109 protein-coding genes, 5 tRNA genes and 1 pseudogene (1 of these 115 only partly in view) are annotated in these 115,343 nt (G+C 34.8%); 53 read left to right on the top strand and 62 right to left on the bottom strand.

Annotated elements, in window-relative coordinates; genetic code table 11:
- The 24 genes from rpoC to KAOT1_RS21465 form a co-directional block, all read right to left on the bottom strand.
- On the bottom strand, nucleotides 1-3,818 hold the 5' portion of the coding sequence (gene rpoC / locus KAOT1_RS21580) for a DNA-directed RNA polymerase subunit beta' (protein ID WP_007097043.1). It extends 481 nt beyond the left edge of the window; only the first 3,818 of its 4,299 coding nucleotides appear in the window; it begins with the start codon at nucleotides 3,816-3,818; the stop codon falls past the left edge of the window.
- A gap of 70 nt (nucleotides 3,819-3,888) precedes the next feature.
- Nucleotides 3,889-7,698 carry a DNA-directed RNA polymerase subunit beta gene (gene rpoB, locus KAOT1_RS21575; protein ID WP_007097042.1) on the bottom strand — a complete coding sequence of 1,270 codons (3,810 nt, stop codon included), beginning with the start codon at nucleotides 7,696-7,698 and terminating at the stop codon, nucleotides 3,889-3,891.
- Between the two features lie 124 nt (nucleotides 7,699-7,822).
- Nucleotides 7,823-8,197 carry a 50S ribosomal protein L7/L12 gene (gene rplL / locus KAOT1_RS21570; protein WP_007097041.1) on the bottom strand — a complete coding sequence of 125 codons (375 nt, stop codon included), beginning with the start codon at nucleotides 8,195-8,197 and terminating at the stop codon, nucleotides 7,823-7,825.
- Between the two features lie 64 nt (nucleotides 8,198-8,261).
- Nucleotides 8,262-8,783 carry a 50S ribosomal protein L10 gene (rplJ, locus tag KAOT1_RS21565; protein ID WP_007097040.1) on the bottom strand — a complete coding sequence of 174 codons (522 nt, stop codon included), beginning with the start codon at nucleotides 8,781-8,783 and terminating at the stop codon, nucleotides 8,262-8,264.
- Nucleotides 8,784-8,805: 22 nt separating this feature from the next.
- A complete protein-coding gene (gene rplA, locus KAOT1_RS21560) occupies nucleotides 8,806-9,498 on the bottom strand; it encodes a 50S ribosomal protein L1 (protein ID WP_007097039.1) in 693 nt (230 codons plus the stop codon).
- A gap of 13 nt (nucleotides 9,499-9,511) precedes the next feature.
- Nucleotides 9,512-9,949, bottom strand: coding sequence for a 50S ribosomal protein L11 (rplK, locus tag KAOT1_RS21555; RefSeq protein ID WP_007097038.1), 438 nt, complete (start codon nucleotides 9,947-9,949; stop codon nucleotides 9,512-9,514).
- A 76-nt stretch (nucleotides 9,950-10,025) separates the two neighbouring features.
- On the bottom strand, nucleotides 10,026-10,577 hold the full coding sequence (gene nusG / locus KAOT1_RS21550; RefSeq protein WP_007097037.1) for a transcription termination/antitermination protein NusG: 552 nt from the start codon (nucleotides 10,575-10,577) through the stop codon (nucleotides 10,026-10,028).
- 26 nt (nucleotides 10,578-10,603) lie between these two features.
- Nucleotides 10,604-10,804 (bottom strand): preprotein translocase subunit SecE, encoded by a 201-nt coding sequence (gene secE / locus KAOT1_RS21545; protein ID WP_007097036.1) that lies wholly within the window; start codon nucleotides 10,802-10,804, stop codon nucleotides 10,604-10,606.
- Nucleotides 10,805-10,820: 16 nt separating this feature from the next.
- Nucleotides 10,821-10,893: transfer RNA gene (locus KAOT1_RS21540), tRNA-Trp, on the bottom strand.
- Between the two features lie 64 nt (nucleotides 10,894-10,957).
- Entirely contained in the window at nucleotides 10,958-12,145 is a 1,188-nt protein-coding gene (tuf, locus tag KAOT1_RS21535) for an elongation factor Tu (RefSeq protein ID WP_007097035.1), read from the bottom strand.
- 57 nt (nucleotides 12,146-12,202) lie between these two features.
- Nucleotides 12,203-12,274: transfer RNA gene (locus KAOT1_RS21530), tRNA-Thr, on the bottom strand.
- Nucleotides 12,275-12,287: 13 nt separating this feature from the next.
- Nucleotides 12,288-12,360 (bottom strand) — tRNA-Gly (locus KAOT1_RS21525).
- Nucleotides 12,361-12,371: 11 nt separating this feature from the next.
- Nucleotides 12,372-12,453, bottom strand: a tRNA-Tyr gene (locus KAOT1_RS21520).
- A 182-nt stretch (nucleotides 12,454-12,635) separates the two neighbouring features.
- Nucleotides 12,636-12,709: transfer RNA gene (locus tag KAOT1_RS21515), tRNA-Thr, on the bottom strand.
- A 94-nt stretch (nucleotides 12,710-12,803) separates the two neighbouring features.
- A complete protein-coding gene (gene hpf / locus KAOT1_RS21510) occupies nucleotides 12,804-13,103 on the bottom strand; it encodes a ribosome hibernation-promoting factor, HPF/YfiA family (protein WP_040560218.1) in 300 nt (99 codons plus the stop codon).
- A 51-nt stretch (nucleotides 13,104-13,154) separates the two neighbouring features.
- Complete coding sequence (locus tag KAOT1_RS21505) at nucleotides 13,155-14,042, bottom strand: tyrosine-type recombinase/integrase (RefSeq protein ID WP_007097033.1); 888 nt, start codon at nucleotides 14,040-14,042, stop codon at nucleotides 13,155-13,157.
- Nucleotides 14,043-14,245: 203 nt separating this feature from the next.
- On the bottom strand, nucleotides 14,246-14,440 hold the full coding sequence (rpsU, locus tag KAOT1_RS21500; RefSeq protein WP_007097032.1) for a 30S ribosomal protein S21: 195 nt from the start codon (nucleotides 14,438-14,440) through the stop codon (nucleotides 14,246-14,248).
- Nucleotides 14,441-14,893: 453 nt separating this feature from the next.
- On the bottom strand, nucleotides 14,894-16,279 hold the full coding sequence (locus KAOT1_RS21495; protein ID WP_050765333.1) for an alpha-amylase: 1,386 nt from the start codon (nucleotides 16,277-16,279) through the stop codon (nucleotides 14,894-14,896).
- 509 nt (nucleotides 16,280-16,788) lie between these two features.
- The gene (locus KAOT1_RS21490; protein ID WP_007097030.1) at nucleotides 16,789-17,955 is read right to left on the bottom strand and encodes an acyl-CoA dehydrogenase family protein; all 1,167 of its coding nucleotides are present in this window, start codon (nucleotides 17,953-17,955) and stop codon (nucleotides 16,789-16,791) included.
- A 20-nt stretch (nucleotides 17,956-17,975) separates the two neighbouring features.
- Nucleotides 17,976-19,058 (bottom strand): ComEA family DNA-binding protein, encoded by a 1,083-nt coding sequence (locus tag KAOT1_RS21485; RefSeq protein WP_007097029.1) that lies wholly within the window; start codon nucleotides 19,056-19,058, stop codon nucleotides 17,976-17,978.
- A 73-nt stretch (nucleotides 19,059-19,131) separates the two neighbouring features.
- Nucleotides 19,132-20,997 carry an alanine/glycine:cation symporter family protein gene (locus KAOT1_RS21480; RefSeq protein ID WP_007097028.1) on the bottom strand — a complete coding sequence of 622 codons (1,866 nt, stop codon included), beginning with the start codon at nucleotides 20,995-20,997 and terminating at the stop codon, nucleotides 19,132-19,134.
- Between the two features lie 115 nt (nucleotides 20,998-21,112).
- Nucleotides 21,113-22,120, bottom strand: a complete 1,008-nt coding sequence (locus tag KAOT1_RS21475; RefSeq protein ID WP_040559771.1) for a potassium channel family protein — start codon at nucleotides 22,118-22,120, stop codon at nucleotides 21,113-21,115.
- Nucleotides 22,121-22,123: 3 nt separating this feature from the next.
- Entirely contained in the window at nucleotides 22,124-22,342 is a 219-nt protein-coding gene (locus tag KAOT1_RS21470; RefSeq protein ID WP_007097026.1) for a hypothetical protein, read from the bottom strand.
- Nucleotides 22,343-22,409: 67 nt separating this feature from the next.
- Complete coding sequence (locus tag KAOT1_RS21465; protein ID WP_007097025.1) at nucleotides 22,410-23,711, bottom strand: DUF2851 family protein; 1,302 nt, start codon at nucleotides 23,709-23,711, stop codon at nucleotides 22,410-22,412.
- A gap of 160 nt (nucleotides 23,712-23,871) precedes the next feature.
- Between KAOT1_RS21465 and KAOT1_RS21460 the strand changes: the two genes are divergently transcribed.
- Entirely contained in the window at nucleotides 23,872-24,738 is an 867-nt protein-coding gene (locus KAOT1_RS21460; protein WP_007097024.1) for a peroxiredoxin family protein, read from the top strand.
- An 84-nt stretch (nucleotides 24,739-24,822) separates the two neighbouring features.
- Here the strand turns inward: KAOT1_RS21460 and KAOT1_RS21455 are convergent, their stop codons facing one another.
- From KAOT1_RS21455 to KAOT1_RS21430, 6 genes are all read right to left on the bottom strand, one after another.
- Nucleotides 24,823-25,221 (bottom strand): rhodanese-like domain-containing protein, encoded by a 399-nt coding sequence (locus tag KAOT1_RS21455; RefSeq protein ID WP_007097023.1) that lies wholly within the window; start codon nucleotides 25,219-25,221, stop codon nucleotides 24,823-24,825.
- Nucleotides 25,222-25,233: 12 nt separating this feature from the next.
- Nucleotides 25,234-25,545 (bottom strand): rhodanese-like domain-containing protein, encoded by a 312-nt coding sequence (locus tag KAOT1_RS21450; protein ID WP_040560212.1) that lies wholly within the window; start codon nucleotides 25,543-25,545, stop codon nucleotides 25,234-25,236.
- Nucleotides 25,546-25,826: 281 nt separating this feature from the next.
- Nucleotides 25,827-26,507, bottom strand: a complete 681-nt coding sequence (locus KAOT1_RS21445; protein ID WP_007097021.1) for a thioredoxin family protein — start codon at nucleotides 26,505-26,507, stop codon at nucleotides 25,827-25,829.
- Nucleotides 26,508-26,520: 13 nt separating this feature from the next.
- Nucleotides 26,521-27,066 carry a TlpA family protein disulfide reductase gene (locus KAOT1_RS21440; RefSeq protein WP_040559770.1) on the bottom strand — a complete coding sequence of 182 codons (546 nt, stop codon included), beginning with the start codon at nucleotides 27,064-27,066 and terminating at the stop codon, nucleotides 26,521-26,523.
- Nucleotides 27,067-27,128: 62 nt separating this feature from the next.
- Nucleotides 27,129-28,319 (bottom strand): DUF1501 domain-containing protein, encoded by a 1,191-nt coding sequence (locus KAOT1_RS21435; RefSeq protein WP_007097019.1) that lies wholly within the window; start codon nucleotides 28,317-28,319, stop codon nucleotides 27,129-27,131.
- Between the two features lie 105 nt (nucleotides 28,320-28,424).
- The gene (locus KAOT1_RS21430) at nucleotides 28,425-29,798 is read right to left on the bottom strand and encodes a DUF1800 domain-containing protein (protein WP_007097018.1); all 1,374 of its coding nucleotides are present in this window, start codon (nucleotides 29,796-29,798) and stop codon (nucleotides 28,425-28,427) included.
- A 282-nt stretch (nucleotides 29,799-30,080) separates the two neighbouring features.
- Here KAOT1_RS21430 and KAOT1_RS21425 point away from each other — a divergent pair, with 282 nt between their 5' ends.
- The 18 genes and pseudogenes from KAOT1_RS21425 (at nucleotide 30,081) to KAOT1_RS21340 (ending at nucleotide 45,036) form a co-directional block, all read left to right on the top strand.
- Nucleotides 30,081-30,545: a MarR family winged helix-turn-helix transcriptional regulator gene (locus tag KAOT1_RS21425; RefSeq protein ID WP_007097017.1), complete on the top strand. Its 465-nt coding sequence runs from the start codon at nucleotides 30,081-30,083 to the stop codon at nucleotides 30,543-30,545.
- 41 nt (nucleotides 30,546-30,586) lie between these two features.
- Nucleotides 30,587-31,153 (top strand): YceI family protein, encoded by a 567-nt coding sequence (locus KAOT1_RS21420; protein WP_007097016.1) that lies wholly within the window; start codon nucleotides 30,587-30,589, stop codon nucleotides 31,151-31,153.
- Nucleotides 31,154-31,349: 196 nt separating this feature from the next.
- Nucleotides 31,350-32,744 carry an anthranilate synthase component I family protein gene (locus KAOT1_RS21415; RefSeq protein ID WP_007097015.1) on the top strand — a complete coding sequence of 465 codons (1,395 nt, stop codon included), beginning with the start codon at nucleotides 31,350-31,352 and terminating at the stop codon, nucleotides 32,742-32,744.
- A 176-nt stretch (nucleotides 32,745-32,920) separates the two neighbouring features.
- Complete coding sequence (locus KAOT1_RS21410) at nucleotides 32,921-33,487, top strand: anthranilate synthase component II (RefSeq protein ID WP_007097014.1); 567 nt, start codon at nucleotides 32,921-32,923, stop codon at nucleotides 33,485-33,487.
- 128 nt (nucleotides 33,488-33,615) lie between these two features.
- Complete coding sequence (gene trpD, locus KAOT1_RS21405) at nucleotides 33,616-34,608, top strand: anthranilate phosphoribosyltransferase (protein WP_007097013.1); 993 nt, start codon at nucleotides 33,616-33,618, stop codon at nucleotides 34,606-34,608.
- Between the two features lie 39 nt (nucleotides 34,609-34,647).
- Entirely contained in the window at nucleotides 34,648-34,926 is a 279-nt protein-coding gene (locus tag KAOT1_RS21400) for a GIY-YIG nuclease family protein (RefSeq protein WP_007097012.1), read from the top strand.
- A gap of 180 nt (nucleotides 34,927-35,106) precedes the next feature.
- Nucleotides 35,107-35,885: pseudogene (gene trpC, locus KAOT1_RS21395) on the top strand (indole-3-glycerol phosphate synthase TrpC).
- Nucleotides 35,886-36,009: 124 nt separating this feature from the next.
- Nucleotides 36,010-36,660, top strand: a complete 651-nt coding sequence (locus tag KAOT1_RS21390; protein WP_007097009.1) for a phosphoribosylanthranilate isomerase — start codon at nucleotides 36,010-36,012, stop codon at nucleotides 36,658-36,660.
- 123 nt (nucleotides 36,661-36,783) lie between these two features.
- Entirely contained in the window at nucleotides 36,784-37,971 is a 1,188-nt protein-coding gene (gene trpB / locus KAOT1_RS21385) for a tryptophan synthase subunit beta (protein WP_007097008.1), read from the top strand.
- A gap of 41 nt (nucleotides 37,972-38,012) precedes the next feature.
- Complete coding sequence (locus KAOT1_RS21380; RefSeq protein ID WP_007097007.1) at nucleotides 38,013-38,297, top strand: GIY-YIG nuclease family protein; 285 nt, start codon at nucleotides 38,013-38,015, stop codon at nucleotides 38,295-38,297.
- Between the two features lie 52 nt (nucleotides 38,298-38,349).
- Nucleotides 38,350-39,120, top strand: a complete 771-nt coding sequence (gene trpA, locus KAOT1_RS21375) for a tryptophan synthase subunit alpha (protein ID WP_007097006.1) — start codon at nucleotides 38,350-38,352, stop codon at nucleotides 39,118-39,120.
- Between the two features lie 334 nt (nucleotides 39,121-39,454).
- The gene (locus tag KAOT1_RS21370; RefSeq protein ID WP_007097005.1) at nucleotides 39,455-39,691 is read left to right on the top strand and encodes a hypothetical protein; all 237 of its coding nucleotides are present in this window, start codon (nucleotides 39,455-39,457) and stop codon (nucleotides 39,689-39,691) included.
- Between the two features lie 171 nt (nucleotides 39,692-39,862).
- On the top strand, nucleotides 39,863-41,653 hold the full coding sequence (locus KAOT1_RS21365; protein WP_007097004.1) for a DUF885 domain-containing protein: 1,791 nt from the start codon (nucleotides 39,863-39,865) through the stop codon (nucleotides 41,651-41,653).
- A complete protein-coding gene (gene rlmF, locus KAOT1_RS21360; RefSeq protein ID WP_007097003.1) occupies nucleotides 41,626-42,543 on the top strand; it encodes a 23S rRNA (adenine(1618)-N(6))-methyltransferase RlmF in 918 nt (305 codons plus the stop codon). Before KAOT1_RS21365 ends, rlmF begins: the two co-directional genes overlap by 28 nt.
- Nucleotides 42,544-42,555: 12 nt before the next feature.
- Nucleotides 42,556-43,227 carry a hypothetical protein gene (locus tag KAOT1_RS21355; RefSeq protein WP_007097002.1) on the top strand — a complete coding sequence of 224 codons (672 nt, stop codon included), beginning with the start codon at nucleotides 42,556-42,558 and terminating at the stop codon, nucleotides 43,225-43,227.
- A 153-nt stretch (nucleotides 43,228-43,380) separates the two neighbouring features.
- Nucleotides 43,381-43,944, top strand: coding sequence for a metallophosphoesterase family protein (locus tag KAOT1_RS21350; RefSeq protein WP_007097001.1), 564 nt, complete (start codon nucleotides 43,381-43,383; stop codon nucleotides 43,942-43,944).
- 100 nt (nucleotides 43,945-44,044) lie between these two features.
- Nucleotides 44,045-44,542 carry a hypothetical protein gene (locus tag KAOT1_RS21345; protein ID WP_157560244.1) on the top strand — a complete coding sequence of 166 codons (498 nt, stop codon included), beginning with the start codon at nucleotides 44,045-44,047 and terminating at the stop codon, nucleotides 44,540-44,542.
- A gap of 77 nt (nucleotides 44,543-44,619) precedes the next feature.
- On the top strand, nucleotides 44,620-45,036 hold the full coding sequence (locus KAOT1_RS21340) for a DUF805 domain-containing protein (RefSeq protein ID WP_007096999.1): 417 nt from the start codon (nucleotides 44,620-44,622) through the stop codon (nucleotides 45,034-45,036).
- Between the two features lie 75 nt (nucleotides 45,037-45,111).
- Here the strand turns inward: KAOT1_RS21340 and KAOT1_RS21335 are convergent, their stop codons facing one another.
- The 4 genes from KAOT1_RS21335 to KAOT1_RS21320 form a co-directional block, all read right to left on the bottom strand.
- Nucleotides 45,112-45,789, bottom strand: a complete 678-nt coding sequence (locus tag KAOT1_RS21335; RefSeq protein ID WP_007096998.1) for a uracil-DNA glycosylase family protein — start codon at nucleotides 45,787-45,789, stop codon at nucleotides 45,112-45,114.
- An 87-nt stretch (nucleotides 45,790-45,876) separates the two neighbouring features.
- On the bottom strand, nucleotides 45,877-46,512 hold the full coding sequence (locus KAOT1_RS21330; RefSeq protein ID WP_157560242.1) for a hypothetical protein: 636 nt from the start codon (nucleotides 46,510-46,512) through the stop codon (nucleotides 45,877-45,879).
- 103 nt (nucleotides 46,513-46,615) lie between these two features.
- Nucleotides 46,616-47,374 carry a peroxide stress protein YaaA gene (yaaA, locus tag KAOT1_RS21325; RefSeq protein ID WP_007096996.1) on the bottom strand — a complete coding sequence of 253 codons (759 nt, stop codon included), beginning with the start codon at nucleotides 47,372-47,374 and terminating at the stop codon, nucleotides 46,616-46,618.
- Nucleotides 47,375-47,403: 29 nt separating this feature from the next.
- Nucleotides 47,404-48,060 carry a VOC family protein gene (locus tag KAOT1_RS21320; RefSeq protein ID WP_007096995.1) on the bottom strand — a complete coding sequence of 219 codons (657 nt, stop codon included), beginning with the start codon at nucleotides 48,058-48,060 and terminating at the stop codon, nucleotides 47,404-47,406.
- A gap of 305 nt (nucleotides 48,061-48,365) precedes the next feature.
- Between KAOT1_RS21320 and KAOT1_RS21315 the strand changes: the two genes are divergently transcribed.
- Both KAOT1_RS21315 and KAOT1_RS21310 read left to right on the top strand, forming a co-directional pair.
- A complete protein-coding gene (locus KAOT1_RS21315; protein WP_007096994.1) occupies nucleotides 48,366-48,920 on the top strand; it encodes a hypothetical protein in 555 nt (184 codons plus the stop codon).
- A gap of 81 nt (nucleotides 48,921-49,001) precedes the next feature.
- A complete protein-coding gene (locus tag KAOT1_RS21310; RefSeq protein ID WP_007096993.1) occupies nucleotides 49,002-49,445 on the top strand; it encodes a hypothetical protein in 444 nt (147 codons plus the stop codon).
- Between the two features lie 118 nt (nucleotides 49,446-49,563).
- Here KAOT1_RS21310 and KAOT1_RS21305 read toward each other — a convergent pair whose 3' ends face one another.
- Nucleotides 49,564-50,604 carry an RluA family pseudouridine synthase gene (locus tag KAOT1_RS21305; RefSeq protein ID WP_007096992.1) on the bottom strand — a complete coding sequence of 347 codons (1,041 nt, stop codon included), beginning with the start codon at nucleotides 50,602-50,604 and terminating at the stop codon, nucleotides 49,564-49,566.
- Nucleotides 50,591-51,187, bottom strand: coding sequence for a PASTA domain-containing protein (locus tag KAOT1_RS21300; RefSeq protein ID WP_007096991.1), 597 nt, complete (start codon nucleotides 51,185-51,187; stop codon nucleotides 50,591-50,593). The genes KAOT1_RS21305 and KAOT1_RS21300 overlap by 14 nt, the downstream gene beginning before the upstream one ends.
- A gap of 283 nt (nucleotides 51,188-51,470) precedes the next feature.
- On the opposite strand from KAOT1_RS21300, the gene KAOT1_RS21295 reads away from it, so the two are divergent.
- Together KAOT1_RS21295 and coaD are read left to right on the top strand one after the other, a co-directional pair.
- Nucleotides 51,471-52,451 carry a D-alanine--D-alanine ligase gene (locus KAOT1_RS21295; protein ID WP_040559768.1) on the top strand — a complete coding sequence of 327 codons (981 nt, stop codon included), beginning with the start codon at nucleotides 51,471-51,473 and terminating at the stop codon, nucleotides 52,449-52,451.
- Between the two features lie 36 nt (nucleotides 52,452-52,487).
- A complete protein-coding gene (coaD, locus tag KAOT1_RS21290) occupies nucleotides 52,488-52,940 on the top strand; it encodes a pantetheine-phosphate adenylyltransferase (protein WP_007096989.1) in 453 nt (150 codons plus the stop codon).
- 290 nt (nucleotides 52,941-53,230) lie between these two features.
- Here coaD and KAOT1_RS22215 read toward each other — a convergent pair whose 3' ends face one another.
- The 3 genes from KAOT1_RS22215 to KAOT1_RS21275 form a co-directional block, all read right to left on the bottom strand.
- Nucleotides 53,231-55,414 (bottom strand): ATP-binding protein, encoded by a 2,184-nt coding sequence (locus tag KAOT1_RS22215; RefSeq protein ID WP_007096988.1) that lies wholly within the window; start codon nucleotides 55,412-55,414, stop codon nucleotides 53,231-53,233.
- The gene (locus tag KAOT1_RS21280; RefSeq protein WP_007096987.1) at nucleotides 55,404-57,620 is read right to left on the bottom strand and encodes a response regulator; all 2,217 of its coding nucleotides are present in this window, start codon (nucleotides 57,618-57,620) and stop codon (nucleotides 55,404-55,406) included. The genes KAOT1_RS22215 and KAOT1_RS21280 overlap by 11 nt, the downstream gene beginning before the upstream one ends.
- Nucleotides 57,621-57,703: 83 nt before the next feature.
- Nucleotides 57,704-59,314, bottom strand: a complete 1,611-nt coding sequence (locus KAOT1_RS21275; protein ID WP_007096986.1) for a SulP family inorganic anion transporter — start codon at nucleotides 59,312-59,314, stop codon at nucleotides 57,704-57,706.
- A 187-nt stretch (nucleotides 59,315-59,501) separates the two neighbouring features.
- On the opposite strand from KAOT1_RS21275, the gene KAOT1_RS21270 reads away from it, so the two are divergent.
- Nucleotides 59,502-61,265 (top strand): M14 family metallopeptidase, encoded by a 1,764-nt coding sequence (locus KAOT1_RS21270; RefSeq protein WP_040560207.1) that lies wholly within the window; start codon nucleotides 59,502-59,504, stop codon nucleotides 61,263-61,265.
- Between the two features lie 203 nt (nucleotides 61,266-61,468).
- Here the strand turns inward: KAOT1_RS21270 and KAOT1_RS21265 are convergent, their stop codons facing one another.
- Nucleotides 61,469-62,050 (bottom strand): NUDIX hydrolase, encoded by a 582-nt coding sequence (locus KAOT1_RS21265; protein ID WP_040560206.1) that lies wholly within the window; start codon nucleotides 62,048-62,050, stop codon nucleotides 61,469-61,471.
- A 7-nt stretch (nucleotides 62,051-62,057) separates the two neighbouring features.
- Between KAOT1_RS21265 and pyrE the strand changes: the two genes are divergently transcribed.
- Entirely contained in the window at nucleotides 62,058-62,702 is a 645-nt protein-coding gene (pyrE, locus tag KAOT1_RS21260) for an orotate phosphoribosyltransferase (RefSeq protein ID WP_007096983.1), read from the top strand.
- Nucleotides 62,703-62,724: 22 nt separating this feature from the next.
- Nucleotides 62,725-63,117 carry an SRPBCC family protein gene (locus tag KAOT1_RS21255; protein WP_007096982.1) on the top strand — a complete coding sequence of 131 codons (393 nt, stop codon included), beginning with the start codon at nucleotides 62,725-62,727 and terminating at the stop codon, nucleotides 63,115-63,117.
- Between the two features lies 1 nt (nucleotide 63,118).
- On the opposite strand, the gene KAOT1_RS23145 is transcribed toward KAOT1_RS21255, so the two are convergent.
- Nucleotides 63,119-63,451: a hypothetical protein gene (locus KAOT1_RS23145; RefSeq protein ID WP_157560241.1), complete on the bottom strand. Its 333-nt coding sequence runs from the start codon at nucleotides 63,449-63,451 to the stop codon at nucleotides 63,119-63,121.
- A gap of 1 nt (nucleotide 63,452) precedes the next feature.
- A complete protein-coding gene (locus tag KAOT1_RS21245) occupies nucleotides 63,453-64,184 on the bottom strand; it encodes a biotin--[acetyl-CoA-carboxylase] ligase (RefSeq protein ID WP_007096980.1) in 732 nt (243 codons plus the stop codon).
- A 93-nt stretch (nucleotides 64,185-64,277) separates the two neighbouring features.
- On the opposite strand from KAOT1_RS21245, the gene rsfS reads away from it, so the two are divergent.
- The 8 genes from rsfS (at nucleotide 64,278) to KAOT1_RS21205 (ending at nucleotide 70,501) form a co-directional block, all read left to right on the top strand.
- Complete coding sequence (gene rsfS / locus KAOT1_RS21240; RefSeq protein WP_007096979.1) at nucleotides 64,278-64,649, top strand: ribosome silencing factor; 372 nt, start codon at nucleotides 64,278-64,280, stop codon at nucleotides 64,647-64,649.
- Between the two features lie 18 nt (nucleotides 64,650-64,667).
- Nucleotides 64,668-66,605 (top strand): ATP-dependent zinc metalloprotease FtsH, encoded by a 1,938-nt coding sequence (gene ftsH, locus KAOT1_RS21235; RefSeq protein WP_007096978.1) that lies wholly within the window; start codon nucleotides 64,668-64,670, stop codon nucleotides 66,603-66,605.
- Nucleotides 66,606-66,717: 112 nt separating this feature from the next.
- Nucleotides 66,718-67,326 carry an LUD domain-containing protein gene (locus KAOT1_RS21230; protein WP_007096977.1) on the top strand — a complete coding sequence of 203 codons (609 nt, stop codon included), beginning with the start codon at nucleotides 66,718-66,720 and terminating at the stop codon, nucleotides 67,324-67,326.
- Between the two features lie 2 nt (nucleotides 67,327-67,328).
- A complete protein-coding gene (locus tag KAOT1_RS21225) occupies nucleotides 67,329-68,153 on the top strand; it encodes a phosphatidate cytidylyltransferase (RefSeq protein WP_007096976.1) in 825 nt (274 codons plus the stop codon).
- Nucleotides 68,143-68,790 (top strand): phosphatidylserine decarboxylase family protein, encoded by a 648-nt coding sequence (locus tag KAOT1_RS21220; RefSeq protein WP_007096975.1) that lies wholly within the window; start codon nucleotides 68,143-68,145, stop codon nucleotides 68,788-68,790. Before KAOT1_RS21225 ends, KAOT1_RS21220 begins: the two co-directional genes overlap by 11 nt.
- Complete coding sequence (locus KAOT1_RS21215) at nucleotides 68,790-69,050, top strand: acyl-CoA-binding protein (RefSeq protein WP_007096974.1); 261 nt, start codon at nucleotides 68,790-68,792, stop codon at nucleotides 69,048-69,050. Before KAOT1_RS21220 ends, KAOT1_RS21215 begins: the two co-directional genes overlap by 1 nt.
- Nucleotides 69,040-69,912, top strand: a complete 873-nt coding sequence (locus KAOT1_RS21210; RefSeq protein ID WP_007096973.1) for a CPBP family intramembrane glutamic endopeptidase — start codon at nucleotides 69,040-69,042, stop codon at nucleotides 69,910-69,912. Before KAOT1_RS21215 ends, KAOT1_RS21210 begins: the two co-directional genes overlap by 11 nt.
- Before the next feature lie 160 nt (nucleotides 69,913-70,072).
- On the top strand, nucleotides 70,073-70,501 hold the full coding sequence (locus tag KAOT1_RS21205) for an organic hydroperoxide resistance protein (RefSeq protein ID WP_007096972.1): 429 nt from the start codon (nucleotides 70,073-70,075) through the stop codon (nucleotides 70,499-70,501).
- Nucleotides 70,502-70,903: 402 nt separating this feature from the next.
- Here KAOT1_RS21205 and KAOT1_RS21200 read toward each other — a convergent pair whose 3' ends face one another.
- Complete coding sequence (locus KAOT1_RS21200) at nucleotides 70,904-73,540, bottom strand: valine--tRNA ligase (RefSeq protein WP_007096971.1); 2,637 nt, start codon at nucleotides 73,538-73,540, stop codon at nucleotides 70,904-70,906.
- Between the two features lie 192 nt (nucleotides 73,541-73,732).
- Between KAOT1_RS21200 and KAOT1_RS21195 the strand changes: the two genes are divergently transcribed.
- On the top strand, nucleotides 73,733-74,158 hold the full coding sequence (locus tag KAOT1_RS21195; RefSeq protein WP_007096970.1) for a DUF1573 domain-containing protein: 426 nt from the start codon (nucleotides 73,733-73,735) through the stop codon (nucleotides 74,156-74,158).
- 254 nt (nucleotides 74,159-74,412) lie between these two features.
- Here KAOT1_RS21195 and KAOT1_RS21190 read toward each other — a convergent pair whose 3' ends face one another.
- The gene (locus KAOT1_RS21190) at nucleotides 74,413-75,714 is read right to left on the bottom strand and encodes an aspartyl protease family protein (protein WP_007096969.1); all 1,302 of its coding nucleotides are present in this window, start codon (nucleotides 75,712-75,714) and stop codon (nucleotides 74,413-74,415) included.
- 228 nt (nucleotides 75,715-75,942) lie between these two features.
- Here KAOT1_RS21190 and KAOT1_RS21185 point away from each other — a divergent pair, with 228 nt between their 5' ends.
- Both KAOT1_RS21185 and murB read left to right on the top strand, forming a co-directional pair.
- Nucleotides 75,943-77,136, top strand: a complete 1,194-nt coding sequence (locus tag KAOT1_RS21185) for a pyridoxal phosphate-dependent aminotransferase (RefSeq protein ID WP_007096968.1) — start codon at nucleotides 75,943-75,945, stop codon at nucleotides 77,134-77,136.
- Between the two features lie 9 nt (nucleotides 77,137-77,145).
- Nucleotides 77,146-78,162 (top strand): UDP-N-acetylmuramate dehydrogenase, encoded by a 1,017-nt coding sequence (gene murB, locus KAOT1_RS21180; protein WP_007096967.1) that lies wholly within the window; start codon nucleotides 77,146-77,148, stop codon nucleotides 78,160-78,162.
- Nucleotides 78,163-78,439: 277 nt separating this feature from the next.
- On the opposite strand, the gene KAOT1_RS21175 is transcribed toward murB, so the two are convergent.
- Entirely contained in the window at nucleotides 78,440-78,958 is a 519-nt protein-coding gene (locus KAOT1_RS21175) for a DUF4136 domain-containing protein (protein ID WP_007096966.1), read from the bottom strand.
- A gap of 114 nt (nucleotides 78,959-79,072) precedes the next feature.
- Between KAOT1_RS21175 and KAOT1_RS21170 the strand changes: the two genes are divergently transcribed.
- The 5 genes from KAOT1_RS21170 to lipA all read left to right on the top strand — a co-directional run bounded on the left by KAOT1_RS21170 (nucleotide 79,073) and on the right by lipA (nucleotide 83,190).
- Nucleotides 79,073-79,276 (top strand): hypothetical protein, encoded by a 204-nt coding sequence (locus tag KAOT1_RS21170; protein WP_007096965.1) that lies wholly within the window; start codon nucleotides 79,073-79,075, stop codon nucleotides 79,274-79,276.
- Between the two features lie 18 nt (nucleotides 79,277-79,294).
- Complete coding sequence (locus tag KAOT1_RS21165) at nucleotides 79,295-80,395, top strand: glycosyltransferase (RefSeq protein ID WP_007096964.1); 1,101 nt, start codon at nucleotides 79,295-79,297, stop codon at nucleotides 80,393-80,395.
- Entirely contained in the window at nucleotides 80,386-80,943 is a 558-nt protein-coding gene (locus KAOT1_RS21160; protein WP_007096963.1) for an RNA polymerase sigma factor, read from the top strand. Before KAOT1_RS21165 ends, KAOT1_RS21160 begins: the two co-directional genes overlap by 10 nt.
- Nucleotides 80,940-82,157, top strand: a complete 1,218-nt coding sequence (locus KAOT1_RS21155; RefSeq protein ID WP_007096962.1) for an Nramp family divalent metal transporter — start codon at nucleotides 80,940-80,942, stop codon at nucleotides 82,155-82,157. Before KAOT1_RS21160 ends, KAOT1_RS21155 begins: the two co-directional genes overlap by 4 nt.
- A 157-nt stretch (nucleotides 82,158-82,314) precedes the next feature.
- Nucleotides 82,315-83,190, top strand: coding sequence for a lipoyl synthase (gene lipA / locus KAOT1_RS21150; RefSeq protein ID WP_007096961.1), 876 nt, complete (start codon nucleotides 82,315-82,317; stop codon nucleotides 83,188-83,190).
- A gap of 352 nt (nucleotides 83,191-83,542) precedes the next feature.
- On the opposite strand, the gene KAOT1_RS21145 is transcribed toward lipA, so the two are convergent.
- From KAOT1_RS21145 to KAOT1_RS21130, 4 genes are all read right to left on the bottom strand, one after another.
- Nucleotides 83,543-84,220: a response regulator transcription factor gene (locus KAOT1_RS21145; protein WP_007096959.1), complete on the bottom strand. Its 678-nt coding sequence runs from the start codon at nucleotides 84,218-84,220 to the stop codon at nucleotides 83,543-83,545.
- Nucleotides 84,221-84,225: 5 nt separating this feature from the next.
- Nucleotides 84,226-84,810: a sensor histidine kinase gene (locus KAOT1_RS21140; RefSeq protein ID WP_007096958.1), complete on the bottom strand. Its 585-nt coding sequence runs from the start codon at nucleotides 84,808-84,810 to the stop codon at nucleotides 84,226-84,228.
- A gap of 136 nt (nucleotides 84,811-84,946) precedes the next feature.
- Nucleotides 84,947-85,399 (bottom strand): hypothetical protein, encoded by a 453-nt coding sequence (locus KAOT1_RS21135; protein WP_238528722.1) that lies wholly within the window; start codon nucleotides 85,397-85,399, stop codon nucleotides 84,947-84,949.
- Between the two features lie 219 nt (nucleotides 85,400-85,618).
- A complete protein-coding gene (locus KAOT1_RS21130; protein WP_007096955.1) occupies nucleotides 85,619-86,371 on the bottom strand; it encodes a hypothetical protein in 753 nt (250 codons plus the stop codon).
- A 320-nt stretch (nucleotides 86,372-86,691) separates the two neighbouring features.
- Between KAOT1_RS21130 and gap the strand changes: the two genes are divergently transcribed.
- Together gap and KAOT1_RS21120 are read left to right on the top strand one after the other, a co-directional pair.
- The gene (gene gap / locus KAOT1_RS21125) at nucleotides 86,692-87,687 is read left to right on the top strand and encodes a type I glyceraldehyde-3-phosphate dehydrogenase (protein WP_007096954.1); all 996 of its coding nucleotides are present in this window, start codon (nucleotides 86,692-86,694) and stop codon (nucleotides 87,685-87,687) included.
- A gap of 167 nt (nucleotides 87,688-87,854) precedes the next feature.
- Nucleotides 87,855-89,918, top strand: a complete 2,064-nt coding sequence (locus tag KAOT1_RS21120; protein ID WP_007096953.1) for a response regulator — start codon at nucleotides 87,855-87,857, stop codon at nucleotides 89,916-89,918.
- A 206-nt stretch (nucleotides 89,919-90,124) separates the two neighbouring features.
- On the opposite strand, the gene KAOT1_RS21115 is transcribed toward KAOT1_RS21120, so the two are convergent.
- Complete coding sequence (locus KAOT1_RS21115) at nucleotides 90,125-90,850, bottom strand: tetratricopeptide repeat protein (RefSeq protein WP_007096952.1); 726 nt, start codon at nucleotides 90,848-90,850, stop codon at nucleotides 90,125-90,127.
- Entirely contained in the window at nucleotides 90,850-91,395 is a 546-nt protein-coding gene (locus tag KAOT1_RS21110) for an RNA polymerase sigma factor (protein ID WP_007096951.1), read from the bottom strand. Before KAOT1_RS21110 ends, KAOT1_RS21115 begins: the two co-directional genes overlap by 1 nt.
- 106 nt (nucleotides 91,396-91,501) lie before the next feature.
- Here KAOT1_RS21110 and KAOT1_RS21105 point away from each other — a divergent pair, with 106 nt between their 5' ends.
- The 4 genes from KAOT1_RS21105 (at nucleotide 91,502) to KAOT1_RS21090 (ending at nucleotide 97,968) form a co-directional block, all read left to right on the top strand.
- Complete coding sequence (locus KAOT1_RS21105) at nucleotides 91,502-92,902, top strand: DUF4412 domain-containing protein (protein ID WP_007096950.1); 1,401 nt, start codon at nucleotides 91,502-91,504, stop codon at nucleotides 92,900-92,902.
- A gap of 37 nt (nucleotides 92,903-92,939) precedes the next feature.
- Nucleotides 92,940-94,472 carry a T9SS type A sorting domain-containing protein gene (locus KAOT1_RS21100; protein ID WP_007096949.1) on the top strand — a complete coding sequence of 511 codons (1,533 nt, stop codon included), beginning with the start codon at nucleotides 92,940-92,942 and terminating at the stop codon, nucleotides 94,470-94,472.
- A gap of 7 nt (nucleotides 94,473-94,479) precedes the next feature.
- Nucleotides 94,480-95,067, top strand: coding sequence for a hypothetical protein (locus KAOT1_RS21095; RefSeq protein WP_007096948.1), 588 nt, complete (start codon nucleotides 94,480-94,482; stop codon nucleotides 95,065-95,067).
- Between the two features lie 93 nt (nucleotides 95,068-95,160).
- A complete protein-coding gene (locus KAOT1_RS21090; protein ID WP_007096947.1) occupies nucleotides 95,161-97,968 on the top strand; it encodes a CHAT domain-containing protein in 2,808 nt (935 codons plus the stop codon).
- A 121-nt stretch (nucleotides 97,969-98,089) separates the two neighbouring features.
- Here KAOT1_RS21090 and lpxK read toward each other — a convergent pair whose 3' ends face one another.
- A complete protein-coding gene (gene lpxK, locus KAOT1_RS21085) occupies nucleotides 98,090-99,103 on the bottom strand; it encodes a tetraacyldisaccharide 4'-kinase (RefSeq protein ID WP_007096946.1) in 1,014 nt (337 codons plus the stop codon).
- Between the two features lie 201 nt (nucleotides 99,104-99,304).
- Between lpxK and KAOT1_RS21080 the strand changes: the two genes are divergently transcribed.
- Nucleotides 99,305-99,976, top strand: a complete 672-nt coding sequence (locus tag KAOT1_RS21080) for a hypothetical protein (RefSeq protein ID WP_007096945.1) — start codon at nucleotides 99,305-99,307, stop codon at nucleotides 99,974-99,976.
- On the opposite strand, the gene KAOT1_RS21075 is transcribed toward KAOT1_RS21080, so the two are convergent.
- Complete coding sequence (locus KAOT1_RS21075; protein WP_007096944.1) at nucleotides 99,977-100,408, bottom strand: hypothetical protein; 432 nt, start codon at nucleotides 100,406-100,408, stop codon at nucleotides 99,977-99,979.
- 174 nt (nucleotides 100,409-100,582) lie between these two features.
- Here KAOT1_RS21075 and KAOT1_RS21070 point away from each other — a divergent pair, with 174 nt between their 5' ends.
- Both KAOT1_RS21070 and KAOT1_RS21065 read left to right on the top strand, forming a co-directional pair.
- The gene (locus KAOT1_RS21070; RefSeq protein ID WP_007096943.1) at nucleotides 100,583-101,677 is read left to right on the top strand and encodes a Nif3-like dinuclear metal center hexameric protein; all 1,095 of its coding nucleotides are present in this window, start codon (nucleotides 100,583-100,585) and stop codon (nucleotides 101,675-101,677) included.
- Between the two features lie 2 nt (nucleotides 101,678-101,679).
- Entirely contained in the window at nucleotides 101,680-102,459 is a 780-nt protein-coding gene (locus KAOT1_RS21065) for a zinc ribbon domain-containing protein (RefSeq protein WP_007096942.1), read from the top strand.
- A gap of 33 nt (nucleotides 102,460-102,492) precedes the next feature.
- On the opposite strand, the gene KAOT1_RS21060 is transcribed toward KAOT1_RS21065, so the two are convergent.
- Entirely contained in the window at nucleotides 102,493-103,296 is an 804-nt protein-coding gene (locus KAOT1_RS21060) for a class I SAM-dependent methyltransferase (protein ID WP_007096941.1), read from the bottom strand.
- Nucleotides 103,297-103,419: 123 nt separating this feature from the next.
- On the opposite strand from KAOT1_RS21060, the gene KAOT1_RS21055 reads away from it, so the two are divergent.
- Nucleotides 103,420-105,363 (top strand): T9SS type A sorting domain-containing protein, encoded by a 1,944-nt coding sequence (locus KAOT1_RS21055; RefSeq protein WP_007096940.1) that lies wholly within the window; start codon nucleotides 103,420-103,422, stop codon nucleotides 105,361-105,363.
- Nucleotides 105,364-105,466: 103 nt separating this feature from the next.
- Here KAOT1_RS21055 and KAOT1_RS21050 read toward each other — a convergent pair whose 3' ends face one another.
- The 8 genes from KAOT1_RS21050 to KAOT1_RS21015 form a co-directional block, all read right to left on the bottom strand.
- Nucleotides 105,467-107,011 (bottom strand): peptide MFS transporter, encoded by a 1,545-nt coding sequence (locus KAOT1_RS21050; protein WP_007096938.1) that lies wholly within the window; start codon nucleotides 107,009-107,011, stop codon nucleotides 105,467-105,469.
- A gap of 120 nt (nucleotides 107,012-107,131) precedes the next feature.
- The gene (locus tag KAOT1_RS21045; RefSeq protein ID WP_007096937.1) at nucleotides 107,132-108,271 is read right to left on the bottom strand and encodes a hypothetical protein; all 1,140 of its coding nucleotides are present in this window, start codon (nucleotides 108,269-108,271) and stop codon (nucleotides 107,132-107,134) included.
- 133 nt (nucleotides 108,272-108,404) lie between these two features.
- The gene (locus KAOT1_RS21040) at nucleotides 108,405-109,490 is read right to left on the bottom strand and encodes an amidohydrolase family protein (RefSeq protein ID WP_007096936.1); all 1,086 of its coding nucleotides are present in this window, start codon (nucleotides 109,488-109,490) and stop codon (nucleotides 108,405-108,407) included.
- 273 nt (nucleotides 109,491-109,763) lie between these two features.
- Nucleotides 109,764-110,348, bottom strand: coding sequence for a hypothetical protein (locus KAOT1_RS21035; protein WP_007096935.1), 585 nt, complete (start codon nucleotides 110,346-110,348; stop codon nucleotides 109,764-109,766).
- A 207-nt stretch (nucleotides 110,349-110,555) separates the two neighbouring features.
- The gene (locus KAOT1_RS21030; RefSeq protein ID WP_007096934.1) at nucleotides 110,556-111,344 is read right to left on the bottom strand and encodes an SDR family oxidoreductase; all 789 of its coding nucleotides are present in this window, start codon (nucleotides 111,342-111,344) and stop codon (nucleotides 110,556-110,558) included.
- 313 nt (nucleotides 111,345-111,657) lie between these two features.
- Entirely contained in the window at nucleotides 111,658-113,103 is a 1,446-nt protein-coding gene (locus KAOT1_RS21025) for an aldehyde dehydrogenase (RefSeq protein WP_007096933.1), read from the bottom strand.
- Nucleotides 113,104-113,111: 8 nt separating this feature from the next.
- Nucleotides 113,112-113,516, bottom strand: a complete 405-nt coding sequence (locus KAOT1_RS21020; RefSeq protein WP_007096932.1) for a RidA family protein — start codon at nucleotides 113,514-113,516, stop codon at nucleotides 113,112-113,114.
- A gap of 171 nt (nucleotides 113,517-113,687) precedes the next feature.
- Nucleotides 113,688-114,209: a DUF1697 domain-containing protein gene (locus tag KAOT1_RS21015; protein ID WP_007096931.1), complete on the bottom strand. Its 522-nt coding sequence runs from the start codon at nucleotides 114,207-114,209 to the stop codon at nucleotides 113,688-113,690.
- A 226-nt stretch (nucleotides 114,210-114,435) separates the two neighbouring features.
- Here KAOT1_RS21015 and KAOT1_RS21010 point away from each other — a divergent pair, with 226 nt between their 5' ends.
- Entirely contained in the window at nucleotides 114,436-115,323 is an 888-nt protein-coding gene (locus tag KAOT1_RS21010) for a dienelactone hydrolase family protein (RefSeq protein ID WP_007096930.1), read from the top strand.
- The last annotated feature ends 20 nt before the right edge of the window (nucleotides 115,324-115,343 follow it).

The raw sequence follows: 115,343 nt of genomic DNA, 5'->3' as shown, positions 1-115,343 counted from the left end.
TCTCCTGGATCTCCAATTCTTACTTTACGCATCATTTGACGTACAATTACCTCAAAGTGCTTGTCATTAATTTTTACACCTTGTAAACGATATACTTCTTGTACTTCATTTACCAAATACTGTTGTACCGCAGAAGGTCCTTTGATATTTAAGATGTCATTTGGCGTGATAGAACCATCTGAAAGTGGCATTCCTGCTCTTACATAATCGTTCTCTTGCACTAAGATTTGGTTAGAAAGTTTAACTAAATACTTTCTGATATCTCCAAATTTAGATTCTACAATAATCTCACGGTTACCTCTTTTAATTTTACCAAAAGAAACAACACCATCAATCTCAGATACAACTGCTGGATTTGAAGGATTACGTGCTTCAAATAATTCTGTTACACGTGGTAAACCTCCTGTAATATCTCCAGATTTTGCAGATGTACGAGGTATTTTTACTAAAATCTTACCAACTTTAATCTTTTCATTATCATCTACCATTAAGTGAGAACCTACTGGTAAGTTGTAAGAACGTTGAATTTCTCCTTTACTGTTTAAGATATGAAGTGTTGGAATTAATTTTTTGTTTCTAGATTCAGAAATTACCTTTTCTTGGAAACCAGTTTGTTCATCAATTTCTACTTGATATGTAACTCCTTGTTCTACATTTTCGTATTGAATTTTTCCTGCAAATTCAGAAATAATTACACCGTTATATGCATCCCATTTACAGATATCCTGTCCTTTTTCAATCTTATCTCCATTTTTCACAAAGATAGATGAACCATAAGGAATGTTATTTGTACTTAACGTAATTCCTGTTTTCTTATCGATAATTTTAATTTCAGATGTACGAGAAATTACAATATCTGCCATATTTTCATCTGAATCTTCACCTTGAACAGTTTTTAATTCTTCAATTTCTGCAATACCTGAAAATTTAGCTTTCAATGTATTTTCATCAGAAATACTCGATGCAACACCTCCCATGTGGAATGTACGTAGTGTTAACTGTGTACCAGGCTCTCCAATTGACTGTGCAGCAACAACTCCAACAGCTTCTCCAATTTGAACCATTTTGTTGGTAGAAAGGTTACGACCGTAACACTTAGCACAAATTCCTTTAGGAGCTTCACACGTAAGTGGCGATCTTACTTCTACAGTTTCTACCGGTGAATCTTCAATAAGTTGTGCAATTTCTTCTGAGATTTCCTGTCCAGCTTCAACAATTAATTCTTCCGTTAATGGGTTGTATACATCGTGTAAAGAAACTCTACCTAAGATACGTTCTTTTAGTTTCTCTACTACATCTTCATTTTTCTTTAATGCTGTAACTTCAACACCTCTTAGTGTTTCACAATCATGAATGTTTACAATTACATCTTGCGAAACGTCTACTAAACGACGTGTTAAGTATCCTGCATCGGCAGTTTTTAAGGCGGTATCTGCAAGACCTTTACGAGCACCGTGCGTAGAGATAAAGTATTCTAAGATCGATAATCCTTCTTTAAAGTTAGAAAGAATCGGGTTTTCAATAATTTCTCCACCACCTGCTGTCGATTTTTTCGGCTTTGCCATTAATCCACGCATACCGGTTAACTGACGAATTTGCTCTTTCGAACCACGTGCTCCAGAGTCAAGCATCATATACACAGAGTTAAATCCTTGTTGATCTTCACTAATGTGCTTCATTGATAATTCCGTCAAGTTGGCATTGGTATTTGTCCAAATGTCAATTACCTGATTGTAACGTTCATTGTTGGTGATTAATCCCATGTTATAGTTCATGGTAATTCCATCAACTTTTCCATTGGCTTCATCAATCAATTTTTGCTTTTCTTCAGGAATGATGATATCACCTAAACTGAATGATAATCCACCTCTAAAGGCAAATCCATATCCAAGACTTTTGATTTCATCTAAGAAATTCGACGTTGTTGGAATGTCAGTCACTTGTAAGATCTTACCAATGATATTACGTAACGATTTTTTCGTCAATACTTCATTGATAAATCCTGCTTGTGGCGGTACTTTTTCATTGAAAAGTACACGTCCAACAGTCGTTTCTATAATTTGAGTAACTAATTCTCCTTCTTCATTAAAGTCTTTCGCTCTAATTTTGATAGAAGCATTTAATTCTACTTTCTTTTCATTGTAAGCCATTACTACTTCATCAGCAGAGTAGAACGTTAAACCTTCTCCCACAATTTTCTTTTCTGGAGTAGATTTACGCAACTTCGTCATATAGTATAAACCTAATACCATATCCTGAGAAGGTACTGTAATTGGCGAACCATTTGCAGGGTTCAGAATGTTCTGTGAAGCCAACATTAATAGCTGTGCTTCTAAGATTGCTTCTGGTCCTAATGGTAAGTGCACCGCCATTTGGTCACCATCAAAATCGGCGTTGAATGCCGTACACGCTAATGGGTGTAATTGAATCGCTTTTCCTTCAATAAGTTTTGGCTGAAATGCCTGAATACCTAATCGGTGAAGCGTTGGCGCACGGTTTAGCAATACAGGATGTCCTTTAATTACGTTATCCAAGATATCCCAAACTACTGGCTCTTTTTTGTCTATAATTTTCTTTGCAGATTTTACAGTTTTTACAATACCTCTTTCAATTAATTTACGAATTACAAAAGGTTTGTATAATTCTGCTGCCATATTTTTAGGCAATCCACATTCGTATAATTTTAATTCTGGACCAACCACAATTACCGAACGAGCAGAGTAATCCACACGTTTTCCAAGTAAGTTTTGACGGAAACGTCCTTGCTTACCTTTTAAGGAATCAGATAATGATTTTAATGGTCTGTTAGAATCTGTTTTTACGGCTGATGATTTACGCGTATTATCAAATAATGAATCTACAGATTCCTGAAGCATACGCTTCTCGTTACGTAAGATTACTTCTGGAGCTTTGATCTCCATTAATCTTTTTAAACGGTTATTTCTGATGATTACTCTACGGTATAAATCATTTAAATCAGACGTTGCAAAACGACCACCATCTAATGGTACTAACGGACGTAATTCTGGTGGAATTACAGGAACAACCTTCATAATCATCCACTCTGGGCGATTTTCACGGTTTTTGTTCGCGTCACGTAACGATTCAACAACTTGTAAACGTTTTAATGCTTCCGTTTTACGTTGTTTAGATGTTTCGTTGTTTGCTTTGTGTCTTAGGTCGAATGATAACTGATCTAAATCAATTCTTGACAATAGTTCAATTAAACATTCTGCTCCCATCTTAGCGATAAACTTGTTAGGGTCAGTATCGTCTAAGTATAGGTTTTCTTGCGGAAGCGATTCTAGAATATTTAAGTATTCTTCTTCCGTAAGGAAATCCATTTTTTGAACTGGCTCACCAGCTTCGTTTTTAGCATCACCAGGCTGAATTACTACGTAACGTTCGTAGTAAATAATCATGTCTAATTTCTTAGAAGGTAATCCTAAAAGGTATCCTATTTTGTTTGGTAAAGAACGGAAATACCATATGTGCGCTACTGGCACTACCAAGTTGATATGACCAACACGATCTCTACGTACTTTCTTTTCTGTTACTTCAACACCACATCTATCACAAACGATTCCTTTGTAGCGAATTCTCTTGTATTTACCACAAGCACATTCGTAATCCTTTACAGGTCCAAAGATACGCTCACAGAATAATCCGTCACGCTCTGGTTTGTGTGTACGATAGTTAATTGTTTCAGGTTTTAACACTTCTCCTTTTGAAGCTGCTAAAATAGACTCCGGAGAGGCTAAACCTATTGAGATTTTATTAAATCTCTTTACAGTATTCTTATCTTTATTTCTTGCCATACTAATGGTTGATAATGAATTATGTGTAATTGTTGTAGCCGTGCAACCATAGGTTACACGGCATTTTAATTTATTCCTCTAATCTGATGTCTAATCCAAGACCTTTCAATTCATGCATTAATACATTGAATGATTCTGGTAGTCCTGGTTCTGGCATTGGCTCACCTTTTACGATTGATTCGTATGTTTTGGCTCTACCAATTACGTCATCCGATTTTACAGTCAATATTTCTCTTAGTGTACTAGATGCACCATATGCTTCTAATGCCCAAACTTCCATTTCTCCAAAACGCTGTCCTCCAAATTGTGCTTTACCACCTAATGGTTGCTGCGTAATTAATGAGTATGGTCCTATAGAACGTGCGTGCATTTTATCATCTACCATGTGACCAAGTTTCAACATGTAGATAATACCTACTGTTGCTGGCTGGTCAAAACGTTCTCCTGTTCCACCATCATAAAGATATGTATGTCCAAATCTTGGAACTCCAGCTTCATCAGTGATTTCATTAATCTGATCTAAAGAAGCACCATCAAAGATTGGCGTTGCATATTTTTTATCTAGTTTTTCTCCTGCCCATCCTAATACGGTTTCGTAAATCTGACCAATATTCATACGAGAAGGTACACCTAATGGATTTAGTACAATATCAACTGGCGTTCCATCTTCTAAGAATGGCATGTCTTCTTGACGAACAATACGTGCAACGATACCTTTGTTACCGTGACGTCCTGCCATCTTATCACCTACTTTTAGTTTACGCTTTTTAGCGATGTATACTTTGGCAAGTTTTAAGATTCCTGCTGGTAATTCGTCTCCAACTGAAATCGTAAATTTATCTCTCCTTAATGCTCCTTGAAGGTCATTAAGTTTAATTTTATAGTTGTGTACTAAATCGGCAACGGCTCTATTTGTATCATCATCTGTAGTCCAAGTTCCACCAGTTAAATGTGCGTAGTCTTCGACAGCATTTAACATTTTTAGTGTAAACTTCTTTCCTTTTGGCAATACTTCTTCTCCAAGATCATTTTGAACTCCTTGAGAAGTTTTTCCGTTTACGATTGTAAATAATTTTTCGATTAATACACCTCTCAATTCTTCAAATTTGGTAGCGTATTCCAATTCTAAAGTTGCGATTTCCTCTTTGTCTTTAGCTCTTTTACGCTTGTCTTTGATTGCTCTTGAGAATAATTTTTTATTAATTACAACTCCGTGTAATGATGGAGACGCTTTTAAGGAAGCATCTTTTACATCACCTGCTTTATCTCCGAAGATTGCACGTAATAATTTTTCTTCTGGTGTAGGATCTGATTCTCCTTTTGGTGTAATTTTACCAATAAGAATATCGCCAGGTTTTACTTCAGCACCAATACGAATCATTCCGTTTTCATCTAAGTCTTTTGTAGCTTCTTCTGAAACGTTTGGAATGTCATTGGTTAATTCTTCAGCTCCTAACTTCGTATCTCTTACATCCATTGAATATTCATCAATATGAATAGACGTAAAGATATCTTCACGAACTACTTTTTCAGAGATTACAATTGCATCCTCAAAGTTGTATCCTTTCCAAGGCATGAAGGCAACTTTCATGTTACGTCCAAGTGCCAATTCACCTTTTTGAGTTGCATATCCTTCACAAAGTACTTGTCCTTTTTTCACTCTATCGCCGCGTCTTACGATTGGCTTTAAGTTGATGGATGTACTTTGGTTCGTTTTACGGAATTTGATAAGGTTGTATGTTTTTGAATCTCCATCAAAACTTACCAATCTTTCATCATCCGTACGATCGTACTTGATGGTAATTTTGTTTGCATCTACATATTCTACCAATCCGTCTCCTTCAGCATTTACCAATACTCTAGAGTCAGAAGCAACTTGACGTTCTAATCCTGTTCCTACGATTGGAGATTGCGGACGTAATAATGGTACTGCCTGACGCATCATGTTTGATCCCATCAATGCACGGTTGGCATCATCATGCTCCAAGAATGGAATTAACGATGCAGAGATTGATGCGATTTGGTTTGGCGCGACATCTGTATATTGTATTTCTGAAGGATTTACTACTGGGAAATCTCCTTCTTCACGTGCAATTACTTTTTCAACATTGATGGTACCATCTTCTTTTAATGGAATGTTTGCTTGTGCAATTTTCATTCCTTCTTCTTCTTCAGCACTTAAGTACGCAAACTTTTCAATATCTACTTTTCCGTTTTCTACCTTACGATAAGGCGTTTCTAGGAATCCCATAGAGTTCACTTTTGCGAATACTCCAAGAGAAGATATTAATCCAATGTTTGGTCCTTCTGGTGTTTCAATAGGACATAAACGTCCGTAATGTGTATAGTGAACGTCACGCACCTCAAAACCTGCTCTTTCACGAGAAAGACCTCCAGGTCCTAATGCTGATAGACGACGCTTGTGTGTAATTTCGGCTAATGGATTTGTTTGATCCATAAACTGCGACAACTGATTCGTTCCGAAGAAAGAATTAATTACAGATGATAAGGTTTTTGCATTAATCAAATCGATTGGTGTAAATACCTCGTTATCTCTAACGTTCATTCGCTCACGAATAGTTCTTGCCATACGTGCAAGACCAACACCAAATTGTTGTGCTAATTGTTCACCTACTGTACGAACACGTCTGTTAGATAAGTGATCGATATCATCAATTTCAGCTTTTGAGTTGATTAACTCAATTAAGTATTTGATGATAGTGATAATATCTTCTTTGGTTAAGACTTGCTTATCCATGTCGATATTTAATCCTAACTTTTTGTTCATACGGTAACGACCTACTCCACCAAGGTTGTAACGTTGGTCAGAGAAGAATAGTTTATCGATGATACCACGAGCAGTTTCCTCATCTGGCGGTTCTGCATTACGAAGTTGACGATAAATATGCTCTACAGCTTCTTTTTCAGAGTTTGTAGGGTCTTTTTGTAATGTATTATGGATAATCGCGTAATCACCAGCTTGGTTTTCTTCTTTGTGTAAAAGAATTGTTTTTACACCAGCTTCCACGATTTCTTCAATGTGTTCTTTTTCTAAGATTGTATCACGATCCAAAACGATTTCGTTACGTTCGATTGATACTACTTCTCCTGTATCTTCATCTACGAAGTCTTCATGCCATGTATTTAATACACGTGCTGCTAACTTGCGACCAAGTACTTTTTTCAGTCCACTTTTAGATACTTTTACTTCTTCCGCAAGGTCAAATATCTCAAGGATATCTTTATCGCTTTCAAAACCAATAGCTCTAAATAGTGTCGTTACAGGTAATTTTTTCTTTCTATCAATATATGCATACATTACACTATTGATATCTGTTGCAAATTCTATCCAAGAACCTTTAAAAGGAATTACTCTGGCAGAATACAACTTAGTTCCATTTGCATGGAAAGATTGTCCAAAAAATACTCCTGGCGAACGGTGTAATTGAGAAACTACTACACGTTCAGCTCCGTTAATACAGAACGTTCCACTTGGAGTCATGTAAGGGATAGTTCCTAAGTATACATCTTGTACAATTGTTTCAAAGTCTTCATGCTCTGGATCGGTACAGTATAGTTTTAAACGTGCTTTTAGTGGCACACTATATGTTAATCCTCTTTCAATACATTCTTGAATATTGTATCTCGGTGGGTCGACGAAGTAATCAAGAAATTCTAATACGAATTGATTACGAGTGTCTGTAATTGGAAAGTTTTCTTGGAAGGTATTGTATAATCCTTCTTCGCCACGCTCTTCTGACTTCGTTTCTAATTGAAAGAAATCTTGAAACGATTTGATCTGAATATCTAGAAAATCTGGATAATCAGGTGTGTGTTTTGCCGAGGCGAAATTTAATCTTTCAGTCTGATTTGTGAACATCAATGGACAATATTATGATTAAAATAAAATAAAATAAAACGTATTCACGCTTATATACACAAAAGGGTTTAGGTCTGAGGGACGTTCCCAAAGACCTAAACCAAGTTTTTATAGCTTGGTAAGCTTACTTAAGCTCAACCTCTGCTCCTGCTTCTTCTAAAGATGCTTTAAGACCTTCAGCCTCGTCTTTAGATACTCCTTCTTTGATTGGAGCTGGTGCTGAATCAACAATTCCTTTAGCGTCTTTAAGACCTAACCCTGTTAATTCTTTTACTAATTTAACTACTGCTAATTTAGATCCACCTGCAGCTTTTAAGATAACGTCAAACTCAGTTTGCTCGTCTCCAGCGTCTGCATCTCCAGGTGCAGCAGGTCCTACAGCAACAGCTGCAGCAGCTGGCTCAATACCGTACTCATCTTTTAATATATCAGCCAATTCATTAACTTCTTTTACAGTTAAATTAACTAATTGTTCTGCGAATTCTTTTAAATCTGCCATTTTCTATCGTTTTAAAATAATGTTTTTGTTAAATATTTGTTTTGTTAAGTGCGTACTTTTTGAATTATCTTTCAGATAATGTTTTTAAGATACCTGCAAGTTTTCCTCCTCCAGATTGAAGAGCAGAAACAACGTTCTTAGCAGGAGATTGTAATAATCCAACAATTTCTCCAATAAGCTCTTCTCTAGATTTGATATTAACTAAGGCTTCTAATTGATCGTCTCCTACGAATACAGCTGTTTCAATGAAAGCACCTTTTAAGATTGGCTTTTCAGCTTTTCTTTTCTTTCTGAATTCTTTGATAAGCTTTGCAGGAGCGTTTCCTGTTTCTGAAAGCATTAATGAAGTGTTTCCTTTTAATACTTCAGGAAGATCACCAAAATCCTTGTCAGAAGCTTCCATTGCTTTAGCTAGCAATGTATTCTTGATTACTGCAAGTTTGATATTTTCTTTGAAACAAGCTCGCCTTAAAGCTGATGTAGTTTCAGCATTCAAACCTGAGATGTCAGTCAAGTAAATATTTGTATTGTCAGCTAACTGTGCAGTTAATTCTTCTATTACTACTGATTTTTCTTCTTTAGTCATGATAAAAATCTTTTTTAACTACCTATGCAATTGTTTTTGGATCAACAGCTACACTTGGGCTCATGGTACTAGACATGTAAATACTTTTGATGTATGTACCTTTTGCCGCAGTTGGCTTTAATTTGATTAATGTTTGTAATAATTCAGTGGCATTGCCTTGAATTTTCTCTGGAGAGAATGAAGACTTACCAATTGCTGCATGAACGATTCCTGTTTTATCAACTTTAAAGTCAATTTTACCAGCTTTCACTTCAGCTACAGCTTTAGCAACATCCATTGTTACTGTTCCAGTTTTTGGGTTTGGCATTAAACCTCTTGGTCCTAAAATTCTACCTAAAGGTCCTAATTTACCCATTACACTTGGCATAGTGATAATGACATCAACATCTGTCCATCCTCCTTTAATTTTTTGAAGGTATTCATCTAATCCAACATAATCAGCACCTGCTTCTTTTGCTTCTGCTTCTTTATCTGGAGTTACTAATGCTAAAACTTTTACGTCTTTTCCTGTTCCGTGAGGTAATGTTACAACACCTCTCACCATTTGATTTGCTTTACGTGGGTCAACACCTAATCTTACAGCAAGATCTACAGACGCATCAAATTTTACATTTGTTATTTCTTTCACTAAGCTTGACGCCTCTGCAACAGAATATAATTTATTCTTGTCAACTTTAGCTAAAGCTTCTTTTTGCTTTTTTGTTACTCGTGCCATTTGTTCTTACGATTTAAAAAGGTTTATCTCCTGATACTGTTAATCCCATAGATCTTGCAGTACCTGCAACCATACTCATTGCTGACTCAACTGTAAATGCATTTAAATCTTGCATTTTGTCTTCAGCAATTGCTTTTACTTGTTCCCAAGTAACGCTTGCTACCTTTTTACGGTTTGGTTCTCCCGATCCTTTTTTAATCTTTGCCGCTTCCAATAGCTGAACTGCCGCTGGCGCTGTTTTCACTACAAATTCAAAAGACTTGTCTTTGTATACAGAAATAACAACTGGAACTACCTTACCTTGTTTATCTTGTGTTCTAGCATTAAACTGCTTACAGAACTCCATGATATTAACACCGGCAGCACCTAAAGCGGGTCCAACCGGTGGCGACGGATTCGCTGCACCTCCCCTAACTTGTAGCTTAACTACTTTACTTAATTCTTTTGCCATTTTCTTGTTTTAAATTTTGCAACGTTTTTTTGTTTGGAAGCTAAAAAACGCTACTTGAATATATAATGTGTAACAATTATATTTTTTCTACTTGCATGTAACTTAGCTCTAGCGGTGTTTTTCTACCAAAGATTTTCACCATTACTTCTAACTTACGTTTTTCTTCATTTATCTTTTCAACAGATCCATTGAAGCCGTTGAAAGGACCATCAATTACTTTTACTGTTTCTCCAAGTGTGAAAGGAATTACAACATTATCAGTTTTTACTGACAATTCATCAACCTTTCCTAACATTCTATTTACTTCAGATTGTCTTAGCGGCACAGGATCTCCTCCTTTAACTTCTCCTAAGAAACCTATCACATTGGTAACAGATTTTATAACGTGCGTTACTTCTCCAGCAATATTAGCTTTAATCATAATATACCCTGGAAAGTACACTCTTTCTTTGTTTATTTTTTTTCCATTACGAATTTGGATTACTTTTTCTGTTGGAACTAATACTTCTTCCACATAGTCTTCTAATCCTAATCTAGTAATTTCGCTTTCGATATACGCTTTTACTTTATTTTCCTGTCCGCTGACAGCTCTCACAACATACCATTTCTTTACATTAGAATCCGCCATAATAAGTATAATTTTAGAGAGTGAATTTATTTACCTAGTACTATATCATAAACATATCCCAATGCTTCAGAAAACACCGTATCAACTCCCCAAATTGCTAATGAGAAGATAATTGAAAACACAGCCACAATAATTGTAAGACGTTGCGCTTCAGCCCAAGGTGTCCAAGTGACATTAGTTCTCAATTCTTCGAAAGATTCTTTTACGTAATTTACTATACCAGCCATATTGCGATGTTATTAGCACGGGTTGAGAGGCTCGAACTCCCGACACCTGGTTTTGGAGACCAGTGCTCTACCAACTGAGCTAAACCCGTATTTCATAAAAAGGCGTCCCGAAATAAACGGGACACCTCTCTTGTTATATTAATCTGTTGTAGATTATTCTAAAATTTCAGTTACCTGACCTGCACCAACAGTTCTACCACCTTCACGAATCGCAAAACGTAATCCAACGTTCATTGCAATTGTACTGATAAGATCAACAGTAATTGTTAAGTTATCTCCTGGCATTACCATTTCAACACCTTCTGGCAAGTTGATAGTTCCTGTAACATCCGTAGTACGAACGTAGAACTGAGGACGGTAGTTATTGTGGAATGGAGTGTGACGCCCACCTTCTTCTTTTTTCAATACGTACACCTCAGCTTTGAACTTTTTGTGTGGAGTTACAGAACCTGGCTTACAGATCACCATACCTCTTTTGATTTCAGTCTTTTCAATACCTCTTAATAAGATACCTACGTTATCTCCAGCTTCACCTCTATCAAGGATTTTACGGAACATCTCAACTCCTGTAATTGTAGAAGTTAATTTTTCAGCTCCCATTCCAATGATATCTACAGCATCACCTGTGTTAGCTACACCAGTTTCAATACGACCTGTTGCAACAGTACCACGACCTGTAATTGAGAATACATCTTCGATAGGCATTAAGAAATCTTTATCAACATCTCTTTTTGGTAATTCAATCCAGTTATCAACAGCTTCCATTAATTCTAATACTGTATCAACCCATTGCTTTTCACCATTTAAAGCTCCCAAAGCAGATCCTTGGATAACTGGCCCGTTATCTCCATCATAGTCGTAGAAAGAAAGTAAATCTCTTACTTCCATATCAACAAGCTCTAATAATTCTTCATCATCTACCATATCACATTTGTTCAAGAATACTACAATTCTTGGAACTCCAACCTGACGTCCTAATAAGATGTGCTCACGTGTTTGTGGCATTGGTCCATCTGTAGCAGCAACTACTAAGATAGCACCATCCATTTGAGCAGCTCCTGTTACCATATTCTTTACGTAATCGGCGTGACCTGGACAGTCAACGTGTGCGTAGTGACGGTTTGCAGTTTGATACTCAACGTGAGATGTATTAATTGTAATACCTCTTTCTTTTTCTTCAGGAGCGTTATCGATTGTATCGAAATCTCTTGCTTCAGAAAGACCAGCATCAGCTAATACTTTTGTAATAGCAGCTGTTAAAGTAGTTTTACCGTGATCTACGTGTCCAATAGTACCAATATTTAAGTGCGGTTTGGAACGATCAAAAGTTTCCTTTGCCATGATTTAATAATTTTTTAATCTTAGTTATATATTAGTGTTCAATTTATACATTCTATGAGCCAATGACGGGATTTGAACCCGTGGCCTCTTCCTTACCAAGGAAACGCTCTACCCCTGAGCTACACCGGCAAGAAATATATAGAGCGAGAGACCGGGTTCGAACCGGCGACATTCAGCTTGGAAGGCTGACGCTCTACCAACTGAGCTACTCTCGCTTTTATTTTAGTGGGGAGAGCAGGATTCGAACCTGCGAAGACATAGTCAGCAGATTTACAGTCTGCCCTCGTTGGCCGCTTGAGTATCTCCCCAATAAAAAATCAATATTTCAAACTTTTTAAAGCAAACATCAAGAGTTTTTACATTTCTTGATTTGTTTTTGCTTTTTGAGCCGATGGAGGGACTTCCTTCGGCTGCGCTCAGGATAAACTTCTCGCCCCTGTTGCTACAAACATACATTTTTCACAACTCCTGAAACACTTTACTTTTTTTGAGCCGATGGAGGGACTCGAACCCACGACCTGCTGATTACAAATCAGCTGCTCTAGCCAGCTGAGCTACATCGGCTTTTGCTCATAAAAAAAGCCCGCTATTTCTAACGGACTGCAAATGTAGAGATTATTTTTTTTAATCAAAACAATTTTTGAAAATTTTTTACTTATCAATGTGCTCTTACTTTTTCTTTTCTTTTTAGCAGTACTCTTTGTAATGTACTTGTTGCTTCGTCAACGGCTTCTTCAAAGGTTTTACATTGTTTTTTTACCATGATGTCATCACCAGGAATATTAACCCTTATTTCTGCAATTTTATTTTCTTTTGCACTTGTGTTTTCTACTTTTAGATATACATCAGCATCAATTACTTTATCATAGTAGTTTTCGAGTTTATCCATTTTTCTTTGAATGAAATCTACTAATTTACGATCTACCGTAAAGTTCACGGACTGCATGTTTACTTTCATACGCTGCATTTTTAAAGGTTATATTTTAGGTTTTGCTGCTTTTTTGAAAGATTACTTTTTGTTTCTAGGGTGTGCTTTTGCATATACATTTTTTAATTCAGCTAAACTGTTGTGTGTATATACTTGGGTTGAAGCAAGGCTAGCATGACCAAGTAATTCTTTGACAGCATTTAAGTCTGCACCTTGGTTTAGTAAGTGAGTTGCAAATGTGTGTCTGAGCATATGCGGACTCTTTTTTACTTTTGTAGATGCTATACTAAAATAATCATTTATTAAACGATATACAAGGTTCGAGTAGATTTTATTTCCTTTTGCCGTTAAAAATAATTCTTCTTTTTTTTGATTGTCAATTTGCTTTCTATGTAAAATGTATTCTTTTAATTGAGCTTCAAGTTTTTGTAATAATGGAACAATGCGCTCTTTGTTTCTTTTACCTAATATTCGAATTGTTTTTGCCGTGTAATCGATATCAGATTGTTTTAGATTGATGAGTTCACTACGACGCATTCCGGTAGCGTAAAACATTTCTATGATGGTTTTGTTACGCACACCTTCGAAATCATTTTTAAATTCAACAGCATTTAATACTATATCCATTTCTTTTTGTGAGAATGGCACTTGTACTTTTTTTGCGGTTTTGAGTGCTTTGTGTTTTGCTAGCGGACTTGCTTCGATTTGTTTTGTTTTAAGCAAGTATTTGTAATAAGTTTTGAGTGAAGATATTTTCCGATTGATCGTAGCATTTTGCAAACCTTTTTCTACTAAGGAAACTATCCAATTACGAATTTGCACATAGTGTACGTTTATAATACTATCGTCTTCATATTCTTTTTTACAAAATTCAGCAAACGAGCGTAAATCTTTTTCGTAAGCTGTGACAGTATGCTCCGAATAGTTTTTTTCGAGTTTTAGATATTCTGTAAATGTTGTAAAGGGCATTTTGGGTTTTAGGTTTTGTATCTCGACTACGCTTGATATGTCAGGTTTTAGGTTAAGTTGTTTGTAGATTCTTAAGAAATTTACTAATATTTAATATCCAAAACCTAGTTAAAGTTAGTGAAGTTGTTTGGGAGATGAAAGTTTTATGCACAAAAAAAGGCTTCCGTATTGGAAACCTTTTTTTATTTTGCTGAGAGCGTTGCTTAGATTTCTTCTTGATCTCTAAGGCGCTGGATGTATTGCGCTTTTTGAATTTGCGCTCTACGAGCTACTGATGGCTTTGTGAAATGCTTTCTTGCTCTAAGTTGACGCATTCCTCCTGTACGATCAAATTTTCTTTTGAAACGTTTCAGCGCTCTGTCTATATTTTCTCCTTCTTTTACTGGTATAATTAACATAGTACTTAACCTCCTCTCTTTTAGATTTTGTGGCTGCAAATATACAGACTATTTTTTAATTTCAAATAGTTTCTTGCTTTTTTTGCATTAGCGATAGAGGTGGCATCCTTTTTTGTTTTGCAACGTCATTACGAGGAGTTTGCGACGAAGTAATCTGCTTTTATTTAAGCAGATTGCTACTACAAATTAGAAATTTGTCTGGCAATGACAGCGTTTTAAAAAAAGATATAGCCGAAAGCGCGGCCGCATTTTCTGCGGAATGCCATTATTGATTTTAGGCTTTGGCTTTGTATCTCGACTACGCTCGATATGTCAGGTTTTGGGTAAAGTTGTTTACATTAATTTTTTAAATCAATACTTAAACTATTCAACTTTGTCATTTGTTATTCGTTTTTTGAAGTTTCAAAACACACTTAGAAACTTCCGAATACTAATTACCCAAAACCCAAACCTTTATTTAACAGACCAAACTGAGTAACTTTTGGGTGGTGCTTGAATTTTTACCCAACGTCCACCTTGCGTTACTGGCTCCCAATTAGAATGTCCTGTGTAGTCTTTGATACGCGTGTTTGACCAATTGGTTTCTACCCAACGTTCTTGCCAGTTGTTTGAGTTGTTGATATACACGACTAAACCTGCACCATTGTAACCATTTCTTCTTGCTACGTATTCGTCATTATCCGTGTAAAGGATTGAAGTATTTCCGCTAGCAAGGTTGTTGTGAATCCAAATAAGATTGTTGAGGCGTTCTTTGTTGAGCCATTCTTCGTAATCGCGGTAAAAGATAGTTGGATATCCTTCGTGCGTTAAAATGTACGCATACGCGAGAATTTTATTGTTTACGATTTCGTCCGTATCATGATTCGTGACAAAGGTTACTGATCTTGATGAGTTACGTTTCCATAACATATCGTCGTTGAGTCTGTTTAGGTTGTTTCCTTGAAATGCATCTCGCATACGGTAGTAGCAAGCAAAGTCGAACGCACTTACTTCCGCTTGTCCTGACCACCAATCGAGCGTTGCCGCATTTCCGTCCCAGTATTCTCCTACTGAGAAACCACCAACTTCATTTTTCCATTCTTTGACAACCCACGGACCGAATCCTTTTACGTAGTCAAATCGCCAGCCATCAAATCCGATGACATCTCTGTAGTATTTTGCGACAGAGTTTGGATTTCTCCAAAGCCAATCTTGCACGTAACTTTTGGTATGTGATAAATCGGCAAAACCGCCAAATACACCTTCGTCATTTGCTTGCGCATCGTTTGGATGGAAGTCATAGTAGCTTCTGTTGAACATTCCTGACATTGGCTGATAGTCAGTGTAAGTGTTTGTTCCTTTGAACGGATTGTACTCACTGTTTCCTCCACTGTTGTGATTTAATACAATATCTGCAATGACACTTAAGCGATTGTTGTGCGCTGTGTTTACGAGACTCACCAATTCTGATCGAGAACCAAAGCGTGTTTCTACGCTTCCCATTTGATTGTATTCTCCAAAATCGAAGTAATCAAACGGATCGTATCCCATAGAGAAAGGTCCGTTTTGTGCTTTTGATACTGGCGGAAGCCAAATAGCATCAATTCCTGCATTGCTCCAATCGTCTACTTTGTTTTTTACGACGTTCCACCAAGTTCCGCCAGCTGGCACATCCCAATAGAAGGCTTGCATCATTACTCCAGAACCAATTGGTTTGAGATTGGATCTGTTTTTGGCTGTTATGGTTTGTTTTGTAGGTTCTTTGCTTTGTTGCTCATTGTCTAAAGTAACTTCATCTTTTGAACAGCTTATTAGAAAAAGACCGATCAATAAGAAATAAAATATTTGATTTTTTTTCATGTTCTGGTAATTGTTTTGGTTAATAGTATTTTTTAAGTTACTTAAATAATTATCAGTTGAGCAATGAACAAAAGAGCGAAAACGTTTTCGTGTTGATAAGTTTGTCATTTATATGGTTTTACCGTAATTGGTTTGCACTTGAAAAGTAGTTGTAAACGAAAAAGATCACTGATTAGAGTGATCTTTTTCGTTTGTTATTTAATGTTTTTTATTCTTAAAGTACTTCTCCGATAGTTCTACTGAGCGCAGTCGAAATTCATCAGATCACAGATTCGTTACTTGAATTGACGGCTGGAGTTATGTTTTGAGGTTTACACTTTTAAACGTCTTTACGAGCTGTAGCGAAGTAATCTGTGTATCAAAGAGTAGTTTAGTATTTGAAACAACAGATTGCCGCAAGTTTTTCTAAAACTTTCTCAATGACGTATCAAATCTATGTTGCAGGTTTGTAATCTTTTTTATCAATAATCATGAAAAGGAGATTTTTGATAAAAATGATTCCAATTACTTTATGTTGCAGGTTTGTAATCTTTTTTATCAATAATCATTTTAGCAATGATTTCTCTTAGTATTTCAGAAGTTCCGCCACCAATTGGTCCTAAACGACTGTCACGCAACATACGTGCTAATGGATATTCTTCCATGTAACCGTATCCGCCTAACATTTGCAAACATTGATAGATAACATTGTCTGCCATTTTTGTGGATTGTAGTTTTGACATTGTCGCTTCTTTTACAACATATTCTTTTTTGTCTAAACGAGAAGCTACAGCATAGTTGAATGTTTTACAAACCTCAACTTCTGTTGCTAAGTCTGCCATAGTGTGACGTAGCGCTTGAAATTTATCGATTGTTCTACCGAAAGCTTGACGTTCCGACATGTATTGTAAGGTATATTCAATTGCAAATTCTGCTCTAGCATGCGCATTAATTGCCATGATGAGTCGCTCTAAAGCAAAGTGCTGCATGATGTATGGGAATCCCATGTTTTCTTCTCCCATAAGATTTTCTATAGGAATTTCAACATTATCAAAAGCAATTTCACCAGTGTCAGAAGCTTTCCATCCAAGTTTATCAAGTTTTGTAGCTGAGATTCCTGGCGTATCTCTGTCCATGATAAAAATGCTGATTCCTTTGTTGCCTAATTCAGGATTTGTTTTTGCGGCTACAACTAAGTAGTCACTGTAAACTCCATTGGTAATAAACGTTTTAGAACCATTGATAATATATTTGTCACCTTTTTTTACAGCTGTTGTTCGCATTCCTGCAACATCCGATCCACCGAAAGGCTCTGTAATACATAAACAACCAATTTTTTCTCCTGTAATACTTGGTGTCAAATATTTTTCTTTGATTTCGTGACTTCCTTCTTTGTTTACATGCGTCATTGCTAAGTATGCGTGTGCCCAAATTGCTGCGGCAAATCCGCCAGAATTGATACGTTGCAATTCTTCTAGTAGAATGACTGTGTAAAAAAGGTCTAAGTCCATTCCGCCATATGCTTCTGGATATGCAATTCCGAAGAATCCCATTTCTCCAAACTTTTCCCAAATAAAACGTTCAATGGTTCCAGTTTTCTCCCATTTGTCAATGTGAGGAACTACTTCTTTCTTTAAAAAATCTCTCAAACTTTCTCTAAAAAGTTGATGTTCTTCATTAAAGTACATGCTTTCCATATATGGCTTTTTTTGTTTTTTTACTGAATATGCAAATATAATTCAATTATCTGTAATTTATCCGATGGAAAGTTCCGAATTTTTGATAATTCTTCAAAATTTTTGAACCCTTCTCGAAGAATTCGTTGATTGACAATTTCATCTGCCAATTCGTAATGTATGTATGGGACTTTCTGTAATTGCTCTAGCGTACAATTATTTAGGTTTATTTTGGAAATGTTTGGTTTCTGTATGTAGAAATGTTTCCATACTTTTTCAATGACTTCAGGTTTTAAACCATATACATCGTTGAGTTGTGTTTTTATGACAAATCCGCCAAGTTTTGTTCTGTAGTTTACAATTCGCACAGAGAGTTTTTCGCCAATTCCGTATACTTTTCGCAATTCTTCCACCGTAGCTTTGTTGATATCGATTTTTGTAATTTTTACTTCACCAACATAAAAACGCTTCCATATTTTTTCGATGACTTCTGGCTTCAAGCCATACACTTTATCGAGTTCTGATTTTGTTGTAAATCCGCCAAGTTTTGTTCTGTAGCTTACAATTCGTGCAGAGAGTTTTTCGCCGATTCCGTATACTTTTCGCAGTTCTTCTACTGTAGCTTTATTGATGTCAATCTTTTTGAGGATAGTGGCTTCTTTTTTTGTGTATGTCTTCGAAATGTATGTTTGTTTTCGCTTCTTTTTTTGCGTTACCCATTCGGGGAATTTGAAATACGGAGCGATTTCGTTTAGTAAAGAATCAGAAACTTTTGTGATTGTTTGAAACTCCTTTGCAGAATTCACATATTTATTCTTCGCTCTGAATTCGTGTAGTCTGTCAATTTCTTCGGTAGACATGCCCAATGTAAATCCTTTGTAGTCTGAAATAAAGTTAGGATTAAACGGAAAGCGTTTTGGTTTTGTGTTGAGCGCAATTAACTTTAATGAATCTATTTGCTGTTGATATGCTCGTACTTCTTGACTTGCAAATAGGTTTGAATTTGTTGCTGTGGGATTTGTGTAAAAATAGATTCCTTGCACACTAAAGATCAAGGCTATAATACACAAAATCCCACTTCGTTCTGCTTTGAGAAACGTGAAGTGAGATTTGATGTTTTTCATGTGTTCGATTTTTTTAATGAATCGTTACATGAATATTATGTTGGGTTTATTATTCTTTGATAATCTGTAGTGACTATTTTTTCTTAATAGCATTCATATATCTTGCTAGTTCTTCTTTTACTTTTGGCGCTAGTAATACCAATCCAATCATGTTTGGTACCATCATGGCAAAAATCATAGCATCCGAGAATCCAATTACTGATCCTAAACTTGCTGCTGCTCCAACAATAACGAATAGACAAAAGATTACTTTATAGGTGTATTCAGCTTTTTTACTTCTTCCAAATAAATACGCCCAACCCTGGAAACCGTAATATGACCAAGAAATCATAGTACTAAATGCAAATAATACTACCGCCACCGTTAGCACATATGGAAACCAGCTAATTGCACTTTCAAAAGCTCCAGAAGTCATTAAAATTGCTTCTGCATCATTTGACGGTCCGCCACCTGCAGCGAGAGAATTTGTTATAATTAATACTAAGGCAGTCATTGTACAAACCACAACCGTATCAATGAAAGGTTCTAATAATGCAACCATTCCTTCACTTGCCGCATATTTAGTTTTTACTGCTGAATGCGCAATAGAAGCTGAACCTACACCTGCTTCGTTAGAGAATGCTGCACGTCTAAACCCTTGAATTAATACTCCAATAGCACCACCAGCAATTCCTTCAGGACTAAATGCTCCATTAAATATTTGAGCAAATGCATCACCAACCATTCCTATATTTGCAAAGATTACAAATAAAGAAGCTGCTACATAAATTACAACCATAAATGGTACAATTTTATCAGTTACTTTAGCAATCTTTTTGATTCCTCCAATAATTACAATACCAACTAAAATAGACATTACTACACCAAATGCCCACCCATAACCATGTAAGAACGATTGTTCTCCTCCTGTTATGTTTTCTACCAGTTGGAAAGCTTGATTTACCTGAAACATGTTTCCACCTCCAAAAGAACCTCCAATCACAAATATGGCAAATAAAGCTGCTAATACTTTTCCTAAACCACCCATTCCTTTTGATTTGAGCCCTTTGGTTAAGTAATACATTGGACCGCCATACACTGTTCCATCTTCTCCAATGTCTCTATATTTTACCCCTAAAGTACATTCTACAAATTTAGAAGCCATTCCTAGCAATCCTGCTATAATCATCCAAAATGTTGCTCCTGCACCACCAATAGATACTGCAATTGCCACACCTGCGATATTTCCTAATCCTACAGTTGCTGATAATGCTGCCGTTAATGCCTGGAAGTGAGAAACTTCTCCTTCGTGACCTTCTACAGCTATTGTTTCTATAGCATCGCCTCCAGGAGTAGCATCTCCTGCTCCTACCATAGACTCATGATGATCGATGTCATCATACTTTCCTCTCACAATATTTACAGAAGTAAAAAAACCTCGAAAATTGATAAACTTAAAGTAAAATGTAAAGAATAAAGCTCCCAAAATTAATGGAAATAGTACCCAAAACACCTTTGTAAAAGGCGCAGTAGCTTTTACCATTATTGATGAACCTTGGCGAATATCTTTTGTAGCTACTTTTATTGTTCCACCGTTTAATTTCGAAGGAACATTTTTAGATAAATCTTCGAGACCTTCTGCTATTTGATATCCAGAAAGCGGTATATTTGATATGTGTAAAGTATCTTCTTTTACTTCATACTTTGTGCCATTTTTTAAAGAAAAAGTAGTTTTATCTCCTTCCGCTTTACCTATAAAACCGTCTGGATTTAAATTAAGTGTTAGTTCATCTTCTACAGAACCGAAAGGAATTTGATAAAAAACACCTTGAACGAACCAACCTGTAGCACTTCCAAAGGCTTTGTCAATTTTCTTGTCAATTCCGTCTTCGGAAGCATCCTGTGCAAAAGTTAGTATTGGTAATAATATTGTAAATAATAAAAGAAGATATTTCTTCATAATATAATGTCAGTTAGTTAATATTTATGTTGGGATTATTTATAAGATTAGCAAGATGCTAAAAAAAAATTGCTTAATCAAGTTTTGCAACGTTAAATAAGATTTTTCAACGCTTTTAGAGATCGTATTTTTGCTTTAGCAATTCGACTTGTTCAGGTCGTCCTAGAACAATTATTTTGGAGTTTTTTGCCAACCTTAGTGTTGCTTCTGGATTAATGATATATTCGCCTTCTGGTGTTTTGTAACCAATTACAGTACAACCGGTTTCTCTACGTAAATCTAGCTCTTTGAGCGTTATTTCTTCATCAGAAGTGGTGACATCTTCTATTTTTATTTCTTCTACATTTGTGGTATTTTTTCCACTAATGGATAGATTGTCAATAAATTCTACCAAATCTGGAACCACAACTAAAGAAGCCATATGTTCGCCACCAATTTTATCGGGCATGATGACATTATCGGCTCCAGCAAGTTTTAGTTTTTTATACGATGATTCTTGCGAAGCTCTACTAATGATGAGCAATTTATTGTTAATCTGTCTTGCCGAAAGTACCACAAATAAGTTGTCTGCATCACTAGGAAGCGCTGTAATTAGACATTTAGCTTGATGAATCCCTGCTTTTTCCAACACTTCATCTTCACTTGCATTTCCTTCTACAAATGGAATGTCTGAATTTTCATACCGCTCAATAACATCTCTGTCTTTTTCAATGATAACAAATTCCTGATCGTGTGCACCAAGTTTTTCTGATGCTTCTCTCCCATTTCGCCCAAATCCACAAATAATGATATGATTTTCCATGCGTCTAATTTTTTTTAAGGTCTTGCGTTGTATAATGTTTCTTAAAGTGCTTCTACTCAGAATGTATTCCGTAATAACAGAAATAGCATAAGCAAATACAAATACACTGATAATAATAAGAAATACAGTAAATATACGCCCAATTTCGCCCAAAGGTTCCACTTCTCCATAACCCACTGTAGTTACCGTGATGACTGTCATATACACAGCATCAATCCAACTCATTTCCGAAATCATGCGAAATCCTAAAACACCTACCGCAAATACAAAGATGAGCAAGAATAGGGCTAAATAGAATTTTGACTTGAAGAATCTATACATATATTATAAGTCGAATACCGAAGTTCGTTTTGTGTAAATTAGGTCTTTTAATCGTAATATAAAAGCTAAGGTTAAGTATAAAGCAAAGCTTACGCCCAATGTAGCAAATGTGACATAAATAAAAAACAAACGTACATTTTTTGCTCGCATACCCAAACGATCTGCCAAACGCGATAACGCACCAAAGCCGTGTTTTTCAAAAAAGTAGCGTAATTTATACATACCTTCTGTGTTGTTTTTTACTAATGGTTTTTATACTGCAAGATAAAATTTTTTGTAGAATTGTTTCTTATTTCTTTTTTAAAAAAGCAGATTGTTGCATTAATTGATTTCCAATAGCACATTCCAAACATTTATGCTGATCGCAATAGCTTTTTTTTAATTCTAATAATGCTTGAGTTTGTTGCGCATTTTCAATAGAAATATCGTTGGTTGTAAATTTTTGAATGATGGTGTTTTTTTCGGCTGCGATGCTTCGGAGTAAACTCAGAATGCTTTCAATATCTGGTTTTCCTAAATAGCGATCGTAACAATATTTTAAAGGAATGATACTGTTGATGAGTAAGACATCAATGAACTTTTTAGAAACTTTTTTTGTCCGCTTTGGCGAAATTTTCTCAAAGGTATAATGTGTTTCCCAAAATGAACTTGTGCCAACTTGTAACATTTGATACAATTGATCCAAAGAAGTTGTAGCGATTATTTTAGAAAACAAATTGCGCTGCTGATGGTACACGGTTGCCAATTGTGAAGTTCTGATTGTAGGAAAGTTTGCAGGACGCGTTCTAAAGAATTGCAACGGAATAGTTGTTGATATTGTGTGCTGAAATTTGTGACATAGATAATTAAATTCTTTTTTTAGTTCGTCAAAATACGGTTCTTGAGTTACTTCCTGCGAAAGCAGTCCAAAAATACCAAATAAAAACGCTTCCAGCGAACCTCTTTTGGCACTGAGTTTCCGAATAATACTAAAATCAACCGTACAAGTTGCTTCAAAAAATGCTTCACTATTGAGTTTGAGTCCAAAGCCTTTTGCCAGTAATCTGAACAAAATAGCTTCCCAATCATAGTTACTTTTTTCGACCAAAATTTCTATCTCAGCGGCTTTCTTTTCGAGTCGCTCCAAATACACTCGCTCCAACCAATTTTCAAACTGAAAAGCATTCAATGCAGGAAAAGCAGTTTCACAATGAATCCATTTTTTGGACGCATTGAGTAATTGTTGATATTGCATTAATGTTGCTTTGTCACTGTAACTTTCTAAAACTAATGTTGGAATAACAGAATTGTCTTTTCGATGAATTTCAATATCATGATTCCACACGACATGTAAAATTACATTGTCATAATTTTTATCGGTCTCATGGTGGTGTACAAACCAATCTGAAGCATTGACATGCATTTCTACATTTCCTGCCCACAATTGATTTCCAATTCTGAGTTGTGCATTAAAAAAGTCAGGACCAGCGTGATGATTTTGTGTTCCTAGATTGATAATTTGAATGGCTTCACCATCAGTAGTTTGCAAATGGTATTGGTGCAATTTTCCAAATTTCCATAAATAATATAAAAAATCCTCTTTCACAGTCATATATATAAATTATTAAGTGATTTAATAATTTCAGTGAGGAAAAAGGCTTACTATTCTATGTAAGATTAATAGTGTAAAAATACATAATTTTATATTTATTTTTATACATTGTGCGATACAAATATTTCAAAACCTACCAGGATTTGAATTTTTAAAATACATGAAAGCCTTAGCGAAGTCTATTTTTATTGTTGTATTTCCTGCACTTGCGCTTATTGCGATGATAGATAGTTTATGGCATCAATTCAGTACAGAATTTACCATACAACATGTTGCACATTTAATTACTGCAGGTAGTATTGTATTTTTCTTTTCAATCATTTTTATCAAACCAATTCCGCGAACAGATAGTGTACTTATCGCCTACACATTTTGCGTCTTTTTAGGATGTTTATTGAGTTTTCTTGTGGGAAATTTGCAGGAAGAAGTTCAATTTCGCTATACGTGCGCAGTTTTCAACATGTTTCTTACCATTGGTTGGGTTGTATATTTGGTATGGTATTCCTTTTTTCAACATCGAAATGCCGATCAGAATGCAATCTTAACAGTTGGAAATACACTTCCGTTGTTAAGTTTTGAAAATGCTAGCAAACAGATAATTACAACTGAACGTTTTGCAGGAACACCAACAATTCTCATTTTTTATCGTGGCAATTGGTGTCCGTTTTGTATGGCGCAAATCAAGGAAATGGTAGAACATCATGAAGAATTGACCGAGCGAAATATCAATACGGTATTTATCAGTTCGCAACCACATGGCTTTAGTGAGAATTTAACGAAAAAGCATCCGCTAGATTTTCAGTTTTTAGTAGATGTTGATGGAAAAGTCGCCAAGCAATTGGATATTTTTGCAGAAAATGGATTGCCATTCGGATTTCAAATTTTCGGTTTTGCATCACATACAACCTTGCCCACAATTATTATTACAGATTCTAACGAACAAATTGTGTATACCAACCAAACAGAAAATTATCGCATGCGCCCTGAACCTACAGAATTGTTAAGAGTAATTGATGCGAATGTGTAGTTTCAGATTTCGATCAATCTAGAAAGTAATGCCAAATCTACTATAAGATGTGACTTTAGAAACGAAGTTGCTTTGGTATAAAAACTATTCAACCTCAAAACCTTTCGCTTTCCAAGCTCTAATACCGCCTGCTACATTATGTGTTTTTGAGAAACCTAACGCTCGTAATTTTATCACTGCTTTTGCGCTTCGCGTGCCGCCTTTGCAATACACGTACACATCTTTGTCTTTTGGAAGTTGCGCGGTTGCTTTTTCAATAAAATTATCTTCAAAGAAATTTGCTTCCAACGCGTCACTTTTTATTTTCCCTTGTGCGATTTCTTCTGGTGTTCGCACATCCAATACAATTACTTCATCGTTTGCCAAAACATCGTGAAGTTCTTGTACGGTAACATTGTTTTCCTTTGGGAAATTATTACATCCGAAAAAAGAAAGAATTGAAGACAGCATAAGAATGACGAGCGTTAGTTTGTTAAGTTTCATTGTGAATTGATTTTAATTCGTTTTAGCACCTTGCCATTCTGAAAATCCGCCCATTAAATTGTACGTATTTTCAAAACCTACGCTGTTCATTACAGCACATGCCTGCGCGCTTCTTCCGCCTGAGCGACAGTATACATAGTAATTTTTTGAAGCATCAAGCTTCTTTACTTCGTCAATAAATCCTTGTCCTAAAAAGATATCAATATGTTTTGCATTAGGAATGTGTCCTTCATCAACTTCGTCTTGTGTACGAACATCTAAGATGACTGCGTTTGTATCGTTTGCAAGTTGTTCTTGCCATTCTTGTTGTGTTAAATCTGCCATAGTTATAATAAATAGTATGTTTGTTGTTTGTTGTTTGTTGTTTGTTGTTTGTTGTTTGTTGTTCAAAGTTAAACTTTTTTCAGGAGAATTTCTCCAATAAAAAAACCGAAGTATTTCCACTTCGGTTTTGTACAGACAATATTTGTGCCTTTATTTTATTTGAGTTCGACGGTTATATAACTAGAACTAGCAAATTCTAACATTTATACTGCACTCAACAAGACAAAAGCTAGCAAGTCTAAAAATCTAACTGTCTAAACAAGTCTAAGAAGTCTAAATCATCAGACTTTAATAGAACAACCAATCGCTTTTGTAGTTTTTACCTCAACTTCTTTTCCTGCCAACAACGCATCAACAGCATCCTCAATGTAACGTTTACTTACAGCATTGGCGTCTTTGTAATTATCATCAATTGCACCAATATATTTCACTTGCACACCTTTGTCAGTTTTAGCCAATACGTACATGTGTGGCGTTCTTGTTGCGCCAAATACTGGATATATTTTTTGTCCAACATCTAACATATACGGAAATGTAAATCCTTTTTCTTTGGCACGCTCTTGCATTTTTTCAAAACTATCGTCAGGTCTTGCTTCTGGACTGTTCGGATTGATCGCGATTACAGGATATCCTTTGCTTGCATATTTTTTGTCTAACGCAATTAATCTGTCTTCATAAGCTACAGAATACGGACAGGTATTGCACGTAAACGTTAAAATAAATCCTTTTGCATCTTTATAATCTGCCATAGACACCATTTTTCCATCAACATTCTTCAAAGAGAAATCTTTTACAATATCGCCAACTTGGTAACCATTTGTGACTTCTTTCTTTGCTTTTTCAACATTTTCAGCAACAACTTTTGCTTTTCCTTCGGTCTTCTCTGCTGTTTCTTTTTTCTTTTCAGTACACGATACTACTACAAAAAGTAGCGCCAATACTGCTAATTTTATTGTTTTCATTTGTGTGGGATTGTTAGTTTATAAAATTCTTTAATTCGTTTTCTAATTCAGCTTTTGTAAAGGAACGCTCGTAAAATTTTCGCTTTCCTTTTTTATAAATTACCGTTGCCGGAATGGCGCCTGACCATTCATTGGAAACTTTCGGAATCCATTCGTTTTGATCAGGATCGTCTAATAATACTTTTTCAGATTGTAAATTATTTTTCGCCAAGAATGAATTCAACTTTTTCAAATTAAAATCCAAACTTACCAACAATACTTTTACGTTTTTGTCTTTGTATTCCTGATTTACGGCTTCAAAATACGGCAATTCTTTTACGCAAGGTGCGCACCATGTTGCCCAAAAGTTTACGACATGAATGTTGTCATCTTCAATGTTGAGATATTTTTCAAATTCTTCAAAATTTAATACGGGAATTTCAGCTGCTTCCGCAGATGACTTAACTGTTTCAGTTTTTGCTGTTGATTCAATATTTACAACAGTTTTAGCTGTTTTCGTTTCGTTTTTACAAGAAAAAAACACGAGGCAAATCGCAAAAAATAACGTCTTTTGTAGCATGTTAATCGTTTTCAGCATAAAAATACGAAAAGTAGTTTCGTTCAAGGTTCATTTAACAAAATTTAAACAATATTTAAACCGTTAAATGGCTTGCCTAATACCTTTTTCGCATCAATATCTAGCCAATTATTTAAAACAGACGTATAAATCTCTCGAAAGTCAATATCATATTTTAAATCGCCGTTTGAATCTAAGTCTGATAAATCTGCCATCGGATTGTAAAAACCTTGCTTTTTTAACTGTTCTCCAATAAGAAACACTTGATTTGCCGTTCCGTGGTCGGTTCCGTTTGCTGCATTTTGTTGTACACGACGTCCAAATTCTGAAAAGGTCAAAATAAGTGTATCTTTGAATGAATCTTCTTGTTTTAAATCTTTGATAAATGCTGCCATTGCTTCGTCGTACACTTTTAACAAACGCTTTTGTTTGTTGGCTTGATTGGCATGTGTATCAAATCCGCCAAGCGATGCATAATAGACTTTTGTTTGCAATCCTGAGTTGATAAATTGCGCTACTTGCTTCAATTGTTTTGAAAATCCATTTTTTGGATAAGTCGTTTTTGTGGTAAACGTTTTTGAAGTTTCATGCAAGTATTTTGCCGAATTGGAAGCGGTTACCATCGTTTTGTATAAATAGCCCAAATTGTGTTCGCTTAAATGCGCATCGTCATGATGATTGACTACTTTTTTAAAATACGGCGCTTGTGTGGTTTGATAAAACAATTTCGGATTCTTCGCGGCAATTCCATCTGTCGTTTCACCTTTCATTATTAATGACAAACTATCGTCGACTTCAATTGCATTAAGCGATTTACTCTTTGTGGCATCTAAATAACGACCAATCCAACCAGATTGAAGATATTCGGTTGCGTCACTCGCGGTATGCCAAATATCGGTTGCGCGGAAATGTGAACGATTCGGATTCGGATAACCGACATTGTTAATCACACACAATTCTCCATTATGATATAAATTGCTATGTGCAATGAGACTTTCGTGAAAACCAATTTCATCCGTAATTCCGATGAGGTTTGATTTTTGCTGCGCCAACGACGCTCTATTTTTGTAATAAATATCGTTTCGAAAAGGCACAACCGTATTTAAGCCATCATTTCCTCCCGAAAGTTGAATGATAACGAGTTTTTTTCCTGTCGCTACAGCGGAATCAATCAAGTTGAAGCCTGATACGAATTTCGGTAAAAACATCGCGGCACTTGCCAAAGATGCTTGTTTTAAAAAATTTCTTCTGTTCATACAAAAAATTTATTTTTTGTATTCCCATGTTTACACTGAGCGGAGTCGAAGTGAAAACGGGAATCTATATAACTTCTAATTTTACATTCCTGCGAAGGCGGGAATCTAACACAACTGATATTCAGGCAACGACATCAACTGAATGCAGTATTCTTTTAAATCCTGATCGGCTAGTTTGTCTAAGTATTGTTTTGTTCCGCGATTCAACGGACTTGTTAGTAATACTTCTTGCAATTGTGCTGTGGTTGTATTGGAATTGTTTGCGTGAAAAGTTTCCCAATCTGGAATAACTTTTAATCTTCGCTGTCGATTTCGTTTGCTATTGAAACGTTGAAAATCGTCTTCAAATTCGCCTTTTTCATCCAATGCAATTTCGCCATTTGCCAACAAAATTGAAGGTAATCGGAGTCGTAACATCATTGTGTTTGGATTGATCCAATTTCTACCACCTTTCCAACCTGCTACATTTGGCGGAAATAATAAATGTTGTCCTAAAAGCTTTTGCAAATACACCAATTCGCGTTCTTTTTCAAACTGCATTGGTACAATTCTGTGCATGCCGATTAAGAATTCTACAGGCGATTTTATTTTTGTTCCGATGTTTTTTTCGTCGTAAAACCAATTGGAAGTCAACACAAAACGCATCAGGTTTTCAATGTCGTAATCTTGATAAAAAAGTTCGGTCATTTCAGCTACGCGAGAAGCATCTAACGAATCGTTTACAAAATAACGGTAGAGTTTTTCACAAATAAATTTCGCACATTGTTTCTCCTGTAAAATGATGTCAATAATTGCTTCTCCGTTAAAATTTCCTGTTTTTCCTAGAAACGTTTTTTCTCCGTAATCATGCTGCATTCTGCGGAAGCGAAAATTTCCCATCAAATCATGATTCCAACCTGTAAAAGCTCGCGCTGCTTCTTTGATGTCTTTTTCAGAATAATGATCGCGTCCAAGTGTGAACAATTCCATGAGTTCGCGCGCAAAGTTTTCATTGGGTTTTCGTTTTTTATTTTGCTTCGTATTCAAATACTTTATCATGGCAGGTTCTTTGGCAATGGCAATGACAAAATCTTTAAAATTTCCTAAGGCGTGCTTGCGAAGTGTGTTTTGATATTGTTGAAAATGAAGAATATTTTTATCGTGACAGACAAAGTGATTTGCCCAAAAAAGTGTCATTTTTTCGCGTAATAATTCTTGCGTATTTCCGAGTTTGTATAACCAAGCAATATTAAGTTGATGTATTTTTTTGACACTATCTTTAATGAGCGAACGAATCTTTTTTCGGTCTTTCAGATTCAATCCTCTTACTTGTGATTTTATTTCAGAAACGTCGACAGAAAGTGGTGTCATTTCACGAGAAGCATCAAATATATTTGAAACGACTTGCGTACGAGATTGTTTCTGTAAAGAGGAAGCTTCTTGAAACGAAATTCCAAATCCTACTCTATTATATAAATGTGTTATTTCTTTAATGGTCATCACAAGTGGTTTCATCTTATGACTGTAAAACGTTGAAAAAGTTTAATTTGTATGTTTTTAAGACAGTTTTGAAATATTGGCATTGAGATATTGGCATTGAGATATTGGCATTGAGATATTAGTAGTGAGATATTAGTAGTGAGAATTGAGACAAGTTCTATGTAACTATCGTTTCAAAGAATTATAACTCCAAATTAATTTTAATCAAATTTTAACACTTCCCCACTTTGAAACTCTAAAAATTCAATTACATTTGTATATACAAATATTGTACCTACAATTATGAAATTAAAGGATGTTTTAAAAAGTGAAGCCGAACTACCATTAACAAAAAAAACTGCCGTAAACTTTATTGTGAGCAGTAATATTTTTATGGAGCAGTTTCAAAGTTTTTTTAAACAGTATGATATTTCCATGCAACAATTTAATGTATTGCGAATTCTACGTGGTCAAAAAGGAAAACCTGCAAATTTGGCAACGATTCAAGAACGCATGATTCATAAAAATAGTAACACGACTCGATTGATTGACAAATTAATAACGAAAGGTTATGTAAAACGCAGTATTTGTCCAGAAAATCGTAGAAAAGTAGAAATCATTATTACGAAGAAAGGTTTGAGTTTATTAAACACCATCGATCCTGAATTGAATATACTTGAAGAAACCATTTTTCAACCACTTTCAACCGAAGAAATAACAACACTAAATAGCTTATTAGAAAAATTAAGAGGTTCGCAATCCGCATAAAATTGCCCTAAAACAAAATAAATTACAACAAAAACAAAAAAATGAAAACACGTATTTTAACATTGGTAGCCCTATTTGTATTTGCTACAGTTTCCACAGCTTTCGCACAAGCAAAACGAATTGATGCACAAGCAAGTTCTGTAAAATGGACAGGTTATAAAGTATTAGGTCAGCACGAAGGAACCATCGATTTTAAAGGTGGTGCGCTCGAATTTAAAGACGATAAATTGATCGGCGGAACGTTTACAATCAATATGGCAACAATTAACACAACAGATTTATCAGGCGAATACAAAAACAAATTAGACGGACATTTAAAATCTGCTGACTTTTTTGATGTCACTAAATATCCTGATGCGATTTTAAACTTTAAAAAAGTAGTTGAAACTGACGATAATGTATACAGAGTTGATGGCGAATTAACCATTAAAGGAAAAAAATCTCCAATTACTTTTGATATGGAAGTTGAGCGCAATTCTGCGGAAGCAAAACTTAAAGTAGACCGTACAAAATATGGAATCAAATACAAATCAGCTTCTTTTATTGATGGACTAAAAGACAAAGCCATAAAAGACGAGTTTGATTTACATGTAGAATTAAAATTTTAAAATATTTTTTATTCTAAAATTCATTTCTATATATTTGTAGTAACAAAACAACAAATGAAATTAAATTTAGTAAATACTTGGTGGTGGAACTTACGAACTTCAGAATCGTGAGCAAAGTCCCTATTTACAAATAATAGATATATAAAAAAAGACTTGTCATTCACGACAAGTCTTTTTTTTTGAAACAAATTGAACCATGTACACATTAAAAACTACCTATAAAAAAATACTAGCAGATACGATTACGCCAGTAAATGTCTATCTTAAAATTCGAGATAAATATCCAAACAGTTTGTTATTGGAAAGTAGTGACTATCACGCTAGCGGAAACAGCTTTTCGTATGTATGTTGCAATCCGATTGCGAGTATTAAGGTGGAAAATGAAACACTTACGCGCGAATACCCAAATGGAGAAAAAGATAGCATTGCTATTGAAGCTACAACCGATGTTCCCGCGCTGATTCACGAATTTTCACAACAATTTAAAACAGATAAAAACGATTTCAAATTCATCAATAATGGTTTGTTTGGCTACATTGCCTATGATGCTGTTCGATACTTTGAAGATGTAGCAATTTCCAAAAAAGAACAATCGCTCAACATTCCAGACATGTATTACGCGATTTACCAAAATATCATTGCGTTTAATCATTTTAAAAACGAAGCGTACATCTTTTCGCATTGCTATGAAAAAGAAGATAATATTGCTACGATTGAACATTTACTAAGTTCGCGAAACTTCGCAACCTATAACTTTAAAATTGATGGCGAACGCACATCGAATTTAAATGACGAACAATTCAAACAAAATGTTGCGCTGGCAAAAAAACACTGTTATCGTGGCGATGTTTTTCAATTGGTACTTTCCAGAAGATTCATTCAAAAATTTAAAGGAGACGAATTCAATGTGTATCGCGCATTAAGAAGTATCAATCCTTCGCCATATTTATTCTACTTTGATTATGGCGACTTTAAAATATTTGGTTCTTCCCCAGAAGCACAATTGGTTGTAAAAGACAATCACACGGAAATTCATCCAATCGCCGGAACCTTTAAACGTACAGGAAATGACGAAGAAGATGCCGCTTCCGCGAAACGTTTATTCGACGATCCAAAGGAAAATGCAGAACACGTTATGTTGGTAGATTTAGCGCGAAACGATTTAAGTAGGAACGGAAACCAAGTCAAAGTAGAAACCTATAAAGAATTGCAATTCTTTTCGCATGTCATTCACTTAGTATCAAAAGTAACGGCACAAAAACACAAAAACGCATTAACGATGCAAGTTGTGGCAGACACTTTTCCTGCGGGAACATTAAGTGGCGCACCAAAACACAAAGCCATGCAATTGATTGAAAAATACGAAACCTCAAACCGTGATTTTTACGGTGGTGCCATCGGATTTATGGATTTTCATGGAAACTTCAATCATGCCATTATGATTCGAACATTTCTCAGTAAAAACCACAAATTACATTACCAAGCAGGCGCAGGAATTGTCGCAAAATCAAACGAAGAAAACGAAAACCAAGAAGTATATAACAAACTTAGAGCGCTAAATACGGCTTTGGAAATTGCGGAAACGATATAGTTTGAAATTATAAATGTTGAATGCTAAATTTTAAATGTAAAAGTCAGATTCTCAGAAACGCAATCACTAAAGAAACACCAAACGTCACTTCGAGTGATTTTCTAAAAGAAAATAATATCGAGAAGTACTTTGAAACGAAACTAACAGCCAAAGGCAACAGCTAAAAGCAAGAAAAAATGAAAAAAATATTAGTCATCGATAATTACGACAGCTTCACGTACAACCTTGTACACTATTTAGAAGATTTAGATTGTGATGTCACGGTAAAAAGAAACGATCAACTTACGTTGGAAGAAGTTGACGCTTACGAAAAAATCATTCTTTCGCCAGGTCCTGGAATTCCTGATGAAGCTGGTTTACTAAAACCAATTATTGCGGAATATGCGCCTACAAAAAGCATTTTGGGTGTTTGTTTAGGACAACAAGCCATTGGAGAAGTTTTTGGCGGAACGTTATCAAATCTATCCGAAGTATATCACGGTGTAGCAACTCAAGTAGAAGTTTCTGTAGATGATGAATCTCTATTTAAAGGTTTGCCGAAAAACTTTGAAGTCGGACGTTACCATTCATGGATTGTTGCCAATCCGCTGCCTGAAAGTCTAGAAGCAACTTCGTATGATGAAAACGGACAAATCATGTCGCTTCGTCACAAAGAATACGATGTTCGCGGTGTACAATATCATCCAGAATCAGTATTAACGCCACACGGAAAACAAATCTTGGAAAATTGGGTAAAAAACTAGATCTGAGTTGTGAGAATTGAGAATTTTCAAACATTGTCAGTTCGAGCGCAGTCGAGAACAGTTTGAAACTAAAATGATGTTGTTAACTCGTCTCAATTCTCAATACTAAAATCTCAACACTAAAAAAAATGAAAAAATTACTAAACAGACTCATCAATCACGAAAGCATCTCAGAAGCAGAAGCCAAACAGGTTATTGTCAACATTTCTAAAGATATGTACAATCCGAGTCAAATTGCATCTTTCCTTACCGTTTTTATGATGCGAAGTGTCACCATTGAAGAACTCAAAGGTTTCCGCGATGCATTATTAGAATTGTGTATTCCTGTAGATTTATCAGCATACAACGCCATTGATTTATGCGGAACAGGCGGCGACGGAAAAGATACGTTCAACATTTCAACTTTGGCTTCTTTCATTACTGCGGGTGCAGATGTAAAAGTTGCCAAACACGGAAACTATGGTGTTTCTTCCGTAAGTGGATCATCAAATGTCATGGAGTATTTAGGCATCAAATTTACCAATGATACCGATTTCTTGGAAAAATCCATAGATCAAGCAGGAATTTGTGTGTTGCATGCACCATTATTTCATCCAGCCATGAAAAATGTGGCTCCAATTCGGAGAGCTTTAGGAGTAAAAACCTTCTTTAATATGTTAGGACCAATGGTAAATCCGTCGTTTCCTAAAAATCAAATGGTTGGTGTATTCAACTTAGAATTGGCAAGAATGTATGGGTATTTATACCAAAATACTGATAAAAATTACACCATTTTACATGCCTTAGATGGTTATGATGAAATTTCACTTACAGGTGCGACAAAGGCCATCAGAAACAATTCGGAAGAAATGCTGACACCAGAAGATTTTGGAGTTCCACAACATACACAAGCTTCCATTTACGGTGGCGATTCAGTGGCTTCTGCGGCAAAAATTTTCACTGATATCTTAAAAGGCAATGGAACTGATCCACAAAACAATGTCGTTTGTGCCAATGCAGGAATGGCAATTGCAACCGTAAAAGGTTTGGAAGCCAAAGAAGGTTTCGAAATCGCCAAAGAATCGTTGCATTCTGGAAAAGCATTGCAAGTGTTGAAGAAGTTGCAGGAATTGAGCAAATAGAAAATACGTCATGCTGAACTTGATTCAGCATCACACAAGATGAGAAAAAGTTACATATATATCATTACAAACAAATACAGAACAACATTCTATATAGGCATTACGGCAAATTTAAAGACAAGATCTATCGCACATGCTAATAGCAAAGGTTCTGTATTTACTAAGAAATACAATTTAACTGATTTGGTATATTTTGAAGAATTTTTAGATATAAATCAAGCAATTGCAAGAGAAAAGCAATTAAAAAATTGGAAAAGAGATTGGAAGATTGAGCTAATTAAGAAATTAAATCCAACACTAGAAACTTTAGAAATATAAAAATAAACGTGATGAGAGCCTGAATCAAGTTCAGGCTGACGAAAGAAACAACAAAGCACGTCATGCTGAACTTGATTCAGTATCACATAAAGATTAGAAACAATCAAAAAATTACCGCTTTCGCGGATACAAAACGTAGAGAGTTTCCCGATTAATCGGGAATCAAAATTGAAAATTTTTATGACAATTTTAGATAAAATTATAGCAGACAAACACAAAGAAGTTTCACTAAAAAAAAGCATTGTATCGGTGTCGCATTTGGAGCGTTCGGCATTGTTCGGTCGTGAGACTTCTTCTTTGTCTAGTGCATTACGAAAAAGTAACACAGGAATCATTGCCGAATTTAAGCGCCGCTCGCCTTCCAAAAGTGTTATCAATCAAACTGCTAGCGTCAAGATGTGGCAAAAGGTTATGAAAATGCTGGTGTGTGTGGAATGTCCGTTTTAACCGATGGAAAATATTTTGGAGGTTCATTAGACGATGTATTGTTAGCAAGAGCAAGCGCGCAATTGCCAATTTTGAGAAAAGAATTTATCGTAGATGAATACCAAATCATTGAAGCAAAATCGTATGGCGCAGATGTTATTTTACTCATTGCAGCAGTGTTGACACGTAATGAAATCAAAATATTCTCAGAAACGGCAAAAAGTTTAGGTTTAGATGTTTTATTGGAAGTTCACAATTTAGAAGAATTGCAAAAATCAATCATGCCTTCGTTAGACATGTTAGGCGTAAACAACAGAAACTTAAAAACTTTTGGAGTTAGCACAGATATTAGCAAAGAACTATCAACGCATATTCCAGATGATTTTGTAAAAGTTTCTGAAAGTGGTATCAGTTCGGTAGAAGCGATCAAAGATTTAAAACCATTCGGATATCAAGGATTTTTAATTGGCGAAAACTTTATGAAAACGGAGAATCCTGGCGGAAGTGCTTTGGAGTTTATAAAGGAGTTGTGAGTTGTGAGTTGTGAGTTGTGAGTTGTGAGTTGTGAGTTGTGAGTTGTGAGTTGTGAGTAAGAAAAAACGAATTCACAAATCCACAAAAAACAAATAAACAAAATCGAAAAAAATTAATCATTCAATGAAAGAAATAAAACTCAAAATATGCGGAATGAAATATGAAGATAACATGAAAGCTGTAAGCGAATTAGAGCCAGATTATTTGGGGTTTATATTTTACAGAAAATCATCACGCTTTTTTGATACGGTCATTCCAGAAATTCCGAAAGAAATTAATAAAACTGGCGTTTTTGTGAATGCTTCGGTTGAAGAAATTATCAAAAAAGTAACCTTATACGATTTGCAAGCGGTACAATTACACGGAAACGAAAGTCCTGAATTTTGTGAGGAATTGAAGAAACGCATTTTGACTCCGCTCAATGCTCAGGTTGAAATCATAAAAGTGTTTTCCATAAAAGACGAATTCAACTTTGACACTTTGAAACCGTATGAAGCTGTTGTAGACTACTTTTTGTTTGATACCAAAGGAAAATTGCCTGGCGGAAATGGCGTTACGTTTGATTGGAAAGTGCTGGAAAACTATCCATCGAAAAAACCATTCTTCCTCAGTGGTGGAATTGGTTTGGAAACCATCACAAAATTAACTGATTTTATGAAAAGTAAAGCTTCCAAGTATTGTTATGCGTTGGATGTAAATAGTAAATTTGAAATCGTTCCAGGATTAAAGAATATTGAAGCATTAAAAACATTTAAAGAAACTATTACTACATAATAAATAAAATTATTTGAGTCTGAATCAAGAAGTTTAGACTGACAAAAGAAACAACAAAGCAAGTCATGCTAAACCTTGTACTGAACTTGATTCAGCATCACACAAAAAATAAAATTGGAAGCTATGAAAAAGACTTATCACGTAAACGAAAAAGGATACTACGGAACTTTTGGCGGTGCGTACATTCCTGAAATGTTATATCCAAATGTAGAAGAATTACGTCAACAATATTTGGATATTATGTATGAAGAATCTTTTCAAAAAGAATTCAAACAATTACTCAAAGACTATGTTGGTCGTCCTTCTCCGCTATTTTATGCCGAACGCTTGTCTGCCAAATACAATACAAAAATTTACTTAAAACGCGAAGATTTAAATCACACGGGCGCGCACAAAGTAAACAATACCATCGGGCAAATTTTGATGGCAAAACGTTTGGGTAAAACCCGAATTATCGCTGAAACTGGCGCAGGACAACACGGCGTTGCAACTGCGACCGTTTGTGCGCTCATGGGAATGGAATGTATTGTATATATGGGCGAAATTGACATTTCACGACAAGCTCCAAATGTAGCACGTATGAAAATGCTCGGTGCTGAGGTACGTGCGGCAAAATCTGGAAGCAGAACGTTGAAAGATGCCACAAACGAAGCCATTCGCGATTGGATTAGCAATCCTGTAAACACACATTATATCATTGGTTCAGTTGTTGGTCCACATCCATATCCAGACATGGTGGCGCGTTTTCAAGCGGTAATTTCTGAGGAAATAGAATGGCAATTACAAGAAAAAGAAGGTCGCTCTTATCCCGATCATGTCATTGCATGTGTTGGTGGAGGAAGCAATGCGGCAGGTGCTTTTTATCAATATTTAGACGACGAACGTGTCAATTTGATTGCTGTAGAAGCCGCAGGAAAAGGAATTCATTCTGGTGAAAGTGCTGCTACTTCGGTTTTGGGCGAAGATGGAATTATCCACGGAAGTAGAACCTTATTGATGCAAACCAAAGATGGACAAATTACAGAACCGTATTCAATTTCGGCAGGTTTGGATTATCCAGGAGTTGGACCGATGCACGCACATTTGTACGATAGCAAACGAGCAGAATTTATCTCCATCACAGACGATGAAGCGATGACAGCTGGTTTGGAATTATCACAATTAGAAGGAATTATTCCTGCGATTGAAACCTCACATGCATTGGCAATTTTTGACACGAGAAAATTCAAGGAAGATGAAATTATTGTACTGAATTTATCAGGTCGCGGCGACAAGGATTTGAATACGTATATTGATTATTTCAAGTTGTAATTATTTTTCATTCCTGCGAAGGCAGGAATCACTATGAAACGATGGACATACATTACGTTTATATTCTAACAAATAAAAGCCACTCTGTTTTGTATGTTGGTAGAACAAACCAATTAAAAAGAAGATTAAATCAACATAAAAACAACAAAGCAGATTCGTTTACAGGAAAATATAATGTATACAAACTTGTTTATTTTGAGAAAACTAAATATGTAAATAATGCCATCATAAGAGAAAAGCAAATAAAGAAATGGAAGCGTCAATGGAAAATCAATCTGATTAATGGTTTAAACCCTGATTGGAAAGATCTCTCTGAGTATGTATAAATAGAGACTATATAGATTCCTGCCTTCGCAGGAATGCAAAAAAACAAATTGAATGAACAGAATAAACCAAAAATTACAAGAAGATAAGAAGTTATTATCTATATACTTTACCGCAGGTTATCCAAGCTTGAATGATACTGTTGGTGTGATTGAAGATTTGGAAAAAAGTGGTGTTGATATGATTGAAATTGGATTGCCGTTTAGCGATCCTTTGGCAGATGGACCAACGATTCAAGCAAGTTCTACGCAAGCATTAGAAAACGGAATGACCAGCGAGATTTTGTTTGAACAGTTGAAAGATATTCGCAAAACCGTTTCCATTCCGCTAATAATTATGGGCTATTTAAATCCGATGATGCAATACGGAATTGAAGCTTTCTGCTTAAAATGCAAAGAAGTTGGCGTAGATGGTTTAATTATTCCAGATATGCCTGTCGATGTATATCACAATGATTATCAGGCGATTTTTGAAAAATACGGATTGATTAATGTCTTTTTAATTACGCCACAAACTTCTGAAGATCGCATCCGATTTATCGATAGTATTTCTAACGGATTTATCTATATGGTCAGCTCTGCGGGAACAACTGGCGCAAAAAATAGTTTTGGAAACACACAAGAAACCTATTTTGATCGTATTGGAAATATGAATTTGAAAAATCCGCAAATTGTCGGTTTCGGAATTTCCAATCATGAAACATTTACACAAGCGACACACAAAGCAAAAGGCGCGATTATCGGAAGTGCGTTTATCAAACATTTGACAACTCACGGAACAAAAACAATTGATACGTTTGTAAATAGTGTTCTTGGAAAACAATAACTTCAATTTGCTAACGAAGCGTCAATTTAAGTAATTTTTAATAAAAAATGTATTTCGACTTCGCTCAACAGAACTATCGAGAACAACTTCGAAATCAACATATTTTTTAACACATTATTTCTCCATTATATTCAAAAAACACCAAAGCGAGTTCATTACTCGCTTTTTTTATGCGACAATTCCGTGAATTAACGTAACAATTCATGGAATTATCGTTTGTCTTTCTTGATTCCTGTTTCTTTTCTTACTTGCTTCGCTTTATAATCATTTGATAATCAAATAGATTTATTCACATTTCGAAATGTACAATTAGTAACTTTTTAATCATGTAATTATGAAAAAACAAAAATTAAACAAAGCATTGCACTTAAAGAAAACAGCTATTTCAGATTTAAACAACATGCGTGGTGGCGCAACCGGAACTGGAACTGGCGGGAATCCAATTGAAATCAAAACATTGCCAATTTTTGCTTGCAAATTAGAACCTGTAAGCAGATCGCCGCAAAACACATGTCAATTTTCATGTGCATACAACAATCAACCATCTTGCAATTGGACAGAATGCTGCTAGATTGCTATTAGTAGGTTATTCTTGAAAAGAAAACCTGAATGTTCAGGCATTCAGGTTTTTATAAGAGCTATTTTGCGACTTTTCAAAACAACAATTATTCCTCATCGCCAAGAACCTTCATCACAATCAAAAAAAGTAGTATTTTTAAGCATATTTAATGAAAATCTTACGATGAAAAAATACAGCTATATTTTATTGGCACTGCTTTGCTTTGCTTGTGCAGATGAAAAAAAATCAGATACTTCTGAAACAACAAAAAACACCACAACTTTTTCCGCTTTTTTAGATGATTATTATGCCAAAGGACTCGAATTGAATCCGTTGTTGGCTACAGCCACCGGAGATCATCGATTTAACGATCAGTTTCCTAACTTTTTATCTGATGAACATCAAGAGAAATTAAAAGAACATTACCGATTTTTTAAAGATTCTTTACAAGGATTTGATAATGCAAATCTTTCGGAAAGTGAGCAACTCAGCAAAGCTATTTTAAATTGGGATTGCGACATGAATTTAAGACAGTTGAGTTTTAAAAATGATCTTTTGATGCCAATTAATCAAATGTGGACATTGAATTTGAGTGTCGGGCAATTGGCAAGTGGCGCGGGCGCACAACCTTTTAAAACTGTTGAAGATTATCATAATTGGTTGAAGCGTTTGGAAGGTTACAACACTTGGTTGGTAACTGCCAAAGAACGTATGCAAGAAGGTATCGAAAATGAATTTGTATTGCCAAAATCGTTGATTAAAAAGGTGATTCCGCAGTTTGAAGTTTTAGCGAATACCGAAGTTGAAAAGCATCTATTTTATTCGCCAATTAAAAACTTCCCAAAAGATTTTTCTGACGAAAGTCAACAAGAATTGAAAAATAAATACACAAAATTTTTAACCGAAACACTCATTCCTACTTTTAAAGATATTCACCAATTTCTAAAGCAAGATTACCTAAACGCAGGTAGAGAAAGTAGTGGAATTTCGGCAATTCCGTATGGAGAAGCGTATTACAATCATGCTATCAAAAATTATACAACAACCAACATGACTGCGGATGAAATCCACGAATTAGGCTTAAAAGAAGTTGTACGAATTTTAGCTGAAATGGAAAAAGTAAAAACGCAAGTTGGTTATAAAGGTGATTTAAAATCGTTTTTTAATTATGTGCGAACGAATAAAGAATTAATGCCGTATGACGAACCACAACAGATTATTGATAATTTTAATGCGATTCATGAAAAGATGAAACCTCAAATTGAAAAGTTGTTTGATTTGAAACCAAAAACTCCTTTTGAAGTGCGTCGTACAGAAGCTTTTAGAGAAGCATCCGCAAGCGCAGAATACAATCAAGGTTCGTTAGACGGAACACGTCCTGGAATTTTTTACACGCCAATTCCTGATGCGAAAACCTACAATGTATTTTCAGATGAAGCACTATTTTTACATGAAGCGATTCCTGGACATCATTACCAAATTTCATTAACACAAGAAAACGAAAAGTTACCTGCATTTCGTAAAACGCTTTGGTATAGCGCGTATGGCGAAGGTTGGGCGTTATACACAGAATCGCTAGGAAAAGAATTAGGTTTGTATACAGATCCGTATCAATATTTTGGAATGTTGGGTATGGAAATGCATCGCGCCATTCGTTTGGTGGTTGATACAGGTTTACACGCCAAAGGTTGGACACGCGAACAAGCAATTGCATATTCTCTGAGTAATGAAGCCGAAAGCGAAGCAAGTATCATTTCTGAGATTGAACGTTATATGGCAAATCCTGGGCAAGCGTTGTCATATAAAATTGGACAGTTAAAGATTAGAGAACTACGTGCAAGGGCAAAAGAACAACTTGGCGAAAAGTTTGATATTAAAGAATTCCACAATCAGGTATTGCGTACAGGTTGTATTCCGTTGCAATTGTTGGAAGATAAAATTGATGCATGGATTCAGGAAAAAAGCGCAAAGTAATTAAATCGAAATTACATCCACTCAACAAACATCAAGGGCGTTACGATTTTTCGTTGCTTACAAAAACGTGTCCAGCATTGAAACCATTTGTTTTGTTGAATAAATTTGGAGACGAATCTATTGATTTTTTTGATCCAAAAGCGGTTAAAATGCTCAATAAAGCTTTGTTGAAGCATTATTACGCGATTGATTTTTGGGAGATTCCAGCAAATTATTTATGTCCGCCAATTCCTGGCAGAGCTGATTATATTCATTATTTGGCAACGCTTTTGGCGGAAACGAATCAGGGAAAAATCCCGAAAGGAGAAAAAATTACCTGTTTAGATATTGGTACAGGCGCAAATTGCATTTATCCCATCATTGGAACGCAGGAATATGGTTGGTCGTTTGTCGCTTCAGACATTGATGAAGTTTCTATTGAAAACGCGCGGAATATTGTTGCAAATAACGAAAACTTACAAGGTTGCATTGCGTTTCGTCAACAGGAAAATCCGAATCAAATTTTTAAAGGAATTATTCAGTCGAAAGACAAATTTACCGTGACACTTTGCAATCCGCCTTTTCACAAATCAGCAAAAGAAGCACAAGCAGGAACTTTGCGGAAGTTGCAAAATTTAAAAGGAAAGAAACCTGTAAAAACTGAATTGAATTTTGGCGGTCAACATAATGAATTGTGGTGCAAAGGCGGCGAAAAGAAGTTTATTAAAACCATGATTCAAGAAAGCAAACAGTTTTCAAAACAATGCCAATGGTTTACGACATTGGTTTCTAAAGAAGCCAATTTACCCGCTATTTATGATGCTTTAAAACGTGTAAATGCAACCACTGTAAAGACCATTCCGATGGGACAAGGAAATAAAGTGAGTCGTATGGTGGCTTGGAGTTTTTAAAAACAGATAACTATGAAAAAAATCACTATTCTATTATCAATTATAAGTTGCGTTTTTATTTTTTCTTGTGAGAAGAAAAGCGAAATACAGACGACTCCTGAGCTGCAACAAATTTTTAACGATACAGAAATTGGAGATATTGGCAAGATTATATCTTTTTATGAAGAACACCTTAAAAAACAAACAAATAGCAATCAAATAGATTCGGCGTTTCACAAATTTGCCAAAGAAAATGTCAATGCGATGTCTTATGATGTTAGCGGATTTGATGACGAAAGTATACAACGATTATACAAAAATATCGATCAGGAAACTTATGACGAAATTTGGGAAGAAAGTAAAGGATTTAATTACGAAATAAACGATTCTATAACCATTCAGAATATTGCATATGAAAAGAAATTTATGAATTATTTGAAGCTCGTTGGCGAAAAAGAACCTAAAATTCAATATGTTCATAATCAAATAAAAACGTTAGGAATGGTGCAAGGTATTTTAATTAGAACACTGTATCAAGATTTTGATGATGAAGGAAGAAATGGCAAATTTTCAACAAAAATTGGAGATTATAACAATCGTTTCATTGCTGCCGTTTTTACGATTACGATTGCAGATAATATCATCAGACAACGAATGATTAGGAAACAACAATTAAAGATAGAACAATCCGAAAGTGGAAATTAACATTGTATTGTTTTCACTACATTTGCCACTTAAAATGAAAAACGATGAACACTTGTAAAAACAAAACGATGTAATTTGGTGCGTCCAAAGTTGGAATTTCGATTTCAATGACCATAGAAGTTTAAAAATAATATTGAATTAAAAATTTGAAAAATGAGTAACATATTTTTTACTTCAGACCATCACTTTGGACATAAAAACATCCTTAAATTTTCGGAACGTCCGTTTGCAGATGTCAACGAAATGGACGAAATGTTGATTAAGAAATGGAATGAAAAAGTAACACCAGAAGACGAAGTATATCACCTTGGTGATGTTGGGCTTTCTTCCTCTGGAAAATTGAGAAAGATTTTAGATCGCTTGAACGGGAAAATCTATCTGATTAATGGAAATCACGAAAAATCGGCGCAAGCCTGTCATACACGATTTGAATGGATAAAAGATTATTACGAATTGGTTGTAAAAGACGACGAGTTTGAACGTGGCGAACAAATGATTGTGCTGTTTCATTATGCATTGCGCGAATGGAACGCTTCTCATTGGGGAACGTATCATTTATACGGGCATTCACACGGAACCTTGCCAGACGATCCTACTTCCTTATCGTTTGATATTGGTGTAGATTGTCACAATTTCTATCCGTTATCATATGAAGAAGTGAAAGTCATTATGAAAACAAAAAACTGGAAACCGCCTTTTGAAAAGGAGAACAGATAATCATATTTGCTAATGAGCTTTGATGTAAAAATCGAAGCTCATTTTTTTTAGTACTACTTTGGTTTATTTTATTATATTTGAGACACATTAAAACTGTATTATGATAAAAAAACTACTTCCTTTGGCATGCATGCTATGCCTTTTTATGACTGCACACGCACAAGAATTTAAAGTTCCTAATTATTCCTTTGAAAAAGCAGCAGATTATGAAACCTACGAAAAAGACGTAGTAGCTGCTACAAAATGGTTGGTGGAAACTCCGATCAATTCACAGAAGACAAAGCGCATTCAAGTACAACAATTTTTAATGAAATGGTTGGAAGGCACACCAAAAATCACGCTTAATATTTCTACTGAGATTGTAACATTTATTGAATCGCCTGAATCATTTATCATCTACATGGGCGGTTGGGCTTCTTATTGTATTGAAAACAACGATTATAAGAATGATCTGCAAGGAAATATTCGTGGTATTGAGAACGTCATTACGTTTTATGATGCCAATAGAAAAGAAATGGGAAAAATAAAAGCCATTGAACGCTACAAGAAACTTCAGAAGAAAGGAAAACTTGAAAAGCATTTGAAATCGAAGCTATAATTTTTCATCTTTCAAAAAAGACTTACAAAAATTTATTTATATTTGAAACTAACTAACACTAATCAACATTAATAATTATGGAATGGTATTTAAAAGTAGTTCGCGATAACTACGCAAATTTTGAAGGTAGAGCAAGACGTCAGGAATACTGGATGTTTGTATTGTTTAATTTCTTAATCATCATTGGACTTTATGTAATAGTAGGAATTTTAGCAATTATGAGCGAATCGCTTATGGCATTAGGAGCTATTTTGGTAATAATATATGCTTTAGGTGTTTTAATTCCAAGTATTGCTGTAGTTGTAAGACGCTTACACGACACAGGAAATAGTGGTTGGATGTATTTGATATCATTCATTCCGTTAATTGGACCTATTTGGTTACTTGTATTAATGTGCACAGAAGGACAAGTTGGACCAAATCAATACGGACCAGATCCAAAAGCGGCATACACGGATGATTTAAATAACATCGGTCCAAAGTCAAATTACTAAGAAATAGAAAAATATATTATAAAAAAACTCCGAAAAGTATTAGTTACTTTCGGAGTTTTTTTGTGGATTCTTTTTTCAGAAAAACTTCCGATATTGCATTACTCGAAAGTCAAACGTAGTAAATTTTGGATTTTCGCTTTTTAGTTTTCGGTACAACGGAATGCTTCCAATAGCACGATTTGCCGCGCCAGAAGCAGAAGTCAACGAAACTGTTTTGATTGTTCTTTTTGCTTCTTTTTTTGCTTCTGAATCTAATTCAAATTGGTGAATTCTAGGAACTATATCTGAAATGACTTCTAGTTTAAGATTGTACGGTTTGATGTGTTTTCTAAAGAAATATTCAGGACCATTTTTAGAGTTTCCGCCTGTAAAGAGAATTGTATGAATGCTCGGATATTTTTGTAAATAACTAATCACATCACGCAATTGTATGTTTTGCATGCCTAAATCGGAAGCATCAATTTTTTCTCGCTCACAACTATCCACAATATCACAAACGCCAATTTTATGTTGTATTAAAAACTGCTTGCGTTCGTCAATTGCCTCTTGAGAATTGTCGTATCGTAAGTTTAAATTGTGAATTTTATCAATAAACAACCAAAGTGAATTGTAATAACTTCCATAGCAGAAATCGACATCTTTTTCGAGCAAATCACCTGTAGAAAATCGCGGTGGCGGCAATGTACCAACGATTAGTTTTTCAGTGTCAGACTGAATAAAAGGTTCGTACGGATGTTTGTGAAAAAAAGACAATAATTTCGCTAGTTTTTAGAAATAATTATATTTCGCTTGAATACACAAGTACATTCTTCAAGTTCAACTTCAATTTCAATTTCAATTTCAACCATTCAACTCCTCACGAAACTTCCGCACATTTGCTACGACTTGACGATACGTTCTTCTATTTTGTGGTGTCATATGTTGTGATTCTGAGATGATTTCATCCAAAATTTCAATTGCTTTGCCCTTTTTATCATGTTTAGCATAAAACTCAGCCAAAACCAAACGTTCTGCATAATTGGAATATCGCTGATCGATGGCTTTTAAATTTTGTTCGGCTTCTTCTATCCTACCCAATTTATCTAGCGCCAAACCGTAAATGTACTGCGATTTCGAATTTTTAAACTCGTGATTATCCTTTATCTGATCTGCCAAACGAATCACTTCTTCATAGTTTTGAGATTGACTCATCGCACTAATCAACTGTGTAATGACGTAAAAATCTTTTTTGAAATTTCCTTTTAAAGCTGCTTCGTAATGCAAACTTGCATTTTCATAATCGCCATTTTCAAAGTGTGCATCTGCAAGCGCTACTCGGTTTTGAAATGTGTCTGAAAACGCCAATCGTTTTTCGGCTTCTTTTACCTTTCGTGATGGAATTATTACCGTAGCAATTTCTTCTGTTACCTTCTCAATGTCTGCTTTATTTAACACTTGCGTGACAATGTACAAAATTGCTCCTATCAGCGGAAGCATAAAAATTAATAAGTACCAAAAATAATCCTTACGGTTTTTGTAAGCATGATACAAACAGAAGATTTGAAGAATAAGAACAGGTGTGTAATAACGAAACATATATTTATCGAGTAAAAACTAATTCTTTTTCAGTAGACATTTCTTCACTAAAACCGTAACCTTCGTAGTTGAATCCTTTTAAATCATCTAGTGTTTTCGCATCAGTTTCAATAATATAACGCGTCATATAACCACGTGCCAATTTTGCGTACGTCATAATGGTTTTGTACTCACCATTCTTTAAATCTTTAAAAACTGGCGTAATTACAGGAACTTTTAATGCTTTAGCATCAACTGCTTTGTAATATTCATTACTTGCTAAATTGACAAACAATTCGTCAGCTTCCAATTCGTCATTCAATTGTTTTGTGACTTTCTTTTTCCAGAATTCGTATAAGTTTTTATTTTTCCCAACGGGAAGTTTTGTGCCCATTTCCAAGCGATACGGTTGTATTAAATCTAACGGTTTTAGCAATCCGTATTGTCCTGAAAGAATTCGTAAAGTACTTTGTAAGGTATCTATTTTATCTTCGGGAAGTGTAAAAGCATCTAATCCTTGAAAAACTTGTCCGCTAAACGTATAAATACTTGGACGCGCATTTTCTGTAGTAAATGGCAAACTCCATTCTTGATTTCGCTGATAATTTAAATCTGCCAAAGAGTCTGAAATTTTCATCAATTTTGACAATTGTTTTCTAGACTTCTTTTTTAAAACTTTGTTCAATCGTTCGGCTTCTTTTAAAAAACAGGCTTCTGTATATTTTTCTGTTGGAATGTTGCTATCTAAATCTAATGACTTTGCGGGTGATATAACAATTTTCATGTATCCTCTTTCTTTTTTGAATGTTAAATTTACTCTTTTTCTGTGACTATTTTACCATTTAAAAATCTAAAATTATAGTCGCCTTTGATATGAAAATCAGCCACATGCGCTTCTTCTTGCGTTGGAAACCATTTTTTCTTTGTGTGATTTACCAAAATAAATAAACCTTCTACATTTCCCAATGCACAAAATCGTTTAAAATTTCCGTCATATATTTCAATTGGTAGTATTGCATTTAGCTGATGGTATATTGCTTCGTTATCATCTGAAACAATTCCGATTTCACTAATACTCAATAAATCTGTCGCAGAAAACGGATGTGTGTTTACGATGTCTAAATCTTTCCGCGCGATAAATTCGACAATATTTCCATCTTTATCATAAAAATATACTGCTGCTGCATTCCAATTAGAAAAATCTGCAATCTGTTCGCCTTCACATAATAAAATATCCGTTCGCTGTTGCATCCAAGATAACGCTTGTTGAATTTTATAGGATGAAATATTAATGGCAAAATGTGCAGGATTCGCCTGTTCAGATGTTACAAACGTTAAAGAAGAAACTCCAATTTTTACAGTGAATTTTTCTGCTGTAGAAGCGATCAATGGCAACTCTAACACATTTGTGTAGAAGTCTCGCTGTTCTGATAAATTCGTGGTAAAAAGAGTGAGTTCGCTAATTTTCATAAGATAAAAATACCATTTTATGCAAAGAAAAAACAGGAATCAAAAAAGTTATCTTTTATATGGAAATAAAGATTGTTTATGATGTTTCATCTTGACTACGCTCGATGTGACATGCTTACACAACTTTTTAAATCAAAACGTAAACTGTTAAACTTATAAACTCTTAAACTTTGGTTATTTGTTATTATGTTTTTTGAAATTATATTTAGAACTATACTAATGCCTAATACCTGTCATATCGAGCGTAGTCGAGATACAATACCCAATATGTAACAAAATCATATATTTACAAACAGATATAGTATATGAAAATCAAATCGAACGCAGCTCCACAGGAAGTAAATTCTCCTTTTTTTGGTATTAATGAAAAGTTTTGTCACGATTTTGAACGCTTTATTGCAAGTAAAAACGGAATGGTAAAAGGAAGTTATAACGCGTGGAGTTTTGTTGTTTTGGGTAAGATTGAAAGTGCAAGAAACTGGAATTTGAAGTACAAAAAAGCGATTTATTCTAGCACAGGAAGTTTGATTTCAATTCTTTATAAAGAAGAAGTTTATCTCACATTAGCTGTTTGGACTTGCGAAAATATGAATACAGGCACTTCTTCCTTTTTTGTTCGTAAAAGAACGTTCTTAGATAATTTTAATCTGCGGTATTCTCGATTGAAACTGTATCATAATTATGTAGTAAAATCAGGCAGAAAGCAAACAAAATTATTTTCGCAACTCATTGCCATATTACAACCACTTTTTAGCAATGAAGAAATTTACAGCATTCGTTTGAAAAATAGTAAGTTAACGATTGAATTACGAAGCGATGAACATCATTTTGACATTTTTAATCAATTACTTACGCTATAGTCATTCAGACACAAAACTTATACACACAGTACTTTTCAACTTCACAAAAAACACTATCTTGCGGTGCTTAAAATAGTACCGATGAAATTATTTAAAACTGTTGACAAAGTATTGGCTCGTATGGGAAGTTCAAAAGCTACCGAACGTGCATACAATGAACCATTAACCGAAGATATTATTAAAAAAGTTCCTGGCGAACATCTCGCTATTTCAGAAAGTGGTGGAATTTGGGCTGCATTACAGGAATTGAACGGTTATGTGTTTATGGAATTGCTTGTTTTAGATACTGCAAAAATCAAAACGTTTAAAGGTTGTACGTTAACTTTTATGGGTGATACTGAATTGGTCCTAAAGTCAGACAATACCGAGATTAAATCTGAGTTTTCAGATATGTTCAATCGTTGGCTGACCGAAGTAAGTTTTGAAATTACAAAGAAAGACCTGAATTATATTAAGAAGAAAAAGTACACTCAAATGCGTCTCGATTTTCAAAAGAAATCGTTGTTGTTTGATGCTAAAAAGTGATTTCGACTCCGCTCAATCTACTTTTCTAGACTTTATTTTGTTTGAAACTTCTCAATACTAAAATCTCAATACTCAATACTAATAATACTTCAAAAAAGATAGCAGAGTGAAGTCAAAGCTACATTTCTGTGTGTTTCGCATAGTTTCTCCACTTCTCTATACATTCTGCAATATCCGACGGTACTTCTGAGTTAAAACTCATCTTCTCGCCTGTTCTTGGGTGAATGAATCCGAGTGTTTTTGCATGCAATGCTTGTCGTGGTAATATTTTGAAACAGTTCTCTACAAATTGTTTGTATTTGGTAAAGGTTGTTCCTTTTAAAATGCGTTCGCCACCATAGCGTTCGTCGTTAAATAAGGTGTGACCAATATGCTTCATGTGCACACGAATTTGGTGCGTACGACCTGTTTCAAGTTGACAAGAAACCAATGTTACATATCCCAAACGTTCTAAGACTTTGTAATGTGTTACAGCAGGTTTTCCTTTATCAGCATCCTCGCCAAAAAATACCGTGTTTTGCAATCTATTTTTAGGGTGACGACCAATGTTTCCTTCTACAGTTCCTTCATCTTCTTCCACATTTCCCCAAACCAATGCATAGTAAATACGCTCAGAAGTTTTGTCAAAAAATTGTTTTGCCAAGTGTGTCATGGCTTCTTCCGTTTTGGCAACGACCAACAATCCGCTCGTATCTTTGTCAATTCTGTGTACCAAGCCTGGGCGTTCGTTGGAGTTTTTCGGAAGGTTATCAAAATGATAAATTAACGCGTTAATCAAGGTTCCAGAGTAATTTCCGTGACCTGGATGCACTACCATTCCTGCGGGTTTGTTGACCACGAGTAAATCATCATCTTCGTATACAATATCAATCGGAATGTCTTCTCCAACTAATAAGTTTTCATACGGCGGATGCGCAAATAAAACTTTAATGACGTCATTTCCTTTTACTTTGTAGTTCGATTTTACAGGCTTTCCATTTACAAAAATATTTCCGTCTTTGGCAGCTTGCTGAATTTTGTTTCGTGTTGCGCCTTCAATAAAATTCATTAAATATTTATCAACACGCAAAGGTTGCTGTCCTTTTTCAGCAGTAAAGGAATAATGTTCGTATAATTCGTCTGCTTCGTCTTGTGGTTGTGGAAAATTATTCTCCTGCATCGTCATCGTTTTCATCAGTATTGCTAGCGCCTGGACGCTTTCCGTTTCCTAGAATCAATTCTATTTTTGAGGTTTTTGGAAGTCTGTCACCTGGATTGATTGTTTTACCTTTGTACTGCATTCCCAAGACCATATCTTTTCCAATATTGTCTTTATAAGTTACTTTTTCTACCTGAAATCCAACTGCGTTTAGAGTTGATTCTGCAGTTCTTCTGGTAATCTGAATGACATGGGGAATTGTGATTTCTCTGTATTTAGAAGGATTTATTTTAAGATATATTTTTCTGTTTTCTTTTACTTTTTCTCCTGCAACAGGATTTTGCTCAATGACAGAAAATGGTGGAAAATCTGGATTGTAATTGATAGTATCTTCTAGTTGATATGTTAAATCGTTTTCTTCTAATTTTGCTTTGGCTTCTTCAAAAGAAAGTTTGCCCAATTCTGGTACCGTTTTAAATTCGCCGTGATTGGTAGAAAATTTTAACCATTGTGTCATTACAAAGATCAATACAATTACAATTCCTAAGGCTAATCCTATGTGCTTTAAAAATTCTTTGGAAAATAGAAACTTGATAAATTTCATTTATAATACGTTTTTATGGGACAAATATACATACTATTATTGAAGTGATTTAAACTTTTCGGGTTTAAGCGAAAATTAGAAGTTTTAAGTGCTATTGAAGTCTTTTTTGAGTTTCATAGCAACGCCACGGAACAAAAAAAACCAAAAATAGGGCTGAAAACAGCATTTTTTTAGCAAATCAAAAAAGTTTAAATCACTTCATTACTAATATTCTACTTTGATTTGTCCTCAAATACATTTACTTTCGTTTTTATAACGTTTATTTGCCTTATTTCGTGTACTAATGAAGAAAAATGTAGCTATCATTATGGGCGGTTATTCCAGTGAATTCGCCATATCGCTAAAAACTGGAACTGTGGTGTACAACCATTTAAACCCTGAAAAATATAACACTTATAAAGTTCATATTTTTAGAGATAAATGGGTTTGTGTTACGACTGTTGGTAAAGAGTTTCCAATTGATAAAAACGATTTTTCTGTCACTATTGATGATATCAAAATTACGTTTGATTGTGTGTTTAATGCAATTCATGGTTCTCCAGGCGAAGATGGATTTATGCAAGGATATTTGGAACTTTTAGAAATTCCGCATACAAGTTGTGGCATGTATCAAGCGGCATTGACTTTTAATAAGCGTGATTTGCTAGCTACTTTAAAACCGTACGGAATTAAATGTGCCACTTCGTATTATTTGAATGCAGGCGATTCAATTGATGAAGCAGCAATTGTTGCTAAAGTTGGCTTGCCGTGTTTTGTAAAAGCGAATAAAGCAGGAAGTAGTTTTGGAGTTTCGAAAGTACATGAAATTTCAGATTTGAAAAACGCTATTGCTATTGCACTAAAAGAAGATGATGAAGTCATTATTGAATCTTTTTTGGATGGTGTTGAAGTTTCTGTCGGAGTAATTAATTACAAAGGAAATGTTACGGTGTTGCCAATAACAGAAATTGTTTCTGAGAATGATTTTTTTGATTATGAAGCAAAGTATTTAGGAAAATCACAAGAAATTACACCTGCGCGAATTTCTCCTGAGTTATCAGCAAAAGTTGCTAAAGTCGCCAAAAAAATCTATGAAATTTTAAAACTAGAAGGTTTCTCGCGAAGCGAATTTATTTTTAAAGATGACGAACCATATCTTTTGGAAGTAAATACCATTCCTGGAATGACCGAAGAAAGTATTTTACCACAACAAGCAAAAGAAGCAGGCATTTCCCTTGAAGCATTATTTGGCAACGCTGTTGAATTGGCTTTGACTAAAAAGTAGTACCTTGTTGCTGTTTTTCACTACAATTATAAAAAAATGAAACGAGCTATTTTCCCAGGATCTTTTGATCCGATTACGTTAGGACATTACGATATTATTCAACGTGGCATAAAGTTGTTTGATGAGGTAATTGTCGCTATCGGCGTAAATTCTGCTAAAAAATACATGTTCAGTCTTGAAGAACGCAAGAAGTTTATTGAAGATTCATTTAAGGACGAACCAAAAGTGACTGTGGTTACTTATGAAGGTTTAACAGTTGATTTTTGTGAGAAACATAATGTCGATTTTATTTTACGTGGACTTCGAAATCCTGCCGATTTTGAGTTTGAAAAAGCTATTGCACATACCAATCGTGATTTAGCTCCTGTAGAAACTATCTTTTTATTGACAGCTGCAAGTACTTCTTATATTTCGTCTTCTATTGTTCGTGAAGTAATTCGCCATAATGGAGATTATACGTTATTGGTTCCGGATTCGGTTAGGGTTTGATGGGAATTAGGAATTAGGAATTAGGAATTAGGAATTAGGAATTAGGAATTAGGAATTAGGAATTAGGAATTAGGAAAATTACAAACTTCTTTGTTTTAAAGTACATCTCGATACAATTTTCTTCATTTTATTCCGAAAATAGATGAGACGCTTTGTGTAATGTACAGATTTGAAAATTAGATTCTGGTAATGATCTCTAAAATATATACCAAAGAGATACTAACAGCGAAGCGCTCTTAAAATCTAAAAGCGGTAGCTTGTCTAACAATCTAAAAGCGAAGCGAAAAAAACTACTTCATATATTTCTGAATCAACGCAAATAATTCTGCCGCTACAAAAGGCTTTATCAACATATCATTCATTCCTGAGTTGATAATTTTAGGCAAACTATCATCCAAAGAAACTGCCGTGAATGCTACAATTGGCACTTGTTTGTTAAATTTTCTAATGGCCTTTGTCGCTTCATAACCGTCCATTTCAGGCATGTGAATATCCATCAAAATTAAATCATACTGATTATTTTGAACACTTTCTATCGCCGCTGCACCACTTGCCACAATATCTGTAGTAATTTGTTTTGTAGAAAGGATTTTTTTGGTAAGCATTTGATTGATTTTATTGTCATCAACCACCAACATTTTTAAGTGACTAAAGTCAATGTCATCGATATGCACTTCGATATTTGGATCAACTCCTTCGCTCGTTTTTGGGAAACGAATATCAAAGGTAAATGTCGTTCCTACATTTTCTTTACTTTCCAAATGAATGTCACTATCATACGCTTTTAATAGCTTTTTTACAATTGACAATCCTAATCCTGAACCTTGATATTGTTCGTTGATTTCGTCATAGTTTTGCGAGAACATTTCAAATACTTTTTCCTGCTTTTCTTTCGGAATTCCGATTCCCGTATCCTGTACACAGAAATGCAAAAGCACCTCTTCTGCAGTTTCTTCCAGTTTTTCTACACTGATGCGAATGGTTCCTCCTTTGGTAAATTTGATCGCATTACTGATAAGGTTGATGAGTATTTGCGAAATTTTTAAACTGTCGCCCACTAACAATTCTGGAATTTCACGATCGTACGCAATGTTTAGTTCGTTTTCACGATCTTTTATCAACAAATCAAATGACTTTATAATATTGTCAATATTTGCTTTTAGGTTAAATGTCGATGCGCCAATGGTAATTGTGTTATCTTCTAACTTATTGGCTTGCAAAATATTATTTACTAGCGACAGTAAATGATCGCTCGAAAATTTTAATGATTTTAAGTATTGTTGTTGTGACGGTCTTGGATTTTCTTCTAATAGTAAATGTGTGATTCCGGTAACAGCATACAAAGGTGTTCGCAATTCATGACTCATCATGGAAAAGAAGTTTGATTTTGTTTTTGAAGTCATTTCTGCTTTCAGTTTTGCTTCTTCCAACTTGTTGTATTTGATGCGAAGTAATTTGTTACTTTTTGTCTTCTTGTAGATTGCTTTGATGATTAATGCTCCTAAGAAAATACAACCAATCAATAGTAACGCGATAATAGCTAAAACAACTTTAAACCTATTGACAATGATACTTTGCTGATTGTTTTTTTCTTCTAAAACATCAAGTTTCAATTGATCTTTACGCAATGAATAGTTTCCGAGCAATTCTTCTTCAATACTCTTATAATCATCGTCTAGCTTTTTCTTTAAATTCTTCTGATAGTTGAGTTGTGCTTCTCGCTGTTTTTCTATGTCTCCTTTCGATTTATAGATTTCCGCCAATTGCTTGTATGAAGATGCCAAGTCCTGCACATGATTATATTCATTATCAGTGTGTGTTTTTAGATATTTTTCCGCCAAAGCGTAATTCCCCAAATTAAAATACGTATCACCTTTGGTATATTCTAAAAAATTAATCCGAGCTTGAATCATTATTTCTGATGCTTTTATTTTTTTTACACGAAGCATCATTTCATCAAGAAATGGCAGTAATTCTTTGTAGCGTTCTTCTTTTTGTAAGAGTGAAATTTTTGCCCAATCGAGCACTAAAATATCTTCCAAATCACCCGAAGTATTTGCTATTTGATATCCTTCTTTTAGGTATTCTCGTGATTGTTCAGAGTCGTAATCATCTAGTGAAATACGTACTAAATCGTGATATGCTACTATTATTTCACGCGTGTTATGGAGTTTCTTCTGAATTTTTAAAGCCTTTAGGTAATATTTTGTAGCTTTCCCGCGATATTGCATTCTGCGATATGTGCTTCCTAAGATATGATAGGAAGATGCCAACGACGCTTCATCTTGATTATTTGTAGCGTGTTGTATGGCGAGATAACTGTACGAAAGTGCTTTTCCAAAATTGTATGCGCGCGTTAAACTAAACGCTTCTTTATTTAATGTTTGAATGCTGTCTTTTGAAACTTCTTGCGCACAGAGTTGCACACAAGTAAATACAAAAAAGACGATATGTATGAACCAACTATTCTTCATCTGATTGGCGTATTACATAATCAATTTTGTCGTATAGCATTTCTGGCTCAAACGGTTTGGTTATCACACCGCTAATTTTAGTATCAACCACTTTTGCATAAGCATCCGAAATTTCCATTGCGGTCAATAGAATAATTGGAATATTGTTATTGTTTTCTCTGATTTTTTGAATGGTTTCAATACCGTTTAATTTTGGCATAAACATGTCCATCAAAATCAAATCGAATGTTTGTTTGTCTATAATTTCTAGCGCAGAAAAACCACTGTGCACTACTTTTGTTTGTATGTTTTGACGTTCTAGAATTTTTTGCGTTAACAATCCGTTTACGGCATTATCATCCACAATTAAGATATTCAAATTGTCAAAATTGTAGGTTTTGTGTTCAAATTCTTCTTCATCGTTTGTTTCAGAGATTTCAACTTTACGCAATACCAATTCAAAATAAAATTCAGAACCTTTGTTAAGTACACTTCGCAAGTGCAATTTTGATTTTAGTACTTTGAGTAGATTGTTTACGGTTGTCAATCCCAAACCTAAATCGAGATAACCATTATCCTCACTGAGAATGATGCCTTTTTCAAGATTTTCAAAAATGATGTGTTTTTTCTGTTGTGGAATTCCCAAACCATTGTCTTTGATTGAAAATTTTAATGTGATTGTCTCCGAAGTTTCTGCCACTTGATTCACTTTCAACCGAATGTTTGACTCCATATTGTAACGCACTGCATTATCGAGTAAATTGAAAAGTATTTGCGAAATTTTTAGACTATCGCCCAACAAGTTTTTAGGAATGTGCTCATCAACCTTCACATCAATAACATTGCGGTTTTCTTTGACCAAAAAGTTTACAGAAGCCGTAACATTTTTGATGCTTTTTCGAATGTCTATTATTTCTTCAATGGTGTTCATTTTGCTGGCTTCAATCTTATTCATTTGAAGAATATTGTTGATGATTGCTAGCAAATGTTCCCCCGAAAATTTTAATGATTTAAGATAACCTTCTTGAAATTTTTCAGGTTTTTCAAGCAATAATAAGTTTGTCATTCCAATGATTGCATACAAAGGTGTTCGCAATTCGTGACTGATTAAAGAGAAGAAATTTGTTCTAATTTTAGAAACGTTTTCAATTTGTTTTTTAGCTTCAAACAATTGCTTGTTTTGTCCGCTTAATAATGCATTGGTGCGAACTCGTGCACGTTGATTTAAATAGAAAACTCCTGTTAACAATACCAAAATGACCAAAATTACAATTAAAATTGTCGTTAGATTTCGGTAATTGGTAATGTATAATTCTTTTACTTCTTGTTCTTTTTCAATATTTTCTAAACGATCTTCATATTCGTCAATTCCATATTTCATCACAATTTTAGAAAGTATCTGCTCTTTTTCCAGCACTTTAAATGCTTCGTAATGCTCAATATGCTTTTCTAAAGCTTCCAATTCAGCTTGTCGCTTGCCTTTTGCTGCATACAATTCCGCTAAGTCTTTGTAGGTAAGCGAAAGTAATTCTAAGTGATTGATATTTTTTTTGTCACATAAAGAAATAACACTTTTATAGCTTTTTTCTGCATCAATTGTCTTCTTCATAGCAAGTAATACTTTTCCATTGTAATAGTATGCTTTTTGAAGCATGTCGGAACTTCTAGGATAGTACGGATTGTCTATACAATATTCAATAACTTTCTGAAAACATTCTTGTGCTTTGCTATATTGCTTTGTTGCCAAACATAATTTTCCCATGTAAAATTTAGCATCAATGGAATTGATGTCTTCTTTAAATTTATCTGAGAGTTTGAGTGCTGATTTTAGGTGCTTTTCTGCTTTTTTGAACGAGCCATTTTTGTAAAAACTGTAACCTATCTCATTATACATTTGCAACAAACGCTTGTCATTACGTTGCTGTTTGAAATAAGAAATGGCTTTCTCGTAATTTTCAAGAGCGAGGTCTTCACGACGCATTTGAATGTAAATAACACTTAGTATATGATAGCTTTCCGCAATCAGGCTATCATTTTCCATAAGTCCAGCATACTTTAAAGCACGTTGTGTATTGCTTAGTGCTTTGTTATATTTTTCTTGAGAAGATAGTTTTTTGGCTTCGGTTTGTAATTGAATAATACTGTCTTTATCAACGGTACGACCTATTTGTCCATGTGATACAGATACAAAGACAAAAAATAATAAAAACACACGTATAAGATTCATGCTTGGTAGAAAGGCTATAATCTGTCGAAAAAGATACAAAAATTAGCGTAGCTTTCTACGATTTTAACGCTTCTTGTCTAAGATTATTTTTGCAAATCCATCATTACGTAATACCTAGGATCATCAATTGCATCTTCAATGACATTGGCGAGTTTTGGAGACGCTTTGACCATCAATGCTTTACAATCTTCACTCAAGTGCTTTACGCGCAATTGTTTTCCAGCGGCTTCGTATTTTTTGATGAGATTGAAAATAGCTTCTAATGCCGAATAATCTGACACACGCGATTCCATAAAATCAATCACCACCATATCAGGATCATTTTTCACATCAAATTTATTATTAAACGCTTGAATGCTTCCAAAGAATAATGGTCCAAAAATTTCATACACTTTTGTTCCATCTTCCAATACTTTTTTGCGTGCACGAATGCGCTTTGCATTCTCCCAAGAAAACACCAACGCCGAAATGATAACTCCTGCAATTACTGCAACCGCCAAATCTTTCCAAACGGTAATTAACGAAACAGCAATTAAAACAACAGCGTCACTCACAGGAATTTTATGTAAGATTCTAAAACTACTCCACGCAAATGTTCCAATCACTACCATAAACATCACACCAACTAAAGCGGCAATTGGTACTTGTTCTATTAATCCTGAAGCAAAAAGTATAAAACATAACAATGCTAAAGCGGCAACAACTCCAGACAATCTTCCGCGTCCACCACCTTTTATATTAATAATCGATTGTCCGATCATGGCACAACCGCCCATTCCACCAAAAAGTCCGTTTACAATATTTGCACCACCTTGCGCCAAACATTCGCGGTTTCCATTTCCACGAGTTTCGGTAAGTTCATCTACTAAATTTAAAGTCATCAACGACTCTATCAATCCAATTGCTGCTAAAATAAACGCATATGGCGCCATGATTAGCAGATTTTTTATGCTCCACAATTCGGCAGAAAATATGGCTGTTTGAAATGTTGGCAAACCTCCTTTTAGTCCAGAAGCTCTTCCTTCACTTCCTTCAACAATAAATGATTTTACCGTAGCAACATCTTCAAAATTCCCTAAAATTACAATCGCAGACACTACAATAATCGCAATTAATGCTTCTGGCAATTTCTTCGTTAATTTTGGCAATCCCCACATAATCAACATTGTCAATCCTACCAAACCAAGCATAATCCACAAAGGAGAACCTTCTAACCAAACTTTATTATCACCACTTCCAGATTTAAACAATTGTAGTTGCGACATAAAAATCACAATTGCCAAGCCGTTTACAAATCCCATCATTACAGGATGTGGAATCAATCGGACGAATTTTCCAAGTTTAAAAACACCTGCCAGCATTTGAATCACACCAACCATTAAAAGTGTTATAAATAAGAACATTAAACCTTGTTCTTCAATACCTGTTTCCAATCCTAATTCGTTTCCTTTGGCTACCAAAGCGACCATTACAACTGCCATGGCGCCTGTTGCTCCCGAAATCATTCCTGGTCGTCCTCCAAAAATTGCGGTAATCAATCCCATCATAAAAGCTCCATACAAACCTACCATTGGTGGAACACCTGCCACAAAGGCAAAGGCAACAGCTTCTGGCACCAATGCCAACGCTACCGTTAATCCACTTAAAATATCATTTTTGGCATTCGCCGCTCGCTTTCTAATAAACTCAGTCATAATTCTTTGCTCTTGTATTTCTTGAAAATAAGAAGCGGCAAAAATACAGCTATTATTTCTACTGACAAGTTTTTTCGATGTATTGACTGCAACTATAAAAATATCTTAACCTTTGTTTTATATCTTCTTTTAAAAAAGCAACGTTTTTATTTTTTTGTTTATGTTTGATGAGCCAAAACCAATTCTTATGAAAAAAGTAGTTTTTCTTCTTTGTATTTCTATCTTTTTTGCTTGTGATGCTGAAAAAGAAAAAACAACAATAACTCACGATTTTACAACAATATTTGAAAAATCTGGTGGAACACAAACACCAACCTATCCAGAAGTTATTCAGTATTACGAGAACTTAGCAGAAAGCTACTCAGAAATTCATCTAGAATCCATTGGGCTTACAGATTCGGGCAAACCTTTACACCTAGTGACATATAATCCTAGCGGGAATTTTGATTTTGAGAACATTCGCAAAGAAAAAACTATTTTATTAGTCAACAACGGAATTCATCCTGGAGAAAGTGATGGAATTGACGCAACCATGATGCTTTTGAGAGATTTGGCAAACGGCACCAAAAAAGCACCAAAAAATATAGTAATTTCTGCGATTCCTGTGTATAATGTTGGAGGAAGTTTGAATCGTAATTTTGGCACAAGAGCCAATCAAAATGGTCCAGAAGCATATGGTTTTCGCGGAAACGCTAAAAATTATGATTTGAATCGTGATTTTATCAAATCTGATACACGAAATGCCAAAGCTTTTGCACAAATTTTCCACAAAGTACAACCCGATGTTTTTGTAGACAATCATGTGAGTAATGGTGCCGATTATCAATATACTTTGACACATTTATTTACACAGCACAACAAATTAGGTCATGAAGCAGGCGAATTTTTACATAAAACCATGATGCCCGATTTGGAAGCGACATTGCAAAAAAATAGTTGGGACATTACGCCGTATGTAAATGTTTTTGGGCGTACGCCAGAATCAGGATTTTCGCAATTTATGGATTCGCCAAGATATTCTACAGGATACACAACCTTATTTAACACACTTGGTTTAATGGTAGAAACACACATGCTAAAACCTTACAAACAGCGCGTGGAAGGAACATATGCTTTGATGGAAGCACTAATTGAAAATATTGAAACGAAACATCATCAAAACATCAAATCGATTCGTAAAAAAACACATGAATCCTTTGTAAATACTGAGACTTATCCTGTTCAATGGGAATTGGATAGAAGTCAAGAAACTACATTAAATTTTAAAGGTTATGAAGGTACTTTTGTGAAAAGTGATTTGACAGGACAAAAACGCTTAAAATATGATGACACCAAACCATTTACCAAAGAAGTTCCATATTACAATTATTTTAAAATAAAAAAAGAAGTTACGGTACCAAAAGCATACGTAATTCCGCAAGGTTGGCACAATGTCATAGACTTGTTAACATTGAATAATGTTGTGTTGAATACGATTGAAAACGACACAATTATTGATGTAGAAACTTATCATATTAAAGATTTTAAAACCTATCCAAATCCGTTTGAAGGACATTATACACATTACAATACTGAAGTTTCTAAAACTCTGCAAAAAATTAGCTTTAACAAAGGTGATTTTATAGTTAAAACCAATCAACCTGCATTTCGTTATTTGTTAGAAACACTCGAACCCGAAGCTGTAGATTCCTTTTTTAACTGGAATTTCTTCGACACTATTTTACAGCAAAAAGAAGGATTTTCTGCGTATGTTTTTGAAGATGAAGCCAAAGAATTATTAGCAAACAATCCGCAATGGCAACAAGAATTTGAAGCAAAGAAAGCTTCCGATGATATGTTTGCCAAAAGTGCTTCGCAACAATTACGTTGGATTTACAAAAAATCACATCATTACGAAAAGGCACATTTGCGGTATCCTATTTTTAGGATTGTTAGATCGTTAGATCGTTAGATCAAAAATAAAAAAGTCTAAAAGTCTAAAAATCTAAATTGTCTAAGCTCCTGAAAGTGTTTTTTATTAAAATGAATCAAGATGATAGAGTCAGGATATTTCTAAAAAAATCGTATTATTTGAATATGAAACTTTCTCAAGAAGAAGTCCAAAAGCGTCAGCGCGTCTAATATTCTAAAAGCGTAGCGTTCTAACAATCCGCATTAAAACAACAACTTTATATTCTCATACGAATTTAAGAGCGCTTGCTGCGTTTCCGCTTCGTTTTTCCAAGCTACTTCCATAATGCCTTCGTCTTCTTGTGGAAAAAATTCACCTTCATAGGCAGTTTCCATAGCATACCAATAAGTTAGCTTCAATCGGTATTCGCCATTTCGTTTAAAAACGTGATACGTTTGTAGTAAAAAGTCTGTGATTTTCAATCCGTTTACGCCAGTTTCTTCTTCCACTTCTCTAACGGCGGTTTGCTCTATATTTTCACCTTTTTCGGTTTTTCCTTTGGGCAAATCCCACTTTCCGTTTCTAAAGATAAACAAGACTTCTCCTTTTGTATTTTTCACCAAACCGCCCGCAGCTTCTACCACAGGAAGCTTTTTGTACAATAATGGTAATAATTCTTCTCCGTTATCGTGATAAAGTATGGCTTTGTCGATTTTTCCAGAAGCCATTTTCCCTATAAGCCACTCAAAATCAACATCTTTCAACAGATATGTGTCGGAAATTTCACTCTTTTCAACTTCATTTGATAAAATTATGAGCTTTTCATTGATAAAAACTTTATACATTTGCATTATGATTTTTGATAAAAATACAGCTAAAAAGACTGCCGAATTGTTGTTGCAAATTAACGCAATTAAATTACAACCGCAAGAACCTTTTACTTGGGCTTCTGGTTGGAAATCGCCAATATATTGCGACAACCGAATTACGCTATCATTTCCACCGATACGTAATTATCTTAGAGAACAATTTGCCAAGCATATTGAAAAAGAGTATGGAAAACCTGATGTAATTGCAGGTGTTGCTACTGGCGCTATTGGAATTGGGATTCTTGTAGCCGAATATTTAAGCGTTCCTTTTGTGTATGTACGACCAGAAGCAAAAAAACATGGAAGACAAAATCAAATTGAAGGATTTATTCAAAAAGGACAAAATGTGGTCGTTGTTGAAGATTTGATTAGTACAGGAAAAAGTAGTTTAAACGCTGTAAAAGCACTAGACGCCGCCGAAGTAAATGTAAAAGGAATGGTTGCTATTTTTTCTTATAATTTTGATATTGCTAAAGAAAATTTTGAAACGGCTAAGGTAAATTTACATACTTTAAGCAATTATGAAAATCTCTTAGAACAAGCTTTAGATACCAATTACATCACATCATCAGAACTAGAAACTTTAGAAAATTGGCGAAAAGATCCTGCAAATTGGAATGCTAATTGATTAGATATCGAAAAATAATAATATGAACATAGAAAGCCCAAAAGTCACCGTAAATAAATCTCCTCAAGAACTTTACGATTTTTTGACGAATGTTGAAAATTTTGAAAAACTAATGCCTGAAAGCATCAGTAAATTTGAAGTATTGGCAGAAGGAAAATTTCTTTTTGCACTAAAAGGAATGCCAGAAATCGTATTGAAACTCAAAGAAAGTACACCACCAAACAAAGTTGTTTTGGGTGCTGCTTCCGACAAATTACCATTTACACTTACTGGAGACATTCAGGAATTAGAAGAAGGTAAAAGTGAAGCACAATTGCTTTTTGAAGGCGATTTTAATCCCATGATGGCAATGATGATAAAAGGTCCTATTGGTAAATTTGTAAATACGCTCGCTGAAAATATGAGTAAGTTATAATTTAAAATAAATATTTTTTTAAAAGCTGAATAAAGTGATCTTTGTTCAGCTTTTTTGTTTTAAGTATTTTAGGAAAATCAGCGAAGCGATCCAAAAGCGAAGCGATCCAAAAGCGAAGCGATCCAAAAGCGAAGCGATCCAAAAGCGAAGCGATCCAAAAGCGAAGCGATCCAAAAGCGAAGCGATCCAAAAGCGAAGCGATCCAAAAGCGAAGCGATCCAAAAGCGAAGCGATCCAAAAGCGAAGCGATCCAAAAGCGAAGCGATCCAAAAGCGAAGCGATCCAAAAGCGAAGCGATCCAAAAGCGAAGCGATCCAAAAGCGAAGCGATCCAAATCAATACAACAACTTAATCTCTTTCAAATCAAACTCAGCCATAATTTCATCTTCCAATAATACATTCAACTTTCCATCATCAGCTACACCTTGAATAAATCCCATAAACATATTACCTGTTTTATCTTTAAAAGTTGAAGGTTTATCTTTTCGGAATAATAACGATTCATATTCCATTTTCAATATTTCAAAAGAACGCGCAGTAATCAATTCAGAATATTTTTTTAACTGTCCTGCAATCTGAAACATCACTTCATCCAAATCAAAATGAATTCCTGTACGCTGTTTTAAAGAAGTTGCATTTGGTAGTGCTTCAAAATTTGTTTGATTGACATTTAAGCCAATTCCAATAATAGCTGCTGTCATTTTGCTATTTTGTATGACATTTTCAATCAAGATTCCACATATTTTTTGATTCTCTGACAAAATGTCGTTTGGCCATTTGATCGTCAATTTCGGAATTTGAAAATGTTTCAACGCGTTATAAATCGCCAAAGAAGTAGCGATACTGATATAAAATCCTTCATCATTCTCTAGACAAGAAATCTTTTTAAACACACTAAACGTAAGGTTTTTGCCTTTTTCAGAATCCCAAACAGTTCCCATCTGACCTTTCCCTGCGGTTTGAGAGGCAGCGATGACAATTGTAAAATCATCCAGTTTTTGTTCCCAACTTAACTGTCTTAAAAAGGTATTTGTGGAGTCAATGGCATCAAGTTTGATTATTTTCATCGTATATTTAAAAAATCTTTAGATATTCTTATGATAAAGGAGTTACAAATAACATTTAAAAGTAATACTTTTGTATAAAATATAATTAATTGAATGACAAAAACTAAGGTTAGTACGGATCAATTGATCACGGGAATCATAAAAGGGATAGAAGAAGTAAAAGGAAATGATATCACCATCTTAGACTTACGCGAAATTGACAATACAGTTTGTGACTACTTTATAATATGCAATGGTACTTCAAATACGCAAGTAAATGCCATTGTAGGTTCAGTACAAAAAATGGTTAGTAAAGAATTAAAAGACAAACCATGGCACATTGAAGGAGCTGAAAATGCCGAATGGGTATTAATGGATTACGTTAATGTAGTAGTGCATGTATTCCAAAAACACATCCGTGAGTTTTATGACATAGAAGGACTTTGGGGAGATGCTAAAGTAACTTCTATTCAAGCAAATTATTAAAAATTACATTTTGATTTAATGGCAAAAGACAACAATAACATGACAAAAAAACCTAAATTCAATGCATATTGGATTTATGGTTTGATCGGAGTTTTTCTCCTTTTTTTAGTATTCTCTAATGGCTCAGGAGGAGACGATAAAGTTACTTTTTCTAAATTCAAGGAATTAGTACCAAACAATGATATTCAAAAAATTAAAGTATTTACCAATGCAGGTTTTGCAGAAGTATATCTAAAAGAAGGTGCAGCTTCCAAAGACGCATATAAAGAATTGGTAAACAAAAAAGGAAATCTCTTTTTAATGGGAGATACGCCTGATTTTACTATTAAATACTTAAATCTTGAGAATTTTGAAGAATATCTAAATGAAGTAAAGGAAGAAAAAAATCTTGATTTTGAAATCGCTCCCGATCAACAAAACAACACCGTTTCCAACTTTATTTTCAGCATCTTACCGTTCGTTTTAATTATTGCAGTTTGGATTTTCATCATGCGTAGAATGTCTGGCGGAGGCGCTGGTGGCGGAGGCGGACAAATTTTCAATATTGGGAAATCGAAAGCTAAACTCTTTGATGAAAAAACGGATATCAAAGTAACATTTAAAGATGTTGCCGGATTAGAAGGTGCAAAAGAAGAAGTTCAAGAAATTGTGGATTTCCTGAAAAACCCTGAAAAATATACCTCTTTAGGAGGAAAAATTCCAAAAGGAGCACTATTAGTAGGACAACCAGGAACTGGTAAAACATTACTTGCAAAAGCCGTAGCAGGAGAAGCAAAAGTACCGTTCTTCTCGCTTTCAGGTTCAGATTTCGTAGAAATGTTTGTAGGAGTTGGAGCTTCCAGAGTTCGTGACTTATTCAAACAAGCCAAAGAAAAATCGCCTGCAATCATTTTTATTGATGAAATTGATGCTATCGGTCGTGCTCGTGGAAAAAACAATTTTACAGGTTCTAACGACGAACGCGAAAATACCTTAAACCAATTACTGACAGAAATGGACGGTTTTGGCACCAACACAAACGTTATTGTAATGGCAGCAACAAACCGTGCAGATATCTTAGACAAAGCTTTAATGCGTGCTGGACGCTTTGACAGACAAATTTATGTTGATCTTCCAGACATTCGTGAGCGTAAAGAAATCTTCGAAGTTCACTTAAAACCACTTAAAAAAGCAGATAATTTAGACACAGATTTCCTATCAAAGCAAACGCCAGGTTTCTCTGGAGCAGATATTGCAAATGTTTGTAACGAAGCAGCATTAATCGCGGCAAGAAAAGGAAAGAAAGCTGTTGAAAAGCAAGATTTCTTAGATGCTGTAGATCGTATTGTTGGTGGATTGGAAAAGAAAAATAAAATCATCACGCCAGAAGAAAAGAAAACAGTAGCGTTTCATGAAGCTGGACACGCAACGGTAAGTTGGTTGGTAGAACATGCCGCACCGTTGGTAAAAGTTACCATTGTACCAAGAGGACAATCACTTGGAGCAGCTTGGTACTTACCAGAAGAACGTATGTTGGTTCGTACAGAACAAATGCTAGACGAAATGTGTGCTACTTTGGGTGGACGTGCCGCAGAGAAAGTTATCTTCGATAAAATATCTACAGGTGCGTTGAGCGATTTGGAAAAAGTAACCAAACAAGCACGTGCTATGGTAGCCGTATATGGTTTAAATGATAAAATTGGAAACCTTACGTATTACGATTCTAGCGGAAACGACAATGGTTTCTCAAAACCGTATAGTGAAGAAACTGCTAAAACAATTGATGAAGAAATCTCGAAGATTATTGAAAACCAATACCAACGAGCAATTCAAATATTAGAACAAAATAAAGACAAACTAACAAAGCTTGCCGAATTACTTCTAGAAAAAGAAGTTATTTTCAAAGATGATTTAGAAGGAATTTTCGGAGCAAGACCGTTTTTAAAATCTGACGCTTCTAGCGATTCAGAAGAATAGTTCGTCTTTTATAATATATTTCACTTTAAATAATCTCGATTTATCGCTAGCATAAGTCGAGATTTTTTATCTTTACATAAATTTTTCCTAATTATAAACTACAATTGACTCTATGAGTCTTTTTAAGAAAATTTTCGGCTCCAAAACCAAACCTCAACAGGAAAGCGCTCCTGCGAACGAGCGTGGAAAATATATGCCACAAATTGAACTTCCAATTGATGAACGTTTTACCATCAACTTTCGTAAAAATGGAGGAAAATTTCTATACTGTGACTCTTTTACAGATGTTTACAACAGTTTAGAAAATATTCTCATGGAAAATGGTTGGGAAGGGAAAGAAGCCTTATGCTTTGACGAGCAACTTCAAGAACGATTTGACAATTTCGATTTAAAATTCTCACGCATCAACATGAATGCAAGTTTTTATTTGGCTTCGTGTGAATATCTAATTGCCGACAATGGTTCTATCTTAGTTTGTTCCAACCAAATAAAAGAAAAAAAACTCAACGATTTGCCTGACAATTTTGTCATTCTTGCCACAACAAGTCAACTCGTTGGTGCCATCGGCGAAGGTTTGCGCGGTATCAAAAATAAATACAAGTCTAATATTCCTAGTAACATTACTACAATAAAGCATTTTCAAGTGCAGGAAGAAAAGGACTTTTTATCCTATGGAAGTAGCTCAAAAAACTTATATTTGCTGCTTCTGGAAGACCTCTAAAAATGAAAGAATTTTTAACTCGATCTTTAGCTGGATTAATTTTTGTTGCACTACTAATTTCTTCAGTATTTCTATCACAAACAGCTATTTTTGCTGTCTTTACCATATTTGGGCTCTTGTGTATGTTCGAGTTTAGCAAGCTTATTGAGCTTAAAGGATTTATACAATACATCGTATTTTTAGCTTTTTTAAGCGTTTTTGTATTTTGGAAACACTTACAACCTGAGTTAAAAATAGAAGAAGCCACCATGATTTTACTGGTCTTTTCCATTTTTGTTTCTTTATTTCTTATCAGAGATTTATTCTCAAAAAAAATAATTCCCGAATTCAAATTCAAAAAATACCTACTTGTTTCTTTTTATATGAGTAGTAGTTTTGCTTTTTTATTATTGATACCAAACGCAACAGAAACCTACGAACCATATATTATTCTAGGAAGTTTTCTCTTAGTTTGGGTAAATGATTCGTTTGCATATTTAATTGGTAAAAAATTCGGAAGACAGAAATTATTTGAACGCATCTCACCCAAAAAAACGGTAGAAGGTTTTTTAGGCGGATTACTTTTTTCTTGCATTGCTAGTTATTTTATATATAAATTTACAGATACACCACTGAGTTTCAGCAGTTGGCTTATCTTAGCAATCATTATAAGTTCTATTGGAACGATTGGCGATTTAATTCAGTCAAAATTTAAAAGACAAGCCAATGTAAAAGATAGCGGATCAATTATGCCTGGACATGGCGGAATTTTTGACCGATTGGATAGCATGATATTTTCAGCGCCATTTATTTATTTGTTTTTAAAGATATTACACTATGTTTCATAAAGAAGGATACAAAATCATTATTGTAACATTTATTATTGTTGCGGCTGTCGTGATTACAGCAGATAAGATTGATACCGCTTGGATAAAATACCTTTTGCAAGGAATTGCCGTGGTATTTTTAATTTTAATTTTACAATTTTTTAGAAATCCATCGCGTAACACGCCAAAAAATGATGCGCATGTCATTGCTCCGGTTGACGGAAAAGTGGTTGTGATTGAAGAAGTATTTGAAAAAGAATACTTTAAAGACAAACGTTTGCAAGTTTCTATCTTCATGTCGCCAATTAATGTACATGTAACGCGTTATGCTATTAGCGGAACGGTAAAATACAGCAAATATCATCCTGGAAAATATCTAGTTGCTTGGCATCCAAAAGCTTCTGAAGAAAATGAACGCACTTCTGTGGTGGTTGAAAACGAAACGTATGGTGCCATTTTATACCGACAAGTCGCTGGTGCATTAGCAAAAAGAATCGTAAATTATGCCGAAGAAAATGCAGCTGCAATACAAGGTGAAGATGCTGGATTTATAAAATTTGGATCGCGTGTCGATTTATATTTACCGCTCGACACCAACATAAAGGTAAAACTCAACCAAACAGTAAAAGGCGGAATAGACGTAATTGCAATGAAATAATGGGTTCCTCAAAGTTAGACATAACATTTTTTGAAGCCGTAGAACGTGTCAATAACAGTACGGAATCTTTTCCTGCGGATTTTTTATTGCGATTGTATGCATATTACAAACGTGCAACAAATAATGACGATAAACCTAGCAGTCGTCGACCAATAATCAATGCATTTAAAATGAACGCGTTGTTGCAAACACAAGATATTTCTCCTGAAGAAGCAAAAAAAGCATATATCGAATTGGTAAACTCCTATTTTGAAAGCTAGTAAAACTATCTTCTTACCAACTTGGTTAAAACTATGTTTATTTATAATCACATGGTTTTTCTTTCTTATTGTTTTTGAAATTAGCAGTGCTTTTATCATTCCAGACACATTAGAATTTAGCTTAAAGCCTGACACGATTCCTTTTCGTATCATTCGGCATTCATTTCAACTTTCTGCTACCATTCTAAGCATTTGGCTATTTACACGCTTTATAGATAAAATTCCTTTTAAATCCTTAGGTTTTTACCTGAAAAACAGATGGAAAGATATCCTTTTCGGAATCATACTAGGTTTTATAGTTATGGCGTTTGCTTATGTTTTGTTGGAGAATTTACATGAAATCACATATACATCTTTAAATGTAAAAATTGAAGATATCATTTACAGCATCATCTTTTTTACATTAGTATCCTTATTAGAAGAAATACTATGTAGAGGTTACATATTAAATCGTCTACTAGAAACCAACAATAAATACATTGCCTTAACAATTTCTTCGGTCATTTTTACAGCATTGCATTCGTTCAATCCGAATATGGCAGTTGTTCCTGTTTTGAATCTTTTTTTAGCGGGAATTCTCTTGGGAATCACTTACATCTACACAAAAAACTTATGGTTTCCTATTGCATTACATTTTAGCTGGAATTTCTTTCAAGGTCCAATTTTCGGTTTTGAAGTTAGCGGACAGGAATTTTATTCCGTGATTCAACAAACACGTACAGAAGATAATCTACTCAACGGCGGAAGCTTCGGATTTGAGGGTTCATTATTGGCAACTTTTATCCTACTTTTTGTAATTTTTCTTCTTTGGAGATATTACGAAAACAAATCAAAGCATGCGTTCAACGGAGTCAAAATATAGTATTGTACTACTTACATATATCTGCAATTTTATAATTAAAAGGAATTTCTGCTAAAAAAAAGAACAACAAATAGCTGTTTTATGAGAATTTTAAGATCATACATTTTATAAAGAATAGATATGATAGTATCTTTAAGGAATTAACAATAAAAAGAAAAAAATGAAAACATTATACGAAGCTACTACGCAAGCAATTGGTGGTAGAGAAGGAAAAGTACATTCAGAAAACAGTCCAATAGATTTCAATTTATCTGTCCCAAAATCTATGGGCGGAAATGGTGGTGACGGCGCAAATCCTGAACAACTTTTTGGCGCAGCGTATGCAGCCTGTTTTGGAGGCGCAATACAATCTGTTGCTAAAAACGAAGGTATTGATATTAACAATGAAGAACTAAGCGTCACCGCGATTATTGGTTTCTGTAAAGATGACGATGGTTTCTTCTTAGAAGCAACGTTAGACTGCTACATTCCTGGTGTTGATTTAGAAACTGGAGAAGATTTGGTAGAAAAAGCACATAAAGTTTGCCCGTTTAGCAAAGCTACACGTGATAATATTACTGTAAACTTAAATTTATTGTTGGACGAATAAACATTTGTCTCACATAAATTGTAACTCATAAAAAATCGTCTAGAAAGTAATTTTTAGGCGATTTTTTTAGCGTCAAGAATCTAGATCGTTGCGCTTTTGGATTTTAGATTTTTTCTAAAAAAAATTAAATTATTTGAAACGTCTTTGCGAACGTTTTGTAAAAACGTGTAGCAATCTGTTTGTTTCAAAAATGATTTTGTGCATCAACTAAAAACAGATTACTTCGTCATTCTTCCTCGTAACGACGTTTCATAAATATTATGTTTATCATTCAATTTCAAAAAAACAAAAAATGAGCGTCAGCGAGTCACACATAAGTGAGCTATCGAGAACTCCCATTTTCAAATTAAAATATTTTTAAACCTCCAAATTAGAAGATTGTTACATTAAAAAATCAATACATTATTTTAGCGAAGCGAGACTCGCTTTCAACGTTTCAATTTTTGCTAATGCATTTGCTTCTTTCTGCTTTTCGTTAGCTACAACTTGCTCAGGGGCATTGTTTACAAAACGTTCGTTTGATAGTTTTTTACGGGCAATTACCAATGAACCTTCTACATATTCCAACTCCTTCGTTAACTTTTCAATTTCTGCTTCAATATCAATTGCGCCTTCCATCGGAATAAAATATTCATTCGATTTTACACGGAATGACAATGCGCCATCAAGCTTTTCAGTACTGTATGTAATATTTTCAATGTTTCCAAGCTTTACGATTACTGAATCTAAATCTGCCGTAAGCTTTTCAGTATTGATAACTGTCAATGCCAACGCATCTTTTTGCGGAATGTTCTTTTCTTTACGAATGGTTCGGATTCCAGAAACAACATCTTGAATCATTTCAAAATTAGCTAACAAGTCTTCATTAATCGCTCCGCTTTTTGGCCAGCTAGAAACTACTAATGCTTCTTCTTTGGTACGAGTTGTCATACGCTGCCAAATATCTTCCGTAAGGAACGGCATAAACGGATGTAATATCTTTAAATTTGCTTCAAATAAAGAAATTACCGTATCATACGTCGTTTTATCAATTGGCGAACCGTAAGTTGGTTTTACCATTTCCAAGAACCACGAACAGAAATCATCCCAAACGAGTTTGTACGAAATCATCAACGCATCTGAGATTCTGTATTTACTGTATTGATCTTCCAATTCTACCAACGCTTTTTGAAGTTTTGATTTGTACCAATCAATCGCAATTTTAGCAACTTCAGGTTGTGTAACTTCGTCACTTACTTCCCAAATTTGCGTTAGATTATACGCTTGGAAAATTTTATTGGCAAACTTTTTTCCTTGATCGCAGAGTGATTCGTCAAATAACAAATCGTTTCCAGCAGCAGCACTTAATAACAATCCTACACGAACGCCATCAGCTCCGTAATTTTCTATCAACTTTAAAGCATCAGGAGAATTTCCTAATGATTTTGACATCTTACGACCTTGCTTATCGCGCACCAAACCTGTTAAATACACATTCGTAAAAGGTTTCATGTCACGATATTCGTATCCAGCAATAATCATTCGGGCAACCCAGAAAAATAGAATGTCTGGTCCAGTTACCAAGTCATTTGTTGGATAGTAATATTTAATTTCTTCGTTTTCAGGGTTTCGGATTCCATCAAAAACACTCATTGGCCATAACCAAGATGAAAACCAAGTATCGAGTGCATCTGCATCCTGACGTAAATCGTCCATTGTTAAGTTTTCGTTTCCAGTAGCCGCTTTTGCTAATGCCAAAGCTGCTTCTTTCGTTTCCGCTACAGCGAAATCTTCTTTTCCATCACCAAAATAGTATGCAGGAATTTGTTGTCCCCACCAAAGTTGACGTGAAATATTCCAATCGCGAATATTTTCCATCCAGTGACGATAGGTATTTTCAAACTTTTTAGGAAATAAATTAATATCACTATCTTCTCCTAAAACGGCTTCAATGGCAGGTTTTACCAAATCGTCCATTTTTAAAAACCACTGATCGGATAATCTTGGCTCAATCACAGCTTTTGTACGCTCTGACGTTCCAACTTTGTTGATATGCTGTTCTGTTTTGATTAAGAACCCTTTTTCTTCTAATTCTTTTGAAATTTCTTTACGAACTACAAAACGATCTTTTCCTTCGTAATGCAATCCGAAACTATTCAGCGTAGCATCTTCATTGAAAATATCAATTACTTCCAAGTTGTGCTTATCGCCTAAAACCTTATCGTTTTCATCATGCGCAGGTGTTACTTTTAAGCAACCTGTACCAAATTCAATATCAACATAATCGTCTTCAATAATCGGAATAACTCTGTTTACCAAAGGAACAATCGCTTTTTTTCCTTTTAAATGTGCATAACGCTCATCTTCCGGATTGATACAGATGGCAGTATCTCCCAAAATCGTTTCTGGACGTGTGGTAGCTATTGTTACTTTTTCATCGCTTCCTTCAATTGCATACGACAGATAGTACAAGTTTCCTTGCTTTTCTTCGTAAATTACTTCTTCATCAGAAAGTGTTGTTTTTGCTTCTGGATCCCAATTTACCATACGATATCCGCGATAAATCAAGCCTTTATTGTATAAATCAACGAAAGTTTTAATTACCGAAGCTGACATATCGTCATCCATTGTAAATTTCGTTCTGTCCCAATCACAAGAAGCTCCTAATTTTTTAAGTTGCTCTAAAATAATACCGCCGTGTTTATGCGTCCATTCCCAAGCATGGGTTAAAAATTCTTCACGTGTCAGGTCTGACTTTTTGATGCCTTCTTGCTTCAATTTATTTACAACTTTTGCTTCGGTTGCAATAGAAGCATGATCGGTTCCAGGAACCCAACAAGCGTTGAATCCTTTTAATCGCGCACGACGAATCAATACATCTTGAATGGTATTATTCAGTATGTGTCCCATGTGCAAGACTCCTGTGACGTTTGGTGGCGGAATTACAATTGTATACGCTTCACGTTCGTCTGGTTCTGAATGAAAGTAGTTGTTTTCCATCCAATATTGGTACCATTTGTCTTCGATCTTACTTGGATCATACTTTTTCTGAATACTCATTTTGGTATTGTTTTTGTAATAATAGTTTGCAAAAGTACTTATATCTGTAGTATTTAAAAAGTGTTTTATCACATTTGCATTTAATTGTTAAATATGTGCATGTAATACAGATTAGTTTGTATTTTGTGAAACAATTTTTGTGAGATTACAAATAAGTACCTAATTTTACACTAATACTAAAAAATAAGAATGATGAAAAGAATAGCAATATTATTGTTTGTTGGTTTGTTTACCTTCGCTGTACAAGCACAGGAAAAAACTGCAAAAATAAAGTTTAAAACAGAAGTTATTGATTACGGAACGATTGAGAAAGGTGCAGATGGCGTTCGTGTATTTGAATTTACAAACACAGGAGATGCACCATTGGTTATTACAAGAGTATATTCTAGTTGTGGATGTACCATTCCTAAAAAACCAGACGCTCCTATTTTACCAGGAAAAACTGGCGTAATTGAAGTGAAGTATGATACGAAGCGTGTTGGACCAATTAGAAAGACAATTACCGTTTATTCTAATGCAGATGAGCCAACGAAAGCAATCAAAATTAAAGGAAAGATTGTTGACCCAAGTAAGGAAAAAAGCATTATGATGAAAGACAAATCAGAGCTTGGATCGTAATTAAAAATATTATATAAATGGAAAATGCCTTGTCAATTTGATGAGGCATTTTTTTGTTTTGGGTTTTGTAAAATTAAAAAACGTTAGTGAATCAGCGTACTTCTCGATACAAAATTCTTTCATTTCGACTCTGCTCAATGTGCAGAATTTTACTCGAAGTGACGTCTAGAATCCAAAATACCAAAGCGAAGCGTGACCAACATACCAACAGCGATAGCGTGTCTAGCAGTCTAAAAGGCAAAGCTGCGTCTAAATCAAAGCACTTCTTTCAAGCGAAATTCAAATTTTAATTCCGTTTGACCACGTACAATTCTTAGTCGTATTTTTTTGTTTTCTTTTCCTTCTAACATTCCTGTGACTTTGTTCAGCGAAAGTCGGTCAACCGTACGTCCGTTGATGGAAATAATGATATCACCTTCTTTAAGTCCGGCGAGTTCTGCGGGCGAATTTTTACGAATCTCTGCAATTTCGTATGCTTTTACCAAACTAAACTTATTGTAATGTTCATATACAACGCTTACCTCTCCAAGATTCGTACTGTTTCCACCACGTCCGTAGTTGGTGTGAATAGAATTGTTTCTTTTTTTAACCTCTTTTATGACACGCATACCGTTGTGTTGCAATTCTATACCACTCATATTGTAATGAAAAGGATCTGAGAAATATTTACTTTTTCGCAATCGGATGCGATTGTTTCCATAATCGAAAATAACTTTGAAGCGTTTTAAAATTTCGCCACCAATGCTTCCATTACGTTCTTTAAAGTTTTTTACATATGTAATCGCCGTAGAATCAGGGAAAGCAACTTTTGCATTTTTAAAAGAGAAATCGCCCATGTGAAACTTTTTTACACGTGATCTTGTTCCGTAGATACTTCCGCTCAAACCTCGCCCTAAGAAATCATCAAACTTCTTTTCGGGTATTTTAATTTGTTTTTCTTCATCTTCAAACAACCACAATGCGTCGCTTCCGCCAGAATCAATTAAAAGTTTTACAGGAATATTTGGTGCTTTTTCATCTTCAATAGCAACATTTACGTCAATGTAAGGCTTATTATTTCGAAACGTAAGTGGCAAATCGGTACATTTTCTGCAATTGCTGTATTCGTAGGTTTCAGGATTGTAAAACTTTATTCGTTCAGAATTGTAATTTATTTCCACAATAAAATCTTTAAAAACGTCATAGCCAATAATTCCATGAATGGGAACGCCCAAACGTGTAGACATATTGATTTCTTTATCGAGAATGATGTATAATTCTAAATTGCGTTTTAGGATATCATTAATTTTAAAAGAATTTGCTCGTGCTTTTACAGCTTCAATCGCTTCTCCTGAGCCCAAACCGCGAAGATGCATGCGTTCTGTTTGTTCAATGGATAGAGAATCGCCTGGATTTAGACTGAACATGATGGGTTTATTTACTCCAGAATCTAACAAGAAAGACATTTTGACACCATTAATTTCAACAGGGATTACAATAAGATTATTTATCAATTGAAACGACACAGAAGCCTTTTCTTTATCGTTTAAAATCTCAAAATTATCTTGTGCTTGCATACTACCGCAAATACAAATAAGGAGTAAAATAATATGTTTCTTTACTGTTTGCAATGAATGAGAGGATATTTGGTAACAAACTAATATACAAAATTTCCATTTTTTATCCGAACAAAATACATTTTTTAACGTTGATAAAATATATTGTGATGTGTGTAATTATAACACTAAATTAAGCTGTTTTTATAAATTTATTTTGCATTTTTGTCTTTCACAAAACTCTAGATTATGCCAACTATTTCCAACAAAGGAATTGCAATGCCACAATCACCAATTCGTAAATTGGTTCCGTATGCTGAAAAAGCGTATAAGCAAGGTAAAACTGTATACCATTTAAATATTGGACAACCTGATATTAAAACACCACAAATAGCTTTAGATGCTGTAAAAGTTCACATGCTTGATGTCTTAGCATACACAAAATCTGATGGTTCGGAAGCGTATCGAGAGAAAATTGCCAACTATTACGCAAAGCATGATGTTAATATAGCTGCTGATAATATTATTGTAACTACTGGCGGAAGTGAAGCCTTGGCATTTGCTTTTGGAAGTACGATGGATGTTAATGATGAAGTAATAATTCCAGAGCCATTTTACGCAAATTACAATGGTTTTTCTGTCGCTGCTGGTGTAAAAGTTGTACCTGTAATTTCTAAAATAGAAAATAATTTTGCTTTGCCACCAATTGAGGAGTTTGAGAAATTAATCACCCCAAAAACGAAAGCAATCTTAATTTGTAATCCTGGAAATCCAACAGGATATTTATATACCAAAGAGGAAATTCAAAAACTAGCAAAAATTGTCAAAAAGCACGATTTATTTTTAATTGCTGATGAAGTATACCGCGAGTTCGCCTACGACGGAATGGTACACTACTCTATTATGCAAGAACCTGATTTGGAGAATCACGCCATTATGATTGATTCTGTCTCAAAACGTTATAGTATGTGTGGCGCACGAATTGGCTGTATTGTTTCTAAAAATAAAGAAGTGATGGCAACTGCGATGAAATTTGCTCAGGCACGTTTGTCGCCACCTACATTTGCTCAGATTGCTAGTGAAGCGGCTTTAAAAACTCCACAAAGTTATTTTGATGATGTCATTGATGAATATGTAAGCAGAAGAAATACCCTAATTGCTGGTTTAAAAGAAATTGAAGGTGTTCGTGTGGCAAACCCAAAAGGTGCTTTTTATTGCATTGCAGAATTGCCCGTAGAAAATGCTGAAGATTTTGCAAAATGGTTGTTGGAAAGTTTTGATTATGAAGGACAAACCATCATGGTAGCTCCTGCTGCTGGATTTTATTCTTCGCCAAATACAGGATTGAATCAAATAAGAATTGCATATGTTTTAAATGAAAACAGTTTGAAAAAAGCTGTCAACATTCTAAAAGAAGCTTTAAAAGCGTATAACGCATCATAAAACGACACTTTGGTTTCTATACAACATAACGTTTCTCTAAAAGAATTCAATACGTTTGGTATTGATGTAAAAGCTTCACATTTTATTTCTATTGAAAATAAAGCACAATTAATAGAAGCATTACAATTACCACAATTTTCTAAGTATTTTATTCTTGGTGGCGGAAGTAATATGTTGCTTACGCGCAATTTAGAACTTCCCGTATTACACATCAATAGCAAAGGAAAAAAAGTGATTGAAACTACTGAAACTGATGTTTTAGTCGAAATTCAAGCAGGAGAAAATTGGCATGAATTTGTACTTTGGTGTATTGAAAATAATTATGGTGGCGTTGAGAATTTATCTTTAATTCCAGGAAATGTAGGAACATCACCAATTCAGAATATTGGTGCGTATGGTGTAGAATTGAAAGATACATTTCACAGTTGTACAGCAATCGATATTGAAACTCAGGAAGAAAAAACATTCACACTTTCAGATTGTAAATTTGGCTACCGAAATTCCATTTTTAAAAACGAAGCCAAAGGAAAATATATTATTACTGCTGTAGTGTTTAAATTGACTTCTAAAAATCATAAGTTAAATACTTCTTACGGAGCAATTCAACAGGAATTGGAAAGTAACAACATTTCAAATCCTACGATAAAAGATGTGAGTGACGCTGTGATTGCCATTCGTCAACGAAAATTACCCGATCCAAAAGAAATTGGAAATAGCGGAAGTTTCTTTAAAAATCCTGTCATTCCAAAAGCAGAGTTTGACATTTTACAGCAAAAACACGAAAACGTTCCGCATTATGTAGTGTCTGACACCGAAATTAAAGTTCCTGCAGGTTGGCTCATTGAGCAATGTGGTTTCAAGGGAAAACGATTTGGAGACGCTGGTGTGCATAAAAATCAGGCATTGGTTTTAGTCAATTATGACAATGCTTCCGGAGAACAAATTCTGGCATTAGCCAAAAAAATACAAGCAACTGTTTTAGAGAAATTTGTCATTACTATTGAAGCAGAAGTAAATGTTATTTGATTCGCTTCACTTCGACAAGCTCAGTGCAAGCGCTTTTAGACTCGTTCCCGCGTAGGCGGGAATCTGTTATACCGCTTTGCTGCTAGATTTTGTTTTTTTGATTGAAAGATTTTTTATTTTAAAGAATTCTCGACTGCGCTCGAATTGACATTTGGTAAATCAAAGACTATTTTTCGTCACTGCGAGGAGTTTGCGACGTGGCTGTCTGTTTGTCATAGCGCAAAATCGTTTTTTGAAGTAATTCAAAATTCAACATTTAAAATTTAACATTTCACAACTACCGTTTCGGCGGATATCCTTTTAAAACTTTCAGCAAAATCCTTCTAAAATAAGCTTCTCGTTCTTCTGGTGTGGCTTTTTCTTTGTAATAACCTTCGGCAACTGCTTGCCAATACAAATCGTCTTCGCGAACATCTACAAAATCAAACACCAATTGCTGATTTAGTTTTGCGTTGATTGGCAATCCGATGGAAATTCCGCCGCCAGCGTTTCTTCCACCACCGCCAACTCCGACACCAACACCACCATTTTGATTCGGCTGAAAAGCACTTGTTTCAATATTGATATAAAAATCGGGCGTTGCTGTTCGCACAAATCCGCGTGATTGCAGAATAGAATCTGCTTGACGAAATAAACGTTTGTTGTCTAAATCGCTCAAACCCGTGTCAATATCTGGATAGAAATTGTATGTTTTATATTTTTCAAAATTCACTTTCTTATCATAGTCATACATCACTCTTGGCGTTGTACATGCAACAAACAAGATGAGTAATAAAAGTGTTCCTAAGTACTTCATAGCGTTTATTTTTCAATTAAAAAACCTACGACAAGATAGCAATAAATATTCCATAAAAAGCCGTATCTTTGCAAGACATTTATTGAAGACAAAATTCATAAAATAAAATTACTGATGAAACTTGTATTATTAACAATTGGATTATTATTACTAGGTGTTGCTGGAATTGCAATTAAACTTTGGGCAAAGAAAGATGGGAAATTTGCAGGAACTTGCGCGAGTCAAAATCCAATGTTAAACAAAGATGGTGACGCCTGTGGGTTTTGCGGAAAAACACCCGATCAATTTGACACTTGCGCTGAGCCACAACACCAATAAATAGTTTTCCATTTTTTGATGATTACAATTTTCTTCTACGCTTTTATAGCCGTTGCCGCTATTCAAGTTGTTTACTTTTTACTTTTTGGCACATTCGCTTTTGCGAAGTTGAAACGACACAAGCAACACAACTTGCCTGTTTCGGTAATTGTATGTGCAAAAAATGAAGCTGAAAATTTAAAAACGCTTATTCCTGAGTTGCTACAACAAGCATATAAAAATTATGAAATTGTTTTAATCAACGATGCATCTTCCGATGAAACCCAAGATGTTATGGAAGCTTTTCAACAAGAAAACAGCAATATCAAACTGGTAAATGTTGAAAATAATGAAGCCTTTTGGGGAAATAAAAAATACGCACTTACCCTAGGAATTAAAGCCGCAACCAACGATTATTTGGTATTTACAGATGCAGATTGTGTACCTACTTCGAAGAATTGGCTGACTGAAATTACACAACATTTTTCAAGCACTAAAAAGATTGTCATTGGTTATGGCGCTTATGCGAAAAAGAAATATTCGTTCCTAAATCTTTTGATACGTTTTGAAACTTTAATGGCAGCCGTACAAGCGTTCAGTTATGCAAAATTGGGCATTCCGTATACCGCAGTTGGTCGAAACTTGGCTTATCATAGAGATGAATTCTACAGAGTAAACGGTTTTATCAACCACATGAAAATCCGTTCTGGCGATGACGATTTGTTTATCAAAGATGCTGCAACAGGTAAAAATACCGCCATTTGTTTCTCTAAAAATAGTTTTACAATTTCACAACCAAAATTGAGTTTCGGCGCGTGGTTTCAACAAAAAAGAAGACATGTTAGTACGTCATCGCATTATAAATTTATTCACAAATTTTTATTAGGCACTTTTTACATCACGCAAGTTATATTCTGGATATTGGCGATTTTTTTACTCTTTACAAAAATCTGGATGTTAACTTTAGGAGTTTTTGGAATTCGTATTTTATTACAATATACAATTATCGGATTTTCTGCAAGCAAACTTAAAGAACAAGACACGTTATATTTGCTTCCCATATTAGAACTCTTTTTAGTTATCATACATTTTGGTATCTTTATAACGAATATGACTTCAAAACCCACGCATTGGAAATAGCCGAAACGATTCTGAAAGCATACATACAAAAAGCAAAAATGGGCAACCAAGTCGCTTTTAATTTTCTTCTAAATTCTTTTTGGAATGATGTCTATGGTTTTCAACTAAAACGTGTTCAAAACGAAAACGACGCGGAAGATATTACCATTCAAACGTTTTCTAAAGCTTTTGATAAAATTGATACGTTTGACGAAAAGTACAAGTTTAAAACCTGGCTAATTACCATTTCTAAAAATGTGCATATTGATTTTCTTCGCAAAAAGAAAAAACACATTGAAACGACAGAAGAACAAGAGGAAGAAGTATATCAAATTATTGACGACGGACCAACGCCAGAAGATAAAATTATTACCGAGCAAAATTTAGCCAAGCTGCTGCGCGATATTAAAAAACTGAAACCGCATTATCAAGAAATCATCAATTTACGCTACTTTCAAGAGTTGAGTTACAAGGAAATCTCAACGCAATTGCAAGAACCGATGAGCAATGTAAAAGTAAAATTGTTGCGTGCTAAGAAGTTATTGGCAGAAATTATTCAGAAAAAATGAACGTTTCCTTCCTTAAAAAACTAGGTCCAGGATTACTATTTGCAGGCGCGGCAATTGGCGTATCGCATTTGGTAAATTCAACAAAAGTTGGTGCCGAATTTGGCTTTGGATTATTGTGGGCGTTGTTATTAGTAAATTTGTTTAAATATCCTTTCTTTCAATTCGGTCCACGTTACGCTGCCGCTACAGGCGAAAGTTTGCTAGATGGTTATAAAAAGTTAAGCAAAGGGTTGCTTGTCGCCTATTTCATATTGTCATTTGCCACCATGTTTACCATACAAACCGCTGTCACCATTGTCACAGCTGGTTTAGCTTCTCAATTATTTGGCATTGAATTGTCAATGGAAATTTGGAGTACAATTATCACACTGATTTGTTTGGGAATCTTAACCGCAGGACGTTATTCTTTCCTCGATAAATTAATGAAGGTTATCATCATTATATTAACTATAAGTACTGTTATTGCTGTGTTTTTCGCTGTTTTTAACGGAAATGAAGTCTTAAGTGCAGCACAAATACTTCCCACGGAAATTGGCGGCATTACGCTTTTAATTGTTTTTATGGGATGGATGCCTGCGCCGCTAGATGTTTCAATTTTTCATTCACTTTGGGCTATTGAAAAACGTCAGGAAGCAGAAGGTTTCACGCCAAAAAGAGCTTTATTCGATTTCAATTTTGGTTATATTGTAACCATCATTCTTGGAATTTGCTTTATGGCATTAGGTGCGTATATCATGTTCAATTCTGGAATTAAATTTTCTTCCAAAGGTGGCGAATTTGCATCACAACTTATTGAATTATACACAACAAGCTTAAATGAAAACGTATATATTATCATTGCAGTAGCAGCTTTTACAACCATGTTTAGCACTACTTTAACAACACTTGATGCTTCTCCGAGAGCGATGGCAAAAACGAGTCAGTTGTTGTTCGGAAAATACATCAAACACAGTTATATTTTTTGGATGTTGATTTTAGTTGTCGGAACCATTATCATCATGACACAATTTTTAGCAGAAATGGGCTCATTAATCTACATTGCTACGGTTTTATCGTTTGTCACTGCGCCTTTTTATGCAATTTCAAACTACATTCTCATCACAAGTAAACACACACCAAAAGCATGGCAACCCAAACTTGGCTTACGAATTTTAAGCTGGATGGGAATTTTGTTTTTGACAGGATTTTCTATTTGGTATCTTCTCATGTTGTAAAGATAGATGTTGGGTATTTGGTGCTTTTTGAGTTTAAGTGTATACGTCTATAAACCTTGAATTTTTAATCTTTAAATTTTTGAATTGAGCGAAGCGAACAACAACAAGATTCTTTGTATCTTTGCATTTCATATTTTCAATGAATAGAAAAGTTGCTATGAGTATAGAAACAAAAGCTAGTGTATTGCCTCCAAAAGGAAAACCGAAATGGCTTCGTGTGAAGCTTCCAACAGGAAAGAAATATACAGAACTTCGCGGATTGGTTGACAAATACAAATTAAACACAATTTGTACCTCAGGAAGTTGCCCAAATATGGGCGAATGTTGGGGAGAAGGAACGGCAACGTTTATGATTTTGGGGAATGTTTGTACACGCTCTTGCGGATTTTGTGGTGTAAAAACGGGACGACCAGAAACGGTTGCTTGGGACGAACCTGAAAAAGTAGCACGTTCTATTAAAATTATGAAAATTAAGCACGCAGTTTTGACTTCGGTAGATCGTGATGATTTGAAAGATATGGGAAGTATCATTTGGGCAGAAACGGTGAAAGCTGTTCGCCGAATGAATCCTACGACAACTTTAGAAACGCTGATTCCAGATTTTCAAGGAATCGAGCGTCATTTGGATCGTATTGTAGAAGTTGCTCCAGAAGTAGTTTCACATAACATGGAAACGGTGCGTCGTTTGACGCGTGAAGTGCGAATTCAGGCGAAATATGATCGTAGTTTAGGTGTGTTGAAATATTTAAAAGATCAGGGAATCAATAGAACGAAATCAGGAATCATGCTTGGTTTGGGTGAAAAAGAAGAAGAAGTAATTCAAACTTTGCACGATTTAAGTGAAGCCAATGTCGATGTCGTTACGATCGGACAATATTTACAGCCAAGTAAAAAACATTTGCCTGTACAACGTTTTGTCACGCCTGATGAATTTGACCGTTATCGTCAAATCGGACTCGATTTAGGTTTTAGACATGTAGAAAGTGGCGCGTTGGTGCGTTCTTCTTATAAGGCACATAAACATATAGATTAATTCTGAATGCTGAATTCAGAATTATGAATTTTGGCTAGTGGCGCTTCGCTTCTAGCCTTATACATATACCTTTTTTTCATTCCTTCAGAGGCAGGAATCTCTTTTTTTTGCCACGAATGCACGATTTTTTTTAATTAAAAGAAACGTCACTGCGAGGAAGAATGACGTCGCAGTCTGTTTATCACAGAACACTTTAGTTTTTTGAAGTCACAGATTGCCGTGGCGCTACGCTTCTCGCAAGGACGAATCAAAGGATAAGCGTTTCAAAAAGTCTAATAGCGTTCACATTGAGCCTGTCGAAATGAAGCGATCTTGATTCTAACAGCGAAGCGGTCCAAAAGCGACAGCGAGTCTAAATCAACGGAATTTCATTCGGTTCAATATAATTATTCTGAATCGCATAAATGACCAAACCTGCAATGTTTCTCGCTTCCGTTTTGATGAATAAGTTGCTTTTATGACCTTCTACCGTTCGCGGAGTAATGAATAGCTGCTCTCCTATTTCTTTGGCAGTTTTTTGAAAACAGATCAGTTTTAAGACTTCAATTTCTCGTTCGGTGAGTACATTTTTTTCGATTAAGGTGGGTTTTGGACTTTTGTGTGAGATTTGTTCGCGTAAAATCCCCAATTGATCTTCCATAAAGTAGAATCCTTTGTCGTAGATTTCTTTGATAATTTCCACTAATTGCACAGGAGAAATTCCTTTAGGAATAAATGCTGAAACACCTGTTTTTAACATGAATCCCATAAAAGATCGCTTGTAATGTGACGTCATTAGAATGACTTTGATACTTGGGTAATTCTTTTTTAAAAACTCGGTAACTTCTACACCGTTGATTCCTTTCATATTTAAATCAAGTACCATTATATCTGGCAAAGCTGTTTCTGTTGCCAATTTTTCCATCAGCATTTCGCCACTATCTGCCGTGTAGCAAATTTCCATTTTTTCTTGATTGCCTAAAAAATCTTTTAATAATGACACAATTAATGCATCGTCATCTACTAAAGCAATTGTTATGATATCTTCCATGTTTTTTAGTTTTTAAATAGAAATAGACTTGTGGTTCCTTTTCCAATCTGAGATTTTACTTTGTACTGACCTTTTAAATATTGCACGCGCGTTTCTATATTTTTTGTTCCCAAACCTTTGCTTTGTTTGGCAACATCATAGCCTTTTCCGTTGTCGCCAATACGCAATGCCATGTAATTTTTTGTTTGTTTTAGATGTAGATACATTCTAGTTGCATTGGCGTGTTTTATGATATTTGTGATGATTTCCTGAACGAGTCGCGTAATTTGCACTTTAAATTCATCGGTATCGTTGATTTCCGAGCGAATGTCATATTTGGTATCAATGAGTAGATGTTGTTCCCACGGATCTAGCAGTTCTTTAATTAAATCTGGTAATAAAGTAAATTCGATTAACGGCGGACTTAAATCATGTGAGATTCTGCGTGCGATATTGATACTTTGATGAAGTGCTTCAATCGTTTTGGGATCTTTCTGAGTGATTTCTTGCTCCATTTTCAATGCGGTCAACTTTCCAATCAGTTCGTCGTGAATATCTGCGGCAATCCGATGACGTTCTAATTCTTGTGTTTTTATAGTCGTTTCCAGCAAACTCTTTTGGTTGTTTAATTGTATGGCTGCTTCTTTTTCTCTTGCGTGATGATTTTCTTAAAAATGGCACGTATCAAGAAAATAATCACCGTTAGTAAGACAATGACAAACAAAGCAACGATGGTAATCCAAAAGATTATTGTTTCAGGTTTCTGCCACGTTTCCATATAAAATAAGTTAAATACAGGTAAAACAAAATCATAAAGAAAATATTCCCGATGAGGATGTATCCTGTGAGTTGTATATCAGTATTTACTAAAAAATTTAGCGGAAGAAAGACCAAAAATTGCAAAGAAAAAAAACATAAAATCATGCTGTTCAATACAAAATAATCATTTTCTCTTTTGAATAAGTTTTCTTCATCACGAATCAATTCAAAGAAAAACAATAGCGTCATTCCCACAATAAGTAAAGGTCCAAACGCTTTTGCATACGGTTGAAATAGCTTTACATCGTTGGTATTTACGTAAATAGACTCTATTATGGTATATAAGACTCCAAAAATTGATAGGAAAATTACCAGTTTCTTTTTTTGAGTCAACTCATAATACAATTTCAGAAAAATCAAAAGTTCTAGTAACGTCAGCACAAAAACTAAAATTAAATTGTTACTAAAAATTTTTTCCAGCAACCTAGAACACAAATCAATTAACAAGCTTCCCAACAAAAAATAAAACAACAGTTTTGCTACATTTGTCAGCTGTTTGTAATAGTACAAACCCACACTCGCACCAAATATCAGCACGAGTGGAGTTACTTTTGTTATGATTTCTGAAAATGTGTTAAAATTCATAATGAGTTGTTACCATTATTCATTGGCAATTTGGTATACACCAAAGTTAGGTTCGTTGGTAGACGGACGTTTAGCTTGCCCAAATGGTGGAACTAAACGTGCCAAATCTCTGAAAGAAACATTATTTTCATTTTCCTCAAGATTTAAGATATTTCCCGTGACAGTATTCACAACTACCAAATCAATTGTATAATCGTTAGGATTTTTGGCGTCTGGTTTTAACGCTAAAAAGCAAGTATGTTCATGCGATGGCTCAAAATCACTTACATCAATATCAAATGCAGCTAAGACATATCTTGGTCCGCCTTCAAATTTAGCATTTAGCCATGAAGCTCTTACAGATTCGTTATTCCAATTGTTCACACTATCAATTAATAATTGTGCTGACGGCGATTCTCCTTGTGCGGAATATTTGAATGGAGTTGTTTTAAAATCTACAGGAACTAATTTTGAATTTACAAGATCAGGCAAAGTCCTTGCTACTTTTTGAGGCTCACTGCTATAGTTTTCATACTCAGTTTGTATGGTTGATTGGTAATCACAAACGCTTGGCACAGCATAAAAAGATATGCCTCCACTTTCATTTTCTGGAGTTGCTTTACCAATATATATGTGCAATCTGTTAAAAACTGGACTTACCGTTCCTACTTTTAGTGTAAAACTATTTCCTGTAAAAAGTGAATTTTCTATGGACGATTGGTTGGTTCTACATTGTTCCCAATTTTGAATACATGCTAACGACGTTAGTGATGATTGTGTTGATTCCATGATTATTAAGGTTTTAGAAAAAGTTACTTTTTTAGCAACTTAGGGGTTAATACTGGTGTTCAAAATACATAAAAAAAGAAAAAATAAATGTTTTCTATGTTAGTTATGATGCAATTCTTTTTTTGTTTTTTGAGAATAAAAAAATAGCATTTCAATACTTACTTTGTTTTTATCGGTGTAAATATCTTAAAAACAGCCTACTACTTAGCACGTAATTTTACCTTATCATACAAAATGGTAAAAATTACATAGCGCATCAACTACTAAAAAAATCAGTCAAAAAAATGTAATTTTACCATTCTTAAAAATACGACATTCATATGATTAGAATTGCCATTAATGGTTTTGGAAGAATTGGTCGAAATTTATTTCGCTTATTGATACAACATCCAACAATTGAAGTTGTGGTTATTAACGATTTGGCTGACACACGTACGCTGAGTCACTTGTTAAAATACGATAGTATTCATGGTGTTTTGCCAAATGAAGTTCGTCATACTACTACTGAAATTTTGGTTGATGGAACATCGTATCCTGTAACAAATATTGCTTCAATTGAAGCACTTAATTGGAAGCCTTACAACGTTGATTTTGTGATTGAAGCGACAGGGAAATTTAAAACAAAAGCACTTTTAGAACATCATATTACAAATGGCGCAAAAAAAGTTATCTTGTCTGTTCCGCCACAAGATGAGGATATTAAAATGGTTGTTTTGGGTGTGAACGAAGAAATTTTAGAAGGAACAGAAACCATCATTTCAAATGCTTCGTGCACCACTAACAACGCCGCACCAATGATTCAGGTAATTAATGATTTGTGCGGTATTGAACAAGCATATATTACCACAATTCACTCGTATACAACCGATCAAAGTTTACACGATCAGCCACATCGCGATTTACGTCGTGCGCGTGGTGCAAGTCAAAGCATTGTGCCTACTACAACAGGAGCAGCCAAAGCACTGACCAAGATATTTCCAGAACTTTCGGATGTAATTGGTGGCTGCGGAATTCGTGTTCCTGTACCCGATGGTTCTCTGACAGATATTACATTCAACGTAAAAAAGGAAACTTCTATCGAAGAAATCAATAAAGCGTTTAAAAAAGCTGCTGAAACAAATTTAAAAGGCATTCTTTCGTATACCGAAGATCCAATTGTTTCCGTTGATGTTATTGACAATCCGTATTCATGTACATTTGATTCTTTGATGACTTCCGTAATTGGAAAAATGGTAAAAGTTGTAGGTTGGTACGATAATGAAATCGGCTATTCCCACAGATTAATTGATTTAATGCTATATATTTCAAATAAATAAGTATTTTTGAATAAATTCAACACTTCATGGTGTGTAAAGTAAAGCACGTTTTATTTTTATTGTTTTCTTTATTCTCTGTATTGTCCCAAGCCCAATCAAACGAAAAAATTAAGGACAGTATAGAGCGCTCTTTTATTGACGTGTATGAATATAAAAAGAAGGCAAGGTTGAATGACGCGCTTCAAAAATTGACCGTCATTTTAGACTTATCTGATAGCATTCAAGATCAAAAAAGCAAAGCGCGCGCCTACATGCTACGTGCAGAAATAGGCATTGAAGAAAACTACAATAGTTTTAATCCTACTGAAATAGAAAGTTATTTACGCAGAGCTAAACAAATTCAAGAAGAAATTAATGATTCACTCGGACTTGGCTACAATCATGTCTTGAGAGCTTTGACAGCAACTCGAAATACTTCGTATAGCAATGCTGACAAACATTTTAGTGATGCCGAAGTAGTTTTTGATAAATACCATTCTACCGACGATATTAATAAATTAAAATATTATCGCGGATTGTTTTACTTAAGTCAGGGAATTAACAGTCGTGCCATTGAACGTTTTGAAAATTCTTTACCAATTAACGACCCGTATCAACCAAATTATCTTCGTGCAAAAGTACATTTGAATCTTGCAAAAGCATATCGAAATATCAAAGAGTACGCAAATGCAAAACTGAATGCTGAAACGGCGTTAAAAATTGCAAATTCGTACGGTTTCCCTATTATAAAACTACAAAGCTCAAAAATTATCAGTGATACGTATGCTGCTTTAGATGATGTTAAAAGTGCTTACAAATATCAAAGTTTATATTTAAAAGTTAAAGATTCAATCTACAATCAGGCAAGTATACAGAGTGTTGCCGAAGCAAATGCCTCTTTTGATAACGAGTTTCAAAAACGCCATATTTTAGAATTGGAACGTCAATATGATGATTCTACCCAAAAAGGAAAACGTAACAAATTAACGTCAATATTGAGTTCGGCATTGCTGATTATTATTTCTTTATTGACGATTTCACTTTACAGAAACAATCAGATTAAAGTAAAAACAAACAATCTATTACTTAAGAAAAATTCTGAATTGCAATTAGCAAAAGACAATGCTGAAAAAGCAATGAAAGCGAAAGCGCAATTCTTATCTACGGTAACGCACGAACTGCGAACACCGTTGTATGCGGTAACAGGTTTGACACATTTATTATTGGAAGAAAATCCGAGTGAAAGCCAAAAAGAACACTTAAAATCCTTAAAATTTTCTGGTGATTATTTACTGACCTTCATCAACGATATTCTTCAAGTAAATAAAATTGAAGCTAGAAAATTAGCCGTTGAAAAAGCACCATTGAATCTTAAAAAGATATTGAATGATGTTGTAAATTCGCTCACGCAAACCTCAAAAGAAAATAACAATAAGATTGTTTTAAATATTGACAAAGGTATTCCTGAAAAGCTAGTTGGAGACTATTTAAAAATGTCGCAAGTATTCATCAACTTAATAAGCAATGCCTTGAAATTTACCAAAAATGGAGTTGTTGAAATTTCTGCAAAGATTTTGGAAGAAGATGAAACACAACAGCATATTCAATTTGAAATAAAAGACAACGGAATCGGGATTTCACAAGCAATGCAGGAAAATATTTTTGATAGTTTCTCGCAAGGTTCTGTACAAATTAATCGCAAATATGGTGGAACAGGTTTAGGATTGACCATTGTAAAAAGCTTGTTGGAATTGCTTGAAAGTGACATTCAGTTGGAGAGTAAATTAGGAGAAGGATCTACCTTTCGTTTCCCACTAATTTTAGAGAAACTTGAACCAGAAACAGCAAATACGACAGAAGCTCCAAACGAAGAAAAAACCGATCTCAAAAATAGAAAGTTCAAAGTATTATTGGTAGAAGACAATAAGATTAATCAAGTAATTACGAAGAAAATTATTGCCAAGCAAAACATGACTTGCGATATCGCGGATGATGGTTATCAAGCAATTGATTATGCACGTAGCAATCGTTACGACTTTATTTTAATGGACATTCACATGCCAGGTATTAGCGGAGTTGAAGCAACAAAAGAAATTAGAAAATTTGATGTTTCAACGCCAATTATCGCTTTAACTGCCATTTCTTTAGATGATAACAAAGGGGATTTCTTAAAAGATGGTTTCAACGAAGTTATTTCAAAACCATTTGATCCTGAGATTTTCTACAAAAAGATTTCTAATATTCTTACCTAAGAAACGAAACGATTTTTACGAACCATTTCATTAACAAATATTTAGCATTCAAAATTTAACGAAAAATAATTTTTGGCACGTCGTTTGTTATAAATTATTTGAAAGCAAAACAAGCAATCACGCTTTGTTTTCATTTCACATAAATTTTGGATTGGTTAGTTAAAGAACAAGACGAGTTAGTTACTCGTCTTTCTTTTTTATATAGCCTAAAGTTCCTCTAAAATCATCCCTACCTTTTCAGATTTAAAACTAGGATTCAACTCTCTAAGCTGTAAAAGGTACTTCTTTGCAATTGCTGTATTTTCACTTTTCAGTTGAAGCAACGCTGCATACCAAAGTGATTCTGCTTGATAATCGAAAGTAGTGTTTGTAAGTGTATTTAATTCATTCAAAGCCAACTCATATTTCTCTTGATTCAGCAATGACATCGCATAATAAAACTGAATATCGAGATTGTCTTTGGCGGAAGTTTGCAATAGTTTTTCAAACAATTTAACAGCTTTAGTAAAATCGTTACTTTCATACGCTATAAAAGCCTGAATTTGTAAATCTTGTGTCGTATTTCCTCTTGTAACAGGAAGATACGTATTTGGACATTTTTCAAAATACAATTCGTAAAAATCATCATTTGATTGCAATTGCGTGATCGTATAGAAAATTCCCAAAATAAAAACTGCCGCAACGGCAATTCGACTCCACATGCCAAAATTCCACTTTTTCTTCGTTGCATTTACTTCATTAGCATCTAATTCTTGCAAACGTTCTTTGATTTCAGCACTTTTTGTAAGCTTAAAAGCTTCCGCTAATGTGACATGCGTTTCATAAATTTCTTGTAATTCTTCATCGGTTTTTAGCAACGCTTCCACCTTCAACTTCTCTTTTTCCGACAAGCGATTTGCAATATAATCTTGTATGATTTCTTCCTTATTCATTACCTAATTTTAAATAAAGATTTTAAACGCTTCAAACATCTCGATTTATGACTTCGCACGGTATTTCCGTCTTTATAATCGGTAAGTTGAACTATTTCCTCGACGGTTAAATTTCGATAATAAAACAACTCTAGTACCTTTCTACAACTCTCAGAAATATTCTTCAAATGCGAACTCAGTAACACAGAGCGTTCCGATGGAGAAGTATCTTCAATGCGAATGTCTGTAAATCCTTCCTCTGGTGTTTCCACGCTTAACAACTTATCTTCTTCTTTTAATCTCTTTAAAATTTTAAATTTTCCAATACCAAACAAATATGTTTTAATAGAGCTTGAAGTCAACACCAATTGCGACGACACAAAATTGTGATGCATAGCAATAATTGCATCTTGATAAACATCTAATGCACTAAATCTGTCTAAACGATACTTTTTAGCATAGTTTAAAAACTCATTTTTGTAGGTAACATATATAGTTTCGAGAGCCTTCTTATCATCAGATCGTAACAACCTTTGCAATTCAGTCTCTGTACTATTTCTACTCATTAGTGATGAAAAGGATTAAAATATTAACAATAGAATAATTTTTTTTTGCGTAGCTGTTAATATTATGCTTGCTAAAGATACAAAAGGATAAACAAACGTATTAATTATGAAATCAAAATTACACGTACTCCTTTTTATCTTTTGTTTAGGAACATTTCAACATGCTGATGCACAATTATTTAAAAGATTAAAAAAGAAGGCAAAAGAAAAAGTTGAAAAGGCTGAAAATGATATCATTAATAAAATAGATAAGAAAGTTGATAAAACGATTGACGATGCTGTAGAAGGAAAAAAAGATTCCGAAACGAAAAATACCAAAATAAAAAACACAAAAGATTTTGGAGACATCATCATCAAACATTCCAAAAAATTTGGTAGTGTAGAAATCACAGAAGTAAGTCAAATAAACGTTAGCAAAACCAATTCAGGGTATACTATGCGCGGAAATTGGTGGTCGCATGAAGCAGATATTTATGATGGTTTTATCTTAACAATAAAAACTGATAAAAATCTAAAACATGATACAGAAGAAGCCAAAAATCGTGGCAAACAAGTCTTTAAAATTCCTCAAGAAGCTACCTTAAAACTTGGGTACGATCCGCAATTACCTTACAATAAAAAAACTGAAAACGGTTTTAAGCGCGCAGTGACAGACGATTACCAAAACTACGAAATTTCAAAAGGTGAAGTCGCTATTGATGTACTTTCAGACGAAACAATTCAGATTAGTTTTTCTGGAAAAGTTACGTTGAGAGAAGTCATCAGAAAAGCAAATACCGATGACTATTCGGAGACATTTTTTGAAGCTTCTGTTACAGGCGGAATTGACTCAAAAACACCAAAATTTATCAATGAAGAAACAATCGTTAAGAACACTAATGAAAATTCATCTAAAACGACCACAAAAACGAGCGTTCCAAATTACAAAACGAGCAATATTGCGTCAGGCTCGTATCATTTTACACATGAAACAGTGACAAAAATTACGGTTTCAGAGCAAAATAGAACCTATAAAATGTCTTATCTCATCAATCCGAATGCAACATATATTGGGATGAAAGCTGATATGAGTGAATATAGTGAAGGAGAAATGAATGGTGAATCTATTATTGTGATGGACAAAGGAAACACACACATTTTTGTAGAATCAGCTGGAATGAAAATGCGCATGTCTGGCGGAATGATGGGACAAAAAATGGAGAATCCAACCGATAAAATGGCAAACTTCGATTATACAAAACTGACCAAAACTGGGAAAACCAAAACAATTTTGGGAGCAGAATGCCACGAATACACAATGTCTGATTCAAATGCAAAAATGCAGCTTTGGGTAGCGCCAAACATCAACTTACCTAATTGGTTCATACAAAACAATGAAGTCATCAAAGGACACATCATGGAATATTCGATGCAGTCAAACGAAGGCAACATGAAAAGTGAAATTATTGAAATCAAAGATCATATCAGCAAAACGATCAACCCAAAAGATTACAAGAAAATGTTTTAATCAAAATAAAAATCAACAAAACAATAAAAATTAAAAAATGAAAGAAAAAATATTCTTACTCATCACTATTTTCCTTTGCATTACAACAAATGCTCAAAACACTTTTGTTCCAGACGATGCTTTGGAATCAAGATTGCAACAATTAGGACTCGATTCTGGTCCGCTAGATAATTTAGTACTTACAGGCAACATCAACACATTACTTGATTTTGACTTCGGAAATTTTATTGTGTCAGACATTACAGGATTACAAGATTTTACTGCGTTAACGGAACTTAGAGTTGATGGAACCATCGCAGACTTATCTCCTATTGAAAATTTAACAAACCTAGAAGAACTTGTAATTCGAGATGTAACGGATACTTCTGTTGATTTGAGTGCTTTGGTAAATTTAACTTATGTCAGCATTGCCGATGCTTCTTTGGAAACTATTGATCTTTCCAATAGCTCTAATTTGGAGAGTTTAAATATTGAAAACATGACCTTGTCTTCATTGGTGTTAAACAACAATCCGTTGCTAGAAGACATCTATATCAACAATGTAAACGTACCAAACTTAGATTTTTCAAGTTGTACAGCATTGCGCTATTTGTTAGCAAATGACAATACAGCTTTGTTCAATTTGGATGTGACGCAGAATGTACTTTTGGAAACTATTGAATTTGATAACAATGCACTATTACGTTATGTAGATCTCTCCAACAATCCTGCTTTGACAAGTGTACGCGCTGAAGATAATGCGCAACTGGAAACTATTTTTATCAAAAATGGCAACAATACTAATATTGGACAAACTTTCAGAGTAAAAGACAATCCATCACTAACCTGTGTAGAAGTAGATGATGTAGCTTGGAGCAATACCTTTTGGGGATTTCCAACAAATTACTTTCCAGGTTTTAGTCTGAATTGCGCTCCTTCAAACGACGATTGTGCACAGGCAGTTTCTATCACGCTAGCTCAACCAGCTTCTGGAAATACCTTCAATGCAACCAATAGTACAAACACACCTAGTTGTCAAGAAACAGGAATTACCATTTTAGATGTATGGTATGAATTTCAAGCACCAGCTTCAGGAAGTGTAACCATGACGATTAACGCGCCTCCATTAGTTGGAAAAATAGCTTTCTACGAATCTTGTTCGGATGCGCAACCGTTATTTTGCCAAGAAGGCGAATTATCTGTAGACAACCTAACACCAAACGCAACCTATTATTTACAAGTTTGGCTAGAAGCAGACGCCATGAACCGAACAGGAAATCCTGAAAATACGAATGGTGGTTTTATTCTAAATATACAAGATAGCACAACACTAAGCGTAAATGATATAGCAACTACAGAAAATCAAATTCGCGTGTATCCAAATCCTGCAAAAGAACACGTAAACATCAGCGCACCAACAAATTTAGAACAAGTAGCGATTTACGATATGTCTGGAAAACTCATCTTAAAAAATGAAAACTATCGTAGCAATCAAGAAACGCTCGACTTAAAAAATCTTTCTGGTGGAATGTACATGGTTCAAATCAAAACCGAAAAAACAACAACACTAAAAAAACTAATCATCAACTAATCACACTATGAAAACAATACAACGTATTGCGCTATTTACTTTTCTATCAATACTACTGACTTCCTGTTTTGGGGATAAAGGAACAATTGTCGGACAAGAATTAGGAGATACTGATTTTGTAAACACCAAATTTTCTGGAAACAAAGTAGCATTCTCGGCACTTTCAAAAAATCTGTGTGAATACATTCATATTGACCAAATAAAAAAACTTTATCCTGATGCTTCAAAAGTATTGGTGGACGACGGAAAAACATTTCAAAGTAAAAACTGTCGCTTCTTGGTGTATGTTGGCGAAGGCGAATTCAATTATTTAAGCGGAAGTATTTTTGCGCTAAAAGACAACTTTTTAGAAGGTCAAGATTGGAAAGAAGCATGGGAATTTAAGAAAAAAATGTCCAAATCTTCTGAATATATTGGCGGTTTGGGAAAAGCTGCCGTTTGGATTGGAAAAAAGCGCGAACTCAGCATAAAACTAGAAGGTTATTCTATTACCATTACTGTTCCAGGAGCGCCGTTTAACAAAGAGGAAATTGCTAAAAAACGTGATTATAAAGACATCGCAATAAAAATTGCCAACAACTCAGGACTATTCTAAAAAATTGTATTTTTAAATCCTTGAATTGAGCGAAGCGAATCAAACAGAAACTTAATCTAACCATCAAAATTGACAACACCCAAACCATATACAATGACAACAATACGCATATGTTTTACACTGTGCGTATTGTTATTTTATACAAACGCTCAAGCAATAAATTTTCATTTTCAACAAGAAAAAGAGCAGGATACAGTTGCTACACCTAAAATAGGGTATTTATGGGGAAAATCGAATGCATTAAACAACACGAAACAATACGATACATTATTAGCTTTCTTAGAAAAACACTTAAAAAACGTTCAGCCAAAAACAGAAAAAGACAGCTTGGATGTTGCCGATTTATATTACAATCAGTTTGAAGGATATTATAATACTGGAAAACTCCTAAAAAGTATTCAAAGCACCAACAAAGGAATGTTATTTTGCGGGAAAGCAACCAGCCCAAGAGGCAACCACATCAAAGGTGTTTTATATTACAAACGCGCGTATGCCGAATCGAGTCTCAACTTTGCAAAACGTGCTAAAAATACGATGAAAACTGCCATCGATTATTTATCTAAAGATTATGATGATAACTTAGATTATTTGGTAGATGCGTATGTATTTCTATCAAGTGCAGCAGCTTATCATGGAAATGCAGCAGATGCAAAACGTTACATTCGCTTGGCAAAAAAAACCTATCAGAACAACAAAAAATATCTCGATAAAAAACGATTGGACAACTACGAAATTGTCTTAGCATACCGAGAAATCTACGTATATTACAAACACGCAAAAAGCTCAGAAGACAGTTTGGCGTTGACAAAAGTGGTAAAAAAACTCCACGAGCTCCAAGCATTGCCAACATTTAACAAACACGAACGCATTTACTACAGTACAGCCATGAATCACGTAGGCGATTGGTACGTGAGTCGCAAACACGATTCACTCACCACAAAAAAAGATGTACAACTTGGCTCCTACTATTTGGATAAATCTATTGATCTGATTGAAAACAAAGACTATCCTGGCGATCCTTTTATGTTTAAATACAACAAATGCAAAGCGCTCACATTAGCCAACGAGCTTACAAAAGCAGACAGTTTAATCAATCATTTGCTAAACAAAATGACTGCAAATGACAAAAGAAAATCATTCTTCTTAGCTCAAAAAGGACTTATCAAAGCGAAACTTCAACAAAAAGACAGTGCAGTAGCCGTATTTCATAAGGTAATTGAAAAAATACATTCCGACACTACAAAATTGGCAAATGATTACAGTAATTTTAAGCCGAGTAAAGTGTTTGGCGAATCAAAATTAATCAGGCGTGTTGCTGAAAAACTAGCAGCATTCTACCCAAAAGATACGATTGTACAAAAAAAGGTTTCCAAACTCTATCATTTGGCGTTTGTACAATTTGAAAATAGTTATGCGCGTACAAAATTCAATCTGCAACAGAATCGCGAATTGCGTAAAATTCTCTATGGATTATTAACGACAAAAAGTGATGATGCAACTATTTCCGTGGCAACATTGCTTAGTCAGACAGAAACCATGATGAATCAAATGACATGGCAACGTTTCTATCAAAACAGATATACCAATAAACTTCCTGAACTTGATTCGTTAAATTTCAGACATTTAAAACTCCGTTCATTACTTGCTACAGCGAAAAGAAACAACAACATCAAAAACAAAGATTCTGTTCAAGAACTTATTGACAATCATATTGCAGTTACCAACAAAAAATTTCCAAACTTAGCATTACTCAGTAGTAAAAAGTTTGAATTGAGCACATTGCAAAAAAAGCTTTCGAATGACGAATTAGCATTAAAATACCTCATTTTCGACAAAAAAATTGCCATCTTTTCTATTACAAACACTTCCGTAGATTGGGAACTTCGCCCGTGGACTATAGAAGAAATTGACTTGGTAGAAAATGTAGTAAACAGTATTAAAAACAGAACCTACAATGCTAATAATGCCATACTTTTGGGCAACAAATTATTGCCTGAGATTGACCAAAACATTAAAAAAATCATTGTTAATCCTGATGGAGAATTGTACCGAATTCCGTTTGAAATTCTACAAAAAAAAGCACAATTTTTAACAAAAAACTACGACATTCGCTACACTTCCAACCTCAAATTTATACATCTAGAAGCTTTAGAACACTTACCAACCACAGGAACATTAGCCATATATGCGCCGAATTATGACGAAATCCCAAACAATAACTCGGCAATTGTTACTAGAAACAATACTTCAGAGCTTTCTGGTGCTAAAAAAGAAGCTGAAATCATTAGCGATTTATTTCTCTCTAAAGTGTACACAGGAAAAAATGTTTCCAAAAAACAATTCATAGCAACTGCTCCAAAAGCTGAAATCTTGCACTTGGCAATGCATGCCGAAATCAACGACAAAGAACCAGGACTAAGTCGCTTGCTATTCAATAAAAATAACGTTGAAGAAGACGATTTATATCTAGAAGAACTGTACGCGCTCAACCTAAAAGCTGATTTGGCCGTTTTAAGTGCTTGCAATACAGGTTTGGGAAAAGAAAGCGCAGGAAGAAATCTAGAATCCTTTCAGCGTGCGTTTACCTTCTCAGGTGTTCCAGCCACAGTTGTGAGTTTGTGGGAAGTGCCCGATCAATCTACCAGTGAAATCATGGGAAGTTTTTACGGCTATCTCAAAGCAGGAAACACCAAATCAGTAGCGCTCAAAAAAGCAAAAATTGAGTATCTCAACAAACACAAAGGCACAAAACTAGAACAACCTTTCTATTGGACAGGTTTTGTATTATACGGAGACGAAACTGCCATTTCGCAACCTACATCAAGTATCATTTGGTATCTTTTAGGAATTGGTTTTTTGTTGGTTATCGGAGTCGTTTTCTATAGGAAAAGAGTGAGTTAAATAATTAAAATATAATTTTAAAGAATCGTCTTTGCGAGCGTTTTGAAAAAAACGTGAAGCAATCTGTTTATCTAGAAGCAGATAACTTCGTCGCAAACTCCTCGTTATGACGAATCAAATTTCAAAAATCAACAAACTCCTGAATCTTCTTTTGAAACTTCACTTCTTCCGCTAAAAAAGCAACTTCAATCGGCAAATAATACAAATTTTCCAAACTTCCTTGCAAACGCATAAAATCCTTCTCGGTTGTTAAAATACCCTTGTTTCCTGCTTTCTGTCTGATAATTTGAATATCGCTTTCGCTGAAATCATAATGATCGGCATATTTTAAATGCGAATACTGCAACTGTTGATCGTTTAAGTGTTGCAACAATGGTTTCGGATTGGCAATTCCTGTAATGAGTACAAATTCGGAATCCTTCAAAGAAGACAATAAGATTTCATCTGTTGCGCTCTGAATTTTTTCTGCATACGCAATCGTCGTAAAAAATACCGTTTGATATGTTCTTGGACGTAGTTTTTTTGTAATTCGTGCTCGTTCTTCTACGGAAACTTCTTTTGGACATTTTGTAACAACAATTACATCTGCGCGTTTGGCTCCTGAAATTGGTTCACGCAAATTTCCTGCGGGCAACATAAAATCATTTGCATACAAATCGTAGAAAGGTGTCAATAATATTTGAAATCCTGCTTTAACTTTTCGGTGTTGAAAAGCATCATCCAACAGAATAACTTCTGGAGAATTTTCCAAATTTTGCAAAGCTTCAATTCCTGCGGTACGTTCAGCTTCAACAGCTACCTGAATTTCATTTTTAAATTTACTGTAAAACTGCAATGGTTCGTCACCAATATCGGAAGCTGTGGTAGTTTCATTCGCCAACAAAAAACCTGTCGTCTTTCGTTTATAACCTCTGCTTAACGTCGCGACTTTGTAGTTATCTTTCAGCAAGCGAATCAAATATTCAATCATTGGAGACTTTCCTGTGCCACCAACACTTAAATTCCCAACACAAATTACTGGAAAATCGTATGAAGTCGATTTCAAATAGCCATTATCAAACAACCAATTGCGCACAAAAACAATAGCTCCGTAAAGCAAAGCAAAAGGCAATAAAATCAATCGAAGTCGTCGCATAAAGCGAAAATATACTTTTTTAAGCTAGAAATGAAAATGTAATATTCATTTTTCATGTCAAGTTATTTACTTAAGTTTACGATATACTTAAAATGTAAATAGTTTTTTTATGAAAGCATAATATTTATCTCTCATGAAATATTATTAATCTAAATCATAATAAACGCTATTAAATCTTTATTTCTTTTAAACAAATAATAAATGTACGGTCCTAATATTGATACTTCTTTTCCCCAACACTTCCCATTATTCAAATCAGTAGATAAACTTATTATTCTAATGAATAAAAATAGTGAAACCGCTGAATGTTTAGTCATACCTTCTATTCTAACTCTTTATTCTGCTTTTGAATGTTTTCTGACTAATATTGAAAGTCAAATTATTAATAATGATAATTTCAAAAATAAATACTCTAATTCTTATCCCGAACGTCCAAAAATGATAGATAGGCCTTTTGTTTTCTACAACATATTAAACGATGAAAATTTTGACAAAACAAGTAAACTGTATGATGACTATAATCATTTTATAAAACTTAGAAATTTAATTACACATTCAAGGTTAGAATTGTTTGAGTGGAAAGATTTAGAATCAAAAAAAGATATCAAAGTTTCTATAAATACAAGTCATATTGAAAAAAAAGAGATGAGAAAATTATCTAAAACAACGAAAATACTAAGAGATAAAGATGCTGATAAAATAATTTCTTTTCTTGAAAGAAGAAAATTAATTGACATACAAGCTCAATTCAGAATGGAAGGCTTTGTTTACACAATACAAAAAGTCAAAATAGCTAACTGGGCAAACGACATGATAACTAATTTAATGTTGAAATTTGGAGAAGACAGATCAAATCCATTTTATAATCTATAATCACTCCTTTTTCACATACAATTTCTCATTTGAAGCAAACAAAACCAATTGTTTTTCTTGTCGCTTGCCATGTGTGATTAAGATTTTAAAAAAACGATAACTATCAGGAAATACCGAAATTTGTGGCGAAATCAAGTTTTTAGTTTGATATAGCTTTCCTTGCGGAGATTCTTCAAAATCAGCAATTACTATGTAATAAAAGCTTTTAAACGCCTGAATATCTTCATCATCACTAGCACGTTCGTCACTTGCTACTTTAACAGCTTGCATTCTAAAATATTCGTTGCTTCGCGAAAGCACATTGTTTTCGTTAATTTCTAACAATACTTTAAACAAACGATCGTCATCAATCGGAATAATTCCGCTTCGCGACTGCGCTAACAAAGAAAAAGTAGTGAAAAACAGCAAAAATAAAGTCAGATTCATTTTCATTATATCGTATGATTTTAGTTATGTCTTTTAAATGTAAGTCATCTATTTACAAAACAGTATAAATAATGTATAAGCGTCAAAATGAATTCGTAAGCGTTCTAAATAAGCTACCTTTTGTTTTTTTGAGCACAGTTATTTATGACGAATTTTTATATTTGAAAAAAGCTAAAGAAGATGATTGTTCAAGATATTATTTCGCACATAGAAGAATTATGCCCGCTCGCCTACGCCGAAGATTTTGATAATGTTGGTTTGTTGGTTGGCGATCACACACAAAAAGTTTCTGGTGTGTTAATTTCGTTAGATACACTCGAAAATGTGGTGGATGAAGCTATTGAAAAAAAATGCAATATGATTGTAAGTTTTCATCCCATTATATTTTCTGGACTCAAAAAAATTACAGGAAAAACCTATGTAGAACGTGTCGTTCTAAAAGCCATCAAACATGATATTGCCATTTACGCCATGCACACTGCACTAGATAATTCTTGGAATGGTGTAAGCGATCGTATTTGTGATGAATTAGGTTTGACCAATAAATCAATATTAATTCCGCAAAAAGGAACCATTAAAAAATTAGTGACATTTGTTCCTAAAAAAGATGCTGAAAAACTTCGAGAAGCATTGTTTGCCGTTGATGCAGGAAATATTGGCAACTACAGTAATTGCAGTTTTAATACAGAAGGTATTGGTAGTTTTCAAGGAAATGAAGCTTCCAATCCTACTGTGGGAGAAAAAGGCAAGACACATTATGAAAATGAAATTCAGATAGGAATTACATTTGCCAAACATTTGGAAGGAAAAATTATCCGAACACTTCATCAAAATCATCCCTATGAAGAAGTCGCTTACGAAATTACAACCTTAGAAAATACCAATCAGCATATTGGAATGGGCATGGTAGGTTCGTTTAAACAACCGATCAACGAAATGCATTTTATGACGCTTTTAAAGACAAAAATGAAGGTTCCTGTAGTAAGACATTCGGCTTTATCGGGAAAAATGATTCAAAAAGTAGCTGTTTTGGGTGGAAGTGGAAGTTTTGCGATTAGTGCTGCAAAACGTGCGGGCGCAGATGCGTATGTCACGGCAGACCTGAAATACCACGATTTTTATCAGGCAGAAAATCAAATAATTTTAGCTGATATTGGACATTATGAGAGTGAACAGTATACAAAAATTCTTTTATTTGAGTATCTTACGAAAAAAATTCCTAATTTTGCGTTCATTTTATCAGCAGAAAATACAAATCCAATCAAGTATTCATAAATATGGCAAAGAAGAAAGAAGTTACGGTCGAAGAAAAATTACGCGCCCTTTTTGATTTACAATTAATTGACTCTCGTGTAGACGAAATTAAGAATGTAAGAGGTGAACTTCCATTAGAAGTAGAAGATTTAGAAGACGAAGTAGCTGGATTAAATACAAGACTTGAAAAGTTACACGGAGATCTAGATCAGATTGACGAAAATATCAAAAGCAAAAAGAATATTATTGAAGAAGCAAAAAGCTTAATCAAGAAATATACAGAACAACAAAAAAATGTTCGAAACAACAGAGAATACAACGCTTTATCTAAAGAAGTTGAATTCCAAGAGTTAGAAATGCAATTGGCTGAAAAGCATATCAAAGAATTTAAGGTTTCTATTGAGCAGAAAAAAGCTGTTATTGCACAAACTAAAGAACGTTTGGAAGAAAGAGAATCACATTTAAAGCATAAAAAAGCTGAATTGAATGATATTCTTGAAGAAACGAAAAGAGAAGAAGAATTCCTTTTAGGAAAATCTGAAGAATTCGAGAAACTTATCGAAGACAGATTATTAGCAGCTTACAAGCGTATTCGTAAAAATGTACGTAACGGTTTGGCAGTTGTAAAAATTGAAAGAGGTGCTTCTGGAGGTTCGTATTTTACAATTCCACCACAAGTTCAGGTAGAAATTGCTTCTAGAAAGAAAATTATCACAGACGAACACAGTGGACGTATTTTGGTTGATCCAGCATTGGCTGAAGAAGAAAAAGAGAAAATGGACAAGCTTTTTGCTAAGTTTTAATTCCATCAAACATATCAAAAAAAACCTCGCTACTCAGCGAGGTTTTTTTGTGGCTTTCAATTCGTAAATCAGTGGATATAACTTATCTTTTGTTTGGTATAAGCCTTCCTTATTTTTTATCAAATCAGGCAATACATCGTAGGGTGATGCATCGTGTTCTGTGAGAAACTCAATGGTTAATCCTGCACCAATTAGTGCATTAATTACATCGCCCAAACCGTGATTCCAAGCATATTCTTTACTTATCATTTTGGTTTCTCCATCTTCGGCATATGTTCCTTCATATTCTTCATAAATCACTTCTTCTTGGCTATATGCATATCGTAATGTTGGTGGCGTTTGTAAATAATCAAACATCCAAACAATTGGATGAAATTCTACCATATAAAACGTTCCGCCATCTTTTAATCGTGAAGCAATAATTTGCGCCCAAGTTGTTAAATCGGGCAACCAACCAATTACGCCGTAACTGGTAAACACAATATCAAATGTATCTAAAACATGATCGTTTACGTCAAAAACATTACAACAGTGAAATTTTGCATCTAAATTTAATTCTTCATTCAACGATTTGGCTAACTTTATGGCTTCATCAGACAAGTCAATTCCTGTTGCTTTTACGCCCATTCTGGCAAAACTCAACGTATCTTGACCAAAATGACATTGTAAATGTAGTAGCGACTTTTCTTCAATGTTTGATAAACTATTCAGTTCATATTTCATCAGTGACGATTTCCCTTTCTTAAAAGCTTCCATATCATACATATCGCTTTTGGCATGAATTGCCACCTTTTTATTCCAAGTTTCTTTATTGGTTTTAAAATAATTATTGTTCATTTTATCGGTTTTTTATACCTTTTATCGTATAATTGTTATTAGATTTAATCCTTAACCACAATTCTAAGGAAAATAAATTAATTCGTACCTCAAATACACTTTACTTAACACACAAATTGCCCTATGAAAAAAACTACTTTTCCTATTTTCAAAAGTATTTTTATGTTATGCTTCTTGATGAGCGCTACAAATTATGCTCAAAATGTCGATGTAATTATTACAGTAGATTGGCCAGCTTGGTCTTCAGAAAACAAAGTCGAATTATACAGTCCAAGCGGAACATTATTACAAACTGTTGACAATGGCTATGATGGAAATGGAAATGCGCCATACAACGAAACTACAATGGCAGTAAGTTATCCAGTAGATGATAATATGCCCGCAGGAACTGGTTATTATGTAATTCTATATGATTTTTATGGTGATGATTGGAACAATAACGGTAGCTTAACGATTACGGCAGATGGACAAACAGCTTTTACCTTTGATGGAGATTTCTCTAATAATGTGAATTCTGGAAATCCAGTTGAAATTTCACAAACATTCTACTTTGCAGTTGAAGAAGCACCTGCGCCACCGCCACCATTTCCTGGAGTTTCACAATTTGATACGAGCGGAAACGAATACATAGAATATATTCCTGGAAACATGCCAATTATTATTGCTGCGCCACATGGAGGTGTAAAACAATCAGGACAAACTATTGGTGGAACTTTCTACCCAGACAACGACAGTGCATTACCAGATAGAGGTTGCGGAACCAATGAAAGAGATGACAACACAGATATTTTAATCAGGGAAATTCAACAATCTGTATTTGAACAAACAGGTTGTTATCCGTATGTGATTATCAATAATTTACACAGAAGTAAACTTGATCCAAATAGAGAACAAAACGAAGCGACTTGCGGAGATAGTGACGCTTTATTTTATTGGAATACCTTCCATAACTTTATCGATCAAGCAAGTACCGATGTGATGAGTAAATGGGGAAAAGGATTATTTATAGATTTACATGGACAAAGTCATAGCATTCCTAGAATTGAAGCTGGCTACAACATTTCTGCTTCCGATTTAAACAATACAACACCAAATCACTTAAACAGTGTTTCAAACTCAACAATTACAAACTTAGTGAGCAACAATCTTGGAAACTTAACACAAGAAGAATTGGTTCGCGGACCAAACAGTTTGGGTGGACTTTTTAGAGATACTGGCGGTGCATTTTACAACGCGCAAGGATATTCAGGTTGTGGTGTTACTTCTGGTTACCGCACAGTTCCGAGTGATTTTAATGGTGGTTCACAATCCTGTGATGATACACGTCCGTATGCAAACGCCTATTTTGATGGAGATTTTTACAATAATAGACGTCACGGTTCTGGACCAACTGCGAGCGATGGACTCGGCGGCGGCGGAACAATTGATGGAATTATGACCGAAGTAAACAGACGCGTCCGTGATTTAGGAACTTACAACGGAAATGTATATGATACACGTCCGCAAACACTTGTTCCCTTTGCAGACGATTACGCTACGGTAATTAAAAATTATATTGACTTACATTACAACGATTTTGCAACATTTACATACGGATCAAACACGTATGCAACAGGAGATTCCGATCCTACACCAACACGTACAACTGGTGTAACTGGAGTATTTACAGCAACGCCCGCAGGTTTATCTATTGATCCAACTACAGGAGAAATTGACTTATCTGCATCTACAGAAGGAATGTACACCATTACACATACCGTTGGCGATTGTAATTTGTATGAAGCGACTTCTATGATGACCATTACAACAACATTGAACACTCCAGAAGTAGCTGAAGGAACATTTGCCTTGTATCCAAATCCAACCACAGGAAGTTTACGTATTGAATCGGCGCAAACAATTTCAAAAGTAACCGTTTACAATTTGGTAGGACAACAAGTGAAAACATTTGCATTAGATGCAAATTCAGCATCTATTGATATCTCTGCATTAAAAACAGGAAGTTATTTTGTAAACCTACAAAGTACCACAGGAAACACATATACGAAACTAATTGTGAAGAAGTAATTCGGAGCAAAAAATTAGTGCTAAATCTTGAAAAAGCCTCGCAATTGCGAGGCTTTTTTGATGGTGGAAATTATTTAAAAATAAACAATCTTCCGCTTTTTGATTAATGAACGCCGCTCATCAACTTTTTAATAAAAGGCGATATCATCATAACAATGATTCCGATAACTGCGGTTAATACTCCAAAAACAGCGTATACAGATACATATTGATATAGTTGTTCGAATGCTGCTTGGTTTGAACCTGAAAACGTAGAAGTTAATCCTGTGACAGTTTCTGTGATTTGTCCAAAAATTCCGCTAGCAAACAGATTTTCTTCTTCAGAAACTGTGGTAAGTTTGGCAATTTTTCCAGCAAAAAAATGTCCGTAAAAAGATGCTGAAAAGAAAACGCCCATCACAAAGGCTAAATATTTCTTTGGAGAAAGTTCCGTCATTTTTGATAAGCCAATTGGAGAAATACACAACTCACCTACAGTCAAAATAAAATATCCTACAAATAAATACCACATCGGCGTTTTGGCAAAACTATCTACCGAATTAGCAGACATCGCAAAGACTATAAATCCAAGTCCGAGAAGAAACAATCCTAATCCAGCTTTGATCGCAGAATTCGGGTTTTTCTTTTTTCGAATTAATACTGCCCACAACCACGAAAACGGAATTGCTAACAAAATGATAAATCCAGAATTGATACTATTGGTTTGTGCTGCGTTCAATCCGACAAGGTTGATATTTCGGTCTGCAAAAAGTGTCAACGAACTTCCTGCTTGTTCAAAAATTGCCCAAAATAATGACATTAATATGGTGAAATATGCCGTAACCAATAATCGCTTTCGCGCAATTGTTCCCACAGAGCGATAAATATAAATCATTGTTGCCGTAATCGCGATCGTAGCAATCCAAACGATATAATGTTCGTATTGATTGAATTTTACAATAAGGGCAAATACAGGAACTGCCAAAAATGCACCCAACCAAACCAATTGCCCTTTGTTTAATCCGAGAAATTTTTCGTTATATATATTTTCATCAGGAACTTTTCCTTTGTTTAGAAATACATTTTTAGTGGTACCACGATAGAAATAAAACAATCCTAACAACATTCCAATTCCTGCCAACATAAAGCCATAATGCCATCCGTAGACTTCCGCAAACCAAGCACATAATAACGGAGCAACTGCGCCACCAATATTGATTCCCATATAAAAAATGGTAAATCCAGAATCGCGTCGTTTGTCTTCCTCTTTGTACAATGCGCCTACAAATGTGGAAATATTTGGTTTGAAAAATCCGTTTCCAACAATAATCAGCGCAAGCGAACCATAGAAAAACACAGGCAATTCAATCGTTAAGAAAAAATGTCCTAATGCCATTAAAATTCCGCCAAGGAAAATCGCTTTTCGGTAGCCAATATAATGATCGGCAATAATGCCGCCCAATACTGGAGTTACGTATACCAATGACATGTATGCGGCAAAAATTCCGATAGACATATCGTCACTAAATAGCAATTGTTTGGTCATGTAAAGTATGAGCAATGCCTTCATTCCGTAGAAAGAAAATCGTTCCCAGAGTTCAGCAAAAAATAAGTAAAATAATCCTTTAGGATGTCCGAAACGTGTATTGGAATCTGTAATAGATGACATGTGTATGATCTTTAAAAATTAATATCATACAAATATGTTTTTAGTAGGTTCTATATAAAAGTTGTGTTGTAAAGTATAGTAAAAAATAACAAGTTGTGTGCAATTGTGAGCGAAACACAATTAATTACAAAGTGAAGAATATTCAGTGTTTTCAGCACTTCCGATGAATTCGTGCAACAAGCCTTCATCAATGGAAATATTTTCAGGAATCATTCGCAAACGGTATTTTCCTTCGCCTAAAAACGTAAACAAGTCTCTACGTTCTAGTTGTTGTTCGTTACTTAACTGCAATATTTCGTTGATATTTTCAATGATTCGCGTAAGATAGGTTTGGTTTTTAATTTCGCCACCAGCACTTACCAAAATACTTTGTAAATCACCTTTTCCATTCGCACGACGAATTGCAAATTTCAACAAGTTTTTATACTGTGTCGTTTTTGAACCAAAATCAACTTGAGCATTGTTGATATTTTTTGATGGAATACTTAATTGAATCAACGACCAATCTAAAAAACGAATGCGCATTTCGTTTGGTCGCGGTGTATTTGCTAACTGAATTACCCAGCTTGTCGCCAATACTAAGAATAGTGCAATCAACGATGTTTTTGCAATAATTTTGATGAGTAATGTGGTAAACTCATCATTGAAATCTAAAAATACTTCTGGCAATTGTGATGCAAAAATTAAAATCATAATGACTACCGAAATCATGGCGACCAATTTTAATCCGCGATGTAAAAAGGTTTTGTAAAACGAAATCAATAGTAAAAAGCACAGAAAACCTGACAAAATCAAATCAGGAACAGCATTGAGTTTAATATTCGCATACATATTATTTTCACCAAAAACACCTGCCATTACTAAAGTTACGGAAGCCACTGCAATGATGATTCCGATAATAATTTTAACGTTTTTGATATTATTGTAGATAAATTTTGGTGCGTAGTAAAAGTAAAAAAGTGCCATCAACAGAAACAGATTGTTTACAATTGATAGTAAGTTGACGCCAATTTGATACGTCATTGTTTCTGAAAATTCAAAATGTTTCGACGCATACGCCCAAATTCCAGAACCAACCCAAACAAACATAGCCAAACTGAGGTACAACAATCCGCTATCAACACGTTTTTGCGATTCGTCTTCTTCCAAAATTTGACGAAAACGCTTCCGAATATTCGAATAAATTGCCAATAGTAAAATAGCTCCAATAAAGGAAATAAAAATATGTGCCAGATTATGAAACTGCTCTACATTTGTCATATACGAAGGTGCAGGATTTTATAATTATAAAATTTAAAAAATGTGAAACGGTTGTTGAAATTCATTGAACTCATCTTGACTTTTTTATTTTTAACCGAAAATGAGTTCATTATTAAACCTTCAAATTAAAGAATTATGCTCCTAAAATCTTACGAACTAATTCTTTTTTAGCTTCATCATCTTCTCCAAACAACCAACGAAGCACATTGTCTTCCCAAATGTCATCGTATTGATTTTGATCGATTATATTACGTTCCATAGCCAAATCGAGCAACTTTCCAGGATACGAAGATTGTGGTGCGCTTTCCATTTCTCCCAACGGATACGGATCGTCTAATCCCATTAAAATCTGCTGACTTCCTTGTCGATCTACCATTAACTTAAACGAATCAGTATCGTGAACTAGCGTATCAAAGTAAATATTTGGATGTCCAACAGCTTTTCGCGGATGCACTTTACCTTCAAACAAATCTGGGCGACCGTCAAATCCTTGAATTCTTCTTCCAAGATTCATTTGCGCCAACTGTCCGCCATGCGCAAAACAGGTTCTAATGTTCGGAAAACGTTCTTGCATTCCGTTCAACGTGTAAAAATGATACGCATCACCACATTGCGCCAGCATCCAAATTAGATGAAAACGCCAATTAACATTTTGTAATTTAATCATTTTATCACCATCATACGGATGAATTTCGATAGCTAATTTGTATTTATCAGCCAGTTCAAAAATTGGATCATTTTCTTCATCAAACACACAACGCCATTGCCCGATAGAGTCCATAAAGTGCGTTGGCAAACACAACACGCGCAATCCTAACTGTTCTACACAACGTTCAATTTCCCACAAAGCACCGTGTATAAATCCTGGATGCACTACAAATCCGCAGGTAAATTTCGATGGATGATTTTGTTGTACTTCCGCATTAAAATCATTTTGAAAACGTAATGCATGTTTCATTGCTTCTAGGCGTAAACCGTTTCCATACAATTGCGATAGATTTAAGATGACTGCATGATCTATTTTATTTCGCGCCATCCAATCTAGCTTTTCATTCAAGAAAAAACTAGAGTCCGTTACAGGACGTTTCCAATCGTCTTGCAACATATATTTCCGTTCATCATCTACCCAAAAAATCTTTTTTTCCTTCATAAACTGAGGAATTTGCTCAGGATAAGGCAACAAATGTGAATGTCCGTTGATGCGTAGTTTTCGTTTCAAGGTTGTTTGGTTTTTGGGCGTGCCCACAAAAGTTCACTTCGGCTTTGCTTCGTGTACTTTCGTGGTCAGGCTTTCGGCAGTCGCTCTCTACGAGGAGCTTCAACAATGCCTCTATCCTTCACGCGAAATTAATCCTATAAAAATAGTATTTCTTATAGAATTTGTGTTGAATTTAACGTTTTAAAATAATTAAGTTAAAAAAACTAGCCTCTGTTTCTTCTTGAATCCTCAAAAAGACAAAGGCTAGCATCATATGTATGGTTGGTTATTTGCTTAACTTATGGCAACTTCCGATTTTTTTCGAGTGCTTTTTAAGATAATCGTGTTGTCAAATTTATTTTGGTAGGCAAATGTTGTTTCTTTTCCTTGTTTTTGTGCTATTACTTTTACAGGAAATGCAAAAGAGGCGGCATCTAAATCTAGTTCGTGTGATTCGGCATTTTTACTAAAATTTTCCACTAATTCTGAAAATTCCGTAGCTAGCTTTTCATTCAAAATGTAAAATTTACTTGTGCCATGTTGTTTGACAATGAGTGCCAATTCTTTGCTATTAAAGCCTAATATTGGCTTTTTATGAAGTGGTACAGCAAAACACGAGTTGTTTAACTTAATAACTTCGGTAGCATTGTACACATATTCATCTTTGCTTAATACTTTCAGCAAACGTTCATGTGCATTTGCAACGCTACTTGGCAAATTAGCAACAGAAATGTGCTCAACAGTACTTTTCAAACGATTGAATCCTTTTCCGATACTCACTAGGGAAATACCGTTGTTGCTGGCTAATGCTGAACTAGGGAACATCGAAAGCGCACCTGCGCCCATTACACTAGATACAATAAAGTTTCTTCTGTTCATATATGGTTAGTTTATTAGTCTGCAATGTATTATACATTACAAAAATGGTTTTCTGATTTTCAATTTAAGAATTTTTTAACACTTTCACATAATTACGTGTAAAAAATGTTAAAGTCAGGTAGTTTTACTTTTGTGGTTGTAGGATTTTTAGTTGATTTTTTGAATAATTTTGATCTCAATAATGCTCGAACTAATAATTTGATAAAATTACAAAGACTTCGTACGTCCGCCATCTACAGGAACATTGATTCCGTTGATGTATGATGCCGCTTCACTTGCCAAGAACGCAATCGCGTTGGCAATTTCTTCTGGTTCAGCAAAACGTCTGGCAGGTATTGTGTTTTTCATTGCGGTACTTACCTCATCAATAGATTTTCCTGTTTTTACTGCTTTGTTTTTTATGATTTCTGAAAGACGTTCGGTTGCTGTGGCTCCGGGTAAAACGTTGTTTACCGTAATTCCGAATTGTCCGAGTTCATTTGCCAGCGTTTTTGACCAATTGGCAACGGCTCCACGAATGGTATTGGAAACTCCCAAACCATCTAATGGTTGTTTTACCGAAGTCGAAATCACATTGATGATGCGTCCGTAACCAGCTTCTTTCATTCCTGCTACTACACTTTGCACTAATACATGATTGCACTTTAAGTGTTGTGTAAAGGCACGTTCAAATTCGTCAATTTTTGCATTAAAAACAGGTCCGCCAGCAGGTCCGCCAGTATTGTTGACAAGGATATGAAACGAATGTTTTTCAACAATATATGCTTCAATTTTTGTTCGTAAATCATCTGGATTTTGAAAGTCTGCTACAATATAACTGTGTTTTTGTCCTTTAGAAACGTCTAATTCTGCAAGTACATTTTGTAGTTTTTCTTCGTTTCTTGCTGCGAGTGTTACGTTTGCACCAAGATTGGCTAATTGTTGTGCGGCAGCTTTTCCAATTCCTTGAGTACTTCCGCAAACGAGTGCGTTTTTATGTTGTAAGTTTAGATTCATGTGTTTGGTATTGAGATATTATTATTGAGTCTTGAGATTGTTGCTTTGGGTTTTGGGTTTTGGGTTTTGGGTTTTGGGTTTTGGGTTTTGGGTTTTGGGTTTTGGGTTTTAAAAAGAAACTTTTTTTTAATTTAAAATTCAACTTTTTAATTTCGCTATTCGCTATTCGCTATTCGCTATTCGTTATTTGGTCTTGGGTCTTGGGTCTTTTGGGTCTTTTGGGTCTTTTGGGTCTTTTGGGTCTTTTGGGTCTTTTGGGTCAAAAAAACTTTTTTACATTTAAAATTCAAAATTTAGCATTTAACATTTTAATTCACGAGTATTTGATACAAATGTTTTTTGGTTCTGTGAAGAAACGCAAGGCTTCCAACCCGCCTTCACGACCAACGCCTGAGTTTTTCATTCCACCGAAAGGTGTACGCAAATCACGCAATAACCATGTATTTACCCAAACAATTCCTGCTTCGAGTTGTTTAGACATGCGCATGGTACGATTCAAATTGTTTGTCCATAGTGTAGATGATAATCCGTAGCGAACTCCATTTGCCATTCCCAAAACTTCTTCTTCAGTATCAAACGGCATGATAGTTACTATGGGACCAAATATTTCTTCTTGATTTACACGACATTGATCGGTTTTTACTTCGATGACTGTTGGTTCGAGGTAATAACCGTTTTCAAAACCTTTGACCGTGACTTCGTTTCCGCCACATAAAACAGTTCCGCCTTCTTCTTTGGCAATTTCTATGTATGATTTTACTTTTTCTAAGTGTGATTTTGATACTAATGCGCCAATTTTTGTCGTTTCCTCAAATGGATTTCCAACTTTGAGTTGTTTCACGCGTGCCACAAAGTCCGTTTTGAATTTATCATAGATGCTTCTTTCCACAAATATTCGCGATCCGCATAAACAGATTTGCCCTTGATTCGCAAACGAAGATCGTACCGTAACTTTGAGCATTTCGTCATAGTCACAATCTGCAAAGATGATGTTTGGATTTTTCCCTCCTAATTCTAGCGAAAGCTTTTTAAACATTGGTGCTGCCGTTCTGGCAATATGCGCTCCTGTTGCCGTTCCGCCTGTAAAAGAAATTGCTTTTATATGTGGATGCTCTGTAATGGCTTGCCCTGTGGTGTGTCCTAAACCGTGTACAATGTTTAATACGCCGTTTGGCAGACCAGCTTTGGTACATATTTCACCTAAAAGATACGCTGTCATTGGTGTGACTTCACTTGGTTTGGCGACAACGGTATTTCCTGTGGCTAACGCTGGTGCAATTTTCCATGTAAAGAGATATAGTGGTAAATTCCATGGTGAAATACAACCTACGACTCCGATAGATTGTCGCAAGGTAAAATTCATTGCGTTAAGTCCAATACTTTCGTGTGCTTCACTTGAAAATTGCGTAATGGCTTGCGCAAAGAATTTGAAGTTGCTTGTCGCTCTTGGAATGTCAATTTGTGTGGCGAGACTGAGTGGTTTTCCGTTGTCTAAAGATTCTGCATGCGCCAAATCGGCTAAGTTTTCTTCTATGAGCGAAGCGATTTTGTTTAGAATTCGACTGCGTTCTTCTAAGATTGTTGCTGACCAACTTGGAAAGGCTGCTTTTGCTGCTTGATAGGCGGCTTCTACATCTTCTGCAGACGAGTTAGGAATTTGTCCGTAGATTTCTCCATTTGACGGATTGTAATTGTCAAGCCACGCATTGCTTTTTGGTGCTATATAACTTCCGTTGATATAGTTTAGAATCTTTTTCATGCTGTAAGTTATTGTTTTTTGTACGCAACTACTTTGATTTCTACTACTAAATCGGGATGTGGTAATTGATGAACAGCAACTGTTGTTCGTGTCGGACCAGTTTCTTTATCGAAAAATTCTCCGTAAGCTTTGTTGTAGCCTGCAAAGTCATTCATGTTTACGAGAAACGAAGTGACATCGACAACATCGGCAAGACTTGCGCCAACACTTTGTAAATTTTTGTCAATATTTTTTAGTACTTCACGCGTTTGCGTTGCAATGTTTAAGTGTTTTGTTCCCATTTCGTCAATGATATCAACGCCTGCAATACTATTGTCTGGTCGTCGTGAACTTGTTCCTGATACAAATATGAAGTCGCCCACACGTTTTGTATGTGGATAAGCGCCTCTTGGTGTTACTTTTTTTTCTTGCATTTTTTGGGTTTTATTTTGTGTTGTTCGTTTACGCTGAGCCTGTCGAAGCGTTGTTTGTTTTTTGTTTTTCGTGTAATTTTGATGCTAAAATTTCACTCCAAGTGACGTTTCAGAGTTGATAGCAATACTTTTCTGAAAAGCTTTTTAATTTAGCATTCAATATTTTAATTTTTACAGCGATTCTGCGAGATCCAATAATTTATAAATCGTTTTCCAGTTCCTTGTGGTTGCTTGTGTTTTGAGTTTGCGCTCAAAGAAATTGTTTGTAAGTTTTGTACGTCCAAAACCTCCAGGACAATCTAAATATATTTCTGAATTGATAATTTTGAAACGATCGTCTTTGCTATCAATTTCAATGGTTGTTTCTTCTGGTGTTGTTGCTAGAAATGTAATTCCTTGTTTTGAAATATCTGTTTCTGTAAACGGATTGTTGGCAATTGCCGTTTTCCATTGATCGATAGTTTTTACCAAAACAGGAACATCGTAATCATATTGTTTTTTGATCGCTTTGGCAATTAAATCCCCTAATTCTTCTTGATTTTTTTTAGCTGATCTGAATACTACGTTTCCACTTTGAATGTATGTCTGAACGTCTTCAAAACCCAATTTAGAAAGCAACTCTCGAAATGCTGCCATGGGCAATTTTTTACTTCCAGAAACGTTGATTCCGCGTAAGATGGCAATGTATATCATAGTGGTTTTTTGGTTGTGTTTCAAAGATACATTTTTTTTGTTTGTTCATTTGTTTATTGGTCTATTCTATTCGTTGAGTTTTCTTAAACTGGTAAATTCATTGAAAAGTATTTTTTGTAAAATTGTTTGTTTCAAAAACAACAAATAATACTCAATAAGCAACTTTTCTCAACGGAATAGTTCAGCAAAATTCCATAACTTTAAAACAACCAAAAATTTTTATGTGATGAGCGAATTAAAAAAAGAAGATATCAAACAAGAAGTATTTGATTTGTATGACGATTATGCACATAATAAGATTGGGCGTCGACAGTTTGTAGAACGACTTTCCTTGTATGCCGCAGGAAGCGTTACTGTAGGTTCTTTGCTCAGTTTTATGTCGCCAAATTATAAAACAACTGCGGAAGTTGCCAAAGACCATCCGAACTTGGAATCTGAATATATTATGTACGATTCTCCAAAAGGCGCAGGAAAAATGAAAGGTTTGCTTTCTTTACCAAAAGATGTTACAAAAAAAGTGCCTGGCGTTATTGTGGTACATGAAAATAGAGGTTTGAATCCGTATATTGAAGATGTTGGACGACGTACAGCCTTAGAAGGTTTTATCAGTTTGGCACCTGATGCCTTAACTCCGTTAGGTGGTTATCCTGGAAATGATGACGACGGACGAACAATGCAGAAAAAACGTGATCGAAACGAAATGTTGGAAGATTTTATTGCTGCGTACGAGTATGTAAAAAATCATCCGAAATGTAATGGAAAAGTCGGCGTGGTTGGTTTTTGTTTTGGCGGATGGATTTCGAACATGATGGCAGTAAGATTAAACGATTTACAAGCGGCAGTTCCATTTTACGGAAGGCAACCAAGTGACGAAGATGCTGCAAAAATTAAAGCGTCTTTGTTATTGCAATATGCTGATTTGGACAAACGTGTAAATGCAGGTTGGGAAGCGTATGAAAAAGTATTGAAAGCGCATAATATTGATTATACCGCACATTTTTATCCGAACGTTAATCACGGATTCCACAACAATACAACACCACGTTACGACAAAAAAGCAGCAACGTTGGCTTGGGAACGAACCATTGCATTTTTTAAAGAAAAATTAGTGTAGTCTGACGGAGTGAATATGCT

It is taken from the genome of Kordia algicida OT-1, assembly GCF_000154725.1.
Lineage (GTDB): Bacteria > Bacteroidota > Bacteroidia > Flavobacteriales > Flavobacteriaceae > Kordia > Kordia algicida.
The sequence above is the reverse complement of the archived record's forward strand: the minus strand, read 5'-3'. Positions and strand labels throughout refer to the sequence as shown.

What these genes read in the sequence shown, in the direction of transcription:
- rpoB (WP_007097042.1), bottom strand. Translation starts at nt 7,698, where the DNA reads ATGTTCACAAATCAGACTGAAAGATTAAATTTCGCCTCGGCAAAACAC.
- rplL (WP_007097041.1), bottom strand. Translation starts at nt 8,197, where the DNA reads ATGGCAGATTTAAAAGAATTCGCAGAACAATTAGTTAATTTAACTGTA.
- rplJ (WP_007097040.1), bottom strand. Translation starts at nt 8,783, where the DNA reads ATGACTAAAGAAGAAAAATCAGTAGTAATAGAAGAATTAACTGCACAG.
- rplA (WP_007097039.1), bottom strand. Translation starts at nt 9,498, where the DNA reads ATGGCACGAGTAACAAAAAAGCAAAAAGAAGCTTTAGCTAAAGTTGAC.
- rplK (WP_007097038.1), bottom strand. Translation starts at nt 9,949, where the DNA reads ATGGCAAAAGAATTAAGTAAAGTAGTTAAGCTACAAGTTAGGGGAGGT.
- nusG (WP_007097037.1), bottom strand. Translation starts at nt 10,577, where the DNA reads ATGGCGGATTCTAATGTAAAGAAATGGTATGTTGTGAGAGCTGTCAGC.
- secE (WP_007097036.1), bottom strand. Translation starts at nt 10,804, where the DNA reads ATGGCTGGTATAGTAAATTACGTAAAAGAATCTTTCGAAGAATTGAGA.
- tuf (WP_007097035.1), bottom strand. Translation starts at nt 12,145, where the DNA reads ATGGCAAAGGAAACTTTTGATCGTTCCAAACCGCACTTAAATATTGGT.
- hpf (WP_040560218.1), bottom strand. Translation starts at nt 13,103, where the DNA reads ATGAAAGTAAACATGCAGTCCGTGAACTTTACGGTAGATCGTAAATTA.
- KAOT1_RS21505 (WP_007097033.1), bottom strand. Translation starts at nt 14,042, where the DNA reads ATGCCCTTTACAACATTTACAGAATATCTAAAACTCGAAAAAAACTAT.
- rpsU (WP_007097032.1), bottom strand. Translation starts at nt 14,440, where the DNA reads ATGTTAATTATACCAGTAAAAGAAGGAGAAAATATAGACAGAGCGCTG.
- KAOT1_RS21495 (WP_050765333.1), bottom strand. Translation starts at nt 16,279, where the DNA reads ATGAAAAAAAATCAAATATTTTATTTCTTATTGATCGGTCTTTTTCTA.
- KAOT1_RS21490 (WP_007097030.1), bottom strand. Translation starts at nt 17,955, where the DNA reads ATGGAAAGCATGTACTTTAATGAAGAACATCAACTTTTTAGAGAAAGT.
- KAOT1_RS21485 (WP_007097029.1), bottom strand. Translation starts at nt 19,058, where the DNA reads ATGAAAAACATCAAATCTCACTTCACGTTTCTCAAAGCAGAACGAAGT.
- KAOT1_RS21480 (WP_007097028.1), bottom strand. Translation starts at nt 20,997, where the DNA reads ATGAAGAAATATCTTCTTTTATTATTTACAATATTATTACCAATACTA.
- KAOT1_RS21475 (WP_040559771.1), bottom strand. Translation starts at nt 22,120, where the DNA reads ATGTATAGATTCTTCAAGTCAAAATTCTATTTAGCCCTATTCTTGCTC.
- KAOT1_RS21470 (WP_007097026.1), bottom strand. Translation starts at nt 22,342, where the DNA reads ATGTATAAATTACGCTACTTTTTTGAAAAACACGGCTTTGGTGCGTTA.
- KAOT1_RS21465 (WP_007097025.1), bottom strand. Translation starts at nt 23,711, where the DNA reads ATGACTGTGAAAGAGGATTTTTTATATTATTTATGGAAATTTGGAAAA.
- KAOT1_RS21460 (WP_007097024.1), top strand. Translation starts at nt 23,872, where the DNA reads ATGAAAGCCTTAGCGAAGTCTATTTTTATTGTTGTATTTCCTGCACTT.
- KAOT1_RS21455 (WP_007097023.1), bottom strand. Translation starts at nt 25,221, where the DNA reads ATGAAACTTAACAAACTAACGCTCGTCATTCTTATGCTGTCTTCAATT.
- KAOT1_RS21450 (WP_040560212.1), bottom strand. Translation starts at nt 25,545, where the DNA reads ATGGCAGATTTAACACAACAAGAATGGCAAGAACAACTTGCAAACGAT.
- KAOT1_RS21445 (WP_007097021.1), bottom strand. Translation starts at nt 26,507, where the DNA reads ATGAAAACAATAAAATTAGCAGTATTGGCGCTACTTTTTGTAGTAGTA.
- KAOT1_RS21440 (WP_040559770.1), bottom strand. Translation starts at nt 27,066, where the DNA reads ATGCTACAAAAGACGTTATTTTTTGCGATTTGCCTCGTGTTTTTTTCT.
- KAOT1_RS21435 (WP_007097019.1), bottom strand. Translation starts at nt 28,319, where the DNA reads ATGAACAGAAGAAATTTTTTAAAACAAGCATCTTTGGCAAGTGCCGCG.
- KAOT1_RS21430 (WP_007097018.1), bottom strand. Translation starts at nt 29,798, where the DNA reads ATGACCATTAAAGAAATAACACATTTATATAATAGAGTAGGATTTGGA.
- KAOT1_RS21425 (WP_007097017.1), top strand. Translation starts at nt 30,081, where the DNA reads ATGAAATTAAAGGATGTTTTAAAAAGTGAAGCCGAACTACCATTAACA.
- KAOT1_RS21420 (WP_007097016.1), top strand. Translation starts at nt 30,587, where the DNA reads ATGAAAACACGTATTTTAACATTGGTAGCCCTATTTGTATTTGCTACA.
- KAOT1_RS21415 (WP_007097015.1), top strand. Translation starts at nt 31,350, where the DNA reads ATGTACACATTAAAAACTACCTATAAAAAAATACTAGCAGATACGATT.
- KAOT1_RS21410 (WP_007097014.1), top strand. Translation starts at nt 32,921, where the DNA reads ATGAAAAAAATATTAGTCATCGATAATTACGACAGCTTCACGTACAAC.
- trpD (WP_007097013.1), top strand. Translation starts at nt 33,616, where the DNA reads ATGAAAAAATTACTAAACAGACTCATCAATCACGAAAGCATCTCAGAA.
- KAOT1_RS21400 (WP_007097012.1), top strand. Translation starts at nt 34,648, where the DNA reads ATGAGAAAAAGTTACATATATATCATTACAAACAAATACAGAACAACA.
- KAOT1_RS21390 (WP_007097009.1), top strand. Translation starts at nt 36,010, where the DNA reads ATGAAAGAAATAAAACTCAAAATATGCGGAATGAAATATGAAGATAAC.
- trpB (WP_007097008.1), top strand. Translation starts at nt 36,784, where the DNA reads ATGAAAAAGACTTATCACGTAAACGAAAAAGGATACTACGGAACTTTT.
- KAOT1_RS21380 (WP_007097007.1), top strand. Translation starts at nt 38,013, where the DNA reads ATGGACATACATTACGTTTATATTCTAACAAATAAAAGCCACTCTGTT.
- trpA (WP_007097006.1), top strand. Translation starts at nt 38,350, where the DNA reads ATGAACAGAATAAACCAAAAATTACAAGAAGATAAGAAGTTATTATCT.
- KAOT1_RS21370 (WP_007097005.1), top strand. Translation starts at nt 39,455, where the DNA reads ATGAAAAAACAAAAATTAAACAAAGCATTGCACTTAAAGAAAACAGCT.
- KAOT1_RS21365 (WP_007097004.1), top strand. Translation starts at nt 39,863, where the DNA reads ATGAAAAAATACAGCTATATTTTATTGGCACTGCTTTGCTTTGCTTGT.
- rlmF (WP_007097003.1), top strand. Translation starts at nt 41,626, where the DNA reads ATGGATTCAGGAAAAAAGCGCAAAGTAATTAAATCGAAATTACATCCA.
- KAOT1_RS21355 (WP_007097002.1), top strand. Translation starts at nt 42,556, where the DNA reads ATGAAAAAAATCACTATTCTATTATCAATTATAAGTTGCGTTTTTATT.
- KAOT1_RS21350 (WP_007097001.1), top strand. Translation starts at nt 43,381, where the DNA reads ATGAGTAACATATTTTTTACTTCAGACCATCACTTTGGACATAAAAAC.
- KAOT1_RS21345 (WP_157560244.1), top strand. Translation starts at nt 44,045, where the DNA reads ATGATAAAAAAACTACTTCCTTTGGCATGCATGCTATGCCTTTTTATG.
- KAOT1_RS21340 (WP_007096999.1), top strand. Translation starts at nt 44,620, where the DNA reads ATGGAATGGTATTTAAAAGTAGTTCGCGATAACTACGCAAATTTTGAA.
- KAOT1_RS21330 (WP_157560242.1), bottom strand. Translation starts at nt 46,512, where the DNA reads ATGCTTCCGCTGATAGGAGCAATTTTGTACATTGTCACGCAAGTGTTA.
- yaaA (WP_007096996.1), bottom strand. Translation starts at nt 47,374, where the DNA reads ATGAAAATTGTTATATCACCCGCAAAGTCATTAGATTTAGATAGCAAC.
- KAOT1_RS21320 (WP_007096995.1), bottom strand. Translation starts at nt 48,060, where the DNA reads ATGAAAATTAGCGAACTCACTCTTTTTACCACGAATTTATCAGAACAG.
- KAOT1_RS21315 (WP_007096994.1), top strand. Translation starts at nt 48,366, where the DNA reads ATGAAAATCAAATCGAACGCAGCTCCACAGGAAGTAAATTCTCCTTTT.
- KAOT1_RS21310 (WP_007096993.1), top strand. Translation starts at nt 49,002, where the DNA reads ATGAAATTATTTAAAACTGTTGACAAAGTATTGGCTCGTATGGGAAGT.
- KAOT1_RS21305 (WP_007096992.1), bottom strand. Translation starts at nt 50,604, where the DNA reads ATGCAGGAGAATAATTTTCCACAACCACAAGACGAAGCAGACGAATTA.
- KAOT1_RS21300 (WP_007096991.1), bottom strand. Translation starts at nt 51,187, where the DNA reads ATGAAATTTATCAAGTTTCTATTTTCCAAAGAATTTTTAAAGCACATA.
- KAOT1_RS21295 (WP_040559768.1), top strand. Translation starts at nt 51,471, where the DNA reads ATGAAGAAAAATGTAGCTATCATTATGGGCGGTTATTCCAGTGAATTC.
- coaD (WP_007096989.1), top strand. Translation starts at nt 52,488, where the DNA reads ATGAAACGAGCTATTTTCCCAGGATCTTTTGATCCGATTACGTTAGGA.
- KAOT1_RS22215 (WP_007096988.1), bottom strand. Translation starts at nt 55,414, where the DNA reads ATGAAGAATAGTTGGTTCATACATATCGTCTTTTTTGTATTTACTTGT.
- KAOT1_RS21280 (WP_007096987.1), bottom strand. Translation starts at nt 57,620, where the DNA reads ATGAATCTTATACGTGTGTTTTTATTATTTTTTGTCTTTGTATCTGTA.
- KAOT1_RS21275 (WP_007096986.1), bottom strand. Translation starts at nt 59,314, where the DNA reads ATGACTGAGTTTATTAGAAAGCGAGCGGCGAATGCCAAAAATGATATT.
- KAOT1_RS21270 (WP_040560207.1), top strand. Translation starts at nt 59,502, where the DNA reads ATGAAAAAAGTAGTTTTTCTTCTTTGTATTTCTATCTTTTTTGCTTGT.
- KAOT1_RS21265 (WP_040560206.1), bottom strand. Translation starts at nt 62,050, where the DNA reads ATGTATAAAGTTTTTATCAATGAAAAGCTCATAATTTTATCAAATGAA.
- pyrE (WP_007096983.1), top strand. Translation starts at nt 62,058, where the DNA reads ATGATTTTTGATAAAAATACAGCTAAAAAGACTGCCGAATTGTTGTTG.
- KAOT1_RS21255 (WP_007096982.1), top strand. Translation starts at nt 62,725, where the DNA reads ATGAACATAGAAAGCCCAAAAGTCACCGTAAATAAATCTCCTCAAGAA.
- KAOT1_RS21245 (WP_007096980.1), bottom strand. Translation starts at nt 64,184, where the DNA reads ATGAAAATAATCAAACTTGATGCCATTGACTCCACAAATACCTTTTTA.
- rsfS (WP_007096979.1), top strand. Translation starts at nt 64,278, where the DNA reads ATGACAAAAACTAAGGTTAGTACGGATCAATTGATCACGGGAATCATA.
- ftsH (WP_007096978.1), top strand. Translation starts at nt 64,668, where the DNA reads ATGGCAAAAGACAACAATAACATGACAAAAAAACCTAAATTCAATGCA.
- KAOT1_RS21230 (WP_007096977.1), top strand. Translation starts at nt 66,718, where the DNA reads ATGAGTCTTTTTAAGAAAATTTTCGGCTCCAAAACCAAACCTCAACAG.
- KAOT1_RS21225 (WP_007096976.1), top strand. Translation starts at nt 67,329, where the DNA reads ATGAAAGAATTTTTAACTCGATCTTTAGCTGGATTAATTTTTGTTGCA.
- KAOT1_RS21220 (WP_007096975.1), top strand. Translation starts at nt 68,143, where the DNA reads ATGTTTCATAAAGAAGGATACAAAATCATTATTGTAACATTTATTATT.
- KAOT1_RS21215 (WP_007096974.1), top strand. Translation starts at nt 68,790, where the DNA reads ATGGGTTCCTCAAAGTTAGACATAACATTTTTTGAAGCCGTAGAACGT.
- KAOT1_RS21205 (WP_007096972.1), top strand. Translation starts at nt 70,073, where the DNA reads ATGAAAACATTATACGAAGCTACTACGCAAGCAATTGGTGGTAGAGAA.
- KAOT1_RS21200 (WP_007096971.1), bottom strand. Translation starts at nt 73,540, where the DNA reads ATGAGTATTCAGAAAAAGTATGATCCAAGTAAGATCGAAGACAAATGG.
- KAOT1_RS21195 (WP_007096970.1), top strand. Translation starts at nt 73,733, where the DNA reads ATGAAAAGAATAGCAATATTATTGTTTGTTGGTTTGTTTACCTTCGCT.
- KAOT1_RS21190 (WP_007096969.1), bottom strand. Translation starts at nt 75,714, where the DNA reads ATGCAAGCACAAGATAATTTTGAGATTTTAAACGATAAAGAAAAGGCT.
- KAOT1_RS21185 (WP_007096968.1), top strand. Translation starts at nt 75,943, where the DNA reads ATGCCAACTATTTCCAACAAAGGAATTGCAATGCCACAATCACCAATT.
- KAOT1_RS21175 (WP_007096966.1), bottom strand. Translation starts at nt 78,958, where the DNA reads ATGAAGTACTTAGGAACACTTTTATTACTCATCTTGTTTGTTGCATGT.
- KAOT1_RS21170 (WP_007096965.1), top strand. Translation starts at nt 79,073, where the DNA reads ATGAAACTTGTATTATTAACAATTGGATTATTATTACTAGGTGTTGCT.
- KAOT1_RS21165 (WP_007096964.1), top strand. Translation starts at nt 79,295, where the DNA reads ATGATTACAATTTTCTTCTACGCTTTTATAGCCGTTGCCGCTATTCAA.
- KAOT1_RS21155 (WP_007096962.1), top strand. Translation starts at nt 80,940, where the DNA reads ATGAACGTTTCCTTCCTTAAAAAACTAGGTCCAGGATTACTATTTGCA.
- lipA (WP_007096961.1), top strand. Translation starts at nt 82,315, where the DNA reads ATGAGTATAGAAACAAAAGCTAGTGTATTGCCTCCAAAAGGAAAACCG.
- KAOT1_RS21145 (WP_007096959.1), bottom strand. Translation starts at nt 84,220, where the DNA reads ATGGAAGATATCATAACAATTGCTTTAGTAGATGACGATGCATTAATT.
- KAOT1_RS21130 (WP_007096955.1), bottom strand. Translation starts at nt 86,371, where the DNA reads ATGGAATCAACACAATCATCACTAACGTCGTTAGCATGTATTCAAAAT.
- gap (WP_007096954.1), top strand. Translation starts at nt 86,692, where the DNA reads ATGATTAGAATTGCCATTAATGGTTTTGGAAGAATTGGTCGAAATTTA.
- KAOT1_RS21115 (WP_007096952.1), bottom strand. Translation starts at nt 90,850, where the DNA reads ATGAATAAGGAAGAAATCATACAAGATTATATTGCAAATCGCTTGTCG.
- KAOT1_RS21110 (WP_007096951.1), bottom strand. Translation starts at nt 91,395, where the DNA reads ATGAGTAGAAATAGTACAGAGACTGAATTGCAAAGGTTGTTACGATCT.
- KAOT1_RS21105 (WP_007096950.1), top strand. Translation starts at nt 91,502, where the DNA reads ATGAAATCAAAATTACACGTACTCCTTTTTATCTTTTGTTTAGGAACA.
- KAOT1_RS21100 (WP_007096949.1), top strand. Translation starts at nt 92,940, where the DNA reads ATGAAAGAAAAAATATTCTTACTCATCACTATTTTCCTTTGCATTACA.
- KAOT1_RS21095 (WP_007096948.1), top strand. Translation starts at nt 94,480, where the DNA reads ATGAAAACAATACAACGTATTGCGCTATTTACTTTTCTATCAATACTA.
- KAOT1_RS21090 (WP_007096947.1), top strand. Translation starts at nt 95,161, where the DNA reads ATGACAACAATACGCATATGTTTTACACTGTGCGTATTGTTATTTTAT.
- lpxK (WP_007096946.1), bottom strand. Translation starts at nt 99,103, where the DNA reads ATGCGACGACTTCGATTGATTTTATTGCCTTTTGCTTTGCTTTACGGA.
- KAOT1_RS21080 (WP_007096945.1), top strand. Translation starts at nt 99,305, where the DNA reads ATGTACGGTCCTAATATTGATACTTCTTTTCCCCAACACTTCCCATTA.
- KAOT1_RS21075 (WP_007096944.1), bottom strand. Translation starts at nt 100,408, where the DNA reads ATGAAAATGAATCTGACTTTATTTTTGCTGTTTTTCACTACTTTTTCT.
- KAOT1_RS21070 (WP_007096943.1), top strand. Translation starts at nt 100,583, where the DNA reads ATGATTGTTCAAGATATTATTTCGCACATAGAAGAATTATGCCCGCTC.
- KAOT1_RS21065 (WP_007096942.1), top strand. Translation starts at nt 101,680, where the DNA reads ATGGCAAAGAAGAAAGAAGTTACGGTCGAAGAAAAATTACGCGCCCTT.
- KAOT1_RS21060 (WP_007096941.1), bottom strand. Translation starts at nt 103,296, where the DNA reads ATGAACAATAATTATTTTAAAACCAATAAAGAAACTTGGAATAAAAAG.
- KAOT1_RS21055 (WP_007096940.1), top strand. Translation starts at nt 103,420, where the DNA reads ATGAAAAAAACTACTTTTCCTATTTTCAAAAGTATTTTTATGTTATGC.
- KAOT1_RS21050 (WP_007096938.1), bottom strand. Translation starts at nt 107,011, where the DNA reads ATGTCATCTATTACAGATTCCAATACACGTTTCGGACATCCTAAAGGA.
- KAOT1_RS21045 (WP_007096937.1), bottom strand. Translation starts at nt 108,271, where the DNA reads ATGACAAATGTAGAGCAGTTTCATAATCTGGCACATATTTTTATTTCC.
- KAOT1_RS21035 (WP_007096935.1), bottom strand. Translation starts at nt 110,348, where the DNA reads ATGAACAGAAGAAACTTTATTGTATCTAGTGTAATGGGCGCAGGTGCG.
- KAOT1_RS21030 (WP_007096934.1), bottom strand. Translation starts at nt 111,344, where the DNA reads ATGAATCTAAACTTACAACATAAAAACGCACTCGTTTGCGGAAGTACT.
- KAOT1_RS21025 (WP_007096933.1), bottom strand. Translation starts at nt 113,103, where the DNA reads ATGAAAAAGATTCTAAACTATATCAACGGAAGTTATATAGCACCAAAA.
- KAOT1_RS21020 (WP_007096932.1), bottom strand. Translation starts at nt 113,516, where the DNA reads ATGCAAGAAAAAAAAGTAACACCAAGAGGCGCTTATCCACATACAAAA.
- KAOT1_RS21015 (WP_007096931.1), bottom strand. Translation starts at nt 114,209, where the DNA reads ATGATATACATTGCCATCTTACGCGGAATCAACGTTTCTGGAAGTAAA.
- KAOT1_RS21010 (WP_007096930.1), top strand. Translation starts at nt 114,436, where the DNA reads ATGAGCGAATTAAAAAAAGAAGATATCAAACAAGAAGTATTTGATTTG.